At 59.7% G+C, this 115343-nt stretch carries 99 protein-coding genes, 1 tRNA gene and 2 riboswitches (1 of these 102 running past the window's edge); of the genes, 45 read left to right on the top strand and 55 right to left on the bottom strand.

Features of this window, described 5'->3' with window-relative positions:
• Positions 1 to 186: the start of a carbon-nitrogen hydrolase family protein gene (locus tag KGB06_RS07170; RefSeq protein ID WP_223513233.1), read on the bottom strand. It extends 573 nt beyond the left edge of the window; 186 of the gene's 759 nt are visible here — the first part of the coding sequence; the start codon lies at positions 184 to 186; the stop codon falls past the left edge of the window.
• A gap of 626 nt (positions 187 to 812) precedes the next feature.
• On the opposite strand from KGB06_RS07170, the gene KGB06_RS07165 reads away from it, so the two are divergent.
• The 13 genes from KGB06_RS07165 to KGB06_RS07105 all read left to right on the top strand — a co-directional run bounded on the left by KGB06_RS07165 (position 813) and on the right by KGB06_RS07105 (position 18439).
• The gene (locus tag KGB06_RS07165) at positions 813 to 1892 is read left to right on the top strand and encodes a 3-deoxy-7-phosphoheptulonate synthase (RefSeq protein WP_223513232.1); all 1080 of its coding nucleotides are present in this window, start codon (positions 813 to 815) and stop codon (positions 1890 to 1892) included.
• A 358-nt stretch (positions 1893 to 2250) separates the two neighbouring features.
• Complete coding sequence (locus tag KGB06_RS07160; RefSeq protein WP_223513230.1) at positions 2251 to 3132, top strand: lipase family alpha/beta hydrolase; 882 nt, start codon at positions 2251 to 2253, stop codon at positions 3130 to 3132.
• An 83-nt stretch (positions 3133 to 3215) separates the two neighbouring features.
• Entirely contained in the window at positions 3216 to 3497 is a 282-nt protein-coding gene (locus KGB06_RS07155) for a peptidylprolyl isomerase (protein WP_223513228.1), read from the top strand.
• Positions 3498 to 3633: 136 nt separating this feature from the next.
• On the top strand, positions 3634 to 5502 hold the full coding sequence (locus tag KGB06_RS07150) for an extracellular solute-binding protein (protein WP_223513215.1): 1869 nt from the start codon (positions 3634 to 3636) through the stop codon (positions 5500 to 5502).
• Positions 5502 to 6563, top strand: coding sequence for a microcin C ABC transporter permease YejB (locus KGB06_RS07145; protein ID WP_223513213.1), 1062 nt, complete (start codon positions 5502 to 5504; stop codon positions 6561 to 6563). The genes KGB06_RS07150 and KGB06_RS07145 overlap by 1 nt, the downstream gene beginning before the upstream one ends.
• Complete coding sequence (locus tag KGB06_RS07140; RefSeq protein ID WP_223513211.1) at positions 6563 to 7585, top strand: ABC transporter permease; 1023 nt, start codon at positions 6563 to 6565, stop codon at positions 7583 to 7585. The genes KGB06_RS07145 and KGB06_RS07140 overlap by 1 nt, the downstream gene beginning before the upstream one ends.
• Positions 7586 to 7599: 14 nt before the next feature.
• Complete coding sequence (locus KGB06_RS07135) at positions 7600 to 9174, top strand: ABC transporter ATP-binding protein (RefSeq protein WP_223513209.1); 1575 nt, start codon at positions 7600 to 7602, stop codon at positions 9172 to 9174.
• A 168-nt stretch (positions 9175 to 9342) separates the two neighbouring features.
• Positions 9343 to 10758, top strand: a complete 1416-nt coding sequence (locus KGB06_RS07130; RefSeq protein ID WP_223513199.1) for a sigma-54 interaction domain-containing protein — start codon at positions 9343 to 9345, stop codon at positions 10756 to 10758.
• Between the two features lie 286 nt (positions 10759 to 11044).
• Positions 11045 to 12436 carry a GntP family permease gene (locus tag KGB06_RS07125; RefSeq protein ID WP_223513196.1) on the top strand — a complete coding sequence of 464 codons (1392 nt, stop codon included), beginning with the start codon at positions 11045 to 11047 and terminating at the stop codon, positions 12434 to 12436.
• Positions 12437 to 12443: 7 nt separating this feature from the next.
• On the top strand, positions 12444 to 13217 hold the full coding sequence (gene hbdH, locus KGB06_RS07120) for a 3-hydroxybutyrate dehydrogenase (RefSeq protein WP_223513193.1): 774 nt from the start codon (positions 12444 to 12446) through the stop codon (positions 13215 to 13217).
• 121 nt (positions 13218 to 13338) lie between these two features.
• Positions 13339 to 15294: an acetoacetate--CoA ligase gene (locus KGB06_RS07115; protein ID WP_223513190.1), complete on the top strand. Its 1956-nt coding sequence runs from the start codon at positions 13339 to 13341 to the stop codon at positions 15292 to 15294.
• A gap of 266 nt (positions 15295 to 15560) precedes the next feature.
• A complete protein-coding gene (locus tag KGB06_RS07110) occupies positions 15561 to 18098 on the top strand; it encodes a PAS domain-containing protein (protein WP_223513187.1) in 2538 nt (845 codons plus the stop codon).
• A 65-nt stretch (positions 18099 to 18163) separates the two neighbouring features.
• Positions 18164 to 18439 carry a peptidylprolyl isomerase gene (locus tag KGB06_RS07105; protein ID WP_007898282.1) on the top strand — a complete coding sequence of 92 codons (276 nt, stop codon included), beginning with the start codon at positions 18164 to 18166 and terminating at the stop codon, positions 18437 to 18439.
• 138 nt (positions 18440 to 18577) lie between these two features.
• Here the strand turns inward: KGB06_RS07105 and KGB06_RS07100 are convergent, their stop codons facing one another.
• From KGB06_RS07100 to KGB06_RS07085, 4 genes are all read right to left on the bottom strand, one after another.
• On the bottom strand, positions 18578 to 19510 hold the full coding sequence (locus tag KGB06_RS07100) for a sugar kinase (RefSeq protein WP_223513184.1): 933 nt from the start codon (positions 19508 to 19510) through the stop codon (positions 18578 to 18580).
• 146 nt (positions 19511 to 19656) lie between these two features.
• A complete protein-coding gene (locus tag KGB06_RS07095) occupies positions 19657 to 20874 on the bottom strand; it encodes an amino acid deaminase (RefSeq protein WP_223513182.1) in 1218 nt (405 codons plus the stop codon).
• Positions 20875 to 20913: 39 nt separating this feature from the next.
• Positions 20914 to 21678 carry an IclR family transcriptional regulator gene (locus KGB06_RS07090; protein ID WP_223513181.1) on the bottom strand — a complete coding sequence of 255 codons (765 nt, stop codon included), beginning with the start codon at positions 21676 to 21678 and terminating at the stop codon, positions 20914 to 20916.
• 120 nt (positions 21679 to 21798) lie between these two features.
• A complete protein-coding gene (locus KGB06_RS07085; protein ID WP_223513178.1) occupies positions 21799 to 22188 on the bottom strand; it encodes a RidA family protein in 390 nt (129 codons plus the stop codon).
• A 252-nt stretch (positions 22189 to 22440) separates the two neighbouring features.
• Between KGB06_RS07085 and KGB06_RS07080 the strand changes: the two genes are divergently transcribed.
• Positions 22441 to 22884 carry a thioredoxin family protein gene (locus KGB06_RS07080; RefSeq protein WP_223513175.1) on the top strand — a complete coding sequence of 148 codons (444 nt, stop codon included), beginning with the start codon at positions 22441 to 22443 and terminating at the stop codon, positions 22882 to 22884.
• Positions 22885 to 23012: 128 nt separating this feature from the next.
• Complete coding sequence (locus KGB06_RS07075; RefSeq protein ID WP_223513173.1) at positions 23013 to 23264, top strand: DUF2790 domain-containing protein; 252 nt, start codon at positions 23013 to 23015, stop codon at positions 23262 to 23264.
• Here the strand turns inward: KGB06_RS07075 and KGB06_RS07070 are convergent.
• On the bottom strand, positions 23255 to 23665 hold the full coding sequence (locus KGB06_RS07070) for a MerR family transcriptional regulator (RefSeq protein ID WP_223513170.1): 411 nt from the start codon (positions 23663 to 23665) through the stop codon (positions 23255 to 23257). The two genes, KGB06_RS07075 and KGB06_RS07070, sit on opposite strands and share 10 nt — an antisense overlap.
• A 77-nt stretch (positions 23666 to 23742) precedes the next feature.
• Here KGB06_RS07070 and KGB06_RS07065 point away from each other — a divergent pair, with 77 nt between their 5' ends.
• Positions 23743 to 24966 (top strand): NADH:flavin oxidoreductase/NADH oxidase family protein, encoded by a 1224-nt coding sequence (locus KGB06_RS07065; RefSeq protein ID WP_223513167.1) that lies wholly within the window; start codon positions 23743 to 23745, stop codon positions 24964 to 24966.
• 101 nt (positions 24967 to 25067) lie between these two features.
• On the opposite strand, the gene KGB06_RS07060 is transcribed toward KGB06_RS07065, so the two are convergent.
• From KGB06_RS07060 to cobW, 4 genes are all read right to left on the bottom strand, one after another.
• Complete coding sequence (locus tag KGB06_RS07060) at positions 25068 to 25679, bottom strand: vWA domain-containing protein (RefSeq protein ID WP_411741840.1); 612 nt, start codon at positions 25677 to 25679, stop codon at positions 25068 to 25070.
• 53 nt (positions 25680 to 25732) lie between these two features.
• Positions 25733 to 26731, bottom strand: coding sequence for an ATP-binding protein (locus KGB06_RS07055; protein ID WP_223513165.1), 999 nt, complete (start codon positions 26729 to 26731; stop codon positions 25733 to 25735).
• A gap of 145 nt (positions 26732 to 26876) precedes the next feature.
• On the bottom strand, positions 26877 to 30734 hold the full coding sequence (gene cobN / locus KGB06_RS07050) for a cobaltochelatase subunit CobN (RefSeq protein ID WP_223513163.1): 3858 nt from the start codon (positions 30732 to 30734) through the stop codon (positions 26877 to 26879).
• Between the two features lie 3 nt (positions 30735 to 30737).
• Positions 30738 to 31805 (bottom strand): cobalamin biosynthesis protein CobW, encoded by a 1068-nt coding sequence (cobW, locus tag KGB06_RS07045; RefSeq protein WP_317849349.1) that lies wholly within the window; start codon positions 31803 to 31805, stop codon positions 30738 to 30740.
• Between the two features lie 101 nt (positions 31806 to 31906).
• Positions 31907 to 32120, bottom strand: a riboswitch (cobalamin riboswitch).
• Positions 32121 to 32288: 168 nt separating this feature from the next.
• Positions 32289 to 32517, top strand: a riboswitch (cobalamin riboswitch).
• 119 nt (positions 32518 to 32636) lie between these two features.
• On the opposite strand from cobW, the gene KGB06_RS07040 reads away from it, so the two are divergent.
• The 4 genes from KGB06_RS07040 (at position 32637) to cobM (ending at position 34797) form a co-directional block, all read left to right on the top strand.
• Entirely contained in the window at positions 32637 to 32840 is a 204-nt protein-coding gene (locus tag KGB06_RS07040; RefSeq protein WP_223513157.1) for a CbtB domain-containing protein, read from the top strand.
• Positions 32841 to 32851: 11 nt separating this feature from the next.
• Entirely contained in the window at positions 32852 to 33559 is a 708-nt protein-coding gene (locus KGB06_RS07035; RefSeq protein WP_223513153.1) for a CbtA family protein, read from the top strand.
• Positions 33556 to 33969 carry a cobalamin biosynthesis protein gene (locus KGB06_RS07030; RefSeq protein ID WP_223513152.1) on the top strand — a complete coding sequence of 138 codons (414 nt, stop codon included), beginning with the start codon at positions 33556 to 33558 and terminating at the stop codon, positions 33967 to 33969. Before KGB06_RS07035 ends, KGB06_RS07030 begins: the two co-directional genes overlap by 4 nt.
• Positions 33970 to 34050: 81 nt before the next feature.
• The gene (gene cobM / locus KGB06_RS07025) at positions 34051 to 34797 is read left to right on the top strand and encodes a precorrin-4 C(11)-methyltransferase (protein ID WP_223513151.1); all 747 of its coding nucleotides are present in this window, start codon (positions 34051 to 34053) and stop codon (positions 34795 to 34797) included.
• Between the two features lie 94 nt (positions 34798 to 34891).
• Here cobM and nfuA read toward each other — a convergent pair whose 3' ends face one another.
• The gene (gene nfuA, locus KGB06_RS07020; RefSeq protein ID WP_007946504.1) at positions 34892 to 35476 is read right to left on the bottom strand and encodes a Fe-S biogenesis protein NfuA; all 585 of its coding nucleotides are present in this window, start codon (positions 35474 to 35476) and stop codon (positions 34892 to 34894) included.
• Between the two features lie 197 nt (positions 35477 to 35673).
• The gene (locus KGB06_RS07015; RefSeq protein ID WP_223513150.1) at positions 35674 to 37971 is read right to left on the bottom strand and encodes a fatty acid cis/trans isomerase; all 2298 of its coding nucleotides are present in this window, start codon (positions 37969 to 37971) and stop codon (positions 35674 to 35676) included.
• A gap of 155 nt (positions 37972 to 38126) precedes the next feature.
• Between KGB06_RS07015 and metH the strand changes: the two genes are divergently transcribed.
• Entirely contained in the window at positions 38127 to 41837 is a 3711-nt protein-coding gene (gene metH / locus KGB06_RS07010) for a methionine synthase (RefSeq protein ID WP_223513149.1), read from the top strand.
• A gap of 190 nt (positions 41838 to 42027) precedes the next feature.
• The gene (locus KGB06_RS07005; protein WP_046820154.1) at positions 42028 to 42246 is read left to right on the top strand and encodes a DUF2970 domain-containing protein; all 219 of its coding nucleotides are present in this window, start codon (positions 42028 to 42030) and stop codon (positions 42244 to 42246) included.
• Here the strand turns inward: KGB06_RS07005 and KGB06_RS07000 are convergent.
• Complete coding sequence (locus tag KGB06_RS07000) at positions 42243 to 43316, bottom strand: ABC transporter substrate-binding protein (RefSeq protein WP_223513148.1); 1074 nt, start codon at positions 43314 to 43316, stop codon at positions 42243 to 42245. The two genes, KGB06_RS07005 and KGB06_RS07000, sit on opposite strands and share 4 nt — an antisense overlap.
• Before the next feature lie 521 nt (positions 43317 to 43837).
• Between KGB06_RS07000 and KGB06_RS06995 the strand changes: the two genes are divergently transcribed.
• On the top strand, positions 43838 to 45496 hold the full coding sequence (locus tag KGB06_RS06995; protein ID WP_223513146.1) for a nitrite/sulfite reductase: 1659 nt from the start codon (positions 43838 to 43840) through the stop codon (positions 45494 to 45496).
• Complete coding sequence (locus KGB06_RS06990; protein ID WP_223513142.1) at positions 45480 to 45974, top strand: DUF934 domain-containing protein; 495 nt, start codon at positions 45480 to 45482, stop codon at positions 45972 to 45974. Before KGB06_RS06995 ends, KGB06_RS06990 begins: the two co-directional genes overlap by 17 nt.
• 52 nt (positions 45975 to 46026) lie before the next feature.
• On the opposite strand, the gene KGB06_RS06985 is transcribed toward KGB06_RS06990, so the two are convergent.
• Together KGB06_RS06985 and sohB are read right to left on the bottom strand one after the other, a co-directional pair.
• Positions 46027 to 49767, bottom strand: a complete 3741-nt coding sequence (locus KGB06_RS06985) for a dermonecrotic toxin domain-containing protein (protein WP_223513140.1) — start codon at positions 49765 to 49767, stop codon at positions 46027 to 46029.
• Positions 49768 to 49970: 203 nt separating this feature from the next.
• Positions 49971 to 50993 carry a protease SohB gene (gene sohB / locus KGB06_RS06980; RefSeq protein ID WP_223513136.1) on the bottom strand — a complete coding sequence of 341 codons (1023 nt, stop codon included), beginning with the start codon at positions 50991 to 50993 and terminating at the stop codon, positions 49971 to 49973.
• 203 nt (positions 50994 to 51196) lie between these two features.
• Here sohB and KGB06_RS06975 point away from each other — a divergent pair, with 203 nt between their 5' ends.
• The 3 genes from KGB06_RS06975 to KGB06_RS06965 all read left to right on the top strand — a co-directional run bounded on the left by KGB06_RS06975 (position 51197) and on the right by KGB06_RS06965 (position 54429).
• A complete protein-coding gene (locus tag KGB06_RS06975) occupies positions 51197 to 51907 on the top strand; it encodes a histidine phosphatase family protein (RefSeq protein ID WP_223513133.1) in 711 nt (236 codons plus the stop codon).
• Positions 51908 to 51971: 64 nt separating this feature from the next.
• Positions 51972 to 52286 (top strand): SCP2 sterol-binding domain-containing protein, encoded by a 315-nt coding sequence (locus tag KGB06_RS06970; RefSeq protein ID WP_223513131.1) that lies wholly within the window; start codon positions 51972 to 51974, stop codon positions 52284 to 52286.
• Between the two features lie 304 nt (positions 52287 to 52590).
• Positions 52591 to 54429 carry an amidohydrolase gene (locus tag KGB06_RS06965; RefSeq protein WP_223513871.1) on the top strand — a complete coding sequence of 613 codons (1839 nt, stop codon included), beginning with the start codon at positions 52591 to 52593 and terminating at the stop codon, positions 54427 to 54429.
• 139 nt (positions 54430 to 54568) lie between these two features.
• On the opposite strand, the gene KGB06_RS06960 is transcribed toward KGB06_RS06965, so the two are convergent.
• Positions 54569 to 57199, bottom strand: coding sequence for an MGH1-like glycoside hydrolase domain-containing protein (locus KGB06_RS06960; RefSeq protein WP_223513128.1), 2631 nt, complete (start codon positions 57197 to 57199; stop codon positions 54569 to 54571).
• A 260-nt stretch (positions 57200 to 57459) separates the two neighbouring features.
• On the opposite strand from KGB06_RS06960, the gene KGB06_RS06955 reads away from it, so the two are divergent.
• From KGB06_RS06955 to KGB06_RS06945, 3 genes are all read left to right on the top strand, one after another.
• Positions 57460 to 58323: a LysR family transcriptional regulator gene (locus tag KGB06_RS06955; protein WP_223513126.1), complete on the top strand. Its 864-nt coding sequence runs from the start codon at positions 57460 to 57462 to the stop codon at positions 58321 to 58323.
• Between the two features lie 98 nt (positions 58324 to 58421).
• Entirely contained in the window at positions 58422 to 59567 is a 1146-nt protein-coding gene (locus KGB06_RS06950; protein WP_223513124.1) for a sterol desaturase/SRPBCC family protein, read from the top strand.
• Positions 59564 to 60655 carry an SMP-30/gluconolactonase/LRE family protein gene (locus KGB06_RS06945; protein ID WP_223513121.1) on the top strand — a complete coding sequence of 364 codons (1092 nt, stop codon included), beginning with the start codon at positions 59564 to 59566 and terminating at the stop codon, positions 60653 to 60655. The genes KGB06_RS06950 and KGB06_RS06945 overlap by 4 nt, the downstream gene beginning before the upstream one ends.
• 135 nt (positions 60656 to 60790) lie before the next feature.
• On the opposite strand, the gene KGB06_RS06940 is transcribed toward KGB06_RS06945, so the two are convergent.
• From KGB06_RS06940 to KGB06_RS06920, 5 genes are all read right to left on the bottom strand, one after another.
• Complete coding sequence (locus tag KGB06_RS06940) at positions 60791 to 60955, bottom strand: hypothetical protein (protein WP_223513116.1); 165 nt, start codon at positions 60953 to 60955, stop codon at positions 60791 to 60793.
• A gap of 109 nt (positions 60956 to 61064) precedes the next feature.
• Positions 61065 to 61307, bottom strand: a complete 243-nt coding sequence (locus KGB06_RS06935; RefSeq protein WP_150781221.1) for a YdcH family protein — start codon at positions 61305 to 61307, stop codon at positions 61065 to 61067.
• Between the two features lie 96 nt (positions 61308 to 61403).
• Entirely contained in the window at positions 61404 to 61577 is a 174-nt protein-coding gene (locus tag KGB06_RS06930) for a hypothetical protein (RefSeq protein ID WP_223513918.1), read from the bottom strand.
• Positions 61578 to 61761: 184 nt separating this feature from the next.
• Entirely contained in the window at positions 61762 to 63873 is a 2112-nt protein-coding gene (locus tag KGB06_RS06925) for a PAS domain-containing sensor histidine kinase (protein WP_223513115.1), read from the bottom strand.
• Positions 63874 to 64059: 186 nt separating this feature from the next.
• Complete coding sequence (locus tag KGB06_RS06920; protein ID WP_084323454.1) at positions 64060 to 64749, bottom strand: GntR family transcriptional regulator; 690 nt, start codon at positions 64747 to 64749, stop codon at positions 64060 to 64062.
• A gap of 139 nt (positions 64750 to 64888) precedes the next feature.
• Between KGB06_RS06920 and KGB06_RS06915 the strand changes: the two genes are divergently transcribed.
• From KGB06_RS06915 to KGB06_RS06885, 7 genes are all read left to right on the top strand, one after another.
• Complete coding sequence (locus KGB06_RS06915; protein WP_223513113.1) at positions 64889 to 65974, top strand: ABC transporter ATP-binding protein; 1086 nt, start codon at positions 64889 to 64891, stop codon at positions 65972 to 65974.
• A gap of 1 nt (position 65975) precedes the next feature.
• Positions 65976 to 66893, top strand: a complete 918-nt coding sequence (locus tag KGB06_RS06910; RefSeq protein WP_223513110.1) for an ABC transporter permease — start codon at positions 65976 to 65978, stop codon at positions 66891 to 66893.
• Positions 66890 to 67678, top strand: a complete 789-nt coding sequence (locus KGB06_RS06905; protein ID WP_223513107.1) for an ABC transporter permease — start codon at positions 66890 to 66892, stop codon at positions 67676 to 67678. Before KGB06_RS06910 ends, KGB06_RS06905 begins: the two co-directional genes overlap by 4 nt.
• A gap of 17 nt (positions 67679 to 67695) precedes the next feature.
• Entirely contained in the window at positions 67696 to 68748 is a 1053-nt protein-coding gene (locus KGB06_RS06900; RefSeq protein ID WP_223513104.1) for an extracellular solute-binding protein, read from the top strand.
• A gap of 120 nt (positions 68749 to 68868) precedes the next feature.
• Positions 68869 to 70065, top strand: a complete 1197-nt coding sequence (locus tag KGB06_RS06895) for an amidohydrolase family protein (RefSeq protein WP_223513101.1) — start codon at positions 68869 to 68871, stop codon at positions 70063 to 70065.
• Complete coding sequence (locus tag KGB06_RS06890; RefSeq protein WP_223513098.1) at positions 70062 to 71549, top strand: amidohydrolase family protein; 1488 nt, start codon at positions 70062 to 70064, stop codon at positions 71547 to 71549. Before KGB06_RS06895 ends, KGB06_RS06890 begins: the two co-directional genes overlap by 4 nt.
• Before the next feature lie 12 nt (positions 71550 to 71561).
• Entirely contained in the window at positions 71562 to 72224 is a 663-nt protein-coding gene (locus tag KGB06_RS06885) for a flavin reductase family protein (RefSeq protein WP_223513095.1), read from the top strand.
• Positions 72225 to 72376: 152 nt separating this feature from the next.
• Here KGB06_RS06885 and KGB06_RS06880 read toward each other — a convergent pair whose 3' ends face one another.
• The 5 genes from KGB06_RS06880 to KGB06_RS06860 all read right to left on the bottom strand — a co-directional run bounded on the left by KGB06_RS06880 (position 72377) and on the right by KGB06_RS06860 (position 79267).
• Complete coding sequence (locus KGB06_RS06880; RefSeq protein ID WP_223513093.1) at positions 72377 to 75475, bottom strand: error-prone DNA polymerase; 3099 nt, start codon at positions 75473 to 75475, stop codon at positions 72377 to 72379.
• Positions 75451 to 76866: a Y-family DNA polymerase gene (locus KGB06_RS06875; RefSeq protein ID WP_223513091.1), complete on the bottom strand. Its 1416-nt coding sequence runs from the start codon at positions 76864 to 76866 to the stop codon at positions 75451 to 75453. The genes KGB06_RS06880 and KGB06_RS06875 overlap by 25 nt, the downstream gene beginning before the upstream one ends.
• Positions 76867 to 76873: 7 nt before the next feature.
• The gene (gene imuA / locus KGB06_RS06870) at positions 76874 to 77491 is read right to left on the bottom strand and encodes a translesion DNA synthesis-associated protein ImuA (RefSeq protein WP_223513089.1); all 618 of its coding nucleotides are present in this window, start codon (positions 77489 to 77491) and stop codon (positions 76874 to 76876) included.
• The gene (gene lexA, locus KGB06_RS06865; protein WP_223513086.1) at positions 77491 to 78108 is read right to left on the bottom strand and encodes a transcriptional repressor LexA; all 618 of its coding nucleotides are present in this window, start codon (positions 78106 to 78108) and stop codon (positions 77491 to 77493) included. The genes imuA and lexA overlap by 1 nt, the downstream gene beginning before the upstream one ends.
• Positions 78109 to 78334: 226 nt before the next feature.
• Entirely contained in the window at positions 78335 to 79267 is a 933-nt protein-coding gene (locus KGB06_RS06860) for a LysR family transcriptional regulator (protein ID WP_223513084.1), read from the bottom strand.
• Between the two features lie 103 nt (positions 79268 to 79370).
• On the opposite strand from KGB06_RS06860, the gene KGB06_RS06855 reads away from it, so the two are divergent.
• Both KGB06_RS06855 and KGB06_RS06850 read left to right on the top strand, forming a co-directional pair.
• Positions 79371 to 81113: an amidohydrolase gene (locus KGB06_RS06855; protein ID WP_223513082.1), complete on the top strand. Its 1743-nt coding sequence runs from the start codon at positions 79371 to 79373 to the stop codon at positions 81111 to 81113.
• A gap of 107 nt (positions 81114 to 81220) precedes the next feature.
• Positions 81221 to 81958, top strand: coding sequence for a TorF family putative porin (locus tag KGB06_RS06850; RefSeq protein ID WP_223513080.1), 738 nt, complete (start codon positions 81221 to 81223; stop codon positions 81956 to 81958).
• A 124-nt stretch (positions 81959 to 82082) separates the two neighbouring features.
• Here KGB06_RS06850 and KGB06_RS06845 read toward each other — a convergent pair whose 3' ends face one another.
• The 10 genes from KGB06_RS06845 to KGB06_RS06800 all read right to left on the bottom strand — a co-directional run bounded on the left by KGB06_RS06845 (position 82083) and on the right by KGB06_RS06800 (position 91682).
• Entirely contained in the window at positions 82083 to 82373 is a 291-nt protein-coding gene (locus tag KGB06_RS06845) for a DUF971 domain-containing protein (protein WP_223513078.1), read from the bottom strand.
• Positions 82370 to 83332, bottom strand: a complete 963-nt coding sequence (locus KGB06_RS06840; protein WP_223513076.1) for a HEAT repeat domain-containing protein — start codon at positions 83330 to 83332, stop codon at positions 82370 to 82372. Before KGB06_RS06840 ends, KGB06_RS06845 begins: the two co-directional genes overlap by 4 nt.
• Positions 83329 to 84177, bottom strand: coding sequence for an ABC transporter ATP-binding protein (locus KGB06_RS06835; protein WP_223513075.1), 849 nt, complete (start codon positions 84175 to 84177; stop codon positions 83329 to 83331). The genes KGB06_RS06840 and KGB06_RS06835 overlap by 4 nt, the downstream gene beginning before the upstream one ends.
• Positions 84177 to 84959, bottom strand: coding sequence for an ABC transporter permease (locus KGB06_RS06830; protein ID WP_223513074.1), 783 nt, complete (start codon positions 84957 to 84959; stop codon positions 84177 to 84179). The genes KGB06_RS06835 and KGB06_RS06830 overlap by 1 nt, the downstream gene beginning before the upstream one ends.
• Before the next feature lie 133 nt (positions 84960 to 85092).
• A complete protein-coding gene (locus tag KGB06_RS06825) occupies positions 85093 to 86496 on the bottom strand; it encodes an ABC transporter substrate-binding protein (protein ID WP_223513073.1) in 1404 nt (467 codons plus the stop codon).
• A 268-nt stretch (positions 86497 to 86764) separates the two neighbouring features.
• Positions 86765 to 87010, bottom strand: coding sequence for a ferredoxin family protein (locus KGB06_RS06820; protein ID WP_007946457.1), 246 nt, complete (start codon positions 87008 to 87010; stop codon positions 86765 to 86767).
• A gap of 25 nt (positions 87011 to 87035) precedes the next feature.
• The gene (locus KGB06_RS06815; protein WP_223513072.1) at positions 87036 to 88781 is read right to left on the bottom strand and encodes a fumarate reductase/succinate dehydrogenase flavoprotein subunit; all 1746 of its coding nucleotides are present in this window, start codon (positions 88779 to 88781) and stop codon (positions 87036 to 87038) included.
• On the bottom strand, positions 88778 to 89530 hold the full coding sequence (locus KGB06_RS06810) for a GntR family transcriptional regulator (protein ID WP_223513070.1): 753 nt from the start codon (positions 89528 to 89530) through the stop codon (positions 88778 to 88780). The genes KGB06_RS06815 and KGB06_RS06810 overlap by 4 nt, the downstream gene beginning before the upstream one ends.
• 279 nt (positions 89531 to 89809) lie before the next feature.
• Positions 89810 to 90778, bottom strand: coding sequence for a Gfo/Idh/MocA family protein (locus tag KGB06_RS06805; protein WP_223513068.1), 969 nt, complete (start codon positions 90776 to 90778; stop codon positions 89810 to 89812).
• Between the two features lie 16 nt (positions 90779 to 90794).
• A complete protein-coding gene (locus KGB06_RS06800; protein ID WP_223513059.1) occupies positions 90795 to 91682 on the bottom strand; it encodes a Dyp-type peroxidase in 888 nt (295 codons plus the stop codon).
• Between the two features lie 483 nt (positions 91683 to 92165).
• On the opposite strand from KGB06_RS06800, the gene KGB06_RS06795 reads away from it, so the two are divergent.
• Together KGB06_RS06795 and KGB06_RS06790 are read left to right on the top strand one after the other, a co-directional pair.
• Positions 92166 to 93791 (top strand): NADP-dependent glyceraldehyde-3-phosphate dehydrogenase, encoded by a 1626-nt coding sequence (locus KGB06_RS06795; RefSeq protein WP_223513056.1) that lies wholly within the window; start codon positions 92166 to 92168, stop codon positions 93789 to 93791.
• Positions 93792 to 93832: 41 nt separating this feature from the next.
• Entirely contained in the window at positions 93833 to 94876 is a 1044-nt protein-coding gene (locus KGB06_RS06790; RefSeq protein WP_223513869.1) for an FUSC family protein, read from the top strand.
• Between the two features lie 3 nt (positions 94877 to 94879).
• Here KGB06_RS06790 and KGB06_RS06785 read toward each other — a convergent pair whose 3' ends face one another.
• Complete coding sequence (locus tag KGB06_RS06785) at positions 94880 to 95773, bottom strand: DMT family transporter (RefSeq protein ID WP_223513053.1); 894 nt, start codon at positions 95771 to 95773, stop codon at positions 94880 to 94882.
• A 135-nt stretch (positions 95774 to 95908) separates the two neighbouring features.
• On the opposite strand from KGB06_RS06785, the gene KGB06_RS06780 reads away from it, so the two are divergent.
• Both KGB06_RS06780 and KGB06_RS06775 read left to right on the top strand, forming a co-directional pair.
• A complete protein-coding gene (locus KGB06_RS06780; RefSeq protein WP_059182827.1) occupies positions 95909 to 96346 on the top strand; it encodes an Lrp/AsnC family transcriptional regulator in 438 nt (145 codons plus the stop codon).
• A gap of 59 nt (positions 96347 to 96405) precedes the next feature.
• Positions 96406 to 96732, top strand: a complete 327-nt coding sequence (locus tag KGB06_RS06775) for a YceK/YidQ family lipoprotein (protein ID WP_223513050.1) — start codon at positions 96406 to 96408, stop codon at positions 96730 to 96732.
• 62 nt (positions 96733 to 96794) lie between these two features.
• On the opposite strand, the gene KGB06_RS06770 is transcribed toward KGB06_RS06775, so the two are convergent.
• A complete protein-coding gene (locus KGB06_RS06770) occupies positions 96795 to 97466 on the bottom strand; it encodes a Bax inhibitor-1/YccA family protein (protein ID WP_223513046.1) in 672 nt (223 codons plus the stop codon).
• Positions 97467 to 97589: 123 nt separating this feature from the next.
• Here KGB06_RS06770 and KGB06_RS06765 point away from each other — a divergent pair.
• Positions 97590 to 97677, top strand: a tRNA-Ser gene (locus KGB06_RS06765).
• 789 nt (positions 97678 to 98466) lie between these two features.
• On the opposite strand, the gene KGB06_RS06760 is transcribed toward KGB06_RS06765, so the two are convergent.
• Entirely contained in the window at positions 98467 to 99375 is a 909-nt protein-coding gene (locus tag KGB06_RS06760) for a hypothetical protein (protein ID WP_223513044.1), read from the bottom strand.
• 354 nt (positions 99376 to 99729) lie between these two features.
• Here KGB06_RS06760 and KGB06_RS06755 point away from each other — a divergent pair, with 354 nt between their 5' ends.
• The gene (locus tag KGB06_RS06755) at positions 99730 to 99939 is read left to right on the top strand and encodes a hypothetical protein (RefSeq protein WP_223513042.1); all 210 of its coding nucleotides are present in this window, start codon (positions 99730 to 99732) and stop codon (positions 99937 to 99939) included.
• Positions 99940 to 100073: 134 nt separating this feature from the next.
• On the opposite strand, the gene KGB06_RS06750 is transcribed toward KGB06_RS06755, so the two are convergent.
• The 16 genes from KGB06_RS06750 to KGB06_RS06675 all read right to left on the bottom strand — a co-directional run.
• Entirely contained in the window at positions 100074 to 100823 is a 750-nt protein-coding gene (locus tag KGB06_RS06750) for a hypothetical protein (RefSeq protein WP_223513040.1), read from the bottom strand.
• Positions 100824 to 100915: 92 nt separating this feature from the next.
• The gene (locus tag KGB06_RS06745; protein WP_223513033.1) at positions 100916 to 102514 is read right to left on the bottom strand and encodes a hypothetical protein; all 1599 of its coding nucleotides are present in this window, start codon (positions 102512 to 102514) and stop codon (positions 100916 to 100918) included.
• 297 nt (positions 102515 to 102811) lie between these two features.
• Positions 102812 to 104158 carry a TadE/TadG family type IV pilus assembly protein gene (locus KGB06_RS06740; protein WP_223513031.1) on the bottom strand — a complete coding sequence of 449 codons (1347 nt, stop codon included), beginning with the start codon at positions 104156 to 104158 and terminating at the stop codon, positions 102812 to 102814.
• Positions 104159 to 104538: 380 nt separating this feature from the next.
• Positions 104539 to 105333: a DNA adenine methylase gene (locus tag KGB06_RS06735; protein ID WP_223513029.1), complete on the bottom strand. Its 795-nt coding sequence runs from the start codon at positions 105331 to 105333 to the stop codon at positions 104539 to 104541.
• A 201-nt stretch (positions 105334 to 105534) separates the two neighbouring features.
• Complete coding sequence (locus tag KGB06_RS06730) at positions 105535 to 106569, bottom strand: phage late control D family protein (RefSeq protein WP_223513027.1); 1035 nt, start codon at positions 106567 to 106569, stop codon at positions 105535 to 105537.
• Positions 106570 to 106621: 52 nt separating this feature from the next.
• Positions 106622 to 106828, bottom strand: a complete 207-nt coding sequence (locus KGB06_RS06725; RefSeq protein ID WP_223513016.1) for a tail protein X — start codon at positions 106826 to 106828, stop codon at positions 106622 to 106624.
• A complete protein-coding gene (locus KGB06_RS06720) occupies positions 106803 to 107660 on the bottom strand; it encodes a phage tail protein (protein WP_223513014.1) in 858 nt (285 codons plus the stop codon). The genes KGB06_RS06725 and KGB06_RS06720 overlap by 26 nt, the downstream gene beginning before the upstream one ends.
• 9 nt (positions 107661 to 107669) lie before the next feature.
• Complete coding sequence (locus tag KGB06_RS06715) at positions 107670 to 110015, bottom strand: phage tail tape measure protein (protein ID WP_223513013.1); 2346 nt, start codon at positions 110013 to 110015, stop codon at positions 107670 to 107672.
• Between the two features lie 141 nt (positions 110016 to 110156).
• Positions 110157 to 110378: a hypothetical protein gene (locus KGB06_RS06710; protein WP_223513011.1), complete on the bottom strand. Its 222-nt coding sequence runs from the start codon at positions 110376 to 110378 to the stop codon at positions 110157 to 110159.
• Positions 110375 to 110587, bottom strand: a complete 213-nt coding sequence (locus KGB06_RS06705) for a primosomal replication protein PriB/PriC domain protein (protein WP_223513008.1) — start codon at positions 110585 to 110587, stop codon at positions 110375 to 110377. The genes KGB06_RS06710 and KGB06_RS06705 overlap by 4 nt, the downstream gene beginning before the upstream one ends.
• Positions 110578 to 112659 carry a phage terminase large subunit family protein gene (locus tag KGB06_RS06700; RefSeq protein ID WP_223513006.1) on the bottom strand — a complete coding sequence of 694 codons (2082 nt, stop codon included), beginning with the start codon at positions 112657 to 112659 and terminating at the stop codon, positions 110578 to 110580. The genes KGB06_RS06705 and KGB06_RS06700 overlap by 10 nt, the downstream gene beginning before the upstream one ends.
• Entirely contained in the window at positions 112622 to 113176 is a 555-nt protein-coding gene (locus KGB06_RS06695; RefSeq protein WP_008015854.1) for a terminase small subunit, read from the bottom strand. The genes KGB06_RS06700 and KGB06_RS06695 overlap by 38 nt, the downstream gene beginning before the upstream one ends.
• A gap of 161 nt (positions 113177 to 113337) precedes the next feature.
• Entirely contained in the window at positions 113338 to 114078 is a 741-nt protein-coding gene (locus KGB06_RS06690) for a hypothetical protein (protein WP_223513003.1), read from the bottom strand.
• 11 nt (positions 114079 to 114089) lie between these two features.
• Complete coding sequence (locus tag KGB06_RS06685; RefSeq protein ID WP_223512999.1) at positions 114090 to 114404, bottom strand: hypothetical protein; 315 nt, start codon at positions 114402 to 114404, stop codon at positions 114090 to 114092.
• A gap of 90 nt (positions 114405 to 114494) precedes the next feature.
• Positions 114495 to 114821, bottom strand: a complete 327-nt coding sequence (locus KGB06_RS06680) for a phage holin, lambda family (protein WP_223512996.1) — start codon at positions 114819 to 114821, stop codon at positions 114495 to 114497.
• Between the two features lie 252 nt (positions 114822 to 115073).
• The coding region (locus KGB06_RS06675) for a transposase (protein WP_223512993.1) at positions 115074 to 115343 on the bottom strand (270 nt) is incomplete at its 5' end.

Here is a 115343-nt window from a genome sequence, read left to right as displayed (position 1 = left end):
CGGTGTGATTGCCAATTCGGCTGCCAATCCCCGCTCATACCCGGTCAGCGACAATTCTGGAAAGACCAGCAACTGAACACCCTGTTCCGCGGCAACCTGCATAAAACGCTGATGCCGGACAATGTTGGCGGCAAGATCACCCGCAACGGAAATCGATTGAGCGGCGGCTATGGTCAATGGCGTCATGATTCGTCCTTGTGACGTTAAAGGGTGGGCAAAACCCAAAGTGTGTCATAAAACGGCCGGCGCTCAAGCGATAGAAAACGCTGTCGGCCATCGATAGCATTTTCTGATTGAAACCGCGCACCGGCCTCGAGTAAGCTCGGCGCATCCATCGGAGACAGACCATGCTCAACGCCCTCTCACAGCTTCCAACTATCAGCGCCCTGCGCTCGGTGGCGGCTGCGCGGGCGAATGAAGTTTGCGCTCCGGTCAGCTTTTATTTTGGGTATTGGTTTAGCCACTGGCGCGCCTGATACCCACACGGCGCCCACTTTAAACGGGTCGCCGCCAGAGTTTTCCAAACCCCCGGTCGGCCTCCCGACCGGGGGTTTTGTTTTTTCAGCCCCGCACATTTTTGCGACACACCAGACACTTTGAGGATTCACGACATGAACTACGCCACTTATTACCGTTACGACAGTTTTACCGCCTGGCGATTTACCAGCCTCCGCTCGGGACAGCCTGCCGCCTCCGATCGGTCACCCACAGGTGGCATGCACACACACGCAGCCAATCCGGCCAATTGTCGAACACCCCAGTAGGGCCGAGCGCGCGGGAACGAACCCGCCGCCAGCCCAGGAATCCTTGATATGAACTCGTCCGTCTCTGCTCTGCCGCTGTCCACCTTGAGCCCTGCCAATGAAACGCTGACCCTGCGTCTGCCCAGCTCATTGCAACTCAAGCAGCAACTGCCCCTCAACAACGCCCTGACCCGGCAAGTCGCCGCTCACCGTGACGCCGTCCGTGCGATCCTCAACGGTGAAGACGCCCGTTTGCTGGTGATCGTCGGCCCTTGCTCAATTCATGACCCGCAGTCCGCCCTCGAATACGCGGCCAACCTTACCCGACTCGCCACCAACGTCAGTGATGAAATGCTGCTGGTCATGCGCGCCTACGTCGAAAAACCGCGCACCACTGTCGGCTGGAAAGGCCTGGCCTACGATCCGCATCTGGATGGCAGCGATGACATGGCCGGCGGCTTGACGCTGTCCCGCGAGCTGATGCGCGAAATGCTCCGCCTCGGCTTGCCGATTGCCACCGAACTGCTGCAACCCATGGCCGCCGGTTACTTTGATGACCTGCTGAGCTGGGTGGCGATTGGTGCCCGTACCACCGAATCGCAGATCCACCGGGAAATGGCCAGCGGCCTGGGCATGCCGGTCGGGTTCAAGAACGGCACCGATGGCGGCGTGACCGTTGCCAGCGACGCCATGCGCTCGGCTGCCCATCCCCATCGGCATTTCGGCGTCGACAGCCAGGGACATCCTGCGATCATCCAGACGCCGGGCAATCCCGATACGCACCTGGTGTTGCGCGGCGGACACCGTGGACCGAACTACGACCGTGACAGCGTCGCCCAAGTGAATCGCGATTTGACCCGACTGAAGATCCCGGCGCGGATCATGGTCGACTGCAGCCACGCCAATAGCGGCAAAGACCCGGCACGGCAACCCGCGGTGTTCAACGACGTGCTCGAACAACGCCTGCAAGGCGACCGTTCGCTGATCGGCATGATGATCGAGAGCCATTTGTTCGAAGGTTGCCAGCCCTTGAGTCCACCCCTGCGCTATGGCGTCTCGGTCACGGATGGCTGCCTTGGCTGGGACGGCACAGAGCAGCTGTTGCGCCAGGCCGCCGACCGGCTTCGAGCGCAGCGCGGGAATCAATAAACAAGGCGAAGCAGTTTTCGGAGTAACGCAATTTCTGTAGCAGCTGGCGAAGCCTGCGTCCGGCTGCTACGGATCGCGTGATGGCTTAACTGATCGGTATCCCCCTTCCAGCCGGAAGAGGACATGACTGACAGGTAAAGGTGTTTCCTGAGTAGGCCATCGCAAGAAAACGCACAGTTACAGATCAAAAGATGTCGAAACATTCCGAACGAGACCTCAACCACATTCGAAATTTCCTACGTTTTCTATACCTTTTTCAGCAGGTTACAGCGGATTCCTCATACACCGCCGAAGCGCTGGGGTGCTTTAGAGTGAGCCCATCTGCACACCTCTGAACGACCGCGAAAAAGGAATGAACATGCTACGGAATGCAACCACCCAGTACCCTATCCTGCTGATCCACGGCCTCTTTGGCTTCGATCGCATCGGCACAACCGAATTCTTCCATAACGTCAAGCAGTCCCTGCGAGGTGCGGGGGCCAGAGTGTTCATCCCGCACCTGTCAGCTACCCATAGCAACGAAGCACGTGGCGACCAACTGCTGGCACAGATCGACCGGGTGCTGGAAGGAACCGGCGCCAGCAAGGTCAACTTGATCGGCCACAGCCAAGGGGCATTGGCCGCACGTTATGCGGCGGCGATGGCCCCCCATGCCATTGCGTCCGTGACCTCCGTCAGCGGCCCGAACCACGGTTCGGAACTGGCCGATTTCCTGCGCAAGGCACTGACGCCCGGCCGACTTCCGGAACATGTCGCCGCGACGGTGGCGACGCTGTACGCCGATTTTGTGTCGTTGCTCAGCGGCAACGCTCACCTGCCGCAGAACGCTGTCGCCGCGCTCAATGCGCTGACCACCGAAGGCGTCGGCGCTTTCAACGATAAGTATCCTCAAGGGTTACCAAAGACCTGGGGTGGCAAGGGCCGCGAACTGGTTAACGGCGTGCGTTATTACTCCTGGAGCGGCACGTTACAGGGAACCCTTCTCGACGAAGGGCTCAATGCGCTCGACCCGCTGCACGGGTTCCTTCGCGCTTTTTCCCATTATTTCACCACGGAAGCGGAGCAAAATGACGGCATGGTCGGCCGTTACAGCTCACATTTGGGCAAAGTCATCCGCTCCGACTATCCGCTGGATCATCTGAGCAGCCTTGGCCATTCAGATGGCCATAGCCGCAAAGCCATCGATCCCGTTGCGTTGTATGTGCAGCATGCCGAGCGCCTGAAAAACGCCGGCCTGTAATCTGTCCGGAACTTTTGACGAGAAATAGGCCACTGAATCCGGTAGGCTCCGCACTTTATTGAATATCGAAAGGAGTATTTCCCATGGCTAAAGCCACTGCCCGTCACATCCTGGTTGCCTCGGAAGCCAAGTGCAACGAACTGAAAGCCAAGATTGAAGGCGGCGCTGATTTCGCCGAAATCGCCAAAGCCAATTCCACTTGCCCGTCCAGCCGTCAAGGTGGCGACCTGGGTTCGTTCGGTCCTGGCCAGATGGTCAAGGAATTCGACGCCGTGGTGTTCAGCGCTCCACTCAACGTCGTACAAGGCCCGGTGAAAACCCAGTTCGGTTATCACTTGCTGGAAGTGACCAGTCGTCAGGACTGATCGATCCGCCAGGCTTTACGCATAACGGCCCGCCTTTTGGTGGGCCGTTGTGTTTCAGATACGTTTTTAGGCTGGCGAGGGACGCGCCGCTAGCGTACAAATTGTGGTTTTCGATCCTCCGGCTCTAAGGCTGACAATGCGACTGGCTTTCCCCACTTTATTGTTCACTGCCGTGGTGCTGTTATTGGGCGCCGCCGGTGTGGATGCAGCACCGCAACATGCGTTGACCGTGTACGGTGAACCCGCGAAATATCCCGCCGGTTTCAGTCATTTTGCTTACACCAATCCGCAGGCCCCCAAGGGCGGCACGATGCGTCGCTCGGCGATCGAAATCGGGCATTTCGACCATATCCTGCCGTACATCGACAAGGGTATTGGCGTCACCCAAATCGACGGTTTGCTTTACTCGCCGCTGGCCCAGCGCTCGCTGGATGAGCCCTATACCGTGTACGGCCTCGTAGCACAAAAGATGGAGCGCCCGGACGATGGTCTGTTCCTGCGCTTCTATCTCAACCCCAAGGCGCGCTTTGCAGACGGCAAACCGATCACGGCAGAAGACGTGCGCTACACCTTCAACCTGTTGATGACCCAGGGCAGCCTGCGCTATCGCACCCAATTCGCTGACGTCAAAGGCGTGGAAGTTGAATCGCCTCTGACCGTCCGGTTCGATTTCAAAAGTAACGAAAACCGTACCCTGCCCCTCGACATCGCAACGCTGCCGGTGTTTCCCGAACATTGGTGGAAGACCCGCGACTTCGCCAACGGTGGCGGGTACGAGGCGCCTTTGGGCAGCGGCCCTTATAAGGTGGGCAAAGTCGACTCCGGTCGCAGCATCACGTTCGAGCGCGACGCCAATTGGTGGGGCAAGGATTTACCCGTCAGCCGCGGCCTCTATAACTTCGATCGCTTCAGCATCGAATACTTCGGTGACACCGACGTCGCGCGCCAGGTGCTACGGGGTGGGGCCTATGACTACAACCGCGAATTCTCCGCCACCGGCTTTTCCATCGGCTATGACAGCCCTGCCCTGAGCGACGGGCGCCTGCAAAAGGCTCACCTGGCTACCGATGCGCCGCAGCCGGCGCAGGGATTTGTCTTCAATCTGCAGAACCCGATTTTCCAGGACCGCCGGGTGCGCCAGGCACTGGCCATGCTCTGGGATTTCGAATGGAGCAACCGGCAGATGATGCGCGACATGTACATCCGCCAGCAGAGCTACTTCTCCAACACTGACCTGGCTGCGCGGCAACTGCCCAATGCAGCGGAACTGGCCATTCTTGAGCCGTTACGCGGGCAGATCCCCGATGAGGTGTTCACCCAGGTCTTCGAAGCAGCGAAAACCGATGGCAGCGGTGTGATTCGCGATAAGCAATTGCAAGCGCTGGACCTGCTCGAACAGGCCGGCTGGAAACCTGATGGCGATCAATTGGTCAACGCCGATGGCAAGCCGCTGAGCTTTACCTTCCTGGTCAGCCAGAACGGCATGGACCGATTGCTGTTGCCTTACAAGCGCACCCTGAAACAGATCGGCATAGACATGAACATCCGCCGTATCGATTCATCGCAGTACGTGAATCGCCTGATGAGCCGCGATTACGACATGATCGTCACCGGGTACCCGGTCACCACCTCACCGGGGGGTGAACTGTTCAATTACTTCGGCTCGATCTCGGCCAACGATCCCGGCGCCAATAACTACATGGTGCTGAAGAACCCGGCAGTCGACACACTGATCACCGGACTGGTCCACGCCACCACCCAGCCCGAGATGCTGCGTTACGCCCACGCGCTCGACCGGGTGCTGCAATGGAACTACTACTGGATTCCCAACTATTACCCGCCGGGCACATCGACCGTCTGGTGGAACCGGTTCGGCCGGCCCAACGAGCAGGCCAGCAATGACGAAGCCATTGAGAGCTGGTGGGAAATAAGCACCACGCCGCTGACCAACCAGCAAATGACCGCCGAGCAAATCAGCCGTGGCAAACCCGGAGGGCCGCACTGATGTGGGCTTACATACTGCGGCGTTTGCTGCTGATCATTCCGACGCTGGTGATCATTCTGTTGGTCAACTTCGTCATCGTCCAGGCGGCACCGGGCGGTCCGGTGGAACAGGCCATTGCGCACCTGCAAGGCATCGGCGGCGCGGCAGTCGGTGGCGGATCCGGCGAAACCATGTCCGGCACCTCGCGCGCCAGCCGGGGCCTCGACCCGCAGCTGATCAAGGACATTGAAAAACAATACGGTTTTGACAAACCCGCGCATGAACGCCTGTGGCTGATGCTCACCAGTTACGCCCGGCTGGACTTCGGCAAGAGCTTCTTCCGTGGCGCCACGGTCACCGACCTGATCCTGGAAAAAATGCCGGTGACCATTTCCCTCGGGCTTTGGGCGACGCTGATCACCTATCTGGTGTCGATCCCCCTGGGTATTCGCAAGGCCGTGCACCACGGCAGCCATTTCGATATCTGGAGCAGCACCGCGATCATTATCGGCTACGCCATGCCGGCGTTCCTGTTCGCCATGTTCCTGATCGTGGTGTTCGCCGGCGGCACCTCATTGAACTGGTTCCCGGTGCGCGGGCTGGTCTCGGACGACTTCGAGTCGCTGTCGACCGTGGGCAAAGTCGCCGACTACTTCTGGCACCTGGTGCTGCCAGTGACGTCGCTGGTGATCGGCGGTTTCGCAACCCTGACCATCCTCACCAAAAACTCGTTCCTCAATGAAATCACCCGCCAGTACGTCATCACCGCACGCGCCAAAGGCATGAGTGAACGTCGGGTGCTGTACGGGCACGTATTCCGCAATGCAATGCTGCTGGTGGTGTCGGGCATTCCGCAGGCGTTCATCAGCGTGTTTTTCGCCGGCTCCTTGCTGATCGAGGTGATTTTCTCCCTTGATGGCCTGGGCCGCATGAGTTATGAAGCCGCCGTCTCGCGTGACTATCCAGTAGTGTTTGGCTCACTGTTTATCTTCACGCTGTTTGGCCTCCTGATAAAACTGGTCGGCGACCTCTGCTACACCCTGGTCGACCCGCGTATCGACTTCGCCGCGAGGAATGCCTGATGTTCAAGCTCTCGCCGTTGGGCCGTCGCCGTTTTGAACGTTTCAAGAAAAATCGCCGGGGTTGGTGGTCGCTGTGGTTGTTCATTGGTCTGTTTGTGCTGACCTTGGGCGGCGAGTTGATCGCCAACGACAAGCCGCTGGTGGTCAGCTATCAGGGGCAATGGTATTTCCCGGTGTTCAAGCGCCACACTGAGCAGACGTTCGGCGGGCAACTGCCGTTTCAGGCGGATTACCGCAGCGACTACGTGCAGAAACTGATCAAAAAGGACGGCGGCTGGATGCTGTTCCCGCCGATCCCCTTCAGTGACGACACACCCAATTACGACCTCAACAAACCGGCGCCGAGTCCGCCCTCGAATGTGAACTGGCTGGGCACCGACGATCAGGCCCGGGATGTATTGGCCCGAGTGATTTTCGGCGCCCGAGTGTCGATCCTGTTTGCGTTGATGCTGACCTTCGTCAGCGCCCTGATCGGCATTGCCGCCGGCGCCCTTCAAGGCTATTACGGCGGCTGGGTCGACCTGATCGGCCAGCGCTTGCTGGAAGTCTGGTCCGGGCTGCCGGTGCTGTACCTGCTGATCATTCTCTCGGGGTTCGTCGAGCCGAATTTCTGGTGGTTGCTGGGGATCATGGCGCTATTTACCTGGCTCGCGCTGGTCGACGTGGTGCGCGCCGAGTTCCTGCGCGGACGCAACCTGGAATACGTCAAAGCCGCCCGGGCGCTGGGCCTGACGGATCGCAAAGTGATCGTGCGGCACATTCTGCCCAACGCCATGAACGCGACCCTGAGTTACCTGCCGTTCATTCTCACCGGGGCGATTTCGACCCTGACAGCACTGGACTTCCTCGGTTTCGGCATGCCGGCCGGCAGCGCATCCCTCGGCGAATTGATCGGTCAGGGCAAGCAGAACCTGCAAGCGCCTTGGTTAGGGCTGACAGCGTTTTTCACCTTGGCACTGATTCTTTCTTTACTGGTGTTTATCGGCGAGGCATTACGTGATGCTTTCGATCCAAGATCCTGAAGCGGACTGTTGATATGAGTACCCCCTTGATCGAAATCCGAGACCTCAGCGTCGCCTTCAATGGCGAAACCGTGGTGCGCAATCTGTGCCTGAACATCCACCCCGGCGAATGCCTGGCACTGGTCGGAGAGTCGGGGTCCGGGAAATCGGTGACGGCGCATTCGATCCTGCAATTGCTGCCCGAAACCGGCACAGAATCCACCGGCAGCATCCGTTATCGCGGCAAGGAACTGCTCGGCGCCCCGGCCAAAGTGCTGCGTGAATTGCGCGGCAACCGGATCGCGATGATTTTTCAGGAGCCGATGACCTCGCTCAATCCGCTGCACAGCATCGAAAAACAGATCGGTGAAACCCTGCTGCTGCACAAAGGCCTGACCGGCAAAGCGGCACAAGCGCGGATCCTTGAGTTGTTACACCTGGTCGGCATCCAGAAGCCCAAGGAGCGGCTCAAGGCTTATCCGCATCAACTCTCGGGCGGCCAACGTCAGCGGGTAATGATCGCAATGGCCCTGGCCTGCGAGCCTGAGTTGTTGATCGCTGACGAACCGACCACGGCGTTGGACGTGACGGTGCAACGCAAGATTCTGATCCTGCTCAAATCGCTGCAACAACGGCTCGGCATGTCACTGTTGCTGATCAGCCATGACCTCAACCTGGTGCGCAGCATTGCCCAGCGTGTCTGCGTGATGAAGGATGGGGAAATCGTCGAACAGGCCACTTGCGAAACGATTTTCACCGAGCCGAAGCACCCCTACAGTTGCGTGCTGTTGAATGCCGAACCGGAGGGCGAAGCCCTGCCCCGCGACGAGCGCGAGAACGTGCTGGAAGTGGACAATCTGCGCGTGCAATTTCCCCTCGGCGGCGGCTTGTTTCAGCGCAAGACGTACCTCACCGCAGTGGATGGCATCAGCCTCAATATTCAGCGTGGCAAGACACTGGGCATCGTCGGTGAGTCCGGCTCGGGCAAGTCGACGCTCGGGCAGGCGATCCTGCGGCTGCTCGATTCCCAAGGCAGCATCCGCTTTCAGGGCGTGGAGCTGGATGGCCTGACGCAAAAGCAACTGCGGCCATGGCGCAAGAAAATGCAGGTAGTGTTCCAGGACCCTTATGGCAGTCTCAGCCCACGGATGTCAGTGGCACAGATCATCAGCGAAGGCCTTGAGGTGCACAGCCAGTTGACCGATGAACAGTGCAAGGCCGAAGTGATTCGGGCACTGGAAGAAGTCGGCCTCGACCCGCAAAGCCGTCATCGCTACCCGCACGAATTCTCCGGCGGCCAACGTCAGCGAATCGCCATCGCCCGGGCACTGGTGCTGAAACCGGCGCTGATCCTGTTGGACGAGCCGACCTCGGCGCTAGACCGCACCGTGCAAAAACAAGTGGTCGCCCTGCTCCGCCAGCTTCAGGAAAAACACGGCCTGACGTATTTGTTCATCAGCCATGACTTGGCGGTGGTACGCGCCTTGGCCCACGACATGATCGTGATCAAGGATGGCAAAGTGGTGGAAAGCGGTGCCAGCCATGACGTGTTTGATTCGCCGCAGCACCCGTACACCAAAGAGCTGTTGGCGGCGGCGCATCCGCGGTAGGCATAATTTCAACAGGCAGTTAGACCGAGTCGCCCATATCGCGAGCAAGCTCGGCTCCCACAGGTTCTGCTGTGTTCACAAATAGAGTGGTCACACAACGGAACTGTGGGAGCCGGGCTTGCCCGCGATGAGGCCCGCCCAGTCACCACACATTCTGGATAAGAACTCATGAACACCACTGAAAGCCTCAAGGATTACCAACGGGTCCGCCTGCTGGCGATCCGTTCGCTGTTCGAGATCATCGAGCAGTCCAGCGAAGGCACGGTGATTGTCGACCGCGATGCGAACATCGTCTGGATGAACGAACGATATGCCCGGCGTTTCGGTCTGGAGTCGGCAGAAGGTGCTATCGGCAAGTCCTGCGAAAGCGTGATCCCCGGCAGTCTGTTGCGTGAGGTAGTACGCACCGGGCGCCCGATTTTGCTGGACATGCAGGACACACCCAAAGAGCCGCTGGTGGTCATGCGCCTGCCGATCCATGACGATGCAGGCGTAGTGATCGGCGCCATTGGTTTTGCGCTGTTCGACGAATTGCGTAGCCTGTCGCCGATGCTCAAGCGCTACATGAGCATGCAGGAAGAACTGGCGTCCACCCGTTCGCTGCTGCGGGCGCGGCAAACCAAGTACAACTTCGCCCATTTCATTGGCACCAGCGCCGCCAGCCTTGAAGTCAAACGTCGCGCCCGACGTAGCGCCAGCGCCGAGTCGCCAGTGTTGTTGCTCGGCGAAACCGGCACCGGCAAGGAACTGCTGGCCCAGGCGATCCATAGCGCTTCGCCACGTGCGCACAAAGCCTTCGTCAGCATCAACAGCGCGGCGATTCCCGAATCGCTACTGGAAGCGGAATTCTTTGGCACCGCCCCCGGCGCGTTTACCGGCGCCGACCGCAAGGGCCGCGCCGGCAAGTTGCAGATCGCCCAGGGCGGCACGTTGTTTCTCGATGAAATCGGCGACATGCCGCTGCCGCTGCAAAGCAAACTGCTACGGGTTTTGCAGGAAAAGGAATTCGAGCCGGTTGGTTCCAACGAAGTGATCCAGAGCGATGTGCGGGTGATTGCCGCAACGTCCACCGATCTTGAGGCGGCGATCAAACGCGGTGAGTTTCGCGCGGATTTGTATTACCGCCTCAACGTGCTGCCGATCCACGTGCCGCCCCTTCGCGATCGTCTCGACGATATCCCGGCGCTCAGCGAAGCGATCCTTGAGGAATTGCGCAGTCAGCATGAACTGAACCGCGAGGCGCTGGCGTTGTTGAGCCAGCACGCATGGCCGGGGAACATTCGCGAACTGCGCAACGTCCTGGAGCGGGCAGCGTTACTCAGTGATGATCTGGTGCTGGATGCGGCGCAGATTCGTGCGGCGATTGGCACCTTCACGCCAGTGGAGCGCTCGACACCGCTGATGATTGAGCCGGTTGCACATGAGACGTTTAGTGAAGCTCGGGCGCGGTTTGACCGGCAGCTAATTGAATCCGCCCTGGCGCAATGCGGGGGCAAGGTGACTGAAGCGGCTGCACAACTGGGGTTGGGGCGGTCGACTTTGTACAAAAAGATGGTGGCGTTGGGGATTGCAGAGTCTCCATAAAGAGACACAAATCTCCATTGTTAGACAGGCCATCGCGGGCAAGCCCGCTCCCACAGTGGACCGCATTTTCATGGGTGACTCGGTCAAACTGTGGGAGCGAGCCTGCTCGCGATGAGGCCATCACTGCCGAACAAGTCTCAAATCAGAGATTTGCATCTCGAAAACCCATCAAAAACAAAACAAATATCCTTATATTTCAATGACCTAAGTGTCTGGCACGAATCTCGCTAAAGCCCTCTCCCACAAAAGACCCACCCTACAAAAATAACAATCCAGGAGACACACCATGAGTGTGATCATTGCCTTGGCAGCCCTCACGCTGCTGATGCTGGCTGCTTACCGCGGCTACAGCGTTATCCTCTTCGCCCCGATTGCCGCCCTCGGCGCCGTCCTCCTCACCGACCCTTCCGCCGTCGCTCCAGTCTTCACCGGGGTGTTCATGGAGAAAATGGTCGGGTTCATCAAACTGTATTTCCCCGTGTTCCTGCTCGGTGCCGTGTTCGGCAAACTGATCGAGTTGTCCGGCTTCTCACGTTCGATCGTCGCCGCCGCCATTCGCCTGCTCGGCACGCGCCAAGCGATGTTGGTGATTGTGCTGGTCTGCGCCCTGCTCACCTACGGCGGCGTGTCGCTGTTCGTGGTGGTGTTCGCGGTCTATCCGTTTGCCGCTGAAATGTTCCGCCAGAGCAACATCCCCAAGCGTCTGATCCCGGCGACTATCGCCCTCGGCGCGTTCTCGTTCACCATGGACGCCCTGCCCGGCACTCCGCAAATCCAGAACATCATCCCCAGCACCTTCTTCAACACCACCGCCTGGGCGGCGCCGTGGCTGGGTTTGATCGGCGCGATCTTCGTGTTTTGCGCCGGCATGCTGTTTCTTCAGCGCCAGCGCAACAAGGCCCAGCGCTCTGGCGAAGGCTATGGCACTGAGTTGCGCAACGAGCCGGAAACGGCGCTCGATATCAAACTGCCTAACCCGTGGATCGCCCTGTCACCGCTGTTGGCCGTGGGCATCACGAACCTGCTATTCACCCAGTGGATTCCGCAGTGGTATGGCAAGACCCACACCCTCCAGCTGCCCGGCATGGCCGCGCCGGTGACCACCGAAATCGCCAAGCTGACGGCGATCTGGGCGGTTCAGGCGGCGTTGCTGGTGGGCATCATCCTGGTGCTGGTATTCGGCTTTCAGGCGATTCGCGGCAAGTTGGCTGAAGGCAGTCGAAGTGCAGTCAGCGGTTCGTTGCTGGCGGCGATGAACACGGCGTCGGAATACGGCTTTGGGGCGGTGATCGCCTCGCTGCCAGGCTTCCTGGTGCTGGCGGACTGGCTCAAGAGCATTCCGAACCCACTGGTCAACGAAGCCATTACCGTGACGGTACTGGCGGGCATCACCGGTTCTGCCTCGGGCGGAATGAGCATCGCCCTGGCGGCCATGGCCAACGACTTCATTGCGGCGGCCCATGCGGCCAACATTCCGCTGGAAGTGCTGCACCGCGTGGCCGCGATGGCCAGTGGCGGCATGGACACCCTGCCGCACAACGGCGCGGTGATTACCTTGCTCGCGGTCACCGGCCTGACGCACCGCGAAGCCTACAAAGACATTTTCTGTATTACGCTGATCAAGACCCTGGCGGTCTTCGTGGTCATCGGCACTTTCTACGCCACTGGCATTGTGTGAGGTATTCATGACGACTCTTACAGGCAAGACCGCACTGGTCACCGGTTCCACCAGCGGCATCGGCCTGGGCATTGCGCTCAGCCTGGCCAAGGCCGGCGCCAACGTGGTGCTCAATGGCTTCGGTGATGCCTCCAAGGTAATTGCCGAGGTCCAGCAGTTCGGCGGCAAGGTCGGTCATCACCCGGCCGACGTCAGCGACCCGGCGCAGATCGCCGAGATGATCGACTACGCCGAGCGTGAGTTCGGTGGGATCGACATTCTGGTCAACAACGCCGGCATCCAGCATGTGGCGTCGGTGGAGGACTTTCCCGTGGAGCGCTGGGACTCGATTATCGCGATCAACCTGTCGTCGGTGTTTCACAGTACCCGCCTGTGCCTGCCGCGCATGCGGGCCAAGAACTGGGGGCGGATCATCAACATCGCCTCGGTACATGGTCAAGTGGGTTCGGTGGGCAAGGCTGCGTACGTGGCGGCCAAGCATGGAGTGATCGGCTTGACCAAAGTGGTCGGTTTGGAGACTGCAACCACGCACGTGACCTGCAATGCGATCTGCCCGGGCTGGGTGTTGACGCCGTTGGTGCAGAAGCAGATCGATGACCGCGCCGCGACCGGGATTGATCCGCAGCAGGCCCAACATGATTTGCTCGCGGAGAAACAGCCGTCGCTGGAGTTCGTCACCCCGCCGCAGCTGGGTGAACTGGTGCTGTTTTTGTGCAGCGAGGCCGGTAGCCAGGTGCGTGGCGCGGCGTGGAATATTGATGGTGGGTGGTTGGCGCAGTAATCCGCCACTAGACCGCGTTATCGTTCTTCGCGAGCAGGCTCGCTCCCACAGGGGATGGCATTTCAATGTGGGAGCGAGCCTGCTCGCGAATGGATCTGAAGCTAGAACAAGAGGCCAAGCCATGTCCGATATCCTCTGGCAACCCAGCACCGAACGCATCGGCAAGTCGCGCATGGAGGCCTTTCGGCGCTCCATCAGTCATCGACATCATGTCCACGTCGATGACTACCCGGCCCTGCACCAATGGTCCATCGATCAGCGCGAAGATTTCTGGCAAGCCATCGTCGATTTCTTCGATGTCCGTTTTCACGATCAACCTGACGCGGTGCTGGTCGAGGGCCCGCAAATGCCCAGCGCCCGGTGGTTCCCCGGCGCCACCCTGAACTTTGCCGAACACCTGCTGCGCCGTCGCGACGATGCCATCGCGGTGATCGCCATTGGTGAGAACGGCCAGCGCGAACACCTGACCTGGGCTGAGCTGGCGGAGCATGTGGCCGGGTTCCAGCAAAGCTTGATCGCTGCGGGGGTCGGCCTTGGCGATCGTGTAGCGGCGTGCATGCCCAACACCTGGCAAACACTGGTGGCCATGCTCGGCACCACCAGCCTGGGGGCGATTTGGTCCTGCTCGTCTCCGGATTTTGGCACTCAAGGTGTGATCGATCGCTTCGGCCAGATCGAACCGAAAGTACTGATCACCTGCGCCGGTTACCGCTACGCCGGCAAGGACATCGACCAGACCGGCAAAATCAACGAAATTCTTCAACGCCTGCCGTCGCTGCAGCAGTTCATCGTTGTGCCTTATGCACGGCCGCAGGCGCACATCGTGGACTTCCATACCCGCGCCAACGTGGCGTTGTGGGAGGATTTCTACGACGTCGGCGGCGAACCGGATTTCGTCCCCGTGCCCTTCGCGCACCCGCTGTACATCCTCTATTCCAGCGGCACCACCGGCGTGCCGAAATGCATCGTCCACAGCACCGGCGGCGTATTGCTGCAGCACATCAAGGAGCACGGATTGCATTGCGATCTCGGCGCCGGCGATCGGTTGTTCTACTACACGACGTGCGGCTGGATGATGTGGAACTGGCTGGTCTCGGCCCTCGCCGTGGGCAGCGCCGTGGTCCTGTATGACGGCTCGCCTTTTCATCCCGGCCCAGAACGCTTGATCGACCTGATCGACGATGAGCGCATCAGCGTCTTCGGCACCAGCCCCAAATTTCTCGCCACGCTGGAAAGCAACGGTGTGAAGCCAAGGGAAAGCCATGACCTGAGCAGTCTGAAAACCCTGCTCTGCACCGGTTCTGCGCTGTCGCCCCAGAGTTATGACTATGTGTACCGTGACCTGAAACCCGACGTGTGTCTGGCCTCGATGTCCGGTGGCACGGACGTCGTTTCTTGCTTTGTGAACGGTAACCCTTTCCAACCGGTGCGCCGTGGCGAAATACAAGGCAAGAGCCTGGGCATGGCGGTCGAAGTCTGGAACGAGGATGGTCAGCCGGTGATCGGCGAGAAAGGTGAATTGGTGTGTACCCGGCATTTTCCGGCGATGCCCATCGGCTTCTGGAATGATCCGCAGCAGGAAAAGCTGCACGCTTCGTATTTCAGCCAGTTCCCCGGTGTCTGGGCCCAGGGCGATTACGCCGAGCAACTGCCGCACGGCGCGATGATGATCCATGGTCGCTCGGACGCAGTACTCAACCCCAGCGGCGTGCGCATCGGCACGGCAGAGATCTACCGTCAGGTGGAAAAAGTCCCGCAAGTGCTGGACAGCGTGGCCATTGGTCAGCAGTGGCAGGATGACGTGCGGGTGGTACTGTTTGTGCGCTTGCATGACGGCGTCGAACTGGATGAAGCCTTGCAGCAGCAGATCCGTCAGGTCATCCGCGCCAACACCACACCTCGGCATGTGCCGGCGAAGATCGTCGCGGTGACCGATATTCCACGCACCATCAGCGGCAAAGTCGTCGAGTTGGCGGTCAGAAACGTAGTGCACGGACATAAGGTGAAAAACACCGATGCGCTGGCTAATCCGGAGGCGCTCGAACAATTCCGCAACCGCCCCGAACTCCAGGACTGAAGAAGATCCCCTGTGGGAGCGAGCCTGCTCGCGAATGTGATGTGTCAGCCAACATTGATGTCGACTGATTCACCGCATTTGCGAGCAGGCTCGCTCCCACAGTTATATCTGCGTCAGCCGATGATTTGCGAAAACATCGATTTCCATGGCAAAAAGCACCCGCGAAGCATTCAATGAAAAAATAATGACCCAACACGGGTCATTCAGCGTCTACCGCCCTACGAGATAGAAGACGCCGCCACACCGACTTAAACGCAGGACACTGGATGAACGCATCACCCACCGGCAGCGATGCCCTGGCCTTGATTGCCAGACTGGACTGGACACGCACCCCATTGGGCGCTGCTTGCACCTGGCCGCAGAGCCTGCGCACTGCCGTGGACATCGTGATTCACTCACCGATGCCGATGCTATTGCTATGGGGACCGCAACTCACACAGATCTACAACGATGGCTTCGCCCTCCTCGCCGGCAGCAAACACCCACACGCGTTCGGACAGCCGACGCACCAGATCTGGCCAGAACTCCAGGACTTTACCGACCCGATTTACCGCGCCGTCCTGCAGGGCCAGGTGCGCACCTACAGCGAACAACGCTTTACCTTGCAACGTGACGGTGAGGATTCCGACTTCTGGCTGGATTTGACCTACAGCCCGATCAGCGATGAAAACGCCGAGGTAGCCGGGATTCTGGTCACCGCCATCGAAACCAACGAACGCCGCCGCATCGCCCTTGAACTGGAACAGCGCTCGGCTGCCAGCCTCAAGGCCCAGCGCGACACCGAACAGCGCCTGCAACTGGCCTTGGCCGCTACCGACGCGGTTGGCACCTGGGACTGGGAGATCGACGAAGACCGTTTCCTCGCCGACGCCCATTTCGCCCAACTGCACGGCGTCGATCCGGGCATGGCCGGGCAGTTGCCGATCAGCGCCTACCTCCAAGGCGTGCATCCGGAAGACCGGGCGATGATTGCGCGCAGCATCAAGCACTGCATCACCCATGGCACCGAGTACGCAGAGGAATATCGTCTGCTGCAACCCGACGGCCAGTTGCGCTGGGTGTTTGCCCGGGGGCGTTGCTACAAGGATCACCACGGCCGGCCGATGCGTTTTCTCGGCGCGGCGCTGGACCTGACCGAGCGCAAACACACCGAACAGGCGTTGCGCCAGAGCCAGACCGAGTTGCAACTGATCATCAACGCGATGCCGGTCCTGATCAGCTACGTCGACAGTGAAGAGCGTTTCCGCCTGAACAACTCCGCGTACCTGGACTGGTATGGGCTGACGCCGCAGGAGCTTTACGGCAAAACCATTCGTGAAGTGCTGGGTGATGAGGCCTATGCCTTGCGCGCCGAATACATCACCGACGCGCTGAAGGGCAAACCCTGCTGTTTCAGCATCAGCACGCCGCACCGCGACGGCAGCCTCCGTCAGGCATTGATGAATTACCTGCCGCGCCACGGTGCGGATGGCGCAGTGAATGGGTTCTACATTTTTGTGATCGACGAAACCGAGCGCAAAAAGACCGAAGAAGCCTTGCGCAATCTCAACGAAACCCTGGAAGAGCGCGTTGCTGCCCGTACTCAACAGCTCGCTGAAGCCAACCAGCGTCTGCAAAACGAGATGTTCGAACGTGAGCGCGCCGAAGATGCCTTGCGCCATGCACAGAAAATGGAAGCGGTCGGCCAGCTCACTGGCGGCATCGCCCATGACTTCAACAACATGCTAACCGGGATCATCGGCAGCCTCGACTTGATGCAACGCTACATCGCCGAGGGGCGCACCGACGAGATCGGCCGTTTTACCGAAGCCGCCGTGTCCTCGGCCAACCGCGCCGCCGCGCTGACCCATCGCCTGCTGGCGTTCTCCCGCCGCCAATCTCTGGATCGCAAGCTGCTGAACACCAATGAGTTGGTGCGCTCGCTGGAGGACCTGCTCAGCCGGACCAAGGGCGAACACATCGAACTCAAGTTGCAACTGGCCGATGAAGTCTGGCCGATCAGCACCGACGTCAGCCAACTGGAAAACGCCCTGCTCAACCTGGTGATCAACGCCCGAGACGCAATGCCCGATGGCGGCGAACTGCTGATTGAAACCGCCAATGTTTACCTCGACGGCGGTGACATCATCACGCTGGAACCGGTCAAGGCCGGGGATTACGTAATGATTGCCGTCAGTGATAACGGCACCGGCATGACGCCGTCCATATTGGCCAAGGCGTTCGATCCGTTCTTCACCACCAAACCCATCGGCCAGGGCACCGGCCTGGGGTTGTCGATGATTTACGGCTTCGCCCAGCAATCGGGCGGGCATGTCAGCCTGTTCAGTTTGCCGGGCAAGGGCACCAGCGTGCGCTTGTACTTGCCACGCCTGCACGCCATGGAACCGCAAGACGTATTGATACCCGTGACGGGCGAAGCACCGGCGGCGATTGCCGGTGAAACCGTGGTGTTGGTGGAAGACGATCCGGCGGTGCGCATGCTGGTGCTCAACTTGCTCAATGAGCTGGGTTACCACGCACACGAAGCCGAAGATGCGAAGACGGCCCTGCCCTTGCTGGAATCCGACCTGCGCGTCGACCTGCTGGTGACCGATGTCGGGCTGCCGGGCATGAACGGGCGGCAACTGGCGGAGATCGCCCGTCAGCATCGCCCGGATCTCAAAGTGTTGTTCATGACCGGTTACGCGGAAAAGGCCACCGAACGCCAGGGCTTCCTCGAAGAAGGCATGGACATGGTGGCCAAGCCCTTCTCCATCGACCTGCTGGCCAACAAGATTCGGACGATGATCGGCCAACCCGAGTGAGTTGAGGCATAATCGCCCGCCCCCCGCTGGCACCAACATAGCCACCACCGATGCAAGGTATGCCCATGAAAGCTCAAGCCCGCCATATTCTGGTGAAAACCTCGGAAGAAGCCGAGCAGCTCAAACAACGCATCGCCAAGGGCGAAGCCTTCGATGTGCTGGCCAAAAAATACTCAACCTGCCCGTCCGGCAAGCGCGGTGGTGACTTGGGCGAAGTGCGGCCGGGGCAGATGGTCGGCGTCATTGATGCAGTGATTTTCAAGAAACCGCTGCGTGTAGTGCATGGCCCAATCAAGAGCAAATTCGGGTATCACCTGGTGCAGGTGTTTTACCGGGATTGAGCGGTGGGCTTTCGGGCCTCATCGCGAGCAGGCTCGCTCCCACAGGATTTGTGAACACTGAAGATCCAATGTGGGAGCGGCGGTGCGACGATTCGACTTGCCCGCGAACCGATTGCGCAGCAAACGGCCATTCACCCCCTATCTCGGAATGATTGCCCCCGGCACCTGAATCACCCGACTCGCCAACCGATGCCCGGCCTCAGCCGCTTCAACCGCGCTCCCGCCCTTGAGCCGACTGGCCAGGTACGCCGCGCTGAACGAATCCCCCGCCGCCGTAGTATCCACCACGCGCTCAACCTTCTGCGCCGGTACTTCAAACGACTCGCCGTCACAGCGAATCAGGCACGCTTCTGAACCGCGCTTGAGTACCACCTCCGGCGTACCGATCTGCTCGTACGCGGCAAACACAGCATCGCAATCGGAAAAATGGAACAGCGCCTGCTCGTCCTCCACGGTCAGCAACGCCAGGTCCACAAAGGGCAACACACTGCGATACGCCGTGCGGGCCTCTTCAACCGACGCCCACAAACGCGGCCGGTAATTGTTGTCGAAGACGATCCGCGCATCTCGCTGGCGGGCTTCAATCAGGGTTTCCAACAACTTTTCCCGACCTTGCACACCGAGTACCGCCAGAGTGATGCCGCTGAAATACAGCACATCGTAATCCGGCAGCGCCGCCAGAAACGGCGCGGCGGCCGGCGTGGTAAAGCAATCGCGTACAGCCGCTTCGTTGCGCCAGTAGAGGAAACGACGCTCGCCGGCCGCGTCGGTCTGGATGCAATACAAACCGGGCAAACGTCCCGGTAAGCGCTGAACCATGCCGAGGCCGATGTTTTCGCCAGCCCAGTTCTGACACATGGCGTCGCTGAAACTGTCGTCGCCCAGGGCGGTGACGTAATCGACAGCGCCGCTCGTGCCCAGCTCACGGGACAGGTAGACGGCGGTGTTCAGGGTGTCGCCGCCGAAGCTTTGTTGCAGGCTGCCGTCAGCGCGTTGTTGCAGTTCGATCATGCATTCGCCAATCAGGGCGATGCGCGGGGTGTTGGGGCCGAGGGTGTTGATGGTGTTCATTGTTCTTTCTCAGTCTGTCCGGTGTTTCTGCGGTGTTTGGCAGGCCGCCTTCGCGAGCAGGCTCGCTCCCACAGTGGATTTTCAGTGTTCACACAATCCCTGTGGGAGCGAGCCTGCTCGCGAAGGCCACACCTCGGTCTCAGCCCTTAGAAACAGGTTTCCATGGTTTCGATGACGTTCAGCTGTTCATCCACCAGACACCCCGTACGCCACTTGTCGAACGTCAGGCACGGGTGCGAGGTGCCGAACGAAATGATGTCGCCCACTCGCAATTCAACCCCCGGCGCCACAGTCATGAACGCGTGCTGATCCATTACCGCCGTCACCTTGCAGGCGCTGACGTCATCGCCCTTCGCCGGCACCACGCCGGCCTTGTAACGCAGCAGCGGCACCGGCAAACCGGCGTCGTAGGCCACGTCGCGCTTGCCCAGGGCAATCACTGCAAAACCCGGCTCCGGCATCGACTGCACGTGCGCCCAGACTTCCATTGCCGGACGCAGGCCTTCGTTGAGGTCGTTGCGGCGGTCGAGCACGCAGCATTGCGCTTCCTTGTAAATGCCATGGTCGTGCGCCACGTAGCTGCCAGGACGCAGCACACTCAGGAAACGCCCGCCAGCGTTCTGTGCTTCGAACTCTTCGGCAATCAAGTCATACCAGGCCGACCCTGATGCAGTGATGATCGGCTTGGCAATCGCAAATGCACCGCTGTCCTGCAGCTGCACCGCCAGACGCACCAAAGACGCAGCGAAATCACGAATGCCGCTGACCGCATGATCACCATGGATCACGCCTTCATAGCCTTCGATGCCGGTCAGCGCCAGCGCCGGTTGCGCGTTGATGGCTTTGGCCAGTGCGATGACTTCTGCTTCAGTCCGGCAACCGCATCGACCGCCCACTACTCCGTACTCGATCATCACGTTCAAGCGCACACCGCGTGAGGCGAAGTAGGCGCCGAGGTCGGAGACGTTGTCCGGGTGATCGACCATGCAATGAAAATCGAAAGTCGGGTCTGCCAGCAGAACGGCAATCAGCGCCATGTTCGGCGTGCCGACCAATTGGTTGGCCATCAGCACCCGACGCACGCCATGGGCATATCCCGCTCGGGTTTGCGTGGCACTGGCCAGGGTGATGCCCCAGGCGCCGGCGTCCAGTTGGCGACGAAACAGCGCCGGGGTCATGCTGGTTTTGCCGTGGGGCGCGAGCTCGGCACCGCTGTTGCTGGCAAAGGCCTGCATCCAGCGAATGTTGTGTTCGAGCGCCTCACGGTGCAGTACCAGCACCGGCAGGCTGACATCGCGGACCAGGTTGGCGCCGATATGGGCAAAGCCCTTTTCCACGGCGGCAGTGTTTTGGGCAGTAGACATGGTCGAACTCCTCACGTTCGCGGCCGCAGACAGCCGCTGTTATTCGTTGATACGCCGGGCCAGGTTGTTGGCGCTGTCAATCAACACCCGACGATAGTCGCTGTAATGAGTCTTGGCATCTGCCCGTGGGGCAACGATGCAAAGGGTCGCAATGGCCACGCCGCTGGGGTCTTTGACCGGGGCGGCGAAGCAATGGGTAAAGGTGTCGGCGACGCTATCGAACGAGAAAAACTCATCGATAGCGGCCTGACGGATTTCACCAAGAAACTGCTCCAGCGGCAGGCGTTCGCCGTTGGGCAGGATGAAATCGTCGTGGTCGATCAGGTCGATGATTTCCTCGTCACTCAAGTGTGCCAGCAGCAGGCGCCCGGACGCGGTCCAGGGAATCGGCGCGTTCTCGCCGATGTCCGAGGAAATGCGGAAATGCCGCTCGCCCTCCTTCATCAGCGCCACAGTATATTTGCGCCCGTTGAGCAGGCACATTTGCGCGGTTTCATGAGTCTGGCTGACGATCTCCTGCAAGGCGTGATCGGCCTCGCGGGTCAGGTCGAAATGACGCAAATGCGCCTGACCGAGGAAGTACAACTGTCGGCCCAGATAGACGTGACCGTCCTTGCCCGCGGGTTCGAGAATGCGTCGTTCCAGCAGAGACGCGACCAGTTCGTAGACCGTGGATTTGGGACTGCCGATGCCGCTGGCAATTTCATTCGGGCGTAGCGGTTTGCCGACTTCCTTGAGGAAATCGAGGATATCGAACGCCCGGTCCAGACCGCGTGCCCGACGCTTGATGGTGTCTTCGGTCATGTCTTCAGGCTCCCATGCTAAGTGGCCGGGTTAGGCCGCCATCGCTGGCAAGCCATGCTCCTACAGGTTTTGCAGCGCTCTTGTAGGAGCAAGGCTTGCCCGCGATGGACGCACCGCGGTTCAGGCCTTTTTCTTGTAGGCGATGCAGTCAATCTCGACCTTGCAATCAACCATCATGTTCGCCTGCACACACGCGCGTGCCGGTGCATGTTCCGGGCTGAAGTACTCGGAAAACACCTTGTTGAAACTCCAGAAATCCCGTGGGTCTTCCAGCCACACGCCGGTGCGCACCACGTCTTCCAGCCCATAACCGGCCTCTTCGAGGATCGCGATCAGGTTTTTCATGGTCTGGTGAGTCTGCTCGACGATACCACCGACAATGATTTCGCCATTCAGCGCCGGCACCTGCCCGGACACATGCAGCCAGCCGTCGGCTTCAACTGCGCGCGCGAAAGGACGGGGTTGGCCACCACCGGCGGTGCTGCCGGTGCCGTAACGGATAATGCTCATGATTGTTTCTCCTGATAGATGCATATTCCGCTATAGCGGACGCGTGTAGGTAATAACGGAAACCGGCGGCAGAAAGTGTGCCACAGGTTTTGGGGGAATGTTGGGGGAGATTGAAAACTGAACGTGCGGTGCAGTAAGCCGTATCGTTCACAGCTCAGGGAAAAGCCACCTGTAATTTCTGACAGTAGACCCACCCTGCCCCCTCCTTTAACGTCGGGAAACCTCGATGGTCGTTTTGAAAAGGAGATTTCAATGAGCTCGACAACCCACCTGGCATCTCTGGCTCCGGTCTACCGTAAGGCGTTAAAAACCTGGCGTCCGGTTATTCTGTTTTTCGGCAACGAAGACTGTCCGGCGTGCGAGTCGGCGGAGCCGGTCTTTCGCGAAGTTGCCCAGCGATATCGTCATCACGCAAACATCTATGTGTTGAACACCGGCAAATCACCCCGGCACCCGAACGTCACCGGCACGCCGACCGTACTGTTCTTCAAAGACGGGAGATTGCTGAAGAAGCTCAAGGGTATTGGCACTCGGCAGACGCTGGAACAGGATTTCGCCAACCACGTTGGCAAGCTCAGACCGCGAAACGTGCGCCAAAAACCGAGTCACGATCTGGCGTGGTTGCGCCAAACCTTGCGCAGGTTGTGCACGGTGCCTCGGGCGTCTGAGCGGTTGGGTTGTCGGGGTGGGTGTTGAGGCGTGCAGTGATGGTGTCTGGCAGAGCCTGCTCGCGAAGCTTTTTTCCCCAAAGCCTGGAATAAACCCAGGCGGGGCTCGTCGTACTGCCACTGAAATCATTCAGTAGCCACTACGAGAGCCCCATCATGAAAAGCCTTCTGTCCACGCTGTTTCTGATTGGCCTGAGCGGCACTGCTGCCGCTGTCGACAACTCCAGCCCCTCGAACGTCGAGGATTACAGCTATTCGAAACCGCTGAACATTGCCAAGGTCGTCAACATCACCAACGGTGACTATTGCGGAATCGGCCCACGGGAGATGACTTACGTCGACACGATGGGCACCACCCATGTCTTGCGCTACCAGGCTTACGGTGATTCGTGCATCGATCAAAACTGATGCTTGAGCGACGCCATCACCCGCTCGGCATTCGCCTCACAGGCTATCCCTTCAGGCCGCGCCTGGATGCCTTCGATCACCACTAGCAACTTCGCCTTGCTCTGGGCCAGGTGAAGTTGCATTTCTTCGATCTGCTCGACCTTGCGCACAAGCCCCGCCACCAGTTCATCGCGCTTGAACTCGCCCGTCACGGTGTCCGGTAACAACTGCTTCAGCTCTTCGAGGCTAAACCCGGCCTGTTGGGCGCACTGAATGATCATCAGCGTTTGCAGCACTTGGGCGGGATACCGCCGGTAGCCGTTGGCCGAGCGCTCTACCTGACGAATCAAGCCCTGAGCCTCATAAAAACGAATGCGCGAAGCGTTCAGCCCGCTTAACTGCGCCAATTCACCAATTTTCATCACGGCCTCATTTGCCTGCTTGACATTAAAGTTAACTTTAAGCTTAGCCTCTGCTCTTCACTGATGAGGAGTCAAGCATGTCGCCCTTCCAAGCGTTGAATCTGCCCAACGGCCAGACCGTCGGCAATCGTATCGCCAAAGCCGCGATGGAAGAAAACCTCGCCGACACCGGGCAAGCACCGTCAGGCGCGTTGTTTCAGCTGTATCAGGCCTGGGCCGAGGGCGAAGCCGGTCTGTTGCTGAGCGGCAATGTCATGATCGACCGCCGCGCCATGACCGGTCCCGGTGGCGTGGTGCTGGAAGATGATCGCGATCTGCAACGCTTTCGTCAGTGGGCAACCATCGGCCGATCCGGTGGAGCGCAGTTCTGGATGCAGCTCAATCATCCCGGCCGCCAGACCATGGCCAACCTCGGCCAACAAGCCTTGGCGCCATCCGCCGTCGCGCTGGACATGGGGGCGTTTTCGAAGATGTTTGCCGAGCCCAAACCGATGTCCGAAGACGATATCGCCGAGGTCATCGCGCGCTTCGCCACCAGCGCGGCCCTCGCCGAACAAGCTGGCTTCACCGGCGTGCAGATTCATGCGGCGCACGGTTACTTGATCAGCCAGTTCCTCTCGCCATTGACCAATCGCCGCACCGACCGTTGGGGTGGATCGCTGGAGAATCGCGCGCGTTTGCTGCTGGACGTGGTCAGCGCCGTTCGCCAAGCCGTCTCACCGCAGTTTTGCGTGGCGGTGAAACTCAACTCCGCCGACTTCCAGCGCGGCGGTTTTGACGCCAATGATGCCCGCCAGGTGATTGTGTGGCTCAACGAGCAACACATCGACCTGTTGGAACTCTCCGGCGGCAGCTACGAAGCCCCGGCCATGCAAGGCGAAGCCCGCGATGGCCGAACATTGGCCCGTGAAGCTTACTTCCTGGAAATGGCCGGTGAACTGGCCAGCGTGGCGCGCATGCCGGTGATGGTGACGGGCGGCATTCGGCGCCTGGCTGTCGTCGAACAGGTGCTCGACAGCGGTATTGCCATGGCCGGTATCGGCACAGCACTGGCGGTGGAGCCGCAGTTGGTCAAACACTGGCGCGAAGGCCGCAACAGCCATCCGCAGTTGCCGCCGATTCTGTGGAAACGCAAACCGCTGGCCGCGCTGGCGAGCATGGCGGTGGTGAAGTTTCAGCTCAAGCGCCTGAGTCGCGGGCATAAGCCTCGGCCACAGGTGTCGGCGCTGTGGGCGCTGATTCTTGACCAGTTGTACATCAGCCGACGGACTCGGCAGTACCGGCAGGCGATGGGCAAATAATCTGAGACCGAGTTGGTTCCATTCGCTGGCAAGCCAGCTCCTACAGAACCAATGTAGGAGCTGGCTTGCCAGCGAAAGGGCCGGAACAGCCAACCAGAATCTCAGCCCAGAATCAGCTCATCAATGTGCCGATAATCCGCTTGTAACTCCACCGCCATCTGCTTCGCTCGCCCCAACCGAATCGGCCCACGTTCGATATCAATCAGCAGCCCCGGACACTCCAGCACCGGCAAACTCGACCACTCTTTCAACCGCCCGTCCGTCACCAGCAACACCCGCTGTTGTTCCGCCGGAAAACGCTTTTGCCGCATCGCCAGCCAGCGCCCCGCCTCACCCAGCGCCGCCAATAACGGCGTACCGCCGCCCGCCCCCAGACCATCGAGCCAGTCGCGCATACCCGACGACGCTTTCAAGCCTTGCACTTGCCACTTGGGCGCAAGACCGCTGGCTGTCAACAACGCCAACCGCGCGCGCTGGCGGTAGGCATCGTCGAACAGTTGCGCCAGCAAGCCTTTGGCATCGCTCAACGCCTGGTGACGTCGGGTCGAGGCGGACGCATCGACGATCACCAGCCACAGTTCGTGGGCAGAGCGCGTGCGCAGGTGGAACAGCACATCGCTGCGCTGACGTGGCCGGCCGTTGAGCAAGGTACCGGGCCAGTTGATCGAGCCGCTGCGCGCGGCGTGGCGTTTGCCTTGCTTGCCATTGTCCAGCCGTCCTGCGCGGGGTCTGGCATTCGCCCCCGCATCAGATCGAGGGCGAATGCCTAGGGCTTTTTTGGCCAGCTCGGCACTTCGCGGCGTGCGCCGACCGGCAGCGCCTGGGCGGGCATTTCACCCCATTGGCCCTGGCCTTCGCTCGGGTTGGAGTTTTGTGCAGACGGCGGCTGACGGTGTTGCGGTGCCGGCGGTGATTGCTCACGACGACGATGGCGCAAGGCGAACTCGGCGACGGCGTCGATATCGACCTCGGTGATCATGTTTGCACCGCGCCATGCGGCATGGGCGCGTGCAGCGCGTAACCAGACCAGGTCAGCGCGCAAGCCATCGACGCCAGCGGCAAAGCAGCGCTCAGTGATCAGTGCCAGCGCTTCATCGTCAAGGGGGATGCTCGCCAGGACGCTACGGGCCTTTTCACACCGTTCGCGCAACGACTGCTGCTGGTGTTCCCACTGCGCGCAGAAGCGTTGCGGATCGCTGTCGAAATCCAGTCGTCGACGGATGATCTGGCCGCGTTCAGTGGGTGCGGTGTGCCCACTGAGCGCGACGTTCAGGCCAAAGCGGTCGAGCAGTTGCGGACGCAGTTCGCCCTCTTCCGGGTTCATGGTGCCGATCAGCACAAACTTCGCCGAATGCCGATGGGAAATGCCGTCACGCTCAATCAGGTTGGTGCCGCTGGCGGCGACGTCGAGCAACAGGTCCACGAGGTGATCGGGCAGCAGATTGACTTCATCGACGTAGAGCACGCCGCCGTCTGCCTTCGCCAATACACCGGGGGAAAATTGTGCTCGCCCGTCACTCAGGGCGGCGTCGAGGTCGAGGGTGCCGACCAGACGCTCTTCGGTGGCGCCCAATGGCAAGGTGACGAATTGACCGCTGGCCAACAGGTCCGCGAGACCCCGGGCCAAAGTGGATTTGGCCATGCCGCGCGGACCTTCGATCAGCACGCCGCCGATTTTCGGGTCGATGGCGGTCAGGTACAGGGCGAGTTTCAAGTCGTCGGCACCGACCACGGCGGATAACGGGAAATGCGGGGTGTCGGTCATCTTCAATACTCGGTCATGGTCGGTGGCAGGTGAACCTTAAACCTGTAGGAGTGAGCCTGCTCGCGATAGCGGTATTTCAGACAGCATCTTTGTTGGCTGAAAGAATGTCATCGCGAGCAGGCTCACTCCTACAGGGGTAAGTGCATTAGCTGTCTTCTTCTATATCCAGCAGCAAGTTTTCCAGCGCCTCGCGATACTCGCCCGGTTCCTTCCACATCCCCCGCTGCTGCGCTTCCAGCATCCGTTCGGTCATGTCTCGCAAGGCGTGCGGATTGTGCTCACGAACAAAATCCCGAGTCGCCGGGTCGAGCAAATAGGCGTCGGCCAGCAATGCGTACTGGTGATCGTCAATCAATTGCGTGGTGGCGTCGAACGCAAACAGGTTATCGACCGTCGCCGCCAGTTCAAACGCGCCTTTGTAGCCGTGACGTTTCACCCCCTCGATCCACTTCGGATTCGCCGCCCGGGAGCGGATCACTCGGTTCAGCTCTTCTTTCAAAGTGCGAATCTTCGGCAAGTCCGGCTGACTGTGATCGCCGTGGTAACTGGCCGCGGCTTCACCGCTGAGGCTTTCCACAGCGGCGAGCATGCCGCCCTGGAATTGGTAATAGTCGTTGGAATCGAGCAAATCGTGCTCGCGGTTGTCCTGGTTTTGCAGCACCGCTTGCACCTGGCTCAGGCGCTGGGCGAATTGTTCGCGGGCAGCGGTGCCTTCGTCGGAACCGCCATAAGCGTAGCCGCCCCAGTTCAGGTAAACCTCGGCCAGGTCTTCACGGCTTTGCCACAGACGACCGTCGATAGCGCCCTGCACACCGGCGCCATAGGCACCGGGTTTGGCACCGAAAATCCGCCAGCCAGCCTGACGGTTCGCGGCGTCTGCATCCAGACCCGATTGCATCAACGCTTCACGCTCGGCACGCACTTTGGCGGCCAGCGGGTTGAGGTCATCCGGCTCGTCCAGAGCTGCAACCGCTTGCACGGCTGCGTCGAACAAACGGATCAGGTTGGCAAAGGCATCGCGGAAGAACCCGGAAACACGCAGAGTGACGTCCACGCGCGGGCGGTCAAGTAAGCTCAGCGGCAGAATTTCGAAATCGTCGACCCGCTGACTGCCCGTGGCCCAGACCGGACGCACGCCCATCAGCGCCATGGCTTGGGCGATGTCGTCGCCGCCGGTGCGCATGGTTGCGGTGCCCCAGACCGACAGGCCGAGCTGACGCAGGTGATCGCCGTGATCTTGCAGATGCCGTTCGAGAATCAGGTTCGCTGACTGGAAGCCAATGCGCCATGCGGTGGTGGTTGGCAGGTTGCGCACGTCCACCGAATAGAAGTTGCGCCCGGTCGGCAGCACGTCCAGGCGACCGCGACTCGGTGCGCCGCTGGGGCCGGCCGGGACGAAACGACCCTTCAGGGCGTCGAGCAGACCGCGCATTTCTGCCGGGCCACAAGCGTCAAGACGTGGCGCGACGACTTCACGCAGGCTTTCGATGATGGCACGCACGTCCGACCAACCCGCCTCCTGTGGGAGTGAGCCTGCTCGCGATAGCGGTGTGTCAATCGACATCAACGTTGAATGATGAACCGCATCGCGAGCAGGCTCACTCCTACAGGGTCCGGGTTCAGTCATCAAAGTTTGCGAAATGAGTTGAGCGGCAAACAGTTCCAGGCGTTCACGCGTATCACCCGCCGTACGCCAGACCTCATCACTGAGCGATTGCAGCTCAGCAGGACGCAGCCCGGTCCAAGGCTCGGCCAGCGCACAATCCAGCGGATCGAAACCCAACCCGAACGCCTTGGCCAACGCCCGCAGCAAACTGGATTGCGCACCACGGCCATCACCGCGCGGAATCCGCAACAGCGCCAATAACGTATCGATGCGCAACCGCCCGGCCGGTGACTCGCCGAAGATGTGCAGGCCATCGCGAATCTGCGATTCCTTCAAATCACACAGGTACGTGTCCAGGCGCGGCAACCAGATCGCCGCATCGGCATCGCTGTCGAGTTTTTCGTCCAGTTGCAGTTCGCGGTCAATGTGGGTTTCGCGCACCAGTTGCAGAATGTCGCGCTGTAACTCGCGGGCGCGACGCGGATCAAGCAGTTGCGCTTCGTAATATTCATCGGCCAGCAGCTCAAGGTTGCGCAGTGGCCCATAGGTTTCAGCACGCGTCAGCGGCGGCATCAAGTGGTCGATAATCACCGCCTGGGTGCGGCGTTTGGCCTGTGCGCCCTCGCCCGGATCGTTGACGATAAACGGATAGATGTTCGGCAACGGCCCGAGCAGTACATCCGGCCAGCAGTTTTCCGACAGCCCGACGCCTTTGCCCGGCAGCCATTCGAGGTTGCCGTGCTTGCCGACGTGAATCACGCCGTGGGCACCGTAGGTGTTGCGCAGCCAGAAATAAAACGCCAGATAGCCGTGAGGCGGTACCAGGTCCGGGTCGTGATACACCGCACTCGGGTCCACCTGATAGCCGCGCGCCGGTTGAATGCCGACGAAGGTCAGACCGAAGCGCAGGCCAGCGATCATCATGCGCCCGCCACGGTACATTGGGTCGCTTTCGGGCGCGCCCCAACGTTCCAGCACGGCCTGGCGATTGGCCTCGGGCAAGGCGTCGAACATGCGGTTGTATTCGTCCAGCGCGAGGCTTTGATGACACGGACGCTGGTCTAAGGTGTCGAGGTCGTTGCTGACACCGCCGAGCAATTGCTGGATTAGTGCGGTACCGCTGTCCGGCAATTCGGCCGCCAACGGATAACCTTCTTTATGCAGCGCACGCAGGATATTCAATGCGGCAGCCGGCGTGTCGAGGCCGACGCCATTGCCGATGCGTCCATCACGGGTCGGGTAGTTGGCAAGGATCAGGGCGATGCGTTTTTCGCTGTTCGGTACCCGCGCCAGATCGATCCAGCGCCGCGCCAGTTCGGCGACAAAATCCATGCGTTCCGGCTGAGGTCGATAACACACCACATCGGACTGACTGCGCTCGCTGCGCCACGCCAGGTCCTTGAAACTGATCGGACGGCTGATGATGCGCCCGTCCAGCTCCGGCAACGCGATGTGCATCGCCAGATCACGCGGGCCGAGACCCTGCTCGCTGGCGCGCCAACCGGGCTCGTTGTCCTGGGCGCAGATCGCCTGGATCACCGGGATGTTGCGGCGAAACGGGCGCAAGTGCGGTGCTTCTGGGCTGGATTGGGCGAAACCGGTGGTGTTCAAAATCACCCCCGCCTCGACTTCATCCAGCCAATCCTCGACCACCGTCAGGCAGCCGGGCTCTTTCAAACTGGCCACGGCAATCGGCAAAGGGTTCAACCCCGCCGCCTGCAAACGCTGGCAGAAAACATCGATAAAACCGGTATTGGCCGCCTGCAAATGCGAGCGGTAAAACAGCACCGCTGCCACGGGTTGATCGGCCTGCCAGTCGGCTTGCCAATCCTTCAGTTCAGTGGGGCTTTTGTGCGGGTGGTAAATCGCCGTGCGTGGCAGAATTTGCGGCTCGGCCCAGGCGTAATCGCGGCCCAACCAGCGAGTGGCCAGACAACGGAAAAAATCCAGGGCATTGCCCATGCCGCCCTGACGCAAAAACTGCCAGAGCCGGTCACGGTCGCAGGCCTCCACGGTGCTGAGGTCGCTGAGTTCCGGGTCCGGACGATCATCGCCCGGCACCAGAATCAGCTGCACGCCCCGTTCGGACAATTGCACCAACCGCTCGACGCCATACCGCCAATAGGCGATGCCGCCGTGCAGTGAGATCAGAATCACCTTGGCGTGACGCAACACTTCATCGACATACAGATCGACCGAGGCGTGATTCTGCACCTGCATCGGGTTGGCCAGGCGCACGCTGGGGTAGTCGTCGGGTAGTTGCTGCGCGGCTTCAGCAAGCAGCGCGAGGCTGGAATCACCGCTGCACAGGATCACCAGCTCGGCGGGGGTTTGGCCAAGGTCGGCGATGTTGTCATCCGACACGAAACCGCCGGGCTGGGTCCTGAGCAGGTGCATGGCTTAAACGCTGAGCGCGGCGCGCAATTGCGCTTCGAGTTGAGCGGCGTCCAGATCCTGGCCGATCAACACCAGGCGCGTGGTGCGCGCTTCATCGGCGCCCCACTGACGGTCGAAATGCTTGTCGAAACGCGTGCCCACGCCCTGAATCAGCAAGCGCATCGGCTTGTTCGGGATCGCGGCGAAGCCTTTGACGCGCAGGATGCCGTGCTGGACCACCAGTTGGGTTAGCGCATCCAGCAGCAGGCTTTCGTCGGCTTGCGGCAGTTCGAGGGAGATCGAGTCGAAAGCATCGTGATCGTGGTCGTCATGGTCATCACCGTCGTGGTGATGATCGTGATGGCTGTGACGGCTGTCGATGTGTTCTTCGGAGCCGGCACCGAGGCCGATCAAAACATCCAGTGGCAGACGGCCGCTGCTGGCCTCGATGATTTTTACCGCTGGCGGCAGTTCTTCGGCGACTTCGAGGCGCACGCGGGCCAAGTCTACAGGGTTGATCAGGTCGGCCTTGTTGAGAATAACCAGATCGGCGCTAGCCAGCTGGTCGGCGAACAGTTCGTGCAGCGGCGATTCGTGGTCCAGGTTCGGATCGAGTTTGCGTTGGGCATCCACTTGATCGGGGAACGCGGCGAAGGTGCCGGCGGCGACGGCCGGGCTGTCGACCACGGTGATCACCGCATCAACGGTGCAAGCGCTGCGGATTTCCGGCCACTGGAAGGCTTGAACCAGCGGCTTGGGCAGGGCCAGGCCCGAGGTTTCGATGAGGATATGGTCGAGGTCACCGCGACGGGCCACCAGTTCGCGCATCACCGGGAAGAATTCTTCCTGAACTGTGCAGCACAGGCAGCCGTTGGCCAATTCATAAACGCGGCCGTTGGCTTCTTCTTCGGTGCAGCCGATGGAGCACTGCTTGAGGATTTCGCCGTCGATGCCCAACTCGCCAAACTCGTTGACGATCACCGCAATGCGACGGCCCTGAGCGTTGTCGAGCATGTGCCGCAGCAAGGTGGTTTTACCCGAACCGAGGAAGCCGGTAACGATGGTGACGGGGAGTTTGGCCAGTGTTTTCATCGGATGCCCTTTGGCAAGGTGGCGGGCATACGGGACGACGACCGGCAACGCGGATGCACGTGCCTGAAGAGTTCGCCACCGGATCACCCCGCCCGGTTGAAAGTGAGAATCTGTGTCGAGGCAGGTCTCCTGGCTGACGGCTGGCCAGTCGTTTGACTGGCGGTTGCTGCGCCTTCCCGCTCGCGCCATGGCTGGCGCATGCAGTGGCATGGCAGAAACTGAACCGTTCACAGTTGCGGGGGCAGCCGCGGCATTGACCGCGTTCCCTTCTTAGCTTCGGCTAAACGCCGAAGAACCTCGAAAGCGCAAGGCTACGCATCGCGCTGGGGCGGGTCAATGTCTTGTGGCGGCCATCGGGACGCCAGCGCGGGCAAGCCTTGCTCCTTCGCGCACTTGTAGGAGCAAGGCTTGCCCGCGATTGAGGCGACACAATCCCGAGTTGCGAACCCTTGCCAATTGACGCGTATCCCCCGCCCATGCTTTCCTACGCACTTTGTTACGGGTGCCCTTCACAGGGTGAAACGGGAAACCGGTGAATCATGTGCTTTACTCAAAGCCATGTCAGTCCGGTGCTGCCCCCGCAACGGTAAGCGAGCGAAGCATCAAATCCACTGTGCCAGCAGTTCGGCATGGGAAGGTGATGCTTGCAGGTCAAGGCGAAAGCCTGCGCCCCTCGTGAGCCCGGAGACCGGCCCGCAACACAAAGTGACCGCTACGGTCACTGAACAACAAACCCGCGGTGGGCGGGCGCTGTTTGAACGTCTGCGTGCCCGACTCGCAGGGGTTTTCCATGCGCTCTTTTCACCCGCTGACACACCAGAGGGATGCGCCATGTCGATTATCAGCAGTACCGGCAGCAACACGGACAAGAGCACCGCCAGCACCACCACAACCCTGACTCAACGCCTGACCGCCGCCGTGTGTGCGTCGATCCTTGGTGCTAGCCTTGTGTATTTCGCCGGTTTCTCGCACATCGAGGCGGTGCACAACGCCGCGCACGATACCCGTCACAGCTCTGCTTTCCCGTGCCATTGAGAGCAGCCGAAATGATCAAGCGTATTGCGCAAACCGCAGGGTTCACCGGGCTGCTGGCCGCCCTGCTACTGACCCTGCTGCAAAGCTTCTGGGTCGCACCGTTGATTCTTCAGGCGGAATCCTACGAAAAAACCGAGCCGGCGCTGGTTCAACCCCATGAACACGCCGAGGGCGCCATGGCCGGCCATACCCACGACGCCGAGGCCTGGGAGCCGGAAGATGGCTGGCAGCGCGTGCTGTCGACTACCGGCGGCAACCTGGTGGTGGCCGTCGGTTTTGCCCTGATGCTTGCCGGCCTCTACACCTTACGTGCGCCAAACAGCACCGCACAAGGCCTGCTCTGGGGCCTGGCCGGTTACGCGACGTTTGTTCTCGCACCGACCCTCGGCCTGCCGCCTGAATTGCCGGGCACTGCCGCGGCCGATCTGGCGCAACGGCAGATCTGGTGGATCGGCACTGCGGCGTCCACAGCAGCCGGTATCACCCTGATCGTGTTCAGCCGCCATTGGCTGATGAAGGTGTTGGGCGTGGCGATCCTGGCCGTTCCGCATGTCATCGGCGCACCACAACCTGAAGTGCATTCGATGCTTGCGCCAGAAGCCCTGGAAGCACAGTTCAAAATCGCTTCGCAGCTGACCAACGTAGCGTTCTGGCTGGCCTTGGGCCTGATCAGTGCCTGGTTGTTCCGCCGCAAAAGCGATGGCCAATACCACGCATGACAAATGCCAGCACAGTGCCGACGTTAGTGGTCGGCCTGGGCTGCCAGCGCGGCTGCCCTGTCAGCACGTTGCGGGCATTGCTTGATCAGGCATTACAGGCTCATCAAATCGGACTTCACGAGATAAAGGCCCTGGCCAGCATTGACCTGAAGCGCGACGAATTGGGCCTGATCGAGCTGGCCGCACAACTTGCGCTGCCGTTGACGTTTTTCAGCAGTGAACAATTGGCCGGTTATCACCCCAAACTCACCCACCATTCAGAAATCGCCTTCGAGCGTACCGGCTGCTATGGCGTAGCGGAAAGTGCCGCCCTGGCACTGGCCGAACAGTTGGCCCAAGTCCCGGTGAAACTGCTGATATCCCGACAAAAATACGCTCAGGCGACCTTGGCGTTGGCCGGCGCTGCGTAATATCCCTGATACTCGCGCATTCGATCATGAGCAATCTTCATCTGAAGCCTTGCCCAGCCTCTTTTTTCACAGGAATCGACGATGACCGTCTACTTCATTGGCGCAGGGCCCGGCGACCCGGAACTGATCACGGTCAAAGGCCAACGGCTGATTCGCAGCTGCCCGGTGATCATCTACGCCGGCTCCCTGGTACCTGCGGCCGTGCTGGAAGGCCATCGCGCCGAACAGGTGGTCAACAGTGCCGAATTACACCTGGAACAGATCATTGAACTGATCAAAACTGCCCACGCCAACGGCCAGGACGTGGCGCGGGTGCATTCCGGCGATCCGAGCCTGTATGGCGCGATTGGCGAGCAGATTCGCTACCTGCGCGAGCTCGATATTCCTTTTGAAATCGTTCCGGGTGTCACGGCGACGGCGGCGTGTGCGGCGCTTTTAGGGGCGGAACTGACCCTTCCGGACATTTCGCAGAGCGTGATCCTGACCCGCTACGCCGACAAGACCGCCATGCCGGCCGGGGAAGAACTGGGCAGTCTGGCGCAACACGGGGCGACTATGGCCATTCATTTGGGCGTGAACCACCTGGAGAAAATCCTTGCGCAACTACTGCCGCATTACGGCGCGGACTGCCCCATTGCGGTGATTCACCGGGCGACGTGGCCAGATCAGGATTGGGTGGTGGGGACGCTTGAGGACATTGCCGGGAAGGTTGAAGCCAAGGGGTTTCGACGTACGGCGTTGATTCTGGTGGGACGGGTGTTGGGCAGTGACCACTTTAGCGAGTCTTCGCTGTATCGCGCGGGGCATGCGCATCTCTATCGCCCATAGGGCCCCTTCGCGAGCAAGTCGAAGGGGCCAGTGAATTTCACCCATAAAAAAACGGCACTCACGGGTGCCGTTTTTTACTTTCGCAGCGAACACCTTAGTAGTAGGCGTTTTCTTTCTGCGTGTGGTCAGTCACGTCGCGCACACCCTTCAATTCAGGAATTCGCTCAAGCAAGGTGCGCTCGATGCCTTCCTTCAGGGTCACGTCCGCCTGGCCGCAGCCTTGGCAACCACCGCCGAATTTCAGAACGGCAATGCCGTCTTCGACCACATCGATAAGGCTAACCTGACCGCCGTGGCTCGCCAGCCCCGGGTTGATCTCGGTTTGCAGGTAGTAATTGATGCGCTCGTTGACCGGGCTGTCGGCGTTGACCATCGGCACTTTGGCGTTTGGCGCCTTGATGGTCAGCTGGCCGCCCATGCGGTCGGTGGCGTAGTCGACCACCGCATCGTCCAGAAAGGCTTCGCTGAACGAGTCGATGTAGGCCGTGAAGCTTTTCAGCCCCAACGCCGTGTCTTCAGGTTTTTCTTCGCCCGGCTTGCAGTAGGCAATGCAGGTTTCGGCGTACTGGGTGCCAGGCTGGGTGATAAAGACGCGGATGCCGATACCCGGGGTGTTCTGCTTGGAGAGCAGGTCAGCCAGATAATCGTGGGCGGCGTCGGTAATGGTTATAGCGGTCATGGAAACTCCTCGCAGGCTTGGGCGCAGTTTACGCCAATCAACGCGCCGCACAAAGTCCTAGTATTTTTGTCGGGAAAGAAACTCTGCTCTCCTGTAGGAGCGAGCTTGCTCGCGAAGGCGTCGGATCAATCAACATATATGCTGAATTTGACGGCCTCTTCGCTGGCAAGCCAGCTCCTACAGGGGATTGCGGTGAATCAAAGGTTTTCGTAGCGATTCATGTCCAGCACGCCCTCTTCCACCGGGTCCGTCTCGTGGACGTACTGGCTGAGGTCGTGGAAATAGAACCAGAATTGCGGATGACTGCGGCGAATCCCCCAACGTTCGACGATTTTCTCGAAGCTGTCGGTATCCTTGGCGCTTTCCATCGCATCGACGAAGGCCGGCACCTGGTCGGCCGGAATGTTGAACATGAAATTCGGATAGCTGCTGAGCACGCCCGGGAAAATGGTCAGCGTGTCGAGCCCCGGCTGATAGCGCAACGACTCACCGATCAGGAACGCCACGTTGCTGTGGGCGCGGTTGCGCAGCAGGCTGTAGACCTCGCGTTTGCCGCTCGCCGTTTCGATGCGCAACATCGTCGCTTCCGGCAACTGGTCGATGACCTTCAATCCGGCCGCCGGGCGCGAAGTCAGGCGACTCAAGGCCTGCTCAGCGCTCTGCAAGGCGGGGTCGATATTTGGCCGCGAGCAATACGCGCCTTCGCACCGGTTGATCGGATCGGGCTTGGCATTGAGATCGCCGTAACGGGCCAGCAACTGCAGGGCGAAGTCGCGCTTGGGGTCTTTCTCGTCGAGTTTCAGCGCGGTCGGCTTGTCGTCATCAATGGCCTCGTAATCCAGCCACATCTTTAACTTGCCGCTGTTCTGGTACCAATCGTCGAGGTAGCCGTCCCGCGAATCGGCCGGCATCAGGCGTAGAAAGTTCTGCTCGGCGCCGTTACGGATCAGGTCGAAGTACAGACGGGTCTGGGCCTGATGGGAAACGTTGCCGAACACATCAAAGTTCACCGCCAGTTGATAGTAGGTGCGTTCCAGCAGCGGGAAGTCGAACAGCCACATCGTTTGCGGCACATCACCGATCAGGCCCTTGTTCACCGAAGCACTGTCGAAATGCCGGAAGATGCTCAACAGCGCGTTGTCATTCCCCGCCCACAAGGTCGACCAGCTGGGCGCCAATGCATCGGCGTAGCTGTCCCGGCGCAGCGCTTCGTACTCGTTACGTTTGTCGCGGTAGTCATGCCACAGGCTCAAGACACTGCCGACGTCATCGTTTTGACCGGGCATCGCCAGCAACGGCGTGGCCTGGCCGCGATAGTTGGGGTCGATAACATAGAGGTCATGTTCAGGGGCCTGAAACAGCGCCCAGAAGTTATCTCGGATCACATCGGTGGCAATCTGGCCACGACACACCGGGCCGCGAATGAAGGTGCGCACGAAGTATTCAGCGTTATCGAGCATGAACTGGTAACGCGCCTGCGCCGGGATCGCTTCAAACGTAGCAAACGGATTGGCCCGCCGCTCCGGCCCGTAACCCGGAAAGGCATCGACCTGCCAGTTGCCGCTGTAAAACAGGCTTTTGACCCGCGCCATCTTCGCCGCACTCAGCGGATAGGTGATGTGGGTCTTCTGCACAATCACCCCCTGTACCGGCCACAGGCGGTAATACACCTGAGTGCCGGGGTCGTCATTCGGGCGGCGTGTGGTGATCAGGTCAATCGGCTGACCGGTTGGCGTACGGGAACGCACCCACTGGAAGAAGTGCCCTGGCTCGCCGTCCTTGAAGTAGATATGCGCAAGAAACCAGTGCTCGAACAGCCAACGCGCCACCAGGCTCTGCCGGGAGCCAGGCGCGTTGAGCAGGTTTTCCCACTGCACAACCTGCAACGCTTCTTTCGCGCTCGGCACCAGCCCCTGCTCATCAATCGGCGCACCCGACGCCAGCCAACGTTGCAGCGTCTGGTATTGCTGATCGGTCAGGCCGGTGACGGCAAGCGGCATGCCCTCTTTGGGATGCGAACGGGCGTAACCATCGAATTGCGCCGGCATGGCGCACATGTTTTCCCGGTTCAGCCCCAGCACGATGTCTTGCGGAATTTTAGCGTTGGGTTGCAGCGGGGTTTTGTGGCCCAGTTCAAGCATCCGCGCCATCAACGCCGCCTGACTGCCTTGGGCGTCGAGCACGGGGAAAAATCCCTTTTGCTGCCAGGCGTGCTTGCCGAAGGCATCGTAAAACAGCCGGGTCGGTGCGGCGGCGGTAACGCGATCGCCGTCATAGACCGGGACTTTCGTGGCGCCACGTGCCGCCCCTTCGCCACTGCCGAGGTTGAGCTGACAGGCGGCGTCATTGCACGCGTGGCAGGCGACGCACTTTTCGGTAAAGATCGGTTGTATGTCGCGGCTGTAGGAAATAGCAGAGGAAATGGCCGGACCTTGCGCAGCGGCGTCCCAGCTTAGAAGCAGCATAAACATGCTGATGATGACGCGATACGACATGTCCCTGGTCCCAATCATGAAAAATCGCCGCGATTCTACCGGGTGGACGCCCGTACCAACATGAACGATATTCATGAAAAACCGGGGCATGCTCTAAAAGCGCACAGGTTTGCTATGATCCCGCCCCTTCGTCATGGTCTTTCCGAGTAGTCCAAATGTCCGATCGCAGTGTTCGCCTTCAAGCTCTCAAGCACGCCCTCAAAGAGCGCATCCTGATTCTCGATGGCGGCATGGGCACGATGATCCAGAGCTACAAGCTCGAAGAACAGGATTACCGTGGCAAACGCTTTGCTGACTGGCCAAGCGATGTCAAAGGCAACAACGACCTGTTGGTGCTGACCCGCCCGGATGTGATTGGTTGCATCGAGAAAGCTTATCTGGATGCCGGCGCCGACATTCTGGAAACCAACACCTTCAACGCCACCCAGATTTCCCTGGCCGACTACGGCATGCAAGCCCTGGCGTATGAGTTAAACGTAGAAGGCGCACGCCTGGCCCGCAAGGTGGCCGACGCCAAGACCCTGGAAACCCCGGACAAGCCGCGCTTCGTCGCTGGCGTACTGGGCCCGACCAGCCGCACCTGCTCGCTGTCGCCAGACGTGAACAACCCCGGCTACCGCAACGTGACCTTTGATGAATTGGTGGAGAACTACACCGAATCCACCAAGGGCCTGATCGAAGGCGGCGCCGACCTGATCCTGATCGAAACCATCTTCGACACCCTGAACGCCAAAGCGGCGATCTTCGCCGTACAAGGTGTGTTCGAAGAGCTGGGCATCGAGTTGCCGATCATGATTTCCGGCACCATCACCGACGCCTCCGGCCGCACCCTCTCCGGCCAGACCACCGAAGCGTTCTGGAACTCCGTGGCCCACGCCAAGCCGATCTCGGTTGGTCTGAACTGCGCCCTGGGTGCCAGCGAGCTGCGCCCGTACCTGGAAGAGCTGTCGAATAAGGCCGGCACCCATGTTTCCGCACACCCGAACGCCGGTTTGCCGAACGAATTCGGCGAGTACGACGAGCTGCCGGTGGACACCGCCAAGGTCATCGAAGAGTTCGCCCAAAGCGGTTTCCTGAACATTGTCGGTGGCTGCTGCGGCACCACGCCAGGCCACATCGAAGCCATCGCTAAAGCCGTGGCCGGTTACGCACCGCGTGAAATTCCGGAAATCCCCAAAGCCTGCCGCCTCTCGGGCCTGGAACCGTTCACCATCGATCGCAACTCGTTGTTCGTCAACGTCGGCGAACGGACCAACATCACCGGTTCCGCCAAGTTTGCTCGTTTGATCCGTGAAGACAATTACACCGAAGCCCTGGAAGTCGCCCTGCAGCAGGTCGAAGCCGGCGCCCAGGTGATCGACATCAACATGGACGAAGGGATGCTCGATTCGAAGAAGGCCATGGTGACCTTCCTCAATCTGATTGCCGGTGAGCCGGACATCTCCCGCGTGCCGATCATGATCGACTCCTCGAAGTGGGAGGTGATCGAAGCCGGCCTCAAGTGCATCCAGGGCAAGGGCATCGTCAACTCGATCAGCATGAAAGAAGGCGTCGAGCAGTTCATCCATCACGCCAAACTGTGCAAGCGCTACGGCGCCGCAGTAGTGGTGATGGCGTTCGACGAGGCCGGCCAGGCCGACACCGAAGCGCGCAAGAAAGAAATCTGCAAACGCTCCTACGACATTCTGGTCAACGAAGTCGGCTTCCCGCCGGAAGACATCATCTTCGACCCGAACATCTTCGCCGTGGCCACCGGCATTGAAGAACACAACAACTACGCCGTGGACTTCATCAACGCCTGCGCCTACATCCGCGACGAGCTGCCGTACGCGTTGACCTCGGGCGGCGTGTCCAACGTGTCGTTCTCGTTCCGTGGCAACAACCCGGTGCGCGAGGCCATCCACTCGGTGTTCCTGCTGTATGCGATCCGCAACGGCCTGACCATGGGCATCGTCAACGCCGGCCAGCTGGAGATCTACGACCAGATCCCGCAAGAGCTGCGCGACGCCGTCGAAGACGTGATCCTCAACCGCACCCCGGAAGGCACCGACGCCCTCCTCGCCATCGCCGACAAGTACAAGGGCGACGGCAGCGTCAAGGAAGCCGAGACCGAAGAATGGCGCGGCTGGCCCGTCAACAAGCGCCTGGAGCATGCGCTGGTCAAGGGCATCACCACGCACATCGTTGAAGACACCGAGGAATCGCGCCAGTCCTTCGCTCGCCCGATTGAAGTGATCGAAGGCCCGCTGATGTCCGGCATGAACATCGTCGGCGACCTGTTCGGCGCCGGCAAAATGTTCCTGCCGCAGGTGGTGAAATCCGCCCGTGTAATGAAGCAGGCTGTGGCGCACTTGATCCCGTTCATCGAACTGGAAAAAGGCGACAAACCGCAAGCCAAGGGCAAGATCCTGATGGCGACGGTAAAAGGCGACGTACATGACATCGGCAAAAACATTGTCGGCGTGGTGCTCGGTTGTAATGGCTACGACATCGTCGACCTCGGTGTGATGGTGCCGGCAGAAAAAATCCTGCAAGTGGCCAAAGAGCAGAAGTGCGACATCATCGGCCTGTCCGGCCTGATCACGCCTTCGCTGGATGAAATGGTCCACGTCGCCCGCGAAATGCAGCGTCAGGACTTTTACCTGCCGTTGATGATCGGTGGCGCGACCACCTCCAAGGCCCACACGGCAGTAAAAATCGAGCCTAAATACAGCAACGACGCGGTGATCTACGTCACCGACGCCTCCCGCGCCGTCGGCGTGGCAACGCAGTTGCTGTCCAAGGAACTGAAACCGGCGTTCGTCGAGAAAACCCGCCTGGAATATATCGACGTTCGCGAACGCACCGCCAACCGCAGCGCGCGCACCGAACGCCTGAGCTACCCAGCGGCCATCGCCAAGAAGCCGCAGTTCGACTGGGGCACCTACGAACCGGTCAAACCGACGTTTACCGGCTCCAAAGTGCTGGACAACATCGACCTCAAGGTTCTGGCCGAATACATCGACTGGACGCCGTTCTTTATCTCCTGGGACCTGGCCGGCAAATTCCCGCGCATTCTCGAAGACGAAGTGGTCGGTGAAGCCGCTACCTCGCTGTACGCCGATGCCCAGGAAATGCTCGCCAAGCTGATCGACGAAAAACTCATCAGCGCCCGTGCGGTGTTCGGCTTCTGGCCGGCCAACCAGGTGCGTGACGATGACATTGAAGTCTATGGCGATGATGGCAAGGCGATTGCCAAGTTGCATCACCTGCGCCAGCAGATTATCAAGACCGATGGCAAGCCGAACTTCTCCCTGGCCGACTTCGTCGCGCCGAAGGACAGCGAAGTCACCGACTACGTGGGCGGCTTCATCACCACCGCCGGCATTGGTGCCGAAGAAGTGGCCAAGGCTTACCAGGATGCTGGCGACGATTACAACTCGATCATGGTCAAGGCGTTGGCCGACCGCTTGGCCGAGGCTTGCGCCGAATGGCTGCACCAGCAGGTCCGTAAAGACTACTGGGGTTACGCCAAGGACGAGACGCTCGACAACGAGGCGTTGATCAAAGAGCAATACACCGGCATCCGCCCTGCCCCGGGCTACCCGGCGTGCCCGGATCACACCGAGAAGTCCACGCTGTTCAAACTGCTGGATCCGGAGGCTGAAGAGCTGAAGGCCGGTCGTAGCGGCGTGTTCCTCACCGAGCACTATGCGATGTTCCCGGCGGCGGCGGTCAGTGGCTGGTACTTCGCTCACCCGCAGGCGCAGTACTTTGCCGTGGGCAAGATCGACAAGGACCAGGTGCAAAGCTACACGTCGCGTAAAGGTCAGGAGTTGAGCGTGACCGAGCGTTGGTTGGCGCCAAACCTGGGTTACGACAACTAAGTCAGCTACCTGGCCACAATACTGTGGCCAGCAGTAATCCCCTGTGGGAGCGAGCCTGCTCGCGATAGCGGCTTGACAGTCAATATTGTTTTGACTGAAAGGACCCCATCGCGAGCAGGCTTGCTCCCACAGTTGTTTGTGTCCGCCGTAGGTCTATGCTTATGGCTCATACATACGTGACGAGGGATTTATGGACGATCCAGTCGACAACAAACCGCCGACCTTCTGGCAGATGCTGCACAGCGTCATGGCCGCCGCGTTCGGGGTGCAGAGCGGGAAGAATCGGGCTCGGGACTTCACTCACGGCAAACCGAGTCATTTCGTGATTCTGGGGATTTTATTCACCGCAGTGTTCGCGTTGACCCTGTACGGCATCGTGCAACTGGTGGTGCATCTTGCCGGGGTTTAGCGCATCAACGTTTGCAGGTTGAACGGGTAACGATAAGACGTTGGTCGCCCCTTGGCCGAAAGTCGACGGAAGTTCACGCCATAATCCGGCGATGCCCCCAAGGCCAGCAGCTGTTTGGCTTGCGCCTTGTCGATCAGTTGCAGCAGCGGGATCAGCCGTTGGCGGCCGCCATACTGATCGAGATCGACGCCCCGCTCCTGGTCATGCAATTGCACCAGCGCCCAGCCCCCCAACGTGAAGTGACCGCCCAGCAGCACACTCAGGCGACCGTCGATTATCGCTTGTAACGCAGAGGGAGAAGCGTTGACTGCGCTGAAAAACGCGTCTTTGCCAGGTTGCCCACCGGTCTCTGCAAATGCCTGCATCGCGCCGAAGGCCATTTCGTCGTTGGCTGACCATATCAGAGAGACTTTCGGATAGCGCCGGAACAACATTTTCGCCTGCTCATAGGCGCGGCCACGGGTCCAGCCGCTATAAACCAATTGGCGCAAACGCACTTCAGGGTGCTCGGCCAAGGCGCGCATCATCCCTTGTTCGCGCAGTTGCGCCGTAGGCGTGATTTTCAGACCGGAGAACGCCAGCAACTCAATGGGCTGATCTCGCGAAGCCGGTGGATGCTGGCGGATCAGCTCTTTGAGCATCAGGTAACCGCCCTCCTCGTCGTTAGGCACCAAACTGTCCAGTTGGTCCGCGCGCTCACCTAACAGGGATTGCTGGTTTGGCGTCAACGCGGCATTGACCATGAACAGCTTTACACCGCTGCCTTGGGCCAGACGCACGATTTGCGGGGCGACGTACTGTTCGTTGACGAAAACCAGATAGTCCGGGCGATCAGGCCCTTGCAGCGCCAGACGGGCTTGCGCCACCGTGAGTTCCGGCATGCGCTGAGAATAAAGAATCCGCAGGTCGATGCCCAAATCTCTGGCAGCTGCCTGCATGAATTGCGAGTAACTGAGCCAGAAGGCTTCCTGAGTGGAGCCAGGGCTCAGGAACAGCACCGATTCCGCACGCGCAGCCGGTCCGTAAACCGCGCAAAGCATCAACAGGAAGGTGTAGAAAAACTTCAACATTAACGTCCGAGCCCCCAGAAACTCCGCCGCGCATTATAGCCAGTGAGGTTCCGTAAAACGGCGTTTATTCCGGTTTTTGTCCGACAATCGTCGGAACGGGACCCGGACGGGGTCGGTTATTGATGGCTGACCCAGAATACCGCCGTGCCCACGACCAGGATGATCAGAAACAAGATCGCCCAAGCATCGACCGTACTGTCAGGCTTTGTAGCTTTGGTAGGGTTGCTCATTGCATCGCCTCTTGTCGGTTTTATCGGTGATTGCACAAAGACTCGACCACAGTAAAGACGACGATTGCCCGCATCACAAATAAGGGTTTAGTCATAACGTTTCTTGTTAGTCACTTTGGTTCTTTACATATACTCAAACATCACTTTTGCGCATAACCGCAAACTGGTATCTTGCCCCGGCTCCGTAGGGAGAGCGCGGCCGTGCGCGCAGAATTGCAGAGGTTCTTGGACTGCGGCAAGCACAAAAACGCAGCTGTATCCGAGCGACCCAAGCCTGAGAACAGGACTTATATGTACGTATACGACGAATACGATCAGCGGATCATCGAGGACCGCGTCAAGCAGTTCCGTGATCAGACCCGACGCTATCTGGCAGGGGAGCTGAGCGAAGAAGAATTCCGCCCCCTGCGCCTGCAAAACGGGCTTTATATCCAGCGTTTCGCGCCGATGTTGCGAGTGGCGGTGCCTTACGGCCAACTGACTTCGCGCCAAGTGCGAATGATGGCCAAAATTGCCCGCGACTATGACAAGGGCTATGCCCATATCAGCACCCGGCAGAACGTGCAGTTCAACTGGCCGGCCGTGGAAGACATTCCGGACATTCTCGCTGAACTGGCGACCGTGCAGATGCACGCGATCCAGACCAGCGGCAACTGCCTGCGCAACGTCACCACCGACCAGTTCGCCGGTGTCGCCGCCGATGAATTGATCGATCCGCGCCCATGGTGCGAGATCGTCCGTCAGTGGACCACGTTCCACCCGGAATTCGCCTACCTGCCGCGTAAATTCAAGATCGCTGTCAACGGTTCGACGTCTGACCGTGCCGCCATCGAAGTTCATGACATTGGCCTTGAGCCCGTGCACAACGCCGCAGGCGAACTGGGCTTCCGTGTATTGGTCGGTGGTGGCCTGGGCCGTACGCCAGTAGTGGGCGCGTTCATCAATGAATTCCTGCCGTGGCAAGACCTGTTGAGCTACCTCGACGCCATCCTGCGGGTCTACAACCGCTATGGTCGTCGCGACAACAAGTACAAGGCACGCATCAAGATTCTGGTCAAGGCGCTGACGCCTGAAGTCTTCGCGCAAAAGGTCGACGCGGAAATGGAGCACCTTCGTGGTGGCCAGACCACGCTGACCGAGGCCGAACTGCAGCGTGTTGCCAAGCACTTCGTCGACCCGGACTACAAGGCGCTGGACAACCAAACCGCCGAACTGGCCGAGCTCGACCAGCAGCACCCGGGTTTCGCCCGCTGGCGCACGCGCAATACCCTGGCGCACAAGAAGCCGGGCTATGTGGCCGTAACCCTGTCCCTGAAGCCAACCGGTGTGGCACCGGGCGACATCACCGACAAGCAGCTCGACGCCGTGGCCGACCTGGCCGATCGTTACAGCTACGGTCAACTGCGTACGTCCCACGAACAGAACATCATTCTCGCCGACGTGGAACAGTCCCGACTGTTCGCGATGTGGGGCGAGTTGCGCGAGCAAGGTTTCGCCACGCCGAACATTGGCTTGCTGACCGACATCATCTGCTGCCCGGGCGGTGACTTCTGCTCGCTGGCCAACGCCAAGTCGATCCCGATTGCCGAATCGATCCAGCGTCGTTTCGATGACCTGGACTACCTGTTCGACATCGGCGAACTGGACCTGAACATCTCCGGCTGCATGAACGCCTGTGGTCACCACCACGTCGGCCACATCGGCATCCTCGGGGTGGACAAGAAAGGCGAAGAGTTCTACCAGGTGTCCCTCGGTGGCAGCGCCAGTCGTGACGCCAGCCTGGGTAAAATCCTTGGCCCGTCCTTTGCCCAGGAAGCCATGCCTGACGTGATCGAAAAGCTGATCGACGTGTACATCGAACAACGTACCGAAGACGAGCGTTTCATCGACACCTATCAGCGTATTGGCATCGACCTCTTCAAGGAGCGCGTCTATGCAGCGAATAATTAAGAACAACGAGGTCGTCGATGAAACCTGGCACTTGTTGCCCAAGGACTTCAACATCGACGAGATCAGCAACTGCGATGACCTGATCGTCCCGTTGCAGCTGTGGCGCGAACACAGCCGTATGCTCAAGGCTCGCGATGGCGGCTTGGGTGTGTGGCTGGATGCCGATGAAGAAGCTGAAGAAATCGGCGATGACGTTGATCAGTTCAAAGTCATCGCCCTGAACTTCCCGGCCTTCACCGACGGCCGCAACTACTCCAACGCACGCCTGCTGCGTGACCGTTACGGTTTCAAAGGTGAACTGCGGGCAATTGGCGATATTCTGCGCGACCAGTTGTTCTATCTGCATCGCTGCGGTTTCGATGCGTTTGCAATACGCGCCGACAAAGACCCGTACGAAGCCTTGGAAGGTCTCAAGGACTTCTCGGTGAGCTATCAAGCCGCCACCGACGAGCCGCTGCCGCTGTTCCGTCGCCGCTGATGGTCAAACCTTGAACCCCTTGCGGGGTTCAAGGCTCCCCTCCTGCTTTAAGTTAAAGATTGGCACGCTCCTCCAGTGCCATGAAAGCCGCCATCGGATGATCAAAGCGCCCGCTGCTGCGACTTAATCGATTCCACATTCCCTCAGAAGCATCGGCCTCGTTCAGCAACCGCCAGACTCGCGCCTGTAGCGACAAGTAACTGACCTGAAAGTCAGCCGTCAGACTCAGCCTGTCGATGACGGCTAAAAACCGTGTGCCAGAAGGTTTGCCCGCCAGTCGTTGCCAAAGGGCCTGTCGGGACTGTTGCAACGCTACGTCGTAGTCTCGCAGCCATACAATCGGCGAGCCATAGTTGGCACCGGGCGCGCTGAGCCATAAATTGATTCCTGTTCGCTCTCTATGGCTGACCAGCCGGCGTAGTGTGTCTTCGTCTGTCAGCGGATTCCCCAATAGCAGCACACGATCATCTTCGACTGCCTGGTTTATTACAGCAGACGGTATCCGGGTTATTTGGTTATCCCGTAAATCGAGAGACGTCAGATAGGGCTCATCCTTGATACCGATCGGGCATCGGGTGATTTGAGTATTTCTCAGGTTGAGCTGACGCAGATCGTTCATGCCCATCACCAGCGGTGGCACACCCAAAGGGTTATCGCTCAAGTCCAACGTTTGCAGATGGGTCAGGTCACGCAGTTGTGAAGCGGCACTGTCGGTGAATACCAACTCGGTTGCTCGCAGGTTCAGAGTGCGAAGATGTGTCAATTGACCGATTGCCAGCGGCAAAGAGCGACCCATATCACCGCCCACGAAGAAATGACGCAAGTCCACGCTTTCCAGATTCAATATCTCGAGGTTTGGAAAGCGCTCGAGAAACCCGTTCAAACTATCCTGCTCAGTCAGGTGGAAGCCACGCATCAATAGCTCGGTCACATCGTCGAAATTGACATTCAATGCGGGCAATCGGTGATAGTTCTCAAAGTTCATATCCAGCGTGACAGGTAGAGCCCCTACACGCTTGTGCCAGATGGCGACCAGCTCTTCGGCGAGTTCACTCCTTAGGGCGCGTTCGTCTTGCCGCTCATCCATCACGAGTTGGACGTTGTACATTGCGATCTGTGCCGGGCTCAAATCCTCCGCCGCTGCATCGCCCACGACCAGAAAGGGAAGGTCCATGTCATCAACATCATCGGCGACCCGAGCTATCCAACTGCTCAAATCGGTGTGGAGTTGTTGCAATTGCTGGTTCAACCCATCGATATAGACCTGAGCGTTATTGCCCACGCGTTGCAGTACTTCATCAGCCTGCGCAGAGGTGAAGTTGGGGTAAATATCCTTGAGCTGCAACCTCATCATCTCGCGGGTCATGGCTTGGCCTTGAGGCGTCGACGGGTAACCTCCGCCGCGCAATCCCTGAGGCTCAAATGTCAGTCCGCTGTCCATCCTTTGCAACCCGAGCAGGGTTTGCGAACGAGGCAGCGCCACCGCGCCGACCTTGAGCCGCAATTCATTGGCGGGATCATCAGACGTCAGGTGTAACGCCGAGCGTTCGTCCTTGGACAGGATGGCGAGGACAGCCTCGTAGAAGTCCGATGGCAAGGCCGGGGGCTGATAGCAATCTTCTGCCCTGACGAGGATTCGAGTGTTAGCAGCATCGAGTGGACCGCAGCTGTCCAGAACCCGCCCGGAAGGCGAATGGTCAAGAATGTTTATCCGAAGATTTTTGGGCCATCCAGGTACATTCTGAAGGGAGTGCAACGCCAACGCGTCCGTCTCGGCATTGGCGACCGACCCAAGGTAAAGGCCTTCGTAGGCACGATTCACGCGCACATGCTGCTGGTACTGACGGGCCTTGCTGTCCAGGCGCTTGAACACTTGCTTGACCTCGCTGACGTCGGGCGTCGCGCGGATGTCTACGCCGTATCGGTCGAGCATTTGCTCAATGGCGCTTTTGGGAAGCCCCGGGTATTGACGCTGAAACAGCTGGACCCATTTATGCTCCGATTGCTGCAGCGCGGCGTAACGACTATTGAATAATCCGGTTTGACCGACCGGCCCCAGTTCCTGATCGAGCTTGAAGCGGCTGATCGTGTCAGCCAGCAATGGCGTCGGTGGCCGGCCGGCGTTCATCAAGCGCAGCATGTCGTCGTCTACTGCGCGGACCTTGCCGATCTGCGCCAGGACTTCATCGCTGAATGACGCGACCGAGGGGCCGATGCCGCGGATCAGCTCCAGCCGCGATAGCCTGGAAGGCGCTGCCACACTGTCCTCGGCCGGCGTTACGAGGGCGACGTGTTCACTTGGCCCAAGTGCTTTGGCCTCAGCCCTTCCAACGCTAACATCCGCCCCTGCGCCTGCCAGCGGCAGCGCATTGAGCAAGCCAAACACCGTGCGCGTTACGCCCTCTTTGCGCTGGCCCGGCGTTTCACCGTTCACGGCCTGATCCAGCCCGTAACCGGCGTCGATGAGCCCGGCTAGCGCCAATACGCCTTCTCCCCCCGGTACAAACAGTGCCAGCGGCCCAAACTGGTTTATCCATTGCACGAGCGGCTCAATTACTGTGCTCAAATTGTCACGGTTGACTTGCGCGTCGTTTCGAATGGTTTTGACGCTCCCCCAAGCCGCCTGCTTCATGGTCAATACCAACTGTGCAAACGGATCGGTCGCAGGGGCTTGATCGTCGAAACCGACGTACTCGGCGGGATCCCAATAACCATCATTGTTGAAGAAGCCGGCATTGTTCGTCAGCCAGTGCTTTTGGGGGTAAATCGCCATGCCGTCCAACGCCGTCAGCACACCTGCGTGGAAGGTGCCGTCTTGTCGATCATCTTCGATAAAGTGAGAAGCCAGGGCCTGCTTCGTGGAACTGGCGTTGCTCTGCTTCACCACCCATTGGTGCAACTGCGAAACGTCGGCGAAATCGTGCAGTGGTGAAGAATTGCCCGGGACGTACATCAACACCCTGGGGCTGGCGGCGACACGAAAGGTCCAGATGTCGGTCGCGGTGTAGCGATACAGCTTTATTCGGCTCGCCGTGACCGTGGGTGGGATACGGGTGGGTGCTTGCAGCGATTCGATCGTCAGCGTTTCCCATGCCTGATCCACCGGCAATCCTGCTGCCTTTATCGCGAGCTTCAGGCCATCTTCACTCAGGCGTTGTTCATGTCGCTGCAACCAGGCGGTCATGACAAATGCCGCTTTGACCGATGTCCTCAACGCATAGGGTGGCGGCGCAATGATCGTCTCGTCAGACGACCAGGCCTGATAGAGATACGCCTTGTACAAACCCTGCAAATCCAGTTCCCAGACCCATTTCTTGAAGTCTGCGGGTTTTAAGGTGATCTGCGTCGATGGCCCGTAGGTTTGCGGGGTCGTTTGGCGATAAATGCCTTCATAGGTCTGGTGATTGCCGCTGCCGTGGTCAGCGAACTCGTCGACATGCTGCACGATTCGAATGGAAGGCCCGAGGCCCGGCGGGGTGTACAGGCCAAACGCGGTTTCCGCGAAACGTCCGTCACCCACGGTTTGATAGTTGGAAAGCAGCGCTTGCAGCAGCGATTGCGAACTCGCCACTTGCCCTTGGTGAATGCCGTTCTGTGCGGGATGGCCCTTGTAGTCGTAATCGAGCGTGACCAGCAAGGCCGTCTGCGGATCGATATCCGCCCCCCACTTCTCCTTGATCAAGCGGGCACCAAATTGACCAGGGGTTTGCGGCAGGGCGATGTTCACGGCGGCGTTGAGCTCGTCGCGCATACGTAGCGGGCCGGCGACGTTGTCTTGATGGAGGTCGGTCATGTGCATTCCATTGCGAGCATTTGGAACATCACCCTACCCCCCCCGCCATTCAATCGGATGCAGGAACGGGTCGACAGCCGTCTTAGGAAATTTCGCAAGTTGAGGCAGGAATGTGAACGGAGCTGAAGCTCCCTCTCCCCCACAAAAAAAGAAACCGGGACATGAGCCCCGGTTTCTTCTTCAAAACGATGATGCGCTGGCGATTACCAGAAGCGTTGCTGGGTCAACCGGCTCCACCAAGTCAGCAAAACGCGATCGACCGAACCGCTGGCCGCCATGCCAATACGCTCTTGCAGGCTTTTTCGCTCGGCGTAGTGCAGGTGAAAGAGCTCGGCATTTTTTGCCCGGTCGGCGAGGTATTCATCACTGGTTTTGAGTTCGTCGACCAGTTGTTTGTCGAGGGCGGCGACACCGAGCCAGATTTCACCGGTGGCCACTTCATCGATGGCCAATTGCGGGCGATAACGCGAGACGAAGTTCTTGAACAGCTGATGAGTGATGTCCAGGTCTTCCTGGAACTTCTCGCGACCCTTTTCGGTGTTTTCGCCAAACACGGTCAGGGTGCGTTTGTATTCGCCGGCCGTCAGCACTTCGAAATCGATGTCGTGTTTTTTCAGCAAGCGATTGACGTTGGGCAGTTGCGCCACCACACCGATCGAGCCGAGGATCGCAAACGGCGCGCTGATGATCTTCTCGCCGATGCACGCCATCATGTAGCCGCCGCTGGCCGCAACCTTGTCGATGCAGATGGTCAATGGCACGCCCGCATTGCGGATGCGCGCCAGTTGCGAGGACGCCAGGCCGTAGCTGTGAACCATGCCGCCACCGCTTTCCAGACGCAGCACCACTTCATCCTTGGGTGTAGCCAGCGTCAGCAGCGCAGTAATTTCGTGGCGCAGGTTCTCGGTGGCCGAGGCTTTGATGTCGCCATCGAAATCCAGCACGAACACGCGTTGTTTGGTCTCGTGGGTTTTCTTTTGCTTTTTCTCGGATTTAGCCTGGGACTTGCGCAAGGCCTTGAGCTGGTCCTTGTCGAGCAAGGTTTGCTCCAGGCGTTCGCGCAGCCCTTTGTAGAAATCATTTAGTTTGCTGACTTGCAACTGGCCGGCCGACTTGCGTCGGCCTTTGCTGCGCAATGCCGAAAAACTGGCCAGGACCACCAGAATGGCGATCACCAGTGTCACAGTCTTGGCCAGAAAGCTGGCGTACTCGGACAAAAACTCCACAGTGACTCCTTCATAACGATGCGCGGCTTAAACACGCGCGGGATGTGTTCAGCATACCCATGCGCCAGCCCGGCGACCAGCCGTGAAAGCTCCGGCAGCAGCTCTGTAGCGGCCATTTCAAACAAGCGTATGTTTTTTCATTGACAGCTCACTGCCATCCTCATAACCTCGCCAAACCTTCAACGTACCGGGACGACGCGGACGTGGGCAGTATCTATTTGATTCGACATGGCCAGGCCTCCTTTGGTGCAGACGACTATGACGTCCTGTCGCCGACCGGTATTCGCCAGGCAGAAATCCTTGGCCAGTACCTGGCCGAGCTGGGTATCAGCTTCGATCGCTGCCTCTCGGGTGACCTGCGCCGTCAGCAACATACCGCCAATAGCGCGCTGGAACAGTATGCCGCCGTGGGCCTGCCGGTGCCGCCCCTTGAAATTGACCGCGCCTTCAATGAGTTCGACGCCGACGCGGTGATCCGCGCGCTGCTGCCGGCCATGCTCGACGATGAGCCTGAAGCCTTGGACATCCTGCGCAACGCCGCGCAAAACCGCGCCGAATTCCAGCGCATCTTTGCCCTGATCATCGAACGCTGGCTCGCCGGCACCTATGACACGCCGGGACTGGAAAGCTGGCCGGGCTTTGTCGAACGCGTGCAAGGCGGCCTGCAGCGAATCCTGGAAAGCGCCGACAACACCCAGAAAATCGCCGTGTTTACCTCCGGCGGCACCATCACGGCCCTGCTCCACCTCATTACACAAATGCCTGCCAGGCAGGCATTTGAGCTGAACTGGCAAATCGTCAACACCTCGCTCCACCACCTGAAGTTCCGTGGTCGCGAGGTGGCACTGGCTTCCTTCAACAGTCATGCACACCTGCAACTGCTGAAGGCCCCGGAACTCATCACGTTTCGCTGAGTCCGGATTATTGTGACCCTGGCTGTAATCACCCAGCTCTAATTACCCAAGAAAGGATCGAACCATGACCTCCGTAGCTGATGCCGTACAAGCAATGAAAGCCAAGTTCAACCCAGCCGCTGCTGCCGGTCTGGACCTGGTATTCGGTTTCCGCATCGACGAAGAAAAGAACTTCTCGTTGATCGTCAAAGACAGCACCTGCGAGCTGCAAGAAGGCGTGAATGATGACGCTCAAGTGACCCTGGTCATGGACGGCGAAACCCTGCAAGGCATCGTTGACGGTTCGACCGACGGCATGCAAGCGTTCATGGGCGGCAAACTGCGCGCTGAAGGCGACATGATGCTGGCGATGAAACTGTCCGAGCTGTTCCCGAGCTAAGACGGCGGTTCCCGACCTTCGGGAACCTGTCTGGCTATCAACGAATCCCGCCCCTTGTGGCGGGATTCGTCGTTTTCCGCCCCCGGAAAACGCCCCACTGCAGATTCAGCGTCTATATTCCTTCTGGCCGCATGCGTCAGAGATCGGCTGTTTGCCCCCGACTGATTTTACGCGGAGCGCGGCCATGAGCCCGCCTGACGACCCTGACGGTTTTAACCGCCGACGTGTACTCCAAGGCCTTTCGGCTGGTGCTGTCGGTGTTTGGATCAGCCCGCTATTCGCAGGGAGTAAGACCATGCCCGATATCCCGGCCGACCTCATTCTGTACAACGGACGCCTGCACACCGTTGATCGTAAAAAACCCCAGGCCAGCGCTGTTGCGATCAAGGACGGTCGCTTTGTGGTGGTCGGCAGCGATGCCCAGGCCATGGCCCTGCAAGGCCCCGGTACGCAAATCGTCGACCTGCACGGTCGCACGGTGATTCCCGGCCTCAATGACTCGCACTTGCATTTGATCCGGGGCGGCCTCAATTACAACCTTGAACTGCGCTGGGAAGGCGTGCCGTCGCTGGTCGATGCCTTGCGCATGCTCAAGGACCAGGCCGATCGCACCCCCACACCACAATGGGTCCGGGTGGTCGGGGGCTGGAACGAGTTCCAGTTTGCCGAGAAACGCATGCCGACCCTCGATGAACTGAACAAAGCAGCGCCGGACACCCCGGTGTTCGTCCTGCACCTCTACGACCGCGCCCTGCTCAACCGCGCCGCCCTGAGGGTGGTCGGTTACGCCCGCGACACGCCGAACCCACCTGGCGGCGAAATCCAGCGCGATGCCAATGGCGATCCCACCGGCATGCTGATCGCCCGGCCGAACGCGATGATTCTCTACTCGACCCTGGCCAAGGGGCCCAAATTACCGCTGGAGTACCAGGTCAACTCAACCCGTCAGTTCATGCGCGAACTCAATCGCCTTGGCATCACCAGCGCTATCGATGCCGGTGGCGGTTATCAGAACTATCCCGACGACTATCAAGTCATCCAGCAACTGGCCAAAGACCAACAACTCACGGTACGCATCGCGTACAACCTGTTCACCCAAAAACCCAAGGAAGAATTGACCGACTTCAAAAACTGGACCAGTACTTCTCGCTACGGCCAGGGCGACGATTTCCTGCGGCACAACGGTGCCGGGGAAATGCTGGTGTTCTCGGCGGCGGACTTCGAAGACTTCCTCGAACCGCGCCCGGACCTGCCGCAAACCATGGAGCAGGAACTGGAACCGGTGGTCCGGCATCTGGTGGAACAGCGCTGGCCGTTCCGTTTGCACGCGACGTACAACGAATCCATCAGCCGCATGCTCGACGTGTTCGAGAAGGTTAATCGCGACATTCCGTTTAACGGTCTGCCGTGGTTTTTCGACCACGCCGAAACAATTACGCCGCAGAACATCGAACGGGTAAAAGCCTTGGGCGGCGGCATTGCAATTCAGGACCGAATGGCGTTTCAGGGCGAGTATTTCGTCGATCGCTACGGTGCTAAAGCGGCCGAACACACACCACCCATCGCCCGCATGTTGGCCGAGGGCCTTCCGGTTGGCGCCGGCACCGACGCCACGCGCGTATCAAGCTACAACCCCTGGACCTCGATGTATTGGCTGGTCAGCGGCCGCACTGTCGGCGGACTGGAGCTGTACCCGCAAGGCTTGAGCCGCGATACGGCCCTGGAGCTCTTCACCCACGGCAGCGCCTGGTTCTCCTCCGAACAAGGCAAGAAGGGTCAAATCAAAGTCGGGCAATTGGCGGATTTGATTGCACTGTCGGCGGACTATTTCCACATCGAAGATGAGGCGATCAAATGGATCGAGTCGGTGCTGACCATTGTCGACGGCAAAATTGTTCATGCCACCAGCGAGTTCGAAAAACTCGGGCCGCCACCGATTCCTGTGGTGCCTGAATGGTCGCCGGTCACCAAGGTGCCAGGGCACTGGAAACATCTGGCACCGATGACAGCGCAGGTGCATCAATGCGCAGGCGCTTGCGCGGTGCATGCGCACAGCCATGAGCGGGCGCGACTATCCTCCGCGCCAGTCAGTGACTTTCAGGGCTTCTGGGGCGCGTTTGGCTGTTCCTGTTTTGCGTTTTGAACAATGACCAGCAAACACCGCCTCTCCTGTAGGAGCGAGCCTGCTCGCGAAGGCGTCGTGTCAGTCGACATCAATGTTGAGTGACAGGACGCCTTCGCGAGCAGGCTCGCTCCCACAGGGGCTCGTGCCGGGCAGAAGATCATGGCTGCAACAACAACGCGATCAGCGCACTCCAACCCGTCTGATGGCTGGCCCCCAGTCCGCGTCCGGTTTCCCCGTGAAAATACTCATGGAACAACACCAGATCGCGACTGGCGGGATCCGCCTGTAACTGCGGATACGCCGCCATTGACGGCCGATTGCCCGTTTCATCGCGAAGGACAAGCCTGGTCAATCGTTGACTCAAGCGGTCGGCGACCTCTTCCAGTGACGCCAGAAACCCCGACCCCGTAGGGTATTCCACCGAAAAGTTCTGATCGTAATAACGATGAAACTCGCGCAAGGATTCGATCAGCATGTAGTTGATCGGCATCCACACCGGCCCGCGCCAGTTGGAATTGCCACCGTACAAGCGTGATTCGGATTCTGCCGGCTCGTAATGGGCACAGAGCCGTTCACCATTGATTTGCAGGCCGAAAGGCTGTTCGGCGAAGGCCTTGGACAATGAGCGAATACCGAACCCGGAGAGAAACTCGCTTTCATCGAGCATGCGTTTGAGCAGGTCCTTGGTGCGCTCGCCACGCAACAATGCCAGTAGCATCCGGTTGCCTTCGCCAGGTTCGGTCCAGCGTGAAACCAGGCTGGCGAGATCCGGGCGGTGACGCATAAAACCGAGCAAACGCTCACGCAATCCGGGTAATCCTTCATGCTCGTGTTGCTCCAGCACCTGCACGGCAAACAGAGGCATCAGGCCAACAATCGAGCGCAAACGCAGCGGTTCGTTCACACCACCGGGTCGGTGCAATACGTCATAGAAAAACTGGTCCTGCTCGTCCCACAGCCCTTCGGCGTCGGAGTCGACCCGATTGATTGCCCCGGCGATGTAGAGGAAATGTTCAAAGAACTTCACCGCTATATCGACGTACACGCTGTTGCGCTTGGCCAACTCCAGCGCGATGCGCATCAAGTCCAGCGCATAAGCGGCGACCCACGCCGTACCGTCGGCCTGGTCCAGCTGATATCCGGGCGGCAATAGCGCCGAACGATCGAACAACGCAATATTATCCAGCCCCAGAAAACCGCCCTGAAACAGGTTGCGGCCTTCGGCATCCTTGCGATTGACCCACCAGGAAAAGTTCAGCAGCAGTTTGTGGAAGATTCGCTCGAGGAAATCCATGTCCCCTGTGCCGGTCAGCGCCTTGTCCTGCTGATACACCCGCCAACAAGCCCAGGCATGAACCGGCGGGTTAGCGTCGTCGAAACGCCATTCGTAGGCTGGTAACTGGCCGTTGGGGTGCATGAAGCGGTCTTTGACCAGCAGCAATAATTGATGCTTGGCAAATCCAGGATCGATCAGCGCGAAAGCCACAGCCTGAAAACCCAGATCCCACGAGGCGTACCACGGATACTCCCACGTGTCGGGCATGGAGACGATGTCGAAATTCGCCAGATGTCGCCAATGCGTATTGCGGATGTGCGAACGCCCGGAAGGGGGCGAAGGTTGCGCCGGATCGCCGTCGAGCCACTGATTGACGTCGAAGTAATACAACTGTTTCGACCAGAGCAACCCGGCCAGCGCCTGACGCTGAACATTGCGCGCATCCGGATCGCCGATGCCGGCTTGCAGGGCCGCGTAAAAATCATCGGATTCAGCGCGACGCCGCTCGAATAGTGTTGTGGCATTGACCCGAGCCGCGCCGGTCGGGGCGAAACGCAGGTAGACGCATCGGCTTTGGCCCGCCTCGAACGTCAGGGCGAAATGCGCTGCTACCCGGGTTCCAGTGTCATGGCGGATCGCATCGTTGTTGCCAGCGACCAGAAAATCATTGATGCCGTCCTTGAATGGACCACTCGCCGCCACGCCATTCAGTTTGGGGAAGTTGCTCTCGTTGTTGCAGAACAGCCATTGGCAGTCTTCCTCGCCCCAGGCGCTGACCTGCCGATCGGCGAGTTGCGGGTGCCGAGCCAGGACCTCATCACCGCTAAGAGTTAGGCTCGGTCGCAGCCCGTCGGCCGCCCAACTCCAGGTGTTACGTGCCCAGAGCTGCGGCAACACGTGCAGCCGTGCTGGCTGATCGGATCGGTTGTGCACGGTGACGCGCATAAAGACGTCATCTGCCGCCTGTTTGGCGTATTCCACCGTCACGTCGAAATAACGGTTGTCTTCAAACACGCCGGTGTCGAGGATTTCATACTCGGTATCGGCCAAGCCACGGCGGGCATTTTCGGCCACCAGGTCCGCGTAGGGAAATTCGGCCTGCGGGTACTTGTAGAGCATGCGCATGTAGGCATGACTGGGCACGCCATCGACGTAGAAATACAGCTCTTTGACGTCCTCGCCGTGATTGCCTTCTGCGTTGTTCAAGCCAAATAGACGCTCTTTGAGAATCGGGTCACGCTCATTCCATAAGCCCAGCCCCAGACACCAGTGCTGAGCCTTGTCGCAAAACCCGGCAAGCCCGTCCTCGCCCCACCGATAGGCCCGACTGCGGGCGTGTTCGTGAGGAAAATAGCGCCATGCATCGCCGTCGGCGCTGTAGTCTTCGCGCACCGTGCCCCATTGGCGTTCACTCAAGTAAGGCCCCCATTCGCGCCATGCCTCGGCATCAGCGCCCGCCAGACGCTGGCCTTCAGTGGTATCGAGGATGTTTGCTGCGTGCTTTGCCGTCATGGGTGGGGTCGCAGGGCGGGAGACGTTTGCAGTGTAGTGCGTTGGCACGCTACCTATCTGAACACCCCCTGTAGCAGCTGGCGAAGCCTGCGTTCGGCTGCGCAGCAGTCGCTAAATCAGGCACCGCGGTGTTTCAGACAGACCGAGATAGCCGGATTCACGACTGCTGCGCAGCCGAACGCAGGCTTCGCCAGCTGCTACATACGCCGGTTCCAGCGGTATCCGTTTACAATGGCCGCACCTTTCGCACCGGCTTGCCCATGGACATCGACCTCGCTCGCACCTTTCTTGAAATTGTCCGCCACGGCAGTCTCGCCGCGGCGGCGGAGAAGCTCCATGTCACCCAGACCGCGATCACCGCGCGTGTGCAGAAGCTTGAAAGCCATCTGGGCAGCACGCTGTTCGTGCGCAACCGCGCCGGCGCGCGTCTGACGCCTAATGGCGAGGCCTTTGTGGTGTACGCCAATCAACTGGTCGAGACCTGGGAAGCGGCACGCCGGGATTTGCCGCTGCCTGAGGGTTACCGTGATGTGCTGCACATCGGTGGCGAGGTCAGCCTGTGCAATCCGTTGATGCTCCGTTGGGCCGGCGAACTGCGCGAGAAGATTCCCAGCCACGCCCTGCGCATGGAAATCCGCGACGGCGAAAATCTCTTGCGGCAATTGGAGCTGGGCGTGCTGGATGCAGCGCTGGTCTATCAGCCGCAGTACTGGCCGCGCCTGCAAGTCGAGCAGGTGTTGGAAGAAAAACTGGTGCTGGTGCGGTTGGCCAGCAAACCCGACCCATACGTATACATCGACTGGGGCTCGGAATTCCGTCGCCAGCACGATGCGGCTCTGCCGGAAAAAGCCAAAGCCGCTTTGAGCTTCAACCTCGGCCCGCTCGGTTTGCAGTACATCCTGGAAAACGGCGGCAGCGGCTACTTCCGCACACGCGTGGTCCAGAGTTATGTGCAAAGCGGTGTACTGGAACCCGTGCCCAAGGCCCCGGAATTCAATTACCCGACCTACCTGGTGTATTCGCGCGATCGCGACTCGGTCACCCTGCAACGGGCGTTCGATTTGCTGCGTGAGGTGATCCAGTCCGATGACGACTGGTCACAGCGCTGGAATCCGCTGAGCTGAACACACCGGATCATGGCGTTTGTGTCCTCTAGTTGCGCAAGCCTTTGCGGGCAGATCAGCTAATCTGCTGGCTATAACAATAACCAGAGGTGAGCGCAGTGAGGCAGACCATCCAGGCATTCCGCAGCCGCTATCGCGCCGACATTCATCCCCTCTACAACCCGTGGCTGCACGGCGCTTTTGTGCTGGTTTTCGGGGTGCTGGCCATCGGCGGATTCTGGAGCACCGTGCATCAGGTCAAGCCGCTGGAATGGCTGGCGGTGCCGGTCACGTTGTTGTTCTTCAACTTCGGCGTGTACGGGGTGCATCGACATCTGGGTCATCACAAAAAGAGCTTTGCGCGGATGTTCTACGCCCGTCATGCCGGCGACCATCACAGCTTTTTCGCACCCGGCAACATGACCTACGACAGCGCCCGGGACTGGCGAGTGATTTTGTTTCCAGCCTGGCTGATCGTGGTGTACACCTGTTTCATTGCCCTGCCCCTGTGGTGGCTGCTTGACCGGTTTGATGCCAACGTCGCCGGCTTGGTGGGCGGCTGTCTGGTCCTGGGTTACCTGACCTATGAAGTGTTTCATGCCTGCGAGCACCTGCCACCCGGCAATCTGGTCACGCGATTGCCGTGGATTCGTCAGATGCGCCGCCTGCATGAACTGCATCACCGCCGCGAGCTGATGCAGGAGCGCAATTTCAACATCGTGTTTCCGCTGATGGATTACCTGTTCGGCACCCTCTACTGGGAGCCGGATCATGCCCCCCTGCCCTTGACGAGAACGCCCATGACCCGCATGCAGCACCAGATCGCTATCGCAGGAAGCCCGATTGACGTGCTCGCCTACGCCAGCACCGTCACCCGTTGGCCGGAGTGGCATCCGTCTTCCCTCAAGGTTGACGGTCAGGCCGGACCGTTGCACGCAGGCTCACGGTTTGAGGAAGACATCAGGGCCGGCGGCCGCGACGGGCACCTGAGTTGGGAGGTCAACGAGTACCTGCCGGGACGCCGTTGGAGCGCCCAGGCGAGGGGTGATCACGGGTTGTCGCTGGTGGTGACTTACGAATGCGCGGCCGCGGGTTATGGCACGCAATTTATCCGCACCCTGGAATATCAGTTCGCAGGTGTCGGGATGCGCATTGCCAATCAGCTGTTGCTCAAACGGCGCATCGAACGTGAATCCGCCGAATCGATGCTGGCCTTGCGGGAGATGGCGCAAAAACAACTGACACCCGCCGGAGCCAACGTGTGAGAAAAATCATCAAGTTCCGACATCTGCTGGCACTGCTCTTGATTGCCCTTTGCGCCTTCCTGTTGCTGTTCCCGACCAAGGTGCAACCGGTCGCCTGGAATCCGCCACCGGCGCCCTCCCTCACCAGCGGCGTCTACGCCGACAATCAGCGCCTCAAAGGCGTGGAGCGTGTCGGACCGGCTGACATTGAGGGGCCGGAAGCGCTGCTGCTGGATAGCGACACGCTGATCACCGGCCTGCATGACGGCAGGTTGATTCGCACGAGCATCGACGGCAAAGAAACCAAAGTGCTGGCCGATACCGGCGGCAGACCCTTGGGCCTGGCGCGTCACCCCAATGGTTTGCTGGTGATCGCAGACGCCGTTAAAGGGCTGCTTTCACTGGATGCCCAAGGCCAATTGATCCCCTTGGCCACCACGGCTGGCGATGTGCCTTTTGGTTTTACCGATGACGTGGCCATCGACACGTCCGGACATTTCGCCTATTTCAGTGACGCCTCCAGCCGGTGGGGCTATGGCAAGGATGGCGAGGCGATCATCGAACATGGCGGCGATGGCCGTTTATTGCGTTATGACTTCCAGACCGGGAAAACCACCGTTTTGCTGGATAAGCTGGAGTTCGCCAACGGCGTCACGCTGGGGCCGGACGACAGCTTTGTACTGGTCAACGAAACCGGCGCTTACCGGATCAGCCGCTATTGGCTGACCGGGCCGAAAGCCGGCACGCATGACCTGTTTATCGACAACTTGCCGGGACTGCCGGACAACCTTTCGTTCAACGGTCACGACCGCTTCTGGGTGGCGCTCTACGCGCCGCGTAGCGGGCTGCTCGACCGCACGGCGCCGCACCCTTTCGTGCGCAAAATGATTGCCCGGGCGATGACGGTGCTGCCTAAACCGGTGGAAAAGCGGGCCTTTGCCTTGGGGCTGGACCTGGACGGCAAAGTGATTGCCAATTTGCAGGACGCCAGCACAGGTAATTATTCACCGATCACCACGGTGCGTGAGTATGGGGACTGGCTGTATTTCGGGTCGCTGGAGGCAACGAACATGGCGCGGCTGCCACTCAGCACCGCCCTCCAGAAATAACACAGTTCAAAATGTGGGAGCCGGGCTTGCCCGCGATGGCGGCGGCACTGGCGAAATAAATGTATCAGGCAGGCCGCCATCGCGGGCAAGCCCGGCTCCCACAAGGGCGGGTTGGCCCACAGGGGGATGTGTGGATTATTCGGAATCTGCGTCGTCAGCCGTTTCCTTATGCCCCCGCTCGGGGTCATCATCCTCTAGATCCGGATGGGTCGTGATCTGGTTCGGGCTCAACCGCTCAGGATGAGTCGGAATCGGGTCATACCCGCCCTGCTCTTCACTCGGAAATCTGGGACCAGACATAAGGCACCTCTCTGGGAGTCATTAATGATGACTCTTCAATTACGAGGTGCCGGTTTTCACCCCGTTCCAAATTTTGCGACACCGGTCGTCGGTGGCTCGAGACGGCGCGTCAGGACGATGCCTGCAATTGTTGGACGATCTTGTCCTTGACCTGCAAGCGCTTCTCCTTGAGCTTCTTCAACACGTCATCACTGGGCGCATCGGATGATGCAGTCTCGGCCTTCACCACTTCAGCGTCCGCCTGGGAGTATTTGTTGATCAGTGAATCCAGTAACGGATCCTTGGTGCGTTTTTGCTGGATCTCTTCCTTTGAAACCTTCAAGTCCTGAAACAGGTCATGGGGCACCGGCATGGAACACCTCCGTTTTGATGATCGGAAGCAAACGCGATGGATTGCGTTCACCAACTATCAGAATGGCCTTGGATTGAGCGTTCTGTCGACCACCTGTCAGACCAGCGGTGCCCGTTCGTCGTCCTGTCGCAAATGCGATAAAACCTTTGCCCAAACCCCGACCTCCAGCGCATAAGGCGCCACGGATTCAAAATCGCGGCGTTGCGCTTCGGCGTAGAGCGTCGAGAACGCCAGGGAAGACTTGCCTGAGCCCGAGACCCCGGTGAACACCACCAGCGCATCGCGCGGAATTCGGATGGACTTAATCAGTTTTTAGAAAGTACACCAAACCCCTGTGGGAGCGAGCCTGCTCGCGAAGGCGGTGTGTCATTAAACATTTATGTCGGCTGACACTACGCCTTCGCGAGCAGGTTCACTCCCACAGTTGGTTTCTGTTGATCTTCCACAGGGGGGATTAGCCATTGAGGACTGTGCGAACCATTCGGGTGAGTGCTTCGGGGTCGTAGGGTTTGCTCAGCAAATGCGTGTCGGGGCTGAGTTGGTGATTGCGCGAGATAATGTCACGGGTATGGCCCGAGGTGAACAACACGGCCACCGGGGGAGATTGCACCTTGGCCCAGGCCGCCAGGTCAGAGCTTTTGATCAGGCCGGGCATGACCACGTCAGTGAAAATCAGGTCCACTGCCATGCCTTCCAGCAACCTCTGCATCGCCTGATCGCCGTTGGCCGCCGTCAACACCTGATAGCCTTCTTCACGCAGCAATTCCACTGCCGAGGTGCGAACCGCTTCGTTGTCTTCGACCACCAGAATGGTTTCATGACCACCGCGCTGCTGCGCATCTTGCGGTGTTGTTTCACTGGGCGCCAGTCTCAGGCTACGCGGAAAGTACAACTGCACCCGAGTACCGTGTCCCTCGGTGCTGGAGATCTCGATGTGCCCGCCGCTCTGTTTGACGAAACCGAACACCATGCTCAACCCCAGCCCCGTGCCTTGGCCGTCGGCCTTGGTGGTGAAAAACGGTTCGAAGGCCTGCGCAAGCACCTGGGGTGGCATGCCAACACCGCTGTCCGCCACCGCAACGCAGACGTAGTCGCCGGCCACGATGCCCTTGCCGGCACAAAACCTCTGGTCGAGGGTGATGTGCTCGGCACTCAGACCGATGGTCCCCTCACCTTTCATGGCATCTCGGGCATTGATCGCCAGGTTGAGAATGGCGTTTTCCAGTTGATTGCGGTCAACAAAGATGTGCCAGGGTTCATCCGGGGCATTCACCTTGATCTGGAGGGTTTCACCCAGCGCTCGCTGCAAAATTTCAGCCAGACCTTCGAAGACCTGCTTTGGATTGCAGACGGCTGGCGACAGTGGCTGGCGACGGGCGAAGGCGAGCAATTGTGAAGACAATTTGGCGCCACGTTCGACGGCGGCAATGGATGCACTGACCCGGCGCTGCACGTTGGCGTTGTCCGGTTCGTGCCGCGCCAGCAAGTGCAGGTTGCCGGCGATCACCTGCAACAGGTTATTGAAGTCGTGGGCCACACCACCGGTGAGGCCGCCGATGGCTTCGAGTTTCTGTGATTGGCGCAGTTGTTCTTCGGCAGCCAGCCGCGCTTCGACTTCATCGGCGACGCGCTGCTCCAGGTTGCGCGTGAACCTGAGCAAGGATTCTTCGGCGGTCTTGCGTTCATGGATGTCGATCAATACGCCGGGAAAGCGGAACGGTTCGCCCTGTTCGTTAAACTCGCAACAGCCACTCGCCTGCACCCACAAATAACTGCCATCCGGGCGCAGCACCCGATACTCCGCATTAAAGGCATCGCCGGTTTCTACCGATTGATTGACCTGTTCCTGCACCCAACTGAGGTCGTCGGGATGGATCCTGGCTTCGGCGACATCCGGGGGCAGGTTGGTCAGATCCTGATCAGCGGGAAAGGAGAAAGTACGGGCGAAGCGCTCGTCGCCGGAGAGCCTGTTGGCCTTGATGTCCCAGACAAACGAGCCGAGCAAGGCCCCGGCATTGAGTGCCAGGCGAACCCGTTCGTTGTCGGCGCGATAGGCGTCTTCCGCGGCCTGACGGCGATGTTCGGAAATGACATGCTCAGTGGTCTCGACCACCATCGCCATGACCCCGGCCGGCTTGCCGTCATCATCAGTCACCGGGCTGTAATAGAGGTCCAGCCAGACGTTTTCGGGGATGCCGTCGCGCAGCAAAACCAGCTCTTTATTACGGTAGGACAAGGTGCCGCCCGCCAGGCAGGTATCGACCACGTTCCGATTGAACTCGGCGACTTCCGGCCAGCCCAGTTCCACCGGGGAACCCAACAAGTAAGGATGACGGCCGCCGGCGAATTTGGAGTAGGCATCGTTGTAGATCATGTACCCGGCGCGGCCCCACAGCATCACCATCGGCAGTGGTGAGGCGAGCATCAATTGCACCGCGCTGCACAGGCTCGCGGGCCAGGTGTCGAGGCTGCCAAGTTCGGTCTGGCACCAGTCGAACGCGCGAATACGCCCGGCCATTTCCCCGGCCCAGCCGGCACACCCGTGGCTTTCCTCTAGAAACTGCATTGACTGGCTCTTAGTCCCTGTAGATGAACTGACACTAGGGATCGCGACTGTGTGAAGACGGCGCGGCCCGTTTGTTTCGAGCATCGCCGACGTCAAATGGTTTCATAGAGGTTAGCTGATTCTTCGGGTCTTCCGCGGCCACCCCGCTCACTCCTACAGGAAAGCAGCGGAGTGTCAGCTACAGGGTCACACCTCAATCAGGTGCTTGAGCGGGTGGTAGCCGGTTTTCAGCGTGGCGGCGACGTCGAGAATGGCCTTCTCGATGCCGTTCAAATGCATGCAGGTCAGTTCAATCGCGGCGCTCTGGTTGCCGGCTTCGATGTACTCGATCAACCGCAAGTGTTCGTCATCGCGGCACGCCTCGTGGCTGTCGTCATCCAGCGCGGCGGCATACAGCGAGGCGCGGGAAATCAGCTTGCGGAACCAGTCCAGCAGCACCGGGTTGTTCAGGCTTTGCGCGAGCTTGATGTGGAACTCGCCGAGCAAATGAATCAGCCGTTCATGGTCGCCGCTGCGATGCGCTTCGTCCTCCAGCAACAGGTGATCGCGCAGGTCCTGGGTCACGGCAGTATCGCGCCTACGACACAGCTCGCTGACGATACCGATCTCGATCAAGCGCCGGGTTTCGAACAGCGAACGGATCTCTTCGTCGCTGGGCAACGACACCGATGCACCTTTATTGGGCTCTGTCGTCACCAACCCATCGGCTTCCAATTGTTTGAGCGCGGCACGAACCGATGTCCGGCTGACATTAAAAAGCTCGGCCAGCGAGGCCTCGCCAAGCTTCATGCCCGGACGCAATGAACGCTTGCTGATCGCCTCGTAAACCCCTTGGTAGACGCGGTCGACTGTGGTCTCGAGTTTCTTCTCGGTCATTTCAACACTCCTTTAGCGCTAAACAACCGGCCCTGGCGATGAACTGCCATTGAAAAAGGGGGTTGCACCAGCAGATTAATCCGGTTATTTGTAGATTGCATCCAGATATTGCATACAATAATTAGAGGATTGCACCATTATGGGTCAACCAATAGCTATCGAAGTGCGTAATGTATCAAAGCGGTATTCCGACGATCCGGGGCTGGCTCCAGCCCTCGACAACGTTTCAGTCGACATTGCCGACAACGAATTCTTCACCCTGCTCGGCCCTTCCGGCTGCGGTAAAACCACCTTGCTGCGCACCATCGCCGGGTTCGAGCATGTCAGCGACGGCGAAATTCGCCTCGCGGGCGAACCGGTCAATCACTTGCCGCCGTTCAAGCGCCGGGTCAACACGGTGTTCCAGAGTTACGCGCTGTTTCCGCACATGAGTGTCGCGCAGAATATCGCCTTCGGCCTCGAGATGCAGGGTCTTGATCGCAAGCAAATTGCCCAGCGCGTCGATGAGATGCTCACCCTGGTGCAAATGCAACACCTGGCCCAGCGCAAACCGGCGCAATTGTCTGGCGGTCAGCAGCAACGAGTGGCACTGGCCCGGGCGCTGGCGCCCAAACCCAAAGTATTGTTGCTGGACGAACCGCTGTCGGCGCTGGACCTCAAACTGCGCAAGGAAATGCAGGTCGAACTCAAGCGCGTACAGAAAGAAGCCGGGATCACCTTCATTTTCGTCACCCACGATCAGGAAGAAGCCCTGACGCTGTCTGACCGGATCGCCGTGATGTCCGCCGGCAAAATCCTGCAAATCGGCACGCCGAACGATATCTACGAGCGCCCGAATCATCAGTTTGTCGCGCAGTTCATTGGCGACATCAACTTCCTCCCCGGCCACCTCAAGCGCGGTCAGCAAAACGAAAAACTCTTTGTGCCGAACGGCATGCCGGTGGAAATCCCCTGCCCGGCCCAGAGTTTTGACGGCGCGGCCGTGCAGTTGGCGTTTCGCCCGGAACGTTCTCAGCTAGTCGACCCGACACAACCACATCACCTGCGCGGCGTGATCGAAGCAGTGTTGTACGTCGGCACAGCGACCCTTTACCAATGCCGCCTGAACAACGACATCAAGGTGATGTTGCGCGAAAACAACGAGGGCCTGAACCGTGGCCGAGTGGTCGGTGATCGCGTCGCGGTCAATCTGCCGCCCCATGCCTGCCTGCTGATGGAGGCCTGAGATGAGCGTCAGCAGCACTTCTCCCGCCCTCAACCGTGCGCTGTTGCTCAGCCCGGTGGTTCTGACCTTGCTGGCGCTGATCGCCATTCCGCTCGGCATCATGGGCTACATCAGCCTGTTGCCGCGCAACGTGTATGGCGGTGTCGACTGGCAGGCCAACTGGCAATTGCACAGCTACGTGCAGCTGTTTTTCCAGGAAGGTTTCGACGGTGAACTGGAACTGAACTGGGTCTACGCCCAGGCGCTGATCCGCTCGGTGTTCCAGGCCGGCGGCACCACGGTGTTGTGTTTCCTGTTCGGTTTTCCTGTGGCGCTGTGGATGTCGAGCCTGACCCCGCGTCGACGCAACCTGATGGTGTTGCTGATCACCATCCCGTTCTGGACCAACCTGCTGATCCGCAATTACGCGTGGCTGATCATCCTGCGCGAGCACGGCTGGGTCGCGCAAAGCCTCAACGCGCTGTTCCCGCAGGCCGGTGGCATCACCCTGCTCTACAACGACTTCGCGGTCAGCGTCGGGCTGGTCTACAGCTTCCTGCCGTTCATGATTTTGCCGATCTATTCGACCCTGGAAAAACTCGACTGGCGCCTGGTGGAAGCCGCCTACGACCTCGGCGCCAATCGCTGGCACGCGCTGAAGCGGATCATCCTGCCGCTGTCGATGCCCGGCGTGATTGCCGGTGCATTGCTGGTGTTCGTGCCGAGCCTCGGTGCCTTCATCACTCCGGCGATTTTGGGTGGTGGCAAGACGCTGATGATCGGCAACCTGATCCAGCAACAGTTCGGCACCGCGCGTAACTGGCCGCTGGGCAGTTCGCTGTCGTTCCTGTTGCTGGGGATTCTGCTGCTGTCGCTGGTGGGTTACGCCCTCTATAGCCGCAGCGCCGCCAAAACACTTCGCCGGGGAGCCACCGCATGATCGCCCTGCACCTGAAAAAACTGCCGCTGACCCGCGAAGTCAGCCTGTTGATCCTGGCCTATTTGTACGTGCCGATCTTCGTGCTGATTGCCTACAGCTTCAACGCCAACCGCTCGGCAACGGTGTGGACCGAGTTCTCGTTCGCCTGGTACGGACGGATCCTCGCCAACCCATCGATTCAAACGGCGGCACTGAACTCAATCATCGTCGCCAGCATCGCCACGATCTGCGCCACGGCCATTGCGTTGCTCGCCGCGCTGGCGACTTACCGGCCGTTTTATGGCCAGAAAATGGTCGAGGGCGGGATCAACCTGCCGCTGATCCTGCCGGAAATCGTCACCGCCGTGGCCACGCTGCTGCTGTTCATGGCGCTGGGGATCAAGCTTGGTCTGCTGACGGTGATCGTCGCGCACATCGGCTTTTGCATTCCCTTCGCTTACCTGCCGATCCGCGCGCGGTTGAACGACCTGGACAAGAGCTTGCTGGAGGCGGCGAACGATTTGTATGCCAACCCATGGCAAGTGTTTCGCCGGGTGACGCTGCCGCTGCTGTGGCCGGCGGTGTTGTCCGGTTCGGTGCTGGCATTCGTGGTCAGCCTCGACGATTTCATCATGACCTTCTTTGTGGCCGGCCCGGGTTCGACGACCTTGCCGGTGTACATCTTCTCGGCGATCAAGGCCGGCGTGACGCCGGAGATCAATGCGATCTCGACCCTGATGCTGCTGATTTCCATCGTGCTGGTGGTGCTGGCCTTCTGGCTGGGACAGCGCGGCAAAAACCAATGAGTCTGGAGCGTTCTGTCATGAAATTGAAAAGCATGCGTTACGGCGTCGCCGGTCTGGCCCTCACTTGCTTCACCGTTTTTACCGCACAGGCCGCCGAGCCCAAGGAGCTGTTCTTCTACAACTGGACGGATTACTACCCGGTCGACCTGCTGGCCAAGTTTGAAAAGGAGACCGGGATCAAGGTCACCATGGACGGCTACGACAGCAACGAAACCCTGCTGGCCAAATTGCAGGCCGGTGGCGCGGCGTATGACGTGATCGTGCCGTCGCAGTCGATCATGCGTACCTTGATCAACCAGGATTTGCTGCTGGAAATCGACGCCTCCGCCCTGCCGAACTTCCAGTACGTGAAACCGGCATTCCGCGACCCGAGCTTCGACCCCGGCCGCAAGTTCTCGGCGCCGTACTTGTGGGGCACCACCGGGTTTTCCTATGACAGTGCGCGGGTGCCCGGCGGTAAGCTGGATGACTCGTGGAAAGAGTTCTTCGAACCGCGCAAGGAACTGCAAGGGCAACTGGCCGCCCTCGACACCTCCAGCAGCGTGATCAACGCCGCCAGCCATTACCTGAACGTCGACGAATGCAGCGAAGACCCACAGGACGCCAAGCGCATCCTTGAGTTGCTGCAGAAACAGAAACCGTTCCTGAAGATGTACAGCTCGGACAACACCGTCGACCGCATGGCCTCCGGTGAAGTGATCATGATGCAAAACTGGAACGGCTCGACCGCCCGGGCCACGTTGCAGAAGAGCACCATCAAATACGTTTATCCGCGTGAAGGCCTGGCGATGTTCCAGGACAACTTCGCCGTACCGAAAAGCGCCCCGCACCCCGGTAATGCGAAGATCTTCATCGACTGGATGATGAAACCGGAAAACGCCGCTGCCGTGTCCAATTCCATTGCCTACGCCAATGGTATCCAGAGCGACAAGCTGCTCGACGCCAAATGGAAAGTCATGGACGCGATCAACATGCCCGACGAATTCGCCTCGCGCTTGCGGCCTGAAAAGGAATGCAGCAACAAGGCGCGGGAGCTGCAGGACCGGGTTTGGTCGAAGCTCAAGGGCTGATCCGAGACCGAGTCGCGGCCTTCGCGAGCAGGCTCGCTCCCACAAGTGACCGCATTCCAATGTGGGAGCGAGCCTGCTCGCGATGAGGCCCTCCCACACAACACAGAATCAGAGGTTTGTATGACCCACCCCCGCTGGCTACGCAACGTGCGCCCCCACGGCGCCCCCGCCGAAGACCTGCTGATTGAAAACGGCCTGTTCAGGGACAGACGGCCGGCCTCCAGCACCCCGCTGACCGCCACCGACATCGACGGCCAACACCAGCTGCTCACCGAAACCCTGGTCGAAAGCCACGTCCACCTCGACAAAACCCTCTGGGGCCAACCCTGGCGCCCGAACAGCGCCGGCCCGACACTCAAGGACTACATCGCCAACGAGCGCCGGGTGCTGCGGGAAGTCGAAGCGCCCATCGCCCAGCGTGCCGGCGCCCTGCTGGAAAACTGTATCGCCCGTGGCTCATTGACGATGCGCTGCCACGTCGACATCGACCCGGAATTCGGCCTGCATCACGTCGAAGCCATGCAACAGCTGCGCGAAACCTACCGCGATTTGATCGACCTGCAACTGGTGGTGTTTCCGCAAACCGGTCTGATCAGCCGTCCCGGCACCGCCGAACTGATGCGCAAAGCGATGGCGTTGGGGGTGGAAAACGTCGGTGGACTCGATCCCTGCGGTATCGACAACGATCCGATTGCTCAACTCGACTTCGTCTTCAAGTTGGCCAGCGAGTTCGACCGTGGTGTCGACATTCACCTGCATGACAAAGGTGAACTGGGCCTGTGGCAGATCGCGTTGATTGCCGACTACACCGAGCGCTTCGGGCGTCAGGGTCGGGTGATGATCAGCCATGCGTATTGCTTGGGAATGCAGCCGTGGAGTCAGGTCAAGCCGGTGGCCGAGCGGCTGGCAGCGCTGGGTATTTCGTTGATGAGTTCTGCGCCGGCCGATTGCGCGGTGCCGCCATTTCTGGCGCTGCGCGAGGCCGGGGTGAACGTGTGCCTGGGCTCGGACGGCATTCGCGACGCGTGGTCGCCAATGGGCAACGGCGACATGCTGGAACGGGCGATGCTGCTGGCGTTCCGGTTTGACTTGAACAAGGACGATGAACTGGCGGCGGCGTTTGAGGCCGCTACGGTGAATGGCGCCCGCGCGTTGGGTTGTGAAAGTCATGGACTGGAGATCGGGCAGCCGGCGGACTTTTTGCTGATGTCGGTGCAGACCCTGGGTGAAGCGGTGGTTTCGCGGCCGCTGCGGCAGGTGTATCGCGGTGGTGAGTTGATCGCCTCTGGTGGTCGTTTGCTGGAAAGCCGCTTGTGAAACGCATCGGCCTGAAAGCCAGTTGCGTGGTCGGATTCGACGGCACGCAGCATGTGCTGTGGCGCGACGGCGAAGTGGTGTTCGAAGGCTCGCGCATTGTGTTTGTCGGGCGCGAGTTTGTGGGCCCGGTGGATCAGTGGATTGACTATGGCAACGCGCTGATCGGGCCAGGCTTCATCGATCTGGATGCGTTGGGCGATCTCGATTCCACGGTGCTGACCCTAGACAACGGCGATGAGCGTGACATGGGCCGGATGTGGTCCGAAGACTATCTGGCGGCCGGTCCGCGCGAGAGTTACAGCGCCGACGAAGAGGTCTTCAAATACCGTTACGCCTTCACTCAGCTGATCCGCAATGGCATCACCACCGCCATGCCGATCACTTCGATGTACTACCGCGAGTGGGCCGAGACCTACGACGAATTTGCTGGCGTGGCGGACGTGGCGGTGGAACTGGGGCTGCGCACGTACCTCGGTCCTTGCTACATGAGCGGCATGAGTTACTGGCGGGCCGATGGCAGCCTCGGGCATCACTGGGATGAAACCCGGGGATTGGCCGGGCTTGAAGCGGCGACGCGTTTTTTCAAGGATTTCGATGGCACGCACGGTGACTTGATTCGTGGCGCGCTGCTGCCTGACCGTATTCAAACCTGCACCCCGGCGCTGCTGCAACGCACCGCTGCACTGAGCCGCGAACTGAACGCACCGATGCGTTTGCATTGCTGTCAGGGATTGGGCGAGGTGGCGATGGTCGAGCAGCTTCGCGGTGCGTCACCGTTGGGCTGGTTGCAGCAATTGGACTTGCTGACCCCACGCAGTCTGCTGCCCCATGGCATCTACACCCGCGGCGACGACGACCTGCAACGGGTGGTGGACGGTGGCGCGAGTCTGGTGCATTGCCCGGTGGTTTTTGCCCGCGACGGTGAAGCGCTGAACTCGTTCGGGCGCTATCGGGCCAAGGGAATCAACTTCGCGCTGGGCACCGACACCTGGCCGGCAGATCTGCTGGAGAACATGCGCCTGGGGTTGAACATCGCCCGCCTGATGGAGGGCGGCAACTCGCTCACCAGCACGCTGGATCTGTACAACGCCGCCACGCTTGGCGGTGCCAAGGCCCTGGGCCGCGATGATCTCGGCCGTCTGGCGCCGGGAGCCAAGGCCGACATCACGGTGTTCAGCCTTCGCGGTCAGCACCTGGGACCGTTGTTCGATCCGCTGAAAAACCTGGTCCTGGCCGGGCGTGGTGATGACTGTATCGCCAGCTACATCGATGGCCGCTGCGTGATGCAGGACCGCCAGGTGCAAGGCATCGACTACCCCGCCCTGCAACGCCAGGCCCAACAACAATTCGAAAAACTGATGCGCAGCCACAGTGACCGGGCCTTTGGCCGACCGGACTGGAAAGGCCTGTTCAAGCCGGCCATCCCGTTCGCCGACGACTACAGCGCACAGGCGCCACTGAGCGCCATTGATCCCCTTATTTAGAGAAATCTGCCTATGCAAAGCTTCGACTTCAGTACCCTGAGTGCACGGGACAAATACAAGATTCTGATCGGCAGCGTGGTGCCACGGCCGATTGCGCTGGTCACCACTATCGATGGCGAAGGCCGGATCAATGCGGCGCCGTTCAGCTTCTTCAATGCCTTGTCGGCTGACCCGCCGATTCTGGCGCTGGGCGTGGAAAACTACGGCGATCAAAGCCCCAAGGACACCACCCGCAACATCCAGCTCAATCAGGAATTCACCGTCAATATCGTCAGCGACGCGCTGGTCGAAGCCATGAACGTCTGCGCCGTGCCTTTCGCTCCCGGTTTTGATGAATTGACGGCGGCGGGCCTGACGGCGATTCCCGGCACCACGGTCAAATGCCCACGGATCGGCGAAGCGCCCGTGGCACTGGAATGTCGGAGGATGATGGCGCTGTCCATCGGGCAATCGCGGGAGATTATCTTTGGCGAGGTGCTGATGGCGCATGTGCGCGACGAACTGATCGACCCGAAAACCCTGTACATCGATCAGTTGGGACTGGATGCGATTGGGCGCATGGGCGGGCATGGTTATGCGCGAACCCGCGACTATTTCGATTTGCCGACCCGCTCGCTGCAAGCATGGACGGAAGCGCCGGGGGGTGGGGAGCGGTTTTGGCCAGAGACCAAATGATCAGCCACCACCCAACCTGTGGGAGCGAGCTTGTCTCCGGGCGGCGTTCCGACGAAGGCGGTCCGTCAGTCGACATCAATGCCAAATGACAGGCCTCTTCGCGAGCAGGCTCGCTCCCACAGGGGGATCTGCGGCAGCAACAAATTTCGCATTCAGCGGAAATCCCGGCTGCGTACGCTGATGCCGTCCAGCAATGAACTCAGGTCGCTCAAGCGTCCGGCAATCAGGTGGCGAACCTCGCCTTCCTTTTCCCAGCGGCCATCGACCTTGAGCAATTGCGAACCGACCAGCACCTGGCGTTGCCTTTCGGCCAAGTCGCGCCAGACCACCACGTTGACGTTGCCGAACTCGTCTTCCAGGGTCACGAAGGTCACGCCACTGGCTGTACCCGGACGTTGCCGCCCCGTCACCAGGCCTGCGACGCTGACCGGGCGCCCGTGTTCGACCGCCATCAGTTCTTGCGAACTGCGACAGCGCCGGGCGTTCAGTTCACCGCGCAGTAACGCCAGCGGATGCGGGCCGAGGGTGGTGCCGACACTGGCGTAATCGGCTTGCAGGTCTTCGCCGACGCTGGGTTTGGGCAATGACACGACGTCCTCTTCCTGACTCGGCAGGCCGACGAACAAACCGAGTTGCTTTTGAACCCCTGCCACCTCCCAGCGCGCCCGATGCCGGTCACCGGCCAACCCCCGCAGTGCACCGGCATCGGCCAGTTGCTCCTGGGCGCGGGCGTCGAGTCGCGCGCGTTCGCCCAGGTCGGCGACGTCGACAAACACCCCGCGTGAGCGCGCCGCTTCGATGCGCCGGGCATCGTCCTCGCGAAAGCCCTTGATCATCCGCAACCCCATGCGAATCGCCGGTTGCGCACCGATTACCGGCTCGAGACTGCAATCCCAGTCACTGGCGCGCACGTCCACCGGGCGAATCTGCAAATGATGCCGGCGCGCGTCCTGAAGAATCTGGTCCGGGCTGTAGAATCCCATCGGCCAGCTGTTGATCAGCGCACAGGCGAAGGCCGCCGGTTCGTGGCATTTCAACCAGCAACTGGCGTAGGTCAGCAAGGCGAAACTGGCGGCGTGGGACTCGGGAAATCCGTAGCTGCCAAAGCCTTTGATCTGTTCGAAGATCTGCGCGGCGAACTCGGCCGTGTAGCCGTTTTTCTTCATCCCTGCAGCCAGCCGATCCTTGTGCGGTTCCAGCCCGCCGTGGCGTTTCCAGGCCGCCATGGAACGCCGCAACTGATCGGCCTCGCCGGGGCTGTAGTCGGCGGCGACGATCGCGATCTGCATCACTTGTTCCTGGAACAGCGGCACGCCGAGGGTGCGCTTGAGCACCTCCCGCAACTCTTCGGAGGGATAACTTTCGAGCTCTTCCTTGTTCCGGCGGCGCAGATACGGGTGGACCATGCCGCCCTGGATGGGGCCGGGGCGAACGATGGCCACCTCGATCACCAAGTCATAGAACTTGCGGGGCTTGAGCCGGGGCAGCATCGACATTTGTGCCCGGGACTCGATCTGGAACACGCCGATGGTATCGGCACGGCCAATCATGTCGTAAGTGGCCGGATCTTCGGACGGGATCGTCGCCAGGCTCAGGTCAAGGTTTCGGTGGCGACGCAGCAGATCGAAACAACGACGGATCGCGCTGAGCATCCCCAGCGCCAGAATATCCACTTTGAGCAACCCGACCGCGTCCAGATCGTCCTTGTCCCACTGAATGATCGTGCGCTCGGCCATGGCAGCGTTTTCCACCGGCACCAGGCTGTCCAGAGGCTGCTCGGAAATCACGAAGCCACCGGGGTGCTGGGACAGGTGCCGGGGGAAACCAATTAACTGCTGCGTCAAGCTCAAGACCCGGCGCAGCACCGGGCTTTCGGGGTCGAACCCGCCTTCCAGCAGGCGCTCCACGGGCGGCGTGGTATCACTCCAGTGGCCGCAGCAATCGGCCAAGGCGTTGATCTGGTCCGGCGGCAAACCCAATGCCTTGGCCACGTCACGCACCGCGCCGGCCGCGTGGTAGGTGCTGACCACCGCCGTCAACGCCGCGCGCGTGCGGCCATAGCGCTGAAAGATGTACTGCAAGACTTCTTCACGACGTTCGTGCTCGAAGTCCACATCGATATCCGGCGGCTCGTTGCGCTCCTTGGAAAGAAAGCGCTCAAACAGCATGTTCATCCGGTCCGGGTCGATCTCGGTGATGCCCAAGGCGAAACACACCGCTGAGTTGGCCGCAGAGCCTCGGCCCTGACAGAGAATTTTCTCGCGCCGGGCGAAGGCGACGATGTCCTGAACGGTCAGGAAGTAGCTTTCGTAGCCCAACTCGGCGATCAGCCCCAGTTCCTTGTTGATCAGCCCGCGCACCTTCTCGCTCGCCCCTTGGGGCCAGCGCTCGCGAATGCCGCGTTCGGTCAATTCGCGCAGCCAGGAATCGGCGCTGTGGCCTTGCGGCACCAACTCCCGTGGATACTGATAACGCAACTGGCCAAGGTCGAAGGTGCAGCGCCGGGCAATGGTCAACGTTTCATCGAGCAAGGCTGGCGGGTAGATCGATTGCAACACCTCCAGGCTGCGCACATGCCGCTCGCCATTGGGATGAAGGCGCAGCCCGGCTTCGGCGACCGGCAGGTGATGACGGATCGCAGTCATGGTGTCCTGCAAGGCCCGTCGGCCACGGGTGTGCATGTGCACATCGCCACTGGCCACGGCGGCAATCCGCAACTCCCGCGCCAGGCTCAGCAACGCCTCCAGGCGTCGGGTATCGTCCTGACCGCAATGCAACTGGACGCTCAACCACAGGCGTTCGGCGAAGGTCTGTTGCAACCAGTGGCCCGTTTCGAAGTCATCGACAGTGTCCGGCACCCACAACGCCAACAGCCCCGGCATCGGTTCGCTGAAATCTTCGCGCAGCACCTGATACTGGCCTTTCTGCGTACGGCGTCGTGCCCGGGTAATCAGCCGGCACAGGGTCTGATAGCCCTCAAGGTTCTCCACCAGCAGCACCAGTTTCGGGCCGTTCTCGATGCGGATTTCGCTGCCGATGATCAGCGGCAACTCCACCGACTTCGCCGCTTGCCAGGCGCGGACGATGCCGGCCAGCGTGCACTCATCGGTAATCGCCAGCGCTTGATAGCCGTGCTTTTTTGCCCGTTGAAAGAGTTCGAGGGCACTGGAGGCGCCACGCTGGAAGCTGAAGTTCGACAGGCAGTGCAACTCGGCATAACCGACACTCATGCGAACCAGCCTTGCAGCCACAGCGGACCGCCCTCACCCACCGCCCGATAAGCCCAGCCCTGCTGGCCGGAACGGGTTTCGATCAGGTAGTAATCGCGGCGCACATCGGCGCCGTCCCACCAGCCGGATTCAATGCGCTCCGGGCCCATGAGAATGCGGGTCGAGCCTTCGTGGATCACCTGCGGCTCCGTCAGCAACCAGCCCGGACGTTGCACACCCGGCAACCCCGCGCACAGTTGACTGTCGACCCGTGCCTGCCACGCGCATTCCGGCCGGTGATCGGCCTGAAAGCGCAAGCCATGCACCGCCTCATCTCCGAGCCGCGCGCGCAAGCGCTCGCGCAGTTGCTCCCACGGCAAGGATTGCTGCGGGCGGTCATCGAACAGTTCCTGATACTGCGGGACGAAGCTCGGCAAGTCTTCGGCACACAGGCGGAAACCGCGCACCGGGGCTTCGACCTGAACCTGTTCCAGTCGCCCCCGGGCCAGTTCGAAGAGCATCGCCGGATCGCGTTCGGCGCTGAGCAGGCCGACCTTGATCACCGAGTCCGGTAAACCGGCGTGTTCCAGGTGCAGGTCGAAACGCTGCACGCCGCTGTCCCGACCGCAGAGAAAGGCCGACAGGTCGCCGGTCAACCGGCGCAGCGGAAACAGCAGCGCCTGATGCGACTGCACGTCAAAGTTGAGTTCGATGCGTACGTCGAAACGATCCGGCGGCAGGTAGAACGCCAGGGCCAGTCGCCGCTCGCCCGTCAACGCGTCCAGATGCTTGAGCACCTGGGCTTCGAAACGCCGGGCCAGGCTCTGTCGTGGCAGCGCCTGCACCTGACTCAAGGTGCGCAAGCCCATGCGCGATAACGCCGTGGCCACCACGGGTTCCAACGCGATGCGGTCGACGGGCAATTGCCCGAGATGGTGCTGCAAGGCTTCGTTGTCCGGCACCACCAGCCCGTCATACACGTTGGCCAACACCCGCGCGGCCACCGGGTTGGGCGCAGCGACGATCCGATGGCGAAAACCCAGCTCGCCGAGCTCGGCGCGCAACCGCACCTCAAACGCTGGCCACGACCCGAACAAGCCCAGGCTGGATTCGATTTCAAACACCACGGCACGCGGGTAATGCACGCTGACCTGAGAGCTGAAACGATAGGCCCACGCTGCCAGAAACTGCTGCCAGTGCTCGATCTCGGCGGCGTCGTATTCGGCCGTGGCAAAGCCTTTGCTCAAGGCCTGAGCGGCGGTCATCGACTGCCCCGGACGCAAGCCCAGCGCCCGCGCCGACGCGTTGACTGCTTGCAACACCCGGCGTTGTGCCGGGCCGGTCAGCAGCGCCAGCGGCTCATCGGGATCGGGGCGCTGACGCAATACCGCGTCCAGCGCCAATTGCGGGAAGAGAATACAAACCCAGCGCATGGCAACCTCAATGCCCCACGGAGAAGGCAATCGGCGCCGAACGCGCTAGCCCGCCCCGACACTTGAGCACGCGTAATTGCGCAGGCTTGGCGTCGATGGCAATGCGCAGGGCGGCGGGCGAAGGGTTGATGGCTTCATGGATCGAGCGGTAGGCGAACGCCAGGGTCGAGCCGGTTTCCGCCGCCACCTGCAAGCGGCGCAACGCCCGGTCATCGGCCTTGTGCGGCCAGCACAACACCGCCCCGCAACTGCCTGAACGCAGGCATTGTTCCGCCGCCCATAAGGCATCCCGTTCGCTGGCCTGAATGATCGACAACTGGCGCAAATCGACCCCGGCGTTCTGCCACGCTTGCGGGTACGGCACGTAGGGCGGCGCCACCAGCACGATGCGCTCACCCGCCGCCGACAACCGCGCCAACGCCGGCCACACCAGCTGCAATTCACCAACGCCCTGCCCGGCCATGAGGATTTCGGTCAACGCCGCTTCCGGCCAGCCACCGGTGGGCAACGCCGCATCCAGTGCGGCATGCCCGGTGGGTTGCGGGCTGACGGCCGGGGGCGCAGGCCGGCCCTTCCAGACCTGGCCGCCATTGAACAGCGTATCCAGCGCAACGACGGCGCCCATCACCCTTGCCTCACCAGGCCGCAGAACACGCCTTCGATGGCGAGGTCCTGATCGGGTTGAACGATGATCGGCTGATACGCCGGGTTGCGCGGCAACAGGCGAACCGTGTCGCCGGTCCGCTCGAAACGTTTGATGGTGACTTCGCCGTCCAGTCGCGCCACCACGATCTGGCCATTGAGCGCTTCCGGGTTGCGCCGCACGCCCACCAGATCGCCGTCGAGAATGCCGTCCTCGATCATCGAATCGCCCTGAACCCGCAGCATGTAATCCGGCACCCGCGAGAAGATCGACGGATCCAGCAGCAACCGGCTGTGCACTTCGGCATCGGCGCCGATTGGCGCACCCGCTGCCACCCGGCCGAGCACCGGAACGTCCAACAACTCGGGCCGCGCCGGTTGCCCGAGCAAACGAATACCCCGAGCCTGATGGGGGTTGACCTCGATGAAACCGGCCTCGGTCAACGCCAGCACATGCTTGCGCGCCACGCTGCGGGAGGCGAAACCAAAGGCCTCGCTGATTTCAGCGAGGCTCGGGGACTGACCGTGCTCCGCGATTCGGTCGCGGATAAAGGTCAGGATGGCGGTACGGCGGGGAGTTAGAGTCGTCATGGAGTACATTTGTACTCTTTTGGCATTTTCCTGACAAGGACTTGTAGGATCTGCGCATGAGCCGTGTAGGAGCTATGTAGGAGCTGTCGAGTGAAACGAGGCTGCGAATCTTTTGATCTTGAATTTAAAAAGCAAAAGTCAAAAGATTCGCAGCCTCGTTTCACTCGACAGCTCCTACAGGGAGTCGGTGTGTGAGGAGAGTGACGCATGCGTGTAAACGACCGAAACACCAGCGTCATCTGCCGCCGTCATCACTCAAGCCACGAGACGCCAGAAACCCTGCGATGTAATCGATAAACGCCAGCACTTTCGCGGTCGCCCGCCGATGGCTCGGGTACACCGCCAGAATATGCGGGCCGAAGCTGTCCGGGTCGATGTCGTAGTCAGCCATCACCTGCACCAGCCGGCCATCGGCGATGTACGGCGCGGCGCTCCACAGCGGTGTGTGCAACAAGCCGCGTCCGGCCAGTGCGTTGGCCAGCAGCAGGTCGTAATTGTCGCTGCGCAACCGCGGATTTTGCGGCTGGGGCAGGCTCAGGCGTTGCCCGTCGCGCTCGACCCACCAGAATTCGCGGCTGAGCAACGGATGTCGATACAACAGCCATTCGTGGTCATCGAGGGTGTGCGGGGTGACAGGCAATGTTTTACGCGCCAGATAGGCCGGGCTGCCGCACAACGCCAGACGATTGCTGCCGACGACGCGGGCGATCAACCCCGGCAAGTCGTCATGGCCTTCGCGCAGGGCCAGGTCGTAGCCGCTTTCCAGCAGATTGACGAACTCATCGCACAGGTCCACCTGCAAATTGATCTGCGGGTACTGCTCCAAAAAACCGCCACACACCTGATCGAGAAACGCCTGCCCGTAGGCCAGCGGTGCGGTGATTTTCAGGTTGCCGCGCAGGCCATGCTGCAGCTGCTCGATTTCCTCGCCGGCCTCCTCCAGCCGCTGCAACACCTGGCGTGCGGTTTCCAGATAGAGACGCCCGGATTCGGTCAGCAGAATCCGCCGGGTACTGCGCTCGAACAAACGGGCGCCGAGTTCGGCCTCCAGGTGGTTGACCGCTTTGGTCAGGGCCGACGGGGTCTTGCCCAGTTGCTCGGCGGCGCGGCTGAAACTGCCGAGTTGCGCCGTGACCACGAACATTTTCAATGCACCCAATTTGTCCATACTTTTTCCATTCAGGCAAAAACGTTTTTCGTGAGGAAGACGTTCTGCTGCGCACCAGCAGCCACTAATCTGGCCATCAGACGCAATAACAAGGAAACATTCAATGAAAAGATTCATCCCGAATCTCTTGATGGCCGCTGTTAGTTTTGCCTCGATGGAAGCCATGGCAGCCACCGATCTGGTGCTGATCAATGGCAAGATTTTCACCGCCGACCGTGCCCAACCGAAGGTGCAAGCGCTGGCGGTACAGGACGGTAAGGTGCTGCAAGTCGGCAGCGATGCACAGATCAAAGCCTTGATCACGCCGCAAACAAAAGTGGTGGATCTGGGTGGTAAAACCCTGATGCCCGGTCTGATCGACACCCATTCCCACGCGATTTTTGGCGGTCTGGAAATGGTCGTGGCCAACATGGAAGACGAGGTGGTCGACCTCGACGAACTGGAAAAACGCCTGCGCGGCTGGCGTGACGACGGCAAGGCCAAACACGGCGATGTGTTGACCGTGGCCGGCATGAGCTCGGTTTACTGGGCCAAGGCCGAAGACTTGGGCAAAAAATTCAACAACGGCGAATGGGCGGACGTGCCCGTGGTGTTCACTGGCAGCGACCACCACACAGCCTGGGCCAACGACTTCATGCTCAAGCGCGCCGGGATTGATGCCGCGTTGCTCAAGTCATTGCCCGCCGCCGAAGTGGACACCATTGGCAAACGTGCCGATGGCACCCCCAACGGCTTCCTGGTGGATGCCGGTTGGGACCGGGTGTCCTCGAAAATGCCCGTGCCGAGCACCGCCGACATGCTCAAGGCCGCCCAATCGGCTGTGCGCTACAACAACAGCTTCGGCATCACGGCGTGGATGGACCCCGCCGCCAATGCCGCCCCCGGCGAACCGCTGTTCGCGCTCAAGCCCACGGAGAAAACCGTCGGCGTGCTACCGGCCTATAAAGCGCTGGCCGAAACCGGTGGCATGAGTGTGCACGTGGCGGCTTTGCTGGTGGCCAACTCAAAAAGCGTACCGGCTGATCTCGATACGCTGGACAAGGTCCGCCAGCAATTTCAGGGCATCCCGAACCTGACCCTGCCTGGCGTCAAGATCTTCGCCGACGGCGTGATCGAATTCCCGGCCCAGAGCGCGGCAATGATCGACCCTTACAACAACTCGCACAAACAGGGCGAATTGCTGATCGATCCAAAGCATTTCGGCGAACTGGTCAGCGCCATCGACCAGCGCGGCTGGCTGGTGCACATCCATGCCATCGGCGACCGCGCGGTGCGGGAGTCGCTGAACGGCATCGCCCAGGCGCGCAAGGATCGCCAAAGCGGCGTGACGCACTCGATCACGCACCTGCAAATCGTCAACCCGAAAGAGTTTGCGCGGTTCAAACCACTGGACGTCATCGCCTCGATGCAATTGCTGTGGGCTTCGGCCGACGACTACACCACGGACATGATCAAGCCTTACGTCAGCGCTCTCGCCTTCCGCTATCAATACCCGGCGCATTCACTGCTCAAACAGGGCGCGACCATCTCGGGGGCGAGTGACTGGCCGGTGTCTTCGCCCAACCCATGGAACGCCATGGCCCAGGCCATCACCCGCGTCGGCCCGCTGGGCGTGCTGAACATCAAAGAAGCCGTGGATCGCGAAACGATGTTCTACGCCTACACCCTTAACGCCGCGCGCACCATCGGCCTGGAGAAGCAAATCGGTTCGCTGACCCCTGGCAAGCAAGCCGACTTCATCGTGCTGGACCGTGACGTATTCACCGTCGACAACAAGGCCCTGAGCGACACCCAAGTGCTGCAAACCTGGTTCGCCGGACGCGAAGTCTACGCACCGACCCTCTAATAAAAATCCGCTCGATCCGCTGCCCGCCCCCCGCGCTCGTCGCCGGGGTTCGGCGCAGCTTTGCCGCAAAAACTGCCCATAACAATCACAATATCGGGACTGTACTCATGAAAGCTTTCACCCTGTTCGCCCTCGGTTCCTTGAGTCTGCTGCCGTTGAGCAGCCAGGCCATCGTCTTGAATGACGACTTTTCCGTACTGGTGGACCTGACCCTGGCGAGCGATTACCGCTCCCGTGGCATTTCGCAAACACAGAATGATCCCGCCGTGCAGGCCGGCGTGACGCTGGCCCACAGCACGGGTTTGTACGTGGGGGCCTGGAGTTCGAACGTCGACTTCGGCGGCGGCCTGAAAACCCGTCAGGAAATCGACTACTACGCCGGTTGGCTTTGGGAAGCCACCGAGGACGTCAACCTGGACATTGGCTATCTGCGATACACGTACCCGAAAGAAAGTCAGTTCAATCAGAGCGAGGTCTACGGCATTCTCAGTGTCTACGGGGTGAAACTCGGCGCCTATTACTCCGACGATGCGCCGGGCGTCGATAGCAAGCAGAATTCGCTGTACAGCTATGTCGGTTACGAAACCCAATTGCCTTACGACACCGGCCTGAAACTGCGCTATGGCAACATGGACTTCAAGGATCCGTACCTGTACTCGAGCTCGGGCCATGCCGAGGACTCGTACCGCGAGTGGGAAGTCAAACTGACCCACGAACTGGCCGGGGTGCTGCTGGGCTTGAGCTACATCGACACCGACCTGTCGAAAAGCCAATGCACCAGCAACTGGGGGTTTGACGACGTGTGCAGTGCGACCGTGGTGGCGAGTGTCAGCAAATCCTTCTGACCCACACAGATCCCCTGTAGGAGCGGCGATGCGGCGATCCGACTTGCCCGCGAAGGCGGACTGACATTCAGCATCGATGTCGACTGACCCACCGCTTTCGCGAGCAGGCTCGCTCCCACAAGGGTTATGGAGTGGTTTCGGGAGTGAGTTGTGCCAGGTAGGCCCACGGGTAGATGCCGCGTTCGTGGCCGTCGCTGAAAATCAGTTGCAGGCCGTAGCCCTGTTGGTTGAGTTCAATCACTCGAATGCGCTCATCGACCTTCACTGTCAGCCCTTGCAACCGAAACGCCCGACATTGCGAGCACGGGCATTGACGCCTCAGTTCAGCATGACCCAGCAATTGCTCACGCCCATCCGGCCAGTTCAATCGCAGCTGCTGTTTACCTTGGGAATTACCCACTGCCACCGGGTTCACAGCAGTTGACTCAAGGCGATGCGCACGGCTTTGCGCACTTCCGGGTCGCCGTCGTCTTGCGCGGCCTGCAAGGGGGCGATGGCCCCCATGTCGTTCAATTCGCCGAGGGCCAGCGCGGCTTCCTTGCGCAGGTTGCTGATGCGGTGGCCGAGGGTTTCGATCAAGGCTTCAAGGGCCGGGGCGTAACGCAAACGACCGAGGCTGCGAGTGGCGCGCAGGCGGACTTGCCAGTAATCGTCGCTCAAGGCCTCGATCAATGCGGGACCCGCGTCAATGTGGCCGACTTTGCCCAACGTGGTCGCGGCCTCTTCGCGCACTTGCCAGGCTTCGTCTTGCAAGGCCTGGCGCAGCGCTGGCAGCACTTGAGCATCGGAGGCCAGACCGAGGGCGCCGGTGGCGGCGCGGCGGACTTCGGTGTCGGGATCGGTGCTGGCCAATCTCGCCAAAGCCGGCAACGCATCGAGCTGTTTGAGCCAACCGAGCACGCCAACCGCCTCGCGGCGAACGCTGGCGTCTGCATCCTTCAACGCGGCTAAAGCGGCAGCGGCGGCATCGGGGAAACGCAACTCACGCAACGCCCTGAACGCGGCAATGCGCACGCTGGCCTCGGCATGCCCGGTCCACGGCAGAATCACCCGGCCTGCCGCCTCGCTCTTGAGCAGACTGAGGCTTTGCGCCGCGGCCGATTGCACGGCCAACGAGGGATCGGTCAGCGCCTGGCACAACGCTTCGACCACAGGTTCCTCCTCCCAGGCTTCAAGCAAGCGTGCGGCTTCGGCGCGGACTTCTTCGGTCGGATCATGCGCCAGTCGGTTGACCAGCCATAACAAACCGTCCGGTTCTTCGAGGTCGGCCAATTCGATCAGAGCAATGCGACGTATGCCCGGATCGTCATCGGTCAGGCGCGGTTGCAGGGCGAGAATGTCGTCGTTATCGGTTACATCAAATAGTGAGGTCATAGGGCAAATCGCGGCAGTTTGTTTTCAGGGGGAAGTCCGAGAGGGTTCAGGCGCGGTAACTGCCGACCGTCTTCGTGACGCAGTAATTCGAGGCAATGGCGTTTCAAGCGGGAAAACTCATGGCTCGTCACCAGTTCGGTGGTGCGTGGCCTTGGGAAGTCGAGGCGCAGGTCTTCGATGATCCGACCGGGACGCGAACTCATGACCAGCAGGCGATCAGCGAGAAACAATGCTTCGTCGATGTCATGGGTGACGAACACCACGGTGGTGCGAATCCGCGTCCAGATGTCCAGCAGCAGTTCCTGCATGTTCAATCGGGTCAGCGCGTCGAGGGCGCCGAAGGGTTCGTCCATCAGCAATAGACGCGGGCGGTTGATCAGCACCCGGGCGATTTCCACCCGCTGTTGCATGCCGCCGGAGAGCTGATCCGGCCAGCGCTCGGCGAACCCTTCAAGGCCCACTAATGCAAGGATTTCATCGGCGGTTGCGTGGCGTTCGGCTTTACCCATGCCGCGCATTTTCAAACCGAAAGCGACGTTGTCGCGCACGGTTCGCCAAGGGAACAGCGTGTGGTGCTGGAACACCATGCCGCGCTGCGGCGACGGGCCCGAGACCTGCGCGCCATCGACGTTGAGACTGCCGGATCGCGGTTGCAGGTGCCCGGCCAACGCGCCGAGCAAGGTCGATTTGCCGCAACCGGACGGCCCGAGAATGCACACGAACTGCCCCGCTTCAATCTGGCAATCCAGACCTTGCACGGCTTCGAAGGCCTGCGGCCCATCACCGAGGACGATGGACAACTGGCGAATATCAATCCGCCCTTCCGGGGTTTGCATCACGCTCATCAGGCTTTTCCTCGTGGTCGGTGCCACGGCGTGAACAGCCCGCCGAGACGTTTGATCAGCAGGCTGCTGCCCATCCCGAGTACACCGATCAGCAACATGCCAACGACGATGTCGGCGTAGTTTTGGATGGTGTAGGACTCCCAGGTGTAATAGCCGATGCCGTATTGGCCGGAGATCATTTCCGCCGTCACCAGGCAGAACCATGAAGTGCCCATGCCGATGGCCAGGCCGATGATGATGCTCGGCGCGGCGCCCGGCAAAATCACCTCCAGCAGAATCGCCCGACGCCCTACCCCAAGGCTTTTGGCCGAGGCGATCAGGCGTGGGTCGACGCCTTCGACGCCGTGCACGGTGTTGAGCAGAATCGGGAACAGCGCGCCGGTGAAGGTGATGAAGACCATCGACAGTTCCGAGGACGGGAACATGAGAATGGCCAGCGGAATCCAGGCGACGGCGGGGACTGGGCGCAGGACTTCCAATGGCGGCAGCAGCAAGTCTTCGGCCCATTTCGAGCGGCCGATGGCCACGCCCAGAGCGATGCCGATGAGCAGCGCGGCGAGGTAGCCGGCGAAGACCCGGCTGAGACTGCTGCTCAGGTGCTGGGCGAGCTTGCCAGAATCGCCGAGGCCCAACGCGGCCTGGATGACGGCCAGTGGGGTCGGGACGTTGGCGAAGGTGACCAGGCCGAGGTTCCAGTGACCGCTGGCGGCGAGTTGCCAGAACAGCAGGCAGAGCAACAATGAAGCTGCTCTTGGAATCCAGCGTGCATAAGATCGGTACACAATTCTTCCTCTCAATTCAAACCTGTAGGAGCCGGCTTGCTGGCGAAGACGGCGGGACAGCCAGCATCAATGTTGAATGTCGGATCGCAATCGCCAGCAAGCCGGCTCCTACAGGGGTTTCGGTGTTCTGGGGTTAGCGGGCGGTGACGGTCTGGGTGGTGGCTTCGGTGAAGTCGAAGACCTTTCCGCCCTGGGCCGTGGCGAATTGTTGGGCCTGACCTTTGAGCAAGAAGGCGCTGAGTTGCCCCTTTGCATCACTGGCAAACCACGCCTGATCCGCCAGCAACTTGATCCCGCTGTCGTTGGCCTGGGTATACACCGCGCGGATGTTTTTGCCTTCCGACTTCAAACCGGCCAACGCGGTGAACGCCGCTTGCGCCGAGGCGTACTGCCGAACCTTCGGCTCTCCGCGCACCCAGATTTCCGCCACATGACTGAAGTCAGTGATCGCTTTACCGCTCGCCGCATCCACTGCCTTCAGAGGCGTCTGCTCGTAGTTGGTCAGTTGCGCGGTGTAATCCAGGTTCGAAGCCTTGAACGCAGCGCGGATGTACTGATCGTCGATAAAGGTATTGAGATCGAGACCGCGATCAGCCTTCTTCAACAACTTGAGCGTATCGATGGCGGTGCCCACCGCCTGACGGTATTCCGGCTTCCAGCTCAGGTCGCGGGTTTGCACGCCGAGCGGGCCATGGAACAGGTAGTTGACCTCGGCATCGACGCCGGTGACTTTGGCGATCAGTTCGCTGTACTTCTCCGGCTCAGCCGCCAGCAACTGATTGGCCTCGAGGCTCGCCCGCAGATAAGCGACGACGATTTCCGGGTACTTCTTCGCGTACGCCTGATCCACCAACGCGCCGTGGAACGTCGGTGCGCCGGCCTGGGCGCCGTCGTAAATCTTGCGAGCAAACCCACGGCTCGGGAACAGTTCGGCAAACGGCACGAAATCGGCGTGAGCGTCGATCTTCCCGGCCTGTAACGCAGAGCCTGCGACTTCTGGCGGTTGGGCGATGATGTTGACGTCTTTGAGCGGGTCCCAACCCTGGGCCGCCACGGCACGCAGCAACATCCCATGGGCCGTCGAGGCGAACGGCACGGAAATGGTTTTGCCCTTCAACTCTGCCAACGACTGCACACCCGAAGCACTCGGCACCACGATGCCGTTGCCGCTGCCCTTGATGCTGCCCGAGAGCACGCTGATGAACAGGCTGTGTTTACCGGCGGTTTCGAACGCCACGCCGTTGAACGAGCCGGGGAAATCGGCCATGGCGCCGAAGTCGAGTTTGCCGGCGACCATTTCGTTGGTCAGCGGTGCGCCACTGGTGAAGTTTTTCCACTCGACCTCGTATTTGGCGTCTTTGTATTGGCCGTCGTGAGGCAGGTATTTATCGAGCAGACCCAGTTCACGAATCAGCAATCCGCCGGCGGCGCAATTGATGGTGGTGTCCTGGGTGCCGATGGCAATGCGGATGGTTTCGGCGGAGGCCGACAGGGTGAATGAGGCCAGTACCAGACCGGCTAATGCTGCACGCAACATAGGTGTATCCCCTCGAATCGTTTATTGAGTGTTCGTCTCCGCCACGATCTGGGCGCGGTGGGAAACGAGGGGTGTTTGAAGCTGGCGTCCGGTGTTGCCGGATGGCTTTTTGTTGTCTGGGCTGGCCTCTTCGCGAGCAGGCTCGCTCCCACATTTAGATTGCATTTCCCTGTTGGAATGCATTTCCCTGACTGGAATGCATTTCCCTGTGGGAGCGAGCCTGCTCGCGAAGGCGTCCTGTCATTCAATGGAGATTGAATGCGCTCACTCAGCGCAACAGGTAAGGAATTTCAACTTTCACCGCTCCGGTCGGGCAGTCCTTTTCACAGGGCATGCAGTACCAGCATTCGTCGAACGCCATATAGGCTTTTTGCGTGGCAGGGTTGATCGCCAGCAGATCCATCGGGCAGACGTCGACGCACACGGTGCAGCCTTTGTGGGCGATGCAAAGATCCTCGTCGACCGTTACCGGCGCGTTGGAGCGAAAGAAGATTTCCTGGGGTTGATAGGCCATTTGGCGGTCTCTCTTTTGGTGATGCTCAGGCCGCAAAGGCGCCGACCCGCAGCCGGTCGTAAGCCTGCATTTCATCGGCGTCCAGCGGAATAATGTAAGGCTCGACGGCTTTCTTGAAACTGGTCATCAGACCGTCCTCACCCTTCTTCAAGTGGCAATGGCAGAACCAGTCACTGTCGTTGCGTTGCGGGTGATCGACCCGATAGTGGTAAAGCCCCCAGCGGCTTTCGGCGCGGAACAGTGAGGCGCGGGCGGCCATTTCGGCGCAGTCGCGGATCATGCTGACTTCCATGGCGCGCATCAGTTCGTGGGCGTTGTGGGCCTTGATCTGATCGAGGTCGCGCTGGATATCGCTGAAGCGTTGCAGGCCGATCTGCATTTTCTTCGTTACTTTCGGCGGTTGCAGGTAGTCGTTCACAAAACGCCGCAGCTTGTACTCGACTTGCGCAGGTGGCAGGCCGTGTTCGCGGTCCAGCGGTGCGTAAACCCGGGCTTTTTCGGTTTCGATTTGATCCACATCCAGCGATGTAAACTCGCGCCCGACGACAAAGTCCGCCGCGTTGGTGCCGGCAAACCAGCCATAGGTGAACGCGCCGAGCATGTAGTTGTGCGGCACTGCTGCCATGTCACCCGCCGAGTACAAACCCTTGACCGAAGTTTCCGCTCGCTCGTTGACCCACACACCCGACGCCGAATGCCCACTGCAAAAACCGATCTCGGAGATGTGCATCTCGACCATCTGCGTGCGGTAGTCAGTCCCGCGATTGGCGTGAAACTGGCCGCGACTCGGGCGTTCGTTGCTGTGCAGGATCTCTTCGATGTTCTGGATGGTTTCCTCGGCCAGGTGATCGAGTTTGAGAAACACCGGGCCGTTGCCGCTTTCGAGTTCCTGGTGGAACTCCCACATCATCTGGCCGCTCCAGTAGTCACACTCGATGAAGCGTTCGCCCTTGTTGTTGGCGGTGTAGCCTCCCAAGGGACCGGTGACGTAGGCGCAGGCCGGGCCGTTGTAGTCCTTGATCAGCGGGTTGATCTGGAAGCATTCCAGGTTCGCCAGTTCGGCACCGGCGTGATAGGCCATGGCGTAACCGTCGCCGGCATTGGTCGGGTTTTCGTAGGTGCCCATCAAGTATCCCGAGGATGGCAACCCCAGGCGCCCGGCGGCCCCGCAGCACAGAATCACCGCTTTGGCCTTGATCACATGGAAGTCCGCGGTGCGGCAATCGAAGCCCATCACACCGTTGACCGCGCCCTCTTCATCGGTCAGTAATCGGGTGCAGACCAGGCGATTGGTGATGCTGACCCGTGCCCGTTTCAACTGGCGATACAAAACCTTTTTGATGTCATGCCCTTCCGGCATCGGCAGCACGTAAGCGCCCATGTGGTGGACCTTTTTCACCGCGTAGTCGCCGGTCTCGTCCTTCTCGAATTTCACGCCCCATCGGTCCAGTTGCTCGATGGTTTCAAAGCTGTGAGTCGCGTAGGCGTACACCGCTGCCTGATTGACGATGCCGTCGTTGGCGATGGTGATTTCCTTGGTGTACTGCTCGGGCGTCGAGTGGCCGGGAATGATCGCGTTGTTCAGCCCGTCCATGCCCATGCTGATCGCGCCGCTACGTTTGACGTTGGCCTTGTCGATCAACAACACGCGCAGGTCGCGGTTGCGTTCCTTGGCCTTGATCGCCGCCATCGGCCCCGCAGTGCCGCCACCGATCACGACGATGTCGTATTCCTGCTCCAAAGTGCTTCTGGTTATTGAGCTGTGCGTCATGCCTGCGTCCCTTTTTGCCGGTCGATCCGCAAGCGGTACTGGAAGGCATCGCCACGGTAGTAAAGGTGTTCGAAGTCCACGGGTTGGCCGCTGGCATCGTGGGTCAGGCGCTCGATGCGCATGATCGGCGAGCCCGGTTCGACGTTCAGCGCGTGAGTCAGGTCGCTGTCGGCCAAGACCGCATCGATGGCCAGGTCGGCGTGACCGAGGACCAGGCCGCAGTCGTTTTCGAGGATCAGGAAAATATCGCGGGTGACCAGATCAGACTTCTCCAGCCGTTCGCCGAGGGTTTTGGGCAGGTAGGTAATTTCCAGCGAGATCGGCTCGCGGTTGATCAGCCGCAACCGTTTGATCTGTGCCACGATTTCACCTTCAGCGACCTGCAAGCGCTCGGCGACAAGTTTGTCGGCGGCGATGAATTTGAAGCTGCGCAGGCGGTTGATCACCTCGTAGCCGCGACCGGTCATGGACTCGGCCAGGCCTTGCAGCGTGCTGACGTTCTGGAAGGTTTTCGGTTTGGCGACGAAGGTGCCTTTGCCGTGAATCTTGAAGATCAGCCCTTCTTTCTGCAGATCTCCCAAGGCCTGGCGCACGGTGATCCGGCTGACTTTGAACAGCGCGCCGAGTTCGCTTTCGGAAGGCATCTGGCTGTCTTGCGGGTATTCACCGTCGAGGATGCGGGCGCGCAGCACGTCACGCAGTTGGGTGTGTAACGGGACGCTACTGAGGGATAGAACGTTATCGGTCATGGCAGATCACTTGTTATAACGAGTTATGACGTGATCTTAGAGAGGCCCGATGAGGGTTGAGAAATACTGTTTGAGCATAAGGTTAGATTCGCCGAACGAGCACAATCCTTTGTAGCAGCTGCGGAGCACCGCGAGGCTGCGTCCGGCGGCGCAGCCGTCGTGAAATCAGAGAGTGCGGTGTGTCAGGAAAACCTTGCATGCAGGGTTTACGACGGCTGCGCCGCCGGACGCAGTCTCGCGGTGCTCCTCAGCTGCTACATCGGTGTGGTTCAGTGGGCGCTAGTGGCGCTTGAGGATCTGGTCCATCACCCAATCGGTTTTCAGCGCTTCCCCGGCCACTGCCGGATGCTGCGCTTCGCCGCGAATATGCGCGTTGATGCCCAGCACGTGATGCCACTGGATGTGTTCGTGATGATCGATGTGCAGGCTGATATGTTCATCCGCGTGAAGCTGCACCGGATGCTCATCGAACACCGAAAAACTGATTCGGCCCTGGCTGCCGATCACCTCGACCCGGTCCTCGCGACGATCCGCCACGAAGTTCCAGCAGCCCATACCCGTTGCGCCGGAAGCAAACCGCCAACTGGCGCTGACGGCATCTTCGGCGGTATACAGCCCGGCCTGTCGCGCGGTGAAAGCGGCGACGTCGGTGATGTCACCGAGCAGGTACTGGAACAGGTCAAACCCGTGGCTGGCGAGGTCAGCGAAGTAACCGCCACCGGCAATGCCCGGGTCTGTGCGCCAGTTGTGCATGCCGCCCAGATCGATTGGCGACGGGGCTTTGGTCAGCGTCCAGGTCAGGTGCCGGACCTCGCCTATCCGCCCCGCTTCCAGCCACTGACGCACTTGCTGGAAGCGCGGCAGCGAGCGTCGGTAGTAGGAAACGAACAGGTGCAATCCAGCGTTGGCAAAAACCTTTTCCATCTCGCGGCTTTGCCCGGCATTCAGCGACATCGGTTTTTCCACACAGCAATGTTTGCCGGCGGCGGCTACCAACAGGCTGTAGGCGTGATGACTGTCTGGTGGCGTGGCGATGTACACCGCGTCCACCTCGGGATCATTGATCAGCGCTTGCGCGTCGGTGTACACCCGGGCGATGCCATGGCGTGTGGCGTAATCCGTCACCGCGTCGATACGCCGCCCCATCACCGCCACCAACGCCGAGCCGGGCGCCTTGTAAAAGGCCGGCCCGCTCTTGCGCTCGGCGACACTGCCACAACCAATCATGCCCCAACGCACCACGTCCATGTTCATCTCCTGTTCGTTAGCCAATGCGCAAAGCGCGCAGGTCCAGCTGACCGTCCTTGAGCGGTGGGCACCAGTAGTAGCCGCCGGTGATCGGTCGACTGATGCGGTACAAGCCGTCTGTGATGCCGTCTTCCAGACCGCTCATGCGCCGCAGTTGCGCTTCAAAGGCGTCGAGGGAAAAGCCGAACGCAAGGAACATCAGGCCCGCGTGATCACCTTCGATCCATGGCATCGAACGACGGACGATGAATGCCTCGGGCGCGAAGCTTTCCTGGGCGGTGCGTTTGACGTGAGCCGAGACCGGCGCATCGTCGAGCTCTTCGTTGTCGCTCAAACGACGGCCCATAATGTTGTCCTTCTCATGGGACGGCATCGCGTGGAAGCCTTTGAGGTCATGCTGCCACTGCTGGATCGCGGCAAAGCTGCCACCGACCAGGCCTTCCGCGCCTTCGCTCAACAGTGCGGCGGCGACAGCGGCGTCGTCGTGCGGGTTTTCGGTGCCGTCTTCGTAACCGGTCAGGTCATGGCCGGTCATGTGGCGGAAGGTTTCGTTCATCTGCACCAGGCGCAGGGCCGGCGCCAGAGCGGCTTCGATGGCCTGGCTGCGATTGAGCAATTCACCCCGGTCGACGCCGTGCAACCAGCACCAGAGTGCGTGTTGCGTCGACGGGTTATCGACACCAACCCCGGTCAACGCCGGAAAGGCTCGCAGGCCATCGATCTGCGCGTGCAATGCCTTGACCAGCGATGCCCCGAAACCGACGACAGCCGACTTCCAGTCCACCAGTTGCATCAAGTTGTTGAGCGCAACCGGCAATGCTTCGGCGGATTCGAGGGCGAAGAACATATGGCGGGCTTGAGGCGGAACGGGGGTGGCGAGAATGCCCGGCTGGTAATAACTCATATGAACTCCTTGAAAATGAGCACGGAGTTTAACCGGAGCACGAGGGTTTGTGTGCAGCGTCCTGTAGCAGCTGCCGAGCCTGCGAGGCTGCGTTCGGTTCGGGCGGTGGCCGCTCCGCTGTACGTGACCGGGCTTTTCGGCTCTTCGCCACACCCCGCGAGCAACGCCGCGAAGACGCCCCCCCACCAGAGCAAAACTAAGGCTAGGCTTTTCAGTGAATCGGCGTTCCCGCATGGTGGTCCTCTAAGTGCCCCGTCAGTCGGATGCTCTTTTTTTGTTGTGATCAAGGAGAGCTCAACACTAAGGCACCCCGCGTGGGCGGGTTGAGGGCATTGGGGGCCAACAAGGGGGCTTCTGAGGTGCCGGGATATCCACGCGCCATCACGCTGTGCCGCAAATCACCAAGATGAGTCATGACAAGCGATGCCGAGGTCTGCTAAAACGTTTCACCAAGGCATCACCTAATCCAGAGGGGGTAGCGACATGACCACAACCAATATTCTCGACAACCTGTTCCCGAGCCACGCCGACATCCCGGAAAAGTACCGCCTCGACGGCCAGACCGAGCAGCGTGAGTACCTGGTCGATGGCGAACTGAAAACCTGGTCCGGGCCTCTCGCCCAGGTCCGAAGCCCGGTTTATCTGACCGGCGCTAATGGTGACGAGCAAGTGATCCTCGGCAGCACCCCCTTGCTGGATGCCGACACCGCGCTGACCGCCCTGGACGCCGCCGTCCGAGCTTATGACCGTGGCCAGGGCTTGTGGCCGACCATGCGGGTCGCCGAACGCATCCAGCACGTCGAAGCCTTTTTGGGTCGCATGCGCGAGCAGCGTGAGGCGGTGGTCAAGCTGCTGATGTGGGAGATCGGCAAAAACCTCAAGGACTCGGAAAAAGAGTTCGACCGCACCTGCGATTACATCGTCGACACCATCAATGCGTTGAAGGAGCTCGACCGCCGCTCCAGCCGTTTCGAACTGGAACAGGACACCCTCGGCCAGATCCGTCGCGTCCCGCTCGGCGTAGCCCTGTGCATGGGCCCCTACAACTACCCGCTGAACGAAACCTTCACCACGTTGATTCCGGCGCTGATCATGGGCAACACCGTGGTGTTCAAACCGGCCAAACTCGGCGTGCTGTTGATTCGTCCGCTGCTGGAAGCATTCCGCGACAGCTTCCCGGCCGGGGTGATCAACGTGATCTACGGCAGCGGCCGCGAGACCGTCAGCGCGCTGATGGCCAGCGGCAAGATCGACATCTTCGCGTTTATCGGCACCAACAAAGCCGCCAGCGATTTGAAAAAACTTCACCCCAAACCGCACCGTTTGCGTGCGGCGTTGGGCCTTGATGCGAAAAACCCCGGCATCGTCTTGCCGGAGGTCGATCTGGACAACGCGGTAAGTGAAGCGGTGACCGGCTCGTTGTCGTTCAACGGCCAGCGCTGCACCGCGCTGAAAATCCTCTTCGTCCATGAAGACGTGGTCGAAGCCTTCATCGACAAATTCAACGCTAAACTCGCCAGCCTCAAACCCGGCATGCCGTGGGAAAGCGGCGTGGCGCTGACACCGTTGCCGGAGTCGGGCAAGGTCGATTACCTGCATTCGCTGGTGGCGGACGCCGAAAGCAAAGGGGCCAAGGTGGTCAATCCCAACGGCGGTCAGGCCCGCGCCTCGTTCTTCTACCCGGCGGTGCTGTACCCGGTGACCCCGCAAATGCGCATCTATCAGGAAGAACAGTTCGGCCCGGTCATCCCGATTGTGCCGTACCGCCATCTTGACACGGTGATCGATTACGTCCTGGAATCGGACTTCGGCCAGCAGCTGAGTATTTTCGGCACCAACCCGGTCGCGGTCGGCCGGCTGGTGGACACGTTCGCCAACCAGGTCGGGCGCATCAACCTCAACGCACAATGCCAGCGCGGCCCGGACACCTTCCCGTTCAACGGCCGCAAGAACTCGGCCGAGGGCACGTTGTCGGTGCATGATGCGTTGCGGGTGTTTTCGATCCGGACGTTGGTTGCCACCAAGTTCCAGGAAACCAATAAAGACCTCATCAGCGAGATCATCAGCGGACGCAGTTCAAGCTTCCTGACCACTGATTATATTTTCTGAGGACATAGCGACTGAGCACCTTCAGCCAACGATTGCCACCGCTGCTGCGCCGATTGCTGCGTCCGCTGCTGGACCCGTATCGGCGCTATCGCAACGCCAGACTGATCCACGCGGTGCGGGTCTCGCTCGGATTGCTGGCGACAATCCTGCTGACCACCGGCATCCATTTGCCCCATGGCGAATGGGCGTCGGTGACGATGCTGGTGGTGATCGGTGGCTTACAGCATCACGGCAATATCGGCAAAAAAGCCGCCGAGCGAGCCATTGGCACCTTGATCGGGGCTGGAGTCGGTCTGGTCCTGGTCGCGCAACAGGCCTGGCTCGGGATGCCGTGGCTGACTTATTTCGCCATGTCGGTGGTGTGCGGGTTTTTCTCGTATCACGCCATTGGCAAGGGCGGCTATACGGCGTTGCTGGCGGCGATCACCGTGTTTATTGTCGCGGGGCACGGTGACAACCCCGTCACGGACGGCTTGTGGCGCGGGGTAGACATTCTGATCGGCATCGCGCTGGCGCTGGCGTTTTCCTTCGCGCTACCGCTGTACGCGGTGTTTTCCTGGCGCTACAACCTGGCCGATGCCTTGCGCGATTGCGCGACGATCTATGGGCGCATCATCAATGGTGAGCCGGTCAGCGACGATGAACACCTCAAGCTCATGGGGCGCCTGAACACCGTGATGGTGCAATTGCGCTCGCTGATGCCGTCGGTTTCCAAGGAAGTGAAGATCTCCATGACTGAACTGGATGCCATTCAGCGCAACTTGCGGATGTGCGTCAGCACCCTGGAAATCCTCGGCAACACCCGCCCGGATGCCCGCGACCCCAACGCCATGGCGCAGTTGCAGTCGGCGATGACCGTGGAGCATCGGCAGATCCGCGTGCAACTGATCGGTATGGCGCGGGCGCTGAAAACCGGTGCGTCGCAACGGCTGAGCCGGCCTGTCGACCTGCCGCCAGCCTCAAGTCTTGATACGCCGGTCTACAGCCCGCTAGACGGCTATCGGTTATTGACCCGTCAGTTCGCCGCCAACATCGGCGAGATGCGCCAACGACTGGTCAAGACCGCCCCGCGCTGGAACATCTGACGCTTACTGTGCCGCCAGTTTCCGAGATTTGAAGCCCCAGCCCTGTTGCATCCCCGCGGCAGCCAGCAGAATCGCCGCCACGCCGAGCCATTGCAGCGGTTCCAGGCGATGGCCGAAGGCAAACCAGTCGACAAAAATAGCCGCAATCGGGTAGATAAACGACAACGCCCCGGTCAATGCGGTTGGCAGCTTTTGAATCGCGCCGTACAACAGCACATACATCACACCGGTGTGGACGATGCCCAGTGTCACCAGACTGGCCCAGGCACTCGGCGCTTGCGGCAGGGCGGAAAAGTGCGCGAACGGCGCAAGCATCAGCACCCCGGTGCAGACCTGAATCAATGCGATCAGATGCGGCGGCGTACCGGTCAGGCGCTTGATGATCAGCGCGGCAATCGCGTAAAGGAAGGCCGCGCCCAGCGCCAGGCCGATCCCCATCAGGTAATCATTGCCGCTCTCACCCTGCTCGCCATGAGCACTGACAATCGCCAGCATCCCGAGAAACGAAATGCCCAGCCAGAACAGTTTCTGCAAGGTGATTTTTTCGTTGAGGAACAACGCGGCCAGGCCGACCAACATGAACGGCTGAACGTTGTACACCGCCGTACCAATGGCAATCGAGGCGCGCGAATACGACGCAAACAACAGCACCCAGTTGCCGACAATTGCCACGCCACTGAACACTGCCAGCAGGAACGTGGTACGGGTCAGAATGTCAGGACGCAAAAAGCCGAAGGCCGCACAAATCAGCAGCAAGGTGCCCGCCCCGAACAGGCAGCGCCAGAACACCACGTCCAGCACCGGTTGCCCGGAAACCAGCACGAACCAGCCAATGGTCCCGGAGATCAGCATGGCGGCGGTCATCTCAAATGAACCGCGACGTATTGATTTGTCCATCTTCAGACTCCTGTGTTTGAGCGCAAAGTATGCCAATCTACTCGGGAGCTTCTCCAGCGCAAAAAGCAGGCTAAACTCGATTTATGCCTTTTTTATCAAGGCGGTTTCACTTAATAGCCTTACAGGGGTTTCGCCATGACCGACGACATCGACCAAGTGCTGATCAGCGCCTTGATGGAAGACTCGAGGCGCTCGCTCAAAGCGCTGGCGCACCTCAGCGGCTTGTCCTCGCCCAGTGTCGCCGAGCGTTTGCGCCGCCTCGAAGAACGCGGCGTGCTCAAGGGCTACACCGTGGAGATCGACCCGAAATGCTTTGGCTATCAACTCCAGGCCATCGTGCGGATTCGCCCGCTGCCGGGCCAGTTGCAGGAAGTGGAGCGACAGATTCAGGCCATCCCCGAATTCACCGAGTGCGACAAAGTCACGGGCGACGACTGCTTCATCGCGCGCCTGCACGTGCGCTCCATGGAACAACTGGACACCCTCCTCGACCGCCTGAATACCCACGCCGAAACGAACACCGCAATCGTCAAGAAGACCCCGGTCAAACGCCGGTTGCCACCGATGGCATGAGTGATGTTTGTTTGCCAATGGCGTAGATTGAGGGGTTTCCGGCGAAGGATTGGCGGTCTATGAAAACTCAGGCAATGCTACTCGCGGCGCTGCTGCTGGCGGGCTGCGGCACGATTCAAACGGTGGTGCGCGGTGACGAAGTGGCGGCTGAAAGCCTCAAGGAACAGAAGAGCTATTGTGGTGCAGTTCCGCGAATCTACAGCGGTGTGAGCTATGATTTTTGCAGTTTGAATGCGCCACTGAAAAAAGGCCTCGATGCACAAGACCACACCGATGCTCCAGCCGTCGTGCTGATCGACGTGGTCATGTCCGGCGCACTCGACACCTTGTTGCTGCCCTACACCATCTACCGCCAGCAGGCCGATGGCAGCATTGTCATTGACTGAATGACCTGAATGTCAGGCAATAAAAAACCCGCCTGAGCGGGTTTTTTACTTAAAGCCTTCGATTAATCATCGCGGCTCATGATGCCGAACAGCTGCAACAAGCTGATGAACAGGTTGTAGATCGATACATACAGGCTGATGGTCGCCATGATGTAGTTGCGCTCGCCGCCATGAATGATGGCGCTGGTCTGGTACAGAATGCAGACCGAGGAGAACAGCACGAAACCTGCGCTGATCGCCAGTTGCAGGCCGCTGATCTGGAAGAAGAAGCTCGCCAGCGTCGCACCCAGCAGCACGAAGAAGCCTGCCGTGATGAAACCGCCCAGGAAACTCATGTCCTTGCGGGTAATCAGCACATAAGCCGACAGGCCACCGAACACCAGCGCCGTCATCGCGAACGCCGAACTGACCACTTCAGCGCCGCCCTGCATTCCCAGGTAACGGTTGAGGATCGGGCCGAGCAGGAAACCCATGAAACCGGTCAGGGCAAAAGCAGAAACCAGGCCCCAGGCAGAATCACGGAGTTTGTTGGTGAGGAAGAAAAGGCCGTAGAAGCCGATCAGCACCACGAACACGTTCGGGTAACCGACGCGCATCTGCTGAGCGACAAACGCCATCACGCCGCTGAATGCGAGGGTGAGAGCGAGTAAGCCGTAAGTGTTGCGCAGGACGCGGCTAACCTCTAGCTGCTCAGCCTGCACGCTGTTATTAACTGCGTAATCCTGTTCGCGCATGGCGACACTCCTGTTGGTTTGAAACGTTCAGTCGCAAAGATCATAACAGACGCTCAGTAACAAGCTATGCAGAGAGTTTGACAGTGTGTTTCATTCAGGTATTATGGCGCCCGCAACACAAACGGAGGTGTGGCCGAGTGGTTTAAGGCAACGGTCTTGAAAACCGTCGACTGTAACAGGTCCATGAGTTCGAATCCCATCGCCTCCGCCATCTTTATACAACAAAGCCCTGATTTTTCAGGGCTTTGTCGTTTCTGGGGTTTGGTGCCGGAAGCCCTTCCTGCGATGTGTTCCAGAACTATTATGGAAGCGTTCCATAACTCACGCCGTTTTCGACCCCTTCCCCGGCGTTCTGCCGATGAATACCCTGGCTCCTTTTGACTGAGCGTCTATGGTTAGATTTCTACTGTGTCACGCACCCAGGAGACGATCATGCCTAAATCTGGCGGAACCAAAATCGCATCGGGCGGAGCTGGAAAAGGAGGCGGTGGGGGTGGCGGAGCTAAAGCCCCTGGCCTCATAAATGGACCCAGCACCACAGGGCACAAATCTGGCCCTGGTCGCGGCAACGCGCCTCCGAAGGGCAAGTAATTGCAATGTCTCCCGGCGCCTAGTCCTTGGGCGCCGGCAGCAGGTTATTCCGGGCGTCGATGCTCATTTGCCCGACTTCTTTAGAGCACTAGCACCCCATGCTTGAAATGGGCATAAAACCCAGCATTTGCTGAGTCTTCTACTGGCGCTCGCTGCAAACGGTGCCTTACAGAGCCAAACCGAAATTAGCGAATCCCCGAAAAAGTCCCCACACCTTTTCGGTCCTCCCCAGCGTCTGGCCGACCGTCCCCTTCTACCCTCTTTTACGATCAACGGCTGGTCGAATCGGGTCGAGCGGCGCGGATCGGCCGAGGTTGCCGATAACGTCCGCGGCGCCTTGGACACCATCGATAAAAATGAAGAGTTCATCAAGCTGACGCTTGAAGTACTAATGGCGCCGGAGTGACAGCTATCGACCATTAGCCTTTGGCAGGATTGAAACCAGAACTTCAATCCCCTCATTCCCATTGTTCAAGTCATTTTCGAGGCCAATTGGATTGGTGATACGACCCTCCGGATCATAAACGAAGCAAATCAATCGCCGACACTGCGGATGCTTCTTGTAACGAGCGATGTCTATGATGAGCTGCTCGCCGACCTTTTTAGCATTGAGTCCGGCGCGGGTCTTTTTAATCTCGATAATTGTGTCGATCTGTGGAAGCAAGAAGTCAGTGCGAGATGAGCGACCAGCATAACTCGGAGTCCATTCCTCGGGCCTTACGTCATCGAAATACAGGCGTAGTAGTGCATGCAGTAGATCTTGAACGTCGTACTCATCATTCACATCGAGTGTGGAGCGCTCGTTGTACCTACTTCGTAATTGAATGACAACCGCGTGAAAACGAAGAATTATCTGGTCTAGCGCATCCAGGAGTTTCCGCTCAGTGAGCGAGACATCAATAGGACCTGCTGGCTGTTTGAAGAGCCCGGGATTTCTTTCGATGCGCGTTACGATCGCAGAAATAGTTCCCTGAATCTCCTTCACACTAGAATACGACGATGAGCTGTAGAAGTTCGCGATGCCTTGATTGTAGTAATTGGCGATCATTCGAATGTGCTGGGCGGATCCAGGAATATGGTCGTGAAGAAGATCCACCAACTCTGTCGTAATTTGGCGCAATCTGTAGTTATCTTCAGCCTTGATAGAAATATGATCGCGTGAGTGTGTGAAGCGCGACAGGATTTCACTTGTTTCGGCCTCATACTTTCTTAGCGCTTCTACAATCGCTTCTGGCTGCATATGAGACCTAGGTTTGATGAAGGATGGAGAAATGGCGATGCATGCGGTGAAATCTCGGAAATCATAGCAAGGACTCATGTAAGCGCACGCTTACAAACTATGAACTGCCCCCCATCGCTAACGCAAGCATCACCATGCGATGATTCTGGCGTTTTTCTGGGGGGAAATAGAAGCCTCTAATCCGCAAATCTTCGGGATTTGCATTTCTGCATTGGAGCAGAATTACACCACGATTCTAAAGGGGTAAGGCAAAGTACTCAGGGCCAATGAAACCGGGCACTTCCTTACCTTGGAATACCCGGTTTTAACCAGCTTTACACGGTCAGTGGTACAAAAATCGGTACAAGCTTCATTCTCTCCCTAGGCGTCCTGCCTACCGTTCGTCACTTCCTAATACTGCTGCTACGCTGAAGCCTCCATGGAGGAATCGCGATGCCAAACTCAGACCTGCTCCCTTCCCTGCTGTTCAAAATCAACGAAAACCAGCTCGCCCTGGAGGCTGCCATCATGGAGCTCACGCTTTGGATTGAGCAGCGCGGAGCGACCGAGGTCGGCGGCAACGTTCGCAGCGCCCTGCAAACGATCGACAAAAATGAAGAGTTCATCAAATTGACGCTCGCCGTACTCATGACACCAGACTGATCACTCACAGGCAGAAATCGGCCAGGAGCGGTCGCTCACTTAAGGCGGTTTTCGATCCAAACGGCGCCTAACGCTAGGTTAAGAGGCAGGCTTTAGCCTATCCCAGTAACGAAGCGAAGGATTTGAGCACCATATCAACAATCAACAATGCCAATCACTGTCTTTGCTTTACTCTTTTCAAGCTTTTTGTTTCTCAGCTCAAGGCATTTGAATACTTCTAAATCAGCTTTTATTAACTCGTAACAACGATGAGTTGAAAAAATTTCGCTCACCACTCGCTGCTGAATCTCCTCGTAACTTTTTGATTCATAAAGCTGCCATACGGTCTTTCCTGTCTCAAACTTAGTGCCTGGCATGTATTTATTTAAAATATGGCTCTTTGTTTTTGGGTAGAGAAAGTTATTTGGATTGTTGAATGTGCTTATTGCGAGTTGTGACAAGTCAACGACTCTGAAGCTATTTTGAAACTTAAAAGCTTCTTGATTTGTTAAAATCTGGAATCGTTTGAACAACTCAAATAGTATTGGAATGTCGGACGATGTAATCCCTATACCACATAGCACTGGCGAAACCGTGCCTCCATGTGCGTCTCTTACTTTGTCGTGGGCTGTTTTTAGTATTAAGTATATTCTTTCTAATAACTCTCTTTCAGAATCATGCCCCCATAACCAGAGCGACTGCGTTTTCCTGCTTATTTCTGACTTGCTGATATGGAAGTCCTTCTCCGGATTTGCAACTAGAAATGAGCCGCCTAAGAATTTACAACCCTTGTCCCAAGGATTATAGCAAAAGCCTAACTCTGAACGACTGTTCTCCGGGACATAGAACTCAAGGTCGAAAAATATGACCCTGCACTTTTCAATACGTATTCTATTTTTTTGCATTGTCTTCCTTGGTCGCTAACTATAAGTAGGCGACACATTCGGCGTAATGTTTTTCGCCATTTGTGTCTCATAAAGCGGCGGTGCCTAGTGAGCTAGGAAGGGGCGCCACCCACGGCAAACGACTGTGCCAGAGCTCTTGCGAGTGCGTCGATTTCACCGATCATCAACTGAGACCTCAGAGGCAGCATGGTGCGGGGTATCAAAGTCTCAGGGTCTCGCACGTAATGTGGGGTGTAGCCCACCAATCCTGCGTAGTGCGCGGCATTGCGGCCCAAGCCTTCGTAGAATCGCTCGAACAACTCCTCCTCTTTTCGCTCTGAAAGCAGCCGATACTGCGATTTGCAGAACGCACACACCTGGATGTAAAACGGAATGAATAATGGCCCCGCCACGTACTTTGCCTGTTCGAGCGCTGTATTGAAGTGCGTGAGCGCCAGCAGGCCGTCACCGGCAAACATGGCATCCCGGGCGCGTACCCATTCGTTGAGCCAGCTGGGGCCGCTCACTAACGCTACGTGCCAGGCCCCTTCGGTGAACCGTCTATGTTCATTTTTGTAAGTTAGCTCCAAGCTGTTCGGAATGTCTGCAGCGAGGTTCAGTGAGCCAGGTAAGGTCCTGATTCCGTCGAGCAGAGCTTGATAGCGGTCGGGAGCCTGCTGGGCGAAGGCTTCATGGCCGATGGGATAGTCGTTGAGTAACAGATCAAGCAAGTCGCTGCTGGGTATTTTGTGGCTGTGCTCAACCTTGCCAGGCGTCAGGCGGCCCCGCGCCGGAGGCTCGAATGACCCGCAATCAGCCACATGGACATTTAGGTTGTGAGCGATCATGGCCGCAAAGGCGTGAATCGCGAATGCCTTTTCACGGATAGCCTTCGGCAGATGGTAGGTCAGCGGTTGAAGGGTTGGATAAAAGGTTTCCCACTTCATCCGGTTGTGCTTACGTAGTCGGTCGATCACCTGTTTGGACTGAGTATTGACCGGCTGGGAGGTGAAGTCACGGTTCCAGGCTTGCTCATCGAGCGGCTCCTCTTGCTGAAACTCGTGGTACTGGTGAAGTTTATGCAGCGAAATGCCGGTTATCCGGCAAGCAGCGTCAGCGAACTCTCTCAAGGGCCACAGCTCATCCCGCTCGGCATCTGGCCAGGAATCGCCTGGTAACAGCGCGCCGGTTAGCGTCGCCGTCAGTAGGCGAAGATCTTGCTTGAGAAAGCACTGATAGCTGTACTTCTGGCTCTGCGCGCTGCAGGCGTACTCTCTGACAAACTCCCTGTAGTGGGCAAGCGCTGACACGTAAAAGTCTACAGCCAGTTCGGATACCCCCCAGCGGGAGTAACGCTCAGTGATCAGCGCCAGGATGTATTGGCGCAACTCTATGTACTCATCAAAGGATTCAAAGTCGGTTTTGGATAGGTGATTGACATAGGCCTGGATCGTTCTGCTTTTCTTGACCTTCTGCGCATCCTTTGGGGCAAGCTGGGTAGTCACCGCGACCAGGTCGTTGAGAGAGCCATACACGCCATTGTCTTTTTTAATTGCCTCGAAAGCCTGCCGCAACGCGGTGCGCCGATCTTTCTCCGTGGCGGCTACGTGGAATGTGACGTCTTGGTTGTCGCTGTTCCATAGCCCCAGGCAGTCGCACACGACCTTGTGCAGGTAGCCTAGCGTCGGCAGTTGATGAGTGGTTGGCAGCATGCTTGTTTCCTTGAAGAGAAGTCGTCGCCATCCTAGGGAAGTGAAAGCCTCTCACTAAGTATCAAAATCGCGATAGGTGCCAACACTTGGAACCTGAAGATTCACTGCCACTCACCCATCCTCCATACCGGCACCGAGGAGGCGTGGCTCACCGCTCCTCAAGAACCTTGAATTTGGTTGACTGACTGCCTCAGGGCGTGAAGCTGCCAGTCAGCAACGGTAAAGTTCGGCCAATAGCTCACAAAGCGCGCACCGGGACTGCGAAGACTTGAATGCACACCGCCCCATATGAAACTCCTATGAGTCGGTGCTCGGCGTCGAAATGCCATTGATATAGGTCTTGTAGAGCTGAATGATCTGCGGGCCCGCATCCTGTGAAGGGTTGGGACCGGACACGTTATCGCCTTCGCAATTTTTGACGAACTGACCGAAGATCTGCGATTCATTACCCTTTTGTGTCGCTGGCTGCAGCGCGAAGAAGCAGCCGAAGCCGAGCACCGGTACCGAGCTCTGCCCACTGTCTGTACCACTGCACTGACCGATCACGATCTTGAGCATCCGCCGTTCGAACACACCACTGGACTGGCAGTTGCTGCCCGAGCCGGAGACACAGGCGGCGGAGCTCTGCACCCAGTCGTTGTAGTCGAATAATGCCGTGCTACCAGCGGACAGATTGCCGTTAGTGGAAGTGATCGGCATATTCTGATACTCGATCTGAGGTGGCGACGCTTTATCGTTGTATTGCAGCGCCGGTGAGTTGGCGGTGATCACCAGATCCGAAGGAAAGGCTTGGGCACTGAGGTTACCTTGATACTCGCCGAAACGAGTATTCATCCCCTGAATGGAAGGCCCCACAGTGTTACCAGGCTTGGTATTGGCTTGCGCGCCGACGATGTTGCACTGATTGATCCCACCCGCCAGCCCGTCTCTGACGGTGTCGCCACCGGAACCAAAATTGAGCAGTTGGAAGTTGCCGGGGCCGATCGGCGAACTTCCGCTTGAAGCGGTTTTCAACAGCTGTAGATCGCCGAAGCGATAACCAAAGAACATCCCGGCAGCTGGGTTGTATTGCGTGGAATCGCCGCAGACCATCAGCGGTGTAAGATCACAAGGGCTGGTCGGGCTGGGCCCGGCGGTGGCGATGGCCGCCACCGCCTTTGCCGGGGCGTCGCCATTACTTGTTGCCTGAAAAATGCCCCAGAAAAACCCGGCCAGAGCGTAGTTAGGTACCGATACCCGCACATATTTCGCATCTGCTGGCCCAGGAAAGGAGAAAGGCCCATAGACGTTAGAGGCCAGTTCCACCGTGGCGAAGCCGGCAATATTGCCGCCGATGGCGGTGCTCAACTCCTGGTTGCCCGTGGCATTGGCATTCAGATTCAGGGTATTGCGCGCAGCACTTTGCGTCAGGGTGGCCGCCCCGGTTGTGCCGGATACCATCATGAGCGTCTTGGCCCCACTCAGCGCCGCCGCATCCACCGCATTTTGCAGGCGTGTCTTGTTCAACAGCATATGACCGCCGTCCAGCACCAAAGCGCCCATCAGCACCATGGCGGCCAAGGCAATCATGGTCAGCACTGCCACTGACCCCCGTTGACCTCTTGGAGATGCGGTGAACGGTCGTTGGATATTGGGTCTCATCATTCAGCCCTCATATCTGCCAATATTTGTTGATCTGATTCGGTTGATCGACCCAATTACCCAGCAATAGGAACCTTAGTCCGCATGAAACAGGAGGGTTAGGATTTTTTTGTCGAACGCTTGGAAATTATTGCAGGTAATACTTGGCCGTTTTCAGCCTGTTGCGACCGACTGAAAACGGCTGTGGATTCAACCCTTAGCTGACATTGAAGAGAATCGCCAAATGGCCGATTGCTGTCTGCCACGAAGCGCAGCTATCGGCCCAAGATCCCAAACGCTGTCAGTAAATACATCAAACCGTCCGTTTTTTAGATAGTCTGAAAGGCTTCTCTTGGCCGATTTCTGCCCGTCACGACGGGCAGCAGACGACCTAGGCTGTCACATCAAAATAGTCCTCCCAACGCCGCTGGCTCCCAGTTCATGATCACCAGTTCGCCACTGACCTCAGCCTTGCCCTGCCGCTGGTTGGTCGTGGTGTAACGAATATCCAGCGTCTCAAAGTGAAAGCCTTCGAACACCCGGCGGATGTCGGGGTGGTCGTTGATGCTGACCATCACCCTGCCCTTGCAGCGGCGCATGAAGTCGGCCATACGCTCGTAATTCTCAAACGGAAAATCCACCCCATACCCGGCGGTTTGCCAGTACGGCGGATCCATGTAGTGGAAGGTATGCGGCCGGTCGTAGCGCTCGGCGCACTCCAGCCAAGGCAGGTTCTCGACGTAGGTGCCGGACAGGCGTTGCCAGGCAGCTGAAAGGTTTTCTTCGATGCGCAGCAGGTTGATCGACGGGGTGGTGGTCGCAGTGCCGAAGGTCTGCCCGGACACCTTGCCGGCGAAGGCATGGTGTTGCAGATAGAAAAATCGGGCAGCGCGCTGGATGTCGGTGAGCGTTTCGACGCGGGTCATCTTCTGCCACTCGAACACCTGGCGTGAGCTGAGCGCCCATTTGAACTGGCGCACAAATTCTTCGAGGTGATTCTGCACCACGCGGTACAAGGTCACCAAGTCACCATTGATGTCGTTCAGGACTTCCACCGGCGCGGCCTGGGGCCGCATGAAGTACAGCGCGGCACCGCCGGCAAACACCTCGACGTAGCATTCGTGTGGGGGAAAAAGCGGAATGAGGCGATCGGCCAGGCGGCGTTTGCCGCCCATCCAAGGAATGATTGGGGTAGACATGGATAGCAAGACCTTTACTGTATAAATAAACAGGTGCTAGGCTCGCTCTGCTTTGTGCACAGAGCAGGAGCCTTGGCGGGACTTGCAGGGACAATCTGCGGGGACGGGGGCCAGGCTGGGTGTTGACGCATCCAGCCTGGCCGCTCCTTTTACTTTGATTTTTGAAACTTCTGACTCGGGACGACTCTTACGCCCGGGCGATCAATCCGGCACTTCAAGCACGACTTGCTGCGGCTTGCCGGAGGCCTTGGCCTTGCCCTCCTTGCCGCCATTGCACTCCACCGACACCGTCCACCCGGACGGGGTGAAGGTGTGATCGACCGACTCCACCAGGTAATCGCCATCGAGCCCGCGCTTGAAGCCTTGCGCCTCGATCATGATTTCGGCAAACAGGTCGGTCCGGCCCGGCAGGTCGAGGCGCACCGAGGCGGTGGATCGGTTGAACGCCGCCAATCGTGCCTTCGCCGCTTCGTCGGCCGCCGTGCGGTCCGGGTAGATATGCCGATCGGTGTGCACCGGCGGCAGGCCCTCGGGCACGTTGGGATTGTCCAGGTGCGAAATCTGTAATTCCCCGCTGTCCGAGTCCTGGTACTGGGTGCTGACCCCTTGATGCGCACTGCGGTCGCTCAAGCGAAACTGCCAACGGGTCACGTCATTGCGTTGCAAGGTGATCACACCCAAGGCCTTGCCACTGGCGCTCTGCCCACCTTGGCGCGGCAGGACCAGCAGCTTGCCGTCGGCCACCTTGGCGGTGCAGTCGTGTTTCTTGGCCAGGCGGGTGATGAAGTTGAAGTCGGATTCATTCAGCTGATCCATGCGCGGCACCCGGGTGTCGACCGGGCACGACGGCTGCCAGCCATTGCGCGCCGCGACATCGCCGACGATCTGCGCCAGGCTCACGTCCTCCCAACTGCCGCTGCGGGTGGTCTTGCCGCTGCCGCGCATGTCGCTGGCCTTGCCGCTGATCACCAGCGTGTCCGGTGGGCCTGAAACGGCCACCTCGTCCACAGTGTAGCGGCCCATGCGCGTCAGGTCGGCGCCGACATAACCGAGGTAGACCTCGATATTCGCGCCACGCGCGGGCAGTGCCACCGCGCCGTCGCGGTCATCAATGCGCAGCTCAAACGAATCTGAGGCCATGCCGGGCCGATCGGAGAGCTGCAGCGAGACCAGCCGATCATTGATCAAGGTGGTGATGTCGGCGCCGTCAGCGACGATACGAAAAAGCGGTTGCATAACGTTACTCCAGACAAGAAAAAGCCCGCACTGGACGGGCTGGGTAACGGGGTTAGTCCCACAGCGAGATCACGCTGTCCGTCTCGACCACCAGCTCCGGCAGCGTAATCAGCAGGCCGGCCCGGAACGGTTGCGGCTCATCGGCCAAGCCCTGATTGGCCGCCAGCACCGCCTCGACGCTGCGGTTCAAGTGGCCGTAGTAGTGGTGGCACAGGGTGTCGAGCAGATCCCCGTCAGCTGTTCTGCAAGTCATCGCCATAACGGACAAACTCCAATGAAAAGCCCTGCTTGCGCGGAATGGCGCCGGGCAGCAAGGCGCTTTGCTCTTCGTCGATGTTGGTCAGGCACCAATTGCCCAGCACCTCGCCGTACCCGGTGGTCAGGTTCAGCGGCAGCAACTTGGCGCCGATGCTGCGCAGCGTATCCAGTTGCTTCAAGCCGCCTTTGTAGCTTGGGTAGATCGCGCCTTTGATCGTGATTTTCTCCTCGCCCAGCCCCACCGCCTGCTGCGCCGGACGCCGTGTCAGGCGTTCCTGCGCCGCCCAGCGAAACGAGGTCTGCCGGCGCAGTTCGTCAAATGCCGCGGTGTCCAGGTTGAAGTAATACGGCCGCTCATTCGCCTTGAGCGGGTAGAGGATCAGCAGGTGCGGAAACGGCTTCACCGCGTCGGATATTGGCGTCATGTCGTCGGCAAACCATTCGGTGGGGAAGATGTTGCCCAACGCGGCATTGGCCTTGCCGGCGACCTTGTTGAACGCCGCGCCAAAGCGGCCAATCTGCTCAGTCAACGCAGAAAAGTGCTCCTCAAACTGGGCCAGCGCGCGCTGGGTCTGGTTGTAGAAGCTGGCCACCTTGCCGATCTTGGCCTGCGCCGAGTTGATTGCACTTTGCAGACGGCGGGTCTTGTCACTGAGGTCTTCGCTGATAAAGGGCAAACCTTCCAGCGCATCGGCCGCCCCGCTGATTTCATTGAGCGCGCCATTCATGGGCCCGGTCATCGACTCGAGGTCAGTGCGCCCGGCTTCACCGGCGTCGACCATGTCCTTCAGCCCACCCTGCAAGTGTTGCAGGTAGGTCTTTTCATCCGTCATAACACTCCCTTAGCCCACGTGGGGCGCATCAAACAACTGGCGGTCGCGCGCTTCCCGGGCAAAGTCCTCGAACTGACGGCTCAGGTACGGCATCAGCTCCTGCGCCAACCGCGCCGGATCTTTCACATCGCCTTGCACAGTAATGACCGGGGCCGGGGCGAAGGTGAATTGCTGATCGACCTTCGGCCATTCGGGCGTCTTTGGCGCCGTGGTCGCCATTAATGCCGCTGCCGTAACCGGCGTAGCAGGAGCGTTTTCCATCGAGCGCACAACCGCGCCAACGCCCTGGCCGGCGGGCATGGGCAAGATGCCGATCGGTGCTTTGGCCGACGTGTCCGACCCGCCAAACAACGCCTTGCCCATGGTCGCGCCCAGCTCACCGCCGCCCCACGCGCCGACCATGCCACCGATCACTCCGCCAATCGCGGTTCCAATCAGCGGGAAGACCGAACCGATGGCCGCACCGGCTGCTGCACCGGCCAAACCACCAGCCAGCCCACCCGCCGCCTCGCCGTAGCCTTCGGCCTTTTCATCACGGGTGGTGGCGTTCTGGTAAGTGTCCACCACCTGAACGCCGGCAGCGACCACCGCCAGCGCCCCGCCCACCTTCATGCCACGGGACGGCCGACTTGCAGGGCCTTTGCCCTTTCCGCCCTTCCCTTCGTTGCCGTGATCCAGCCCGTCGTCATCGCCGTCCTTCGCGTTGGTCACGAACACCCGCTGGACGATGTTGGACCGGTCGCCGGCCGAACCGCGGGCGATGTTCACCAGCCCCCGGCCGATCTTCAGCGCGGCCCAGGCCTTGCCCGCCAGCAAGGCTCCGGCACTCAGCGCAGCCAGGCCCAGCACCACCTTGGGTGTTTCCTCGGACAGGGCGGTCAAACCACGCGCTGCTGCACCGATACCGCTGGCCAGCGCATCCGTCGCCGGGCGCAGGGCATCGCCGATGGCCCGCAGCGAATCGTTGAACGCCTGAGCGGTTTCGGCCCAGCGTTGCGCTGACGTTTCACGGCGTTCGTTCAGGTTCTTGTCGAGAATGTCCTTGCGCGGGCCGTTGGGGTCCGAGGCGCCTTTTTTCAGCTCCGCGTAGAATTTTTTGTTCTGGGTGTACGCCATCAGGGCCGTCTTGACCTGCATGTCGGCAAACAGATCGCCGGTACGCAACGTGGCGGCCAAGGCATCGGCCATCGCTTGCGCCTTGGCCGGGTCCGTCTCTTGGCTGATCTGGGTCAGTCCCTGACTTAGCTGTTTGGCCTTTTTCGGGTCGGTCTTTTCCACATACCGGCGTGCCAGTTCGAAGCTGGCCTCGAAGGTCGACAAGCCCTTGCCAATGGCGGCATTCATCGAGCCCTGATAATCAATCCCGGCATCGGCATACCCTTTAACCGTTTCCTCCGAGCCGATTTTCGCAATCCAGTTTTTCAGATTGTTCGCCGCCTCATCCGCACTGCCGGCGCTCTTGATCTGAACCTGCAGCATCGCTCCCAGTTGCGTGACCGCCTCCTGGCCGGTGATGCCGGTGCTGGCCATCTGCGCCAACAGCTCCGGAAACCACTTGGCCATGTCCGCCGCCTCGAAGCTGCCTTGCTGGCCCAGCAGGGCCACCGACGCCAAGGCCTGTTCCATTTTCTGCGGGTCGGTGATCTTGGCGTTGTTCTGCATCGCCAGAATCATCTTCGCGGTATCGGCGCCCGAAGCCCCCTGCCCGACCGCAAACTTGGCGGCCACCGGTGCATATTTCAGCGCCTCGGCCAACTCCATGCCGCCACCGACCAGTTGGTTCACCAGCTCGGCCACTTGGGTGTTGGCCATGCCGGTGTCCTTGGAGGTCTGGACGATATCCCGCGCGGTGTTCACTTCCTGCTGAGTGTTGGCGGTACCGGACTTGATCGCAATGTCGCGAATGATCGCCTGAAAATCCGCGCTGACCTTGGTCGGTACGGCCGCCAGCGTGGTACCGGCCACCGCGGTGCCGAATCCACTGCGCAGGCTTTCCTGCCCCTCCTGCACTTGGCCCATGCCTTTGGCCTTGAACTCGGCACTGCGCACCACCTTGCCCAGCGCCATGTATTCTTTTGTCAGGCGCCCGACTTCAATGCCCTGTTTACGCAGACTGGTGGTGTTGGTCTCCAGCTTGCGCAACAGGGCGCCGGCATTGGCTGCGCCACTGTCATGGGCTTTTTTCCATTCCTCGCGCAGACGCATGGTCTCGCCGATGACTTTCTGCAAACCCTTGGCGCGAGTGGTTTGCGCCTCGAGCTTTTTCATTTCGCCGCTGACGTTCTTGAAGGCGGCGCCGAGTGAAGAATCGACGGCGCCGCCAATCACCAGCCCGAGCGAGAGTTTGTTCGACATGGTTATCACCTACGTGCGACGGAATGGGCTCAGTCCGTGAGCCACCAGACCATCTCGGAAAACGACAGCCCCTGAATCTCAGCCGCCGAAAAGTTCAGCTCGACGGCCAAGCGTTTGGCCAGGGCCTTTTGCAGCTTGGGGTTAAACCCCGTCGTCTGCTCCCACACGAAAATAGGCGGTCTGTAGACGACGGTAATCACGCATCAACAGCCCCTCCAGATCCGCGCTGGCGGATTGTTTCTTGGCCTGATGCGTGCGAGTCATCTGCGCGGCTTCAAAGGCCATGATCTTGTGACGAGCATGCAGACGTTCAGCCACCAGTCCCGGAAACACCGGGGCCAGAACACGATCCAGCAGGTTCATCGGAATGTCGCCAGAGCGTACGGCGGCTGCCCCGCCGCCGCTGACTGTTGCGCTCGCAGCCGGCGCTCCCATTCCAGTCGGCCGGCGCGGATTTCTTCCAGGTCATCCATGATCAGCTTGCGACCGTTAAAGAGGATTTCCTTGCCCTGCAGGATGGCCATCTCGGCCTCCAGATAGCGGTCCACCATGTCTTGAGCGGTTATAGCCATGCGCCTTGTCCTGTATTAAGCCAGCCGCCCGACTCGGCGGGCTGGTCGGGTGAATGTTCAGGCTCTACCTCAGGCACCGACACCGTGGCCGGGGTCAGAGCGGCAACGGTGGCCGGATTGCTTTCCTGTTCGTGACTCACCGGCACAGCCCTGGTGCCTGACGGCAACTGCTGCGCCAGCAGGTCGAGATTCATGCCAAAGCGCTGTTGCGTTATGCGTAACGCCGCCAAGGCGTACACCAGACAATCGAGCGCTTCGTTTCGTCGCCCGCCTGCGTCCCAGCGCTGGACGCGCTGGTGTTTGACGATCACCCACTTGCGGCGCTCGGCGGTCAGTTGCCGCAATTCATCTTCGCCGCAGATCATCTCGTTGGCCGGCAAGTGGATACAGCCAGGCACTGGCACGCCCGAGCTGTCTGGCTGCATCTTGAGACGGCCGTAAATCAGCTCTTTGGCATTGTCGGTTCCCACTTCGACCAGGTACGCACGCCCCCCCTTGACCTTGGTTTTCTTGCGCGGCCAGGTCGCAATCGGCTTGCCGTAGGTCGAGGCACCGAACACAGGGATCACCCACTGCGTGCCGTGCTTGATGCATTCCTCACGCACTTCATCGCAGTAGTGACCACCCTGGTCCCAACACCACCGCTCGACGCCCATCACCGTGCCATCCGCCCGGGTGAAGGTCTTGTGGATCTCGATGCCGACCTTGGCCCGTAGCTCGATGCTGCCCGGGTCACCTTGCAGCACGAACTTATGGACCAGCCACGCTTCTTCACCTGCACCAAACGCCCAGACGCGGCCTTCATAGCGGTCATCCTGGGTATCAATGCCGCCGAACAGGGCAACCGCTTTGGCCGGCACTTGCGGGTAGATCTCCCGGCGCGCGTGCAGCTGCTGCCATTCCAACTGCTCGCCTTGGTCCTCTTCCCACGCTTCGCCCAGGGTGGTGTTGACGAAGGTTTTGAGCTTGCCCCGATCCTTCTTGATCTTGAGCCATTCCGTGACGACTTCGGCCCAGGTCACAAACTCCGAGTACACCGTCCAGATATGGAAAGTCACCGAACGCGGCGGCTGTATCGACTCGTCAGCAGCGTTGAACCAGGCCATGCCGTCGCGCGTCCAGATCCCGGTCCGCTCGCAGATGTAGCGACCGTTGACCGATGCCGCGACCATTTCGTGATATTCAAAGGTACAGCCATGGCCGGACTCGCACAGGTACCAGGCCTTAATCACCTGCCCCAGTTCATCCACGGCCCACTTGATACCGAACGGCGTAGCCGGGTCGCCCCACTTCAGGTATTGCTCAGTCCCGCAGCACGGGCACTTGATGTTGAAACGCAAAAAGTGCGGGGAATCATTGGCCGCCCGCGTGATCTGGCAGCCCTCCCCCGAGGTTTCCTCATTGTCGTCAGCGACAACCACTGTCGTCGGGGTCGATCCGCGTATGGACTTCTTGAACGTGGCACCTTCCAGGCGCTTGTCGCCAAGAATGGTCGGAGCCCCCTCGCCCTCGATGTCCGCATTGAACTTCGAAAGCTCGTCATAGATCACTTCATCCGGGCTTTTCTCACGGTAGTTTTTCGCCGCCGTGCCACCCAGGCACCACAGCATCTTGGCGTTATCGAACCGTTTTTCATCCAGCGTGTTATCGCGATGCTTCACCCCATACCAAGGCGCCAAGGCGCGCACCACAGGACTGTCACGAATCATCGTTTCGATGTGCCGCTTCATCATGCCGTCAGCGTCGCCATCAGTTGGGCACCAGACGATGACGTTGCGCTTCTTGTGCTGGACCTTGTAGCCCATGTTGGCCACCAGCATTTTGGTGTAGCCAACCCGCGCCGACTTCAGCACGTTCACTTCACGGATCAGGTCGTTGCCCATTGCGTTGAGAATCGCGACCTGAAAAGGCGCCGTTGTCCAATCGCCTTCCTGATAGGACGACTCGGACGACAGATAGAAATGCTCATCAGCCCATTCAACAGCTGTTCGCGGCGGCTCTTTGTAGAGCCCGGCGAGTCCCTTGCGGACACCCTCAACCAGCGCCCTCATCCAAGGTGTCGACAAACTCATCAAGCAACTCCGGCAAAAGATCAGCCAAGCCGACCGCATCATTACGCGTCACGGCGACTTCGCGCTGGATCGCCTCAAGGTGACGCACCTCGATGTCGGGGCACTTGCGTTTAACCTTCAAGTGCACGGTGTCGAGGGTTGACCCGAGCTTTGCGCTCAGGCGAGACAATGCGAACAAGCAAAAATCAACCGGGACCAGCTTCTTGGCCTTCACCTTGTTGCGCATTTCCTGAGCGTCCGCCTGCTCAGTTGTCAGTCGCAGTTTTTGCTGCGCCTGTTTGTATTCAATGAGCGGGTCGATCGGATCGCCGTTGTCGTCGACAGGTTGGTCTTTTGTCACCTGGTGCTTGAGCCGGTTATCCAGCACAGACCGGACGTCGTAGAAGACATCGCGGCCGATCTTCGCAACAGGCTGAACGCCCCATTTATCAAAGGCCTGAGTCGTGATGCCGAGGCTGGTAGCCATGCGCGACTTGTTGAGCCAGTGAGGCTCACGGGAGATGGTCGGATTGGCCATGGACTAAACAACAACCTCGATTCAAAAATGGGTCATATATAGCGAAGCAGCGGGGCCCGAATTACCCCCTAGGGGCCACCCCCACGGGAGGACCCGTTAAATTTGCGCCAGGGCAAACAAGTCGAGCATTACCAGCCGGAAGCCGCCTTTCTTGCTCTCTGTCAGGGCTTGGCGGTGGCCATCGCATCGGCAAATGCACCACGGAACTCGGCGCTGTAGTTGGCCTTGCAGATGTTGTTGGCGATCTTGAAGAACGGGAAGATCGTGCGATACACAGGCGCGCTGCGGCTGAACACAAACACCGGCCGGACCGCATCGCCGAACGCGGTTTCTTTGCGCTCCCACACCCCGGCCGTGCCATCGACAACGCCGGAAAAATAGCTGCGGGCATTGCCCTTGCGCTGGCTGCGCTTGCTGCCGGTTGCATTGGCTTTGTAGCCGCGTCGGCTTTCTGCCGCACCAAGGCCTGATAGGATTTTGTTCATCAAGCCGCGCGATACGTTGCCGTGCTTATCGAGGACATTCGGACTGGGAATAGCGTATTGACCGGACCTCATCAAGCCGTTCGATATCAGCGACTTTTCAAAGCGCTTATGCGGACGTGGCCCGCCCCTGACGGTCTGCTGAAGATAGGTATCAGCGGGAATACCCGACGTCCAAGAGTCCTTGAAATAGACTTCGGCTGGCTTGCTCTTGGTGGCGATTTTGACGAACAGGCTGTTCATCGTAGTCCGGGTTGGCCGGTCCAGGCGCTGAGCCATGACGGTCAGTTCACCCTTCTTGACCCGCCGGGCCAATCGGGTCGCCGTCAGGGCAAGCACATGAGGAATGTGCTTTTTCTCCAACTCCATCATCGCCTGTGACACAGGCAGCATGTCGGGCGTGATGTTGATTTTGACCATTTAGCGAACCATTACGGCAGGGATACAGCTGTCTGGTGGCCTTCCAGACATGGAGCAGGCATCTCGCCGACCTGATGAAGCTGGGCGACCAGCAACTCATCCAGATGCTGCAAGAGACGGCCGAACACACTCAACGGTGTACCGGTCTCGTTTGCCCGGACGATTGCTGGGTCATATTGAAAAGTGGACAGCAGGCAGGTTGTCGACTCGATTGCCGCAATCAGCGGAAATTGAGAATAAGGTGAAAAACCCGCGAGCATTTCGATCGTTCCCGGCTTCGGTGGCTCACCAGGCACCAGTTCATCATTCAGCGTGGACTTGCTCATAGACTGACCTCTTAGAAACGAAAAGGCCCGCCGAAATGGCGAGCCTAGAAAACATCGGTAAGGGCTTCATGCTTCGTGAGGCATAGGCCATCACGGCGCCGAATCCGATTTAGGAATTTTGCTTTCAGCAATCCGATCAGCCCAGTGGGCGACCTTCTTCACGCCAAGGAAGCCCACCCAAATGCCGACTGGCTGGGCCAGCGACGGCGACAACCCCATCAGCTCGAAACCCCAAATAATGCTCAATGAAAGCAGGACACACATGGGGCCTTCGATCAGCGCGTCTTTCCAAGTGCCGCCTGTATAGAACACACGCAACACGGTCATGCACAACGACAAAAAGGCCGCCCAAATAGTTTGCGAATGCTGACTCAGCCACATGAATGCAATGGCCCAGGTATCAGGTTTGTCCGGCATGTTCAGGGGTCTCTTTTGCCTCCCGAGGCTCGGAAGAAGGATCACAAAAAAGCCCCGCACGATGGCGAGGCCCAGGTCGAAAGCGCTTTGGCTGCCCTGGGCAAACGCCTGACGGTTTCAGTCGAGACGGCCTAAACGCAAAAACCCCGCTCGAACAGACTGTGTGAAAACACACTGATGGTGGTTCCAGCAAACGCCCCGACTTGTTCGGGGCGTTTGCTTTTGTGCTCACAGCAGACGAAAAAAGGCTTTTCAGCCCATCAGCGCCATCATCTGACGCACGCCCAGCACGTTAATCGCTCTTTTCAGGTTATAGGCGTTCACCGCCAAGGCCATTTCAGCCCTCGCGCCTTCAAGCTGTTGCAGCAAGAAGCGAGCGTTACCAAATAACCACTGTTTAAGGTTGCCGAAGGGATGTTCGACGATGGATCTTCGGCTGACCATCATTTCGGGGTGTGCCTGCATTCGCCGTTCCATTCGCTCGAAAGCCTTTTCGTGCAGATGGCGTGAGAGGTATCGGCG

This window comes from Pseudomonas sp. GL-B-19, from assembly GCF_019956415.1.
Lineage (GTDB): Bacteria > Pseudomonadota > Gammaproteobacteria > Pseudomonadales > Pseudomonadaceae > Aquipseudomonas.
The sequence above is the reverse complement of the archived record's forward strand: the minus strand, read 5'-3'. Positions and strand labels throughout refer to the sequence as shown.

What these genes read in the sequence shown, in the direction of transcription:
- KGB06_RS07165 (WP_223513232.1), top strand. Translation starts at nt 813, where the DNA reads ATGAACTCGTCCGTCTCTGCTCTGCCGCTGTCCACCTTGAGCCCTGCC.
- KGB06_RS07160 (WP_223513230.1), top strand. Translation starts at nt 2,251, where the DNA reads ATGCTACGGAATGCAACCACCCAGTACCCTATCCTGCTGATCCACGGC.
- KGB06_RS07155 (WP_223513228.1), top strand. Translation starts at nt 3,216, where the DNA reads ATGGCTAAAGCCACTGCCCGTCACATCCTGGTTGCCTCGGAAGCCAAG.
- KGB06_RS07150 (WP_223513215.1), top strand. Translation starts at nt 3,634, where the DNA reads ATGCGACTGGCTTTCCCCACTTTATTGTTCACTGCCGTGGTGCTGTTA.
- KGB06_RS07145 (WP_223513213.1), top strand. Translation starts at nt 5,502, where the DNA reads ATGTGGGCTTACATACTGCGGCGTTTGCTGCTGATCATTCCGACGCTG.
- KGB06_RS07140 (WP_223513211.1), top strand. Translation starts at nt 6,563, where the DNA reads ATGTTCAAGCTCTCGCCGTTGGGCCGTCGCCGTTTTGAACGTTTCAAG.
- KGB06_RS07135 (WP_223513209.1), top strand. Translation starts at nt 7,600, where the DNA reads ATGAGTACCCCCTTGATCGAAATCCGAGACCTCAGCGTCGCCTTCAAT.
- KGB06_RS07130 (WP_223513199.1), top strand. Translation starts at nt 9,343, where the DNA reads ATGAACACCACTGAAAGCCTCAAGGATTACCAACGGGTCCGCCTGCTG.
- KGB06_RS07125 (WP_223513196.1), top strand. Translation starts at nt 11,045, where the DNA reads ATGAGTGTGATCATTGCCTTGGCAGCCCTCACGCTGCTGATGCTGGCT.
- hbdH (WP_223513193.1), top strand. Translation starts at nt 12,444, where the DNA reads ATGACGACTCTTACAGGCAAGACCGCACTGGTCACCGGTTCCACCAGC.
- KGB06_RS07115 (WP_223513190.1), top strand. Translation starts at nt 13,339, where the DNA reads ATGTCCGATATCCTCTGGCAACCCAGCACCGAACGCATCGGCAAGTCG.
- KGB06_RS07110 (WP_223513187.1), top strand. Translation starts at nt 15,561, where the DNA reads ATGAACGCATCACCCACCGGCAGCGATGCCCTGGCCTTGATTGCCAGA.
- KGB06_RS07105 (WP_007898282.1), top strand. Translation starts at nt 18,164, where the DNA reads ATGAAAGCTCAAGCCCGCCATATTCTGGTGAAAACCTCGGAAGAAGCC.
- KGB06_RS07100 (WP_223513184.1), bottom strand. Translation starts at nt 19,510, where the DNA reads ATGAACACCATCAACACCCTCGGCCCCAACACCCCGCGCATCGCCCTG.
- KGB06_RS07095 (WP_223513182.1), bottom strand. Translation starts at nt 20,874, where the DNA reads ATGTCTACTGCCCAAAACACTGCCGCCGTGGAAAAGGGCTTTGCCCAT.
- KGB06_RS07090 (WP_223513181.1), bottom strand. Translation starts at nt 21,678, where the DNA reads ATGACCGAAGACACCATCAAGCGTCGGGCACGCGGTCTGGACCGGGCG.
- KGB06_RS07085 (WP_223513178.1), bottom strand. Translation starts at nt 22,188, where the DNA reads ATGAGCATTATCCGTTACGGCACCGGCAGCACCGCCGGTGGTGGCCAA.
- KGB06_RS07080 (WP_223513175.1), top strand. Translation starts at nt 22,441, where the DNA reads ATGAGCTCGACAACCCACCTGGCATCTCTGGCTCCGGTCTACCGTAAG.
- KGB06_RS07075 (WP_223513173.1), top strand. Translation starts at nt 23,013, where the DNA reads ATGAAAAGCCTTCTGTCCACGCTGTTTCTGATTGGCCTGAGCGGCACT.
- KGB06_RS07070 (WP_223513170.1), bottom strand. Translation starts at nt 23,665, where the DNA reads ATGAAAATTGGTGAATTGGCGCAGTTAAGCGGGCTGAACGCTTCGCGC.
- KGB06_RS07065 (WP_223513167.1), top strand. Translation starts at nt 23,743, where the DNA reads ATGTCGCCCTTCCAAGCGTTGAATCTGCCCAACGGCCAGACCGTCGGC.
- KGB06_RS07055 (WP_223513165.1), bottom strand. Translation starts at nt 26,731, where the DNA reads ATGACCGACACCCCGCATTTCCCGTTATCCGCCGTGGTCGGTGCCGAC.
- cobN (WP_223513163.1), bottom strand. Translation starts at nt 30,734, where the DNA reads ATGCACCTGCTCAGGACCCAGCCCGGCGGTTTCGTGTCGGATGACAAC.
- cobW (WP_317849349.1), bottom strand. Translation starts at nt 31,805, where the DNA reads ATGAAAACACTGGCCAAACTCCCCGTCACCATCGTTACCGGCTTCCTC.
- KGB06_RS07040 (WP_223513157.1), top strand. Translation starts at nt 32,637, where the DNA reads ATGTCGATTATCAGCAGTACCGGCAGCAACACGGACAAGAGCACCGCC.
- KGB06_RS07035 (WP_223513153.1), top strand. Translation starts at nt 32,852, where the DNA reads ATGATCAAGCGTATTGCGCAAACCGCAGGGTTCACCGGGCTGCTGGCC.
- KGB06_RS07030 (WP_223513152.1), top strand. Translation starts at nt 33,556, where the DNA reads ATGACAAATGCCAGCACAGTGCCGACGTTAGTGGTCGGCCTGGGCTGC.
- cobM (WP_223513151.1), top strand. Translation starts at nt 34,051, where the DNA reads ATGACCGTCTACTTCATTGGCGCAGGGCCCGGCGACCCGGAACTGATC.
- nfuA (WP_007946504.1), bottom strand. Translation starts at nt 35,476, where the DNA reads ATGACCGCTATAACCATTACCGACGCCGCCCACGATTATCTGGCTGAC.
- KGB06_RS07015 (WP_223513150.1), bottom strand. Translation starts at nt 37,971, where the DNA reads ATGTCGTATCGCGTCATCATCAGCATGTTTATGCTGCTTCTAAGCTGG.
- metH (WP_223513149.1), top strand. Translation starts at nt 38,127, where the DNA reads ATGTCCGATCGCAGTGTTCGCCTTCAAGCTCTCAAGCACGCCCTCAAA.
- KGB06_RS07005 (WP_046820154.1), top strand. Translation starts at nt 42,028, where the DNA reads ATGGACGATCCAGTCGACAACAAACCGCCGACCTTCTGGCAGATGCTG.
- KGB06_RS07000 (WP_223513148.1), bottom strand. Translation starts at nt 43,316, where the DNA reads ATGTTGAAGTTTTTCTACACCTTCCTGTTGATGCTTTGCGCGGTTTAC.
- KGB06_RS06995 (WP_223513146.1), top strand. Translation starts at nt 43,838, where the DNA reads ATGTACGTATACGACGAATACGATCAGCGGATCATCGAGGACCGCGTC.
- KGB06_RS06990 (WP_223513142.1), top strand. Translation starts at nt 45,480, where the DNA reads ATGCAGCGAATAATTAAGAACAACGAGGTCGTCGATGAAACCTGGCAC.
- KGB06_RS06985 (WP_223513140.1), bottom strand. Translation starts at nt 49,767, where the DNA reads ATGACCGACCTCCATCAAGACAACGTCGCCGGCCCGCTACGTATGCGC.
- KGB06_RS06970 (WP_223513131.1), top strand. Translation starts at nt 51,972, where the DNA reads ATGACCTCCGTAGCTGATGCCGTACAAGCAATGAAAGCCAAGTTCAAC.
- KGB06_RS06960 (WP_223513128.1), bottom strand. Translation starts at nt 57,199, where the DNA reads ATGACGGCAAAGCACGCAGCAAACATCCTCGATACCACTGAAGGCCAG.
- KGB06_RS06955 (WP_223513126.1), top strand. Translation starts at nt 57,460, where the DNA reads ATGGACATCGACCTCGCTCGCACCTTTCTTGAAATTGTCCGCCACGGC.
- KGB06_RS06940 (WP_223513116.1), bottom strand. Translation starts at nt 60,955, where the DNA reads ATGTCTGGTCCCAGATTTCCGAGTGAAGAGCAGGGCGGGTATGACCCG.
- KGB06_RS06935 (WP_150781221.1), bottom strand. Translation starts at nt 61,307, where the DNA reads ATGCCGGTGCCCCATGACCTGTTTCAGGACTTGAAGGTTTCAAAGGAA.
- KGB06_RS06925 (WP_223513115.1), bottom strand. Translation starts at nt 63,873, where the DNA reads ATGCAGTTTCTAGAGGAAAGCCACGGGTGTGCCGGCTGGGCCGGGGAA.
- KGB06_RS06920 (WP_084323454.1), bottom strand. Translation starts at nt 64,749, where the DNA reads ATGACCGAGAAGAAACTCGAGACCACAGTCGACCGCGTCTACCAAGGG.
- KGB06_RS06915 (WP_223513113.1), top strand. Translation starts at nt 64,889, where the DNA reads ATGGGTCAACCAATAGCTATCGAAGTGCGTAATGTATCAAAGCGGTAT.
- KGB06_RS06910 (WP_223513110.1), top strand. Translation starts at nt 65,976, where the DNA reads ATGAGCGTCAGCAGCACTTCTCCCGCCCTCAACCGTGCGCTGTTGCTC.
- KGB06_RS06905 (WP_223513107.1), top strand. Translation starts at nt 66,890, where the DNA reads ATGATCGCCCTGCACCTGAAAAAACTGCCGCTGACCCGCGAAGTCAGC.
- KGB06_RS06900 (WP_223513104.1), top strand. Translation starts at nt 67,696, where the DNA reads ATGAAATTGAAAAGCATGCGTTACGGCGTCGCCGGTCTGGCCCTCACT.
- KGB06_RS06895 (WP_223513101.1), top strand. Translation starts at nt 68,869, where the DNA reads ATGACCCACCCCCGCTGGCTACGCAACGTGCGCCCCCACGGCGCCCCC.
- KGB06_RS06885 (WP_223513095.1), top strand. Translation starts at nt 71,562, where the DNA reads ATGCAAAGCTTCGACTTCAGTACCCTGAGTGCACGGGACAAATACAAG.
- KGB06_RS06875 (WP_223513091.1), bottom strand. Translation starts at nt 76,866, where the DNA reads ATGCGCTGGGTTTGTATTCTCTTCCCGCAATTGGCGCTGGACGCGGTA.
- imuA (WP_223513089.1), bottom strand. Translation starts at nt 77,491, where the DNA reads ATGGGCGCCGTCGTTGCGCTGGATACGCTGTTCAATGGCGGCCAGGTC.
- lexA (WP_223513086.1), bottom strand. Translation starts at nt 78,108, where the DNA reads ATGTACTCCATGACGACTCTAACTCCCCGCCGTACCGCCATCCTGACC.
- KGB06_RS06860 (WP_223513084.1), bottom strand. Translation starts at nt 79,267, where the DNA reads ATGGACAAATTGGGTGCATTGAAAATGTTCGTGGTCACGGCGCAACTC.
- KGB06_RS06855 (WP_223513082.1), top strand. Translation starts at nt 79,371, where the DNA reads ATGAAAAGATTCATCCCGAATCTCTTGATGGCCGCTGTTAGTTTTGCC.
- KGB06_RS06850 (WP_223513080.1), top strand. Translation starts at nt 81,221, where the DNA reads ATGAAAGCTTTCACCCTGTTCGCCCTCGGTTCCTTGAGTCTGCTGCCG.
- KGB06_RS06840 (WP_223513076.1), bottom strand. Translation starts at nt 83,332, where the DNA reads ATGACCTCACTATTTGATGTAACCGATAACGACGACATTCTCGCCCTG.
- KGB06_RS06835 (WP_223513075.1), bottom strand. Translation starts at nt 84,177, where the DNA reads ATGAGCGTGATGCAAACCCCGGAAGGGCGGATTGATATTCGCCAGTTG.
- KGB06_RS06825 (WP_223513073.1), bottom strand. Translation starts at nt 86,496, where the DNA reads ATGTTGCGTGCAGCATTAGCCGGTCTGGTACTGGCCTCATTCACCCTG.
- KGB06_RS06820 (WP_007946457.1), bottom strand. Translation starts at nt 87,010, where the DNA reads ATGGCCTATCAACCCCAGGAAATCTTCTTTCGCTCCAACGCGCCGGTA.
- KGB06_RS06815 (WP_223513072.1), bottom strand. Translation starts at nt 88,781, where the DNA reads ATGACGCACAGCTCAATAACCAGAAGCACTTTGGAGCAGGAATACGAC.
- KGB06_RS06810 (WP_223513070.1), bottom strand. Translation starts at nt 89,530, where the DNA reads ATGACCGATAACGTTCTATCCCTCAGTAGCGTCCCGTTACACACCCAA.
- KGB06_RS06805 (WP_223513068.1), bottom strand. Translation starts at nt 90,778, where the DNA reads ATGGACGTGGTGCGTTGGGGCATGATTGGTTGTGGCAGTGTCGCCGAG.
- KGB06_RS06800 (WP_223513059.1), bottom strand. Translation starts at nt 91,682, where the DNA reads ATGAGTTATTACCAGCCGGGCATTCTCGCCACCCCCGTTCCGCCTCAA.
- KGB06_RS06795 (WP_223513056.1), top strand. Translation starts at nt 92,166, where the DNA reads ATGACCACAACCAATATTCTCGACAACCTGTTCCCGAGCCACGCCGAC.
- KGB06_RS06785 (WP_223513053.1), bottom strand. Translation starts at nt 95,773, where the DNA reads ATGGACAAATCAATACGTCGCGGTTCATTTGAGATGACCGCCGCCATG.
- KGB06_RS06780 (WP_059182827.1), top strand. Translation starts at nt 95,909, where the DNA reads ATGACCGACGACATCGACCAAGTGCTGATCAGCGCCTTGATGGAAGAC.
- KGB06_RS06775 (WP_223513050.1), top strand. Translation starts at nt 96,406, where the DNA reads ATGAAAACTCAGGCAATGCTACTCGCGGCGCTGCTGCTGGCGGGCTGC.
- KGB06_RS06770 (WP_223513046.1), bottom strand. Translation starts at nt 97,466, where the DNA reads ATGCGCGAACAGGATTACGCAGTTAATAACAGCGTGCAGGCTGAGCAG.
- KGB06_RS06760 (WP_223513044.1), bottom strand. Translation starts at nt 99,375, where the DNA reads ATGAGTCCTTGCTATGATTTCCGAGATTTCACCGCATGCATCGCCATT.
- KGB06_RS06755 (WP_223513042.1), top strand. Translation starts at nt 99,730, where the DNA reads ATGCCAAACTCAGACCTGCTCCCTTCCCTGCTGTTCAAAATCAACGAA.
- KGB06_RS06750 (WP_223513040.1), bottom strand. Translation starts at nt 100,823, where the DNA reads ATGCAAAAAAATAGAATACGTATTGAAAAGTGCAGGGTCATATTTTTC.
- KGB06_RS06745 (WP_223513033.1), bottom strand. Translation starts at nt 102,514, where the DNA reads ATGCTGCCAACCACTCATCAACTGCCGACGCTAGGCTACCTGCACAAG.
- KGB06_RS06740 (WP_223513031.1), bottom strand. Translation starts at nt 104,158, where the DNA reads ATGATGAGACCCAATATCCAACGACCGTTCACCGCATCTCCAAGAGGT.
- KGB06_RS06735 (WP_223513029.1), bottom strand. Translation starts at nt 105,333, where the DNA reads ATGTCTACCCCAATCATTCCTTGGATGGGCGGCAAACGCCGCCTGGCC.
- KGB06_RS06730 (WP_223513027.1), bottom strand. Translation starts at nt 106,569, where the DNA reads ATGCAACCGCTTTTTCGTATCGTCGCTGACGGCGCCGACATCACCACC.
- KGB06_RS06725 (WP_223513016.1), bottom strand. Translation starts at nt 106,828, where the DNA reads ATGGCGATGACTTGCAGAACAGCTGACGGGGATCTGCTCGACACCCTG.
- KGB06_RS06720 (WP_223513014.1), bottom strand. Translation starts at nt 107,660, where the DNA reads ATGACGGATGAAAAGACCTACCTGCAACACTTGCAGGGTGGGCTGAAG.
- KGB06_RS06715 (WP_223513013.1), bottom strand. Translation starts at nt 110,015, where the DNA reads ATGTCGAACAAACTCTCGCTCGGGCTGGTGATTGGCGGCGCCGTCGAT.
- KGB06_RS06710 (WP_223513011.1), bottom strand. Translation starts at nt 110,378, where the DNA reads ATGAACCTGCTGGATCGTGTTCTGGCCCCGGTGTTTCCGGGACTGGTG.
- KGB06_RS06705 (WP_223513008.1), bottom strand. Translation starts at nt 110,587, where the DNA reads ATGGCTATAACCGCTCAAGACATGGTGGACCGCTATCTGGAGGCCGAG.
- KGB06_RS06700 (WP_223513006.1), bottom strand. Translation starts at nt 112,659, where the DNA reads ATGAGTTTGTCGACACCTTGGATGAGGGCGCTGGTTGAGGGTGTCCGC.
- KGB06_RS06695 (WP_008015854.1), bottom strand. Translation starts at nt 113,176, where the DNA reads ATGGCCAATCCGACCATCTCCCGTGAGCCTCACTGGCTCAACAAGTCG.
- KGB06_RS06690 (WP_223513003.1), bottom strand. Translation starts at nt 114,078, where the DNA reads ATGGTCAAAATCAACATCACGCCCGACATGCTGCCTGTGTCACAGGCG.
- KGB06_RS06685 (WP_223512999.1), bottom strand. Translation starts at nt 114,404, where the DNA reads ATGAGCAAGTCCACGCTGAATGATGAACTGGTGCCTGGTGAGCCACCG.
- KGB06_RS06680 (WP_223512996.1), bottom strand. Translation starts at nt 114,821, where the DNA reads ATGCCGGACAAACCTGATACCTGGGCCATTGCATTCATGTGGCTGAGT.